At 40.5% G+C, this 81,239-nt stretch carries 83 protein-coding genes, 1 tRNA gene and 1 other RNA gene; 11 read left to right on the top strand and 74 right to left on the bottom strand.

Translation table 11 applies throughout. The features are described 5' to 3' along the window. Positions 1 to 89 precede the first annotated feature (89 nt). The 14 genes from PVE40_RS01625 to PVE40_RS01560 form a co-directional block, all read right to left on the bottom strand. Positions 90 to 602 carry an adenine phosphoribosyltransferase gene (locus tag PVE40_RS01625; RefSeq protein ID WP_274730118.1) on the bottom strand — a complete coding sequence of 171 codons (513 nt, stop codon included), beginning with the start codon at positions 600 to 602 and terminating at the stop codon, positions 90 to 92. 22 nt (positions 603 to 624) lie between these two features. Continuing rightward, entirely contained in the window at positions 625 to 2,949 is a 2,325-nt protein-coding gene (gene recJ, locus PVE40_RS01620; RefSeq protein WP_274730117.1) for a single-stranded-DNA-specific exonuclease RecJ, read from the bottom strand. 69 nt (positions 2,950 to 3,018) lie between these two features. Continuing rightward, positions 3,019 to 3,432 (bottom strand): lipopolysaccharide assembly protein LapA domain-containing protein, encoded by a 414-nt coding sequence (locus PVE40_RS01615; RefSeq protein WP_274730116.1) that lies wholly within the window; start codon positions 3,430 to 3,432, stop codon positions 3,019 to 3,021. A gap of 29 nt (positions 3,433 to 3,461) precedes the next feature. Then, a complete protein-coding gene (rnz, locus tag PVE40_RS01610) occupies positions 3,462 to 4,400 on the bottom strand; it encodes a ribonuclease Z (protein ID WP_274730115.1) in 939 nt (312 codons plus the stop codon). A 27-nt stretch (positions 4,401 to 4,427) separates the two neighbouring features. Then, positions 4,428 to 5,735, bottom strand: a complete 1,308-nt coding sequence (obgE, locus tag PVE40_RS01605; RefSeq protein ID WP_274730114.1) for a GTPase ObgE — start codon at positions 5,733 to 5,735, stop codon at positions 4,428 to 4,430. A gap of 177 nt (positions 5,736 to 5,912) precedes the next feature. Beyond that, positions 5,913 to 7,976 (bottom strand): glycine--tRNA ligase subunit beta, encoded by a 2,064-nt coding sequence (gene glyS, locus PVE40_RS01600; protein WP_274730113.1) that lies wholly within the window; start codon positions 7,974 to 7,976, stop codon positions 5,913 to 5,915. After that, positions 7,973 to 8,890: a glycine--tRNA ligase subunit alpha gene (gene glyQ / locus PVE40_RS01595; protein WP_274730112.1), complete on the bottom strand. Its 918-nt coding sequence runs from the start codon at positions 8,888 to 8,890 to the stop codon at positions 7,973 to 7,975. Before glyQ ends, glyS begins: the two co-directional genes overlap by 4 nt. Before the next feature lie 312 nt (positions 8,891 to 9,202). Then, complete coding sequence (gene recO / locus PVE40_RS01590; protein ID WP_274730111.1) at positions 9,203 to 10,024, bottom strand: DNA repair protein RecO; 822 nt, start codon at positions 10,022 to 10,024, stop codon at positions 9,203 to 9,205. After that, positions 9,996 to 10,907 carry a GTPase Era gene (gene era / locus PVE40_RS01585; protein WP_274730110.1) on the bottom strand — a complete coding sequence of 304 codons (912 nt, stop codon included), beginning with the start codon at positions 10,905 to 10,907 and terminating at the stop codon, positions 9,996 to 9,998. The genes recO and era overlap by 29 nt, the downstream gene beginning before the upstream one ends. A 13-nt stretch (positions 10,908 to 10,920) precedes the next feature. Then, entirely contained in the window at positions 10,921 to 11,334 is a 414-nt protein-coding gene (locus PVE40_RS01580) for a diacylglycerol kinase family protein (protein WP_274730109.1), read from the bottom strand. Next, positions 11,306 to 11,788, bottom strand: a complete 483-nt coding sequence (ybeY, locus tag PVE40_RS01575; protein WP_274730120.1) for an rRNA maturation RNase YbeY — start codon at positions 11,786 to 11,788, stop codon at positions 11,306 to 11,308. Before ybeY ends, PVE40_RS01580 begins: the two co-directional genes overlap by 29 nt. A 12-nt stretch (positions 11,789 to 11,800) precedes the next feature. After that, on the bottom strand, positions 11,801 to 12,769 hold the full coding sequence (locus PVE40_RS01570) for a PhoH family protein (protein WP_274730108.1): 969 nt from the start codon (positions 12,767 to 12,769) through the stop codon (positions 11,801 to 11,803). A 192-nt stretch (positions 12,770 to 12,961) separates the two neighbouring features. After that, a complete protein-coding gene (rpsU, locus tag PVE40_RS01565; RefSeq protein WP_010053707.1) occupies positions 12,962 to 13,135 on the bottom strand; it encodes a 30S ribosomal protein S21 in 174 nt (57 codons plus the stop codon). 149 nt (positions 13,136 to 13,284) lie between these two features. Then, entirely contained in the window at positions 13,285 to 13,716 is a 432-nt protein-coding gene (locus PVE40_RS01560) for a Fur family transcriptional regulator (protein WP_274730107.1), read from the bottom strand. Positions 13,717 to 13,803: 87 nt separating this feature from the next. On the opposite strand from PVE40_RS01560, the gene PVE40_RS01555 reads away from it, so the two are divergent. Beyond that, complete coding sequence (locus PVE40_RS01555; RefSeq protein ID WP_274730106.1) at positions 13,804 to 14,613, top strand: pyruvate, water dikinase regulatory protein; 810 nt, start codon at positions 13,804 to 13,806, stop codon at positions 14,611 to 14,613. Between the two features lie 46 nt (positions 14,614 to 14,659). Here PVE40_RS01555 and PVE40_RS01550 read toward each other — a convergent pair whose 3' ends face one another. From PVE40_RS01550 to hisS, 3 genes are all read right to left on the bottom strand, one after another. Next, entirely contained in the window at positions 14,660 to 15,553 is an 894-nt protein-coding gene (locus PVE40_RS01550; protein ID WP_274730105.1) for a deoxyribonuclease IV, read from the bottom strand. Positions 15,554 to 15,630: 77 nt separating this feature from the next. Continuing rightward, on the bottom strand, positions 15,631 to 17,397 hold the full coding sequence (gene aspS / locus PVE40_RS01545; protein WP_274730104.1) for an aspartate--tRNA ligase: 1,767 nt from the start codon (positions 17,395 to 17,397) through the stop codon (positions 15,631 to 15,633). A 23-nt stretch (positions 17,398 to 17,420) separates the two neighbouring features. Beyond that, positions 17,421 to 18,740 carry a histidine--tRNA ligase gene (hisS, locus tag PVE40_RS01540; RefSeq protein ID WP_274730103.1) on the bottom strand — a complete coding sequence of 440 codons (1,320 nt, stop codon included), beginning with the start codon at positions 18,738 to 18,740 and terminating at the stop codon, positions 17,421 to 17,423. Between the two features lie 437 nt (positions 18,741 to 19,177). Between hisS and PVE40_RS01535 the strand changes: the two genes are divergently transcribed. After that, the gene (locus PVE40_RS01535; RefSeq protein ID WP_274730102.1) at positions 19,178 to 20,506 is read left to right on the top strand and encodes an N-acetylmuramoyl-L-alanine amidase family protein; all 1,329 of its coding nucleotides are present in this window, start codon (positions 19,178 to 19,180) and stop codon (positions 20,504 to 20,506) included. A 37-nt stretch (positions 20,507 to 20,543) separates the two neighbouring features. Here PVE40_RS01535 and dtd read toward each other — a convergent pair whose 3' ends face one another. From dtd to PVE40_RS01500, 7 genes are all read right to left on the bottom strand, one after another. Then, positions 20,544 to 20,990, bottom strand: a complete 447-nt coding sequence (gene dtd, locus PVE40_RS01530) for a D-aminoacyl-tRNA deacylase (protein ID WP_274730101.1) — start codon at positions 20,988 to 20,990, stop codon at positions 20,544 to 20,546. 18 nt (positions 20,991 to 21,008) lie between these two features. Beyond that, positions 21,009 to 23,219: a RelA/SpoT family protein gene (locus tag PVE40_RS01525; protein WP_274730100.1), complete on the bottom strand. Its 2,211-nt coding sequence runs from the start codon at positions 23,217 to 23,219 to the stop codon at positions 21,009 to 21,011. 126 nt (positions 23,220 to 23,345) lie between these two features. Next, a complete protein-coding gene (gene deoC / locus PVE40_RS01520; RefSeq protein ID WP_274730099.1) occupies positions 23,346 to 24,026 on the bottom strand; it encodes a deoxyribose-phosphate aldolase in 681 nt (226 codons plus the stop codon). Next, entirely contained in the window at positions 23,995 to 24,780 is a 786-nt protein-coding gene (locus tag PVE40_RS01515; protein WP_274730098.1) for a 16S rRNA (uracil(1498)-N(3))-methyltransferase, read from the bottom strand. Before PVE40_RS01515 ends, deoC begins: the two co-directional genes overlap by 32 nt. After that, complete coding sequence (prmA, locus tag PVE40_RS01510) at positions 24,780 to 25,733, bottom strand: 50S ribosomal protein L11 methyltransferase (RefSeq protein ID WP_274730097.1); 954 nt, start codon at positions 25,731 to 25,733, stop codon at positions 24,780 to 24,782. Before prmA ends, PVE40_RS01515 begins: the two co-directional genes overlap by 1 nt. Further along, the gene (locus tag PVE40_RS01505; RefSeq protein WP_274730096.1) at positions 25,720 to 26,244 is read right to left on the bottom strand and encodes a DUF3013 family protein; all 525 of its coding nucleotides are present in this window, start codon (positions 26,242 to 26,244) and stop codon (positions 25,720 to 25,722) included. Before PVE40_RS01505 ends, prmA begins: the two co-directional genes overlap by 14 nt. Before the next feature lie 16 nt (positions 26,245 to 26,260). Next, positions 26,261 to 26,887, bottom strand: a complete 627-nt coding sequence (locus PVE40_RS01500) for a DNA-3-methyladenine glycosylase (protein WP_274730095.1) — start codon at positions 26,885 to 26,887, stop codon at positions 26,261 to 26,263. A 223-nt stretch (positions 26,888 to 27,110) separates the two neighbouring features. Here PVE40_RS01500 and gpsB point away from each other — a divergent pair, with 223 nt between their 5' ends. The 3 genes from gpsB (at position 27,111) to PVE40_RS01485 (ending at position 29,108) form a co-directional block, all read left to right on the top strand. Further along, entirely contained in the window at positions 27,111 to 27,461 is a 351-nt protein-coding gene (gene gpsB / locus PVE40_RS01495; protein ID WP_274730094.1) for a cell division regulator GpsB, read from the top strand. 20 nt (positions 27,462 to 27,481) lie between these two features. After that, positions 27,482 to 27,851, top strand: an RNA gene (gene rnpB / locus PVE40_RS01490) — RNase P RNA component class B. A 108-nt stretch (positions 27,852 to 27,959) separates the two neighbouring features. Beyond that, positions 27,960 to 29,108, top strand: a complete 1,149-nt coding sequence (locus PVE40_RS01485; protein ID WP_274730093.1) for a THUMP domain-containing class I SAM-dependent RNA methyltransferase — start codon at positions 27,960 to 27,962, stop codon at positions 29,106 to 29,108. A 49-nt stretch (positions 29,109 to 29,157) separates the two neighbouring features. Here PVE40_RS01485 and PVE40_RS01480 read toward each other — a convergent pair whose 3' ends face one another. The 3 genes from PVE40_RS01480 to PVE40_RS01470 all read right to left on the bottom strand — a co-directional run bounded on the left by PVE40_RS01480 (position 29,158) and on the right by PVE40_RS01470 (position 31,111). Further along, positions 29,158 to 29,559: a ribonuclease HI family protein gene (locus PVE40_RS01480; RefSeq protein WP_274730092.1), complete on the bottom strand. Its 402-nt coding sequence runs from the start codon at positions 29,557 to 29,559 to the stop codon at positions 29,158 to 29,160. Positions 29,560 to 29,565: 6 nt separating this feature from the next. Beyond that, the gene (locus PVE40_RS01475) at positions 29,566 to 29,793 is read right to left on the bottom strand and encodes a cold-shock protein (RefSeq protein ID WP_274730091.1); all 228 of its coding nucleotides are present in this window, start codon (positions 29,791 to 29,793) and stop codon (positions 29,566 to 29,568) included. A gap of 91 nt (positions 29,794 to 29,884) precedes the next feature. Beyond that, entirely contained in the window at positions 29,885 to 31,111 is a 1,227-nt protein-coding gene (locus tag PVE40_RS01470) for an MFS transporter (protein WP_274730090.1), read from the bottom strand. Between the two features lie 243 nt (positions 31,112 to 31,354). Between PVE40_RS01470 and PVE40_RS01465 the strand changes: the two genes are divergently transcribed. Beyond that, entirely contained in the window at positions 31,355 to 32,326 is a 972-nt protein-coding gene (locus tag PVE40_RS01465; RefSeq protein WP_274730089.1) for a hypothetical protein, read from the top strand. A 50-nt stretch (positions 32,327 to 32,376) separates the two neighbouring features. Here the strand turns inward: PVE40_RS01465 and PVE40_RS01460 are convergent, their stop codons facing one another. The 15 genes from PVE40_RS01460 to PVE40_RS01390 form a co-directional block, all read right to left on the bottom strand. Further along, positions 32,377 to 33,282: a tetratricopeptide repeat protein gene (locus PVE40_RS01460; protein WP_274730088.1), complete on the bottom strand. Its 906-nt coding sequence runs from the start codon at positions 33,280 to 33,282 to the stop codon at positions 32,377 to 32,379. Positions 33,283 to 33,358: 76 nt separating this feature from the next. Then, entirely contained in the window at positions 33,359 to 34,141 is a 783-nt protein-coding gene (accA, locus tag PVE40_RS01455) for an acetyl-CoA carboxylase carboxyl transferase subunit alpha (protein ID WP_274730087.1), read from the bottom strand. Next, positions 34,138 to 35,016, bottom strand: coding sequence for an acetyl-CoA carboxylase, carboxyltransferase subunit beta (gene accD / locus PVE40_RS01450; protein ID WP_274730086.1), 879 nt, complete (start codon positions 35,014 to 35,016; stop codon positions 34,138 to 34,140). The genes accA and accD overlap by 4 nt, the downstream gene beginning before the upstream one ends. Before the next feature lie 41 nt (positions 35,017 to 35,057). Then, positions 35,058 to 36,431: an acetyl-CoA carboxylase biotin carboxylase subunit gene (locus PVE40_RS01445; protein ID WP_274730085.1), complete on the bottom strand. Its 1,374-nt coding sequence runs from the start codon at positions 36,429 to 36,431 to the stop codon at positions 35,058 to 35,060. A gap of 3 nt (positions 36,432 to 36,434) precedes the next feature. Beyond that, positions 36,435 to 36,866: a 3-hydroxyacyl-ACP dehydratase FabZ gene (gene fabZ, locus PVE40_RS01440; protein ID WP_274730084.1), complete on the bottom strand. Its 432-nt coding sequence runs from the start codon at positions 36,864 to 36,866 to the stop codon at positions 36,435 to 36,437. Positions 36,867 to 36,880: 14 nt separating this feature from the next. After that, the gene (accB, locus tag PVE40_RS01435) at positions 36,881 to 37,345 is read right to left on the bottom strand and encodes an acetyl-CoA carboxylase biotin carboxyl carrier protein (protein WP_274730083.1); all 465 of its coding nucleotides are present in this window, start codon (positions 37,343 to 37,345) and stop codon (positions 36,881 to 36,883) included. Further along, complete coding sequence (gene fabF / locus PVE40_RS01430) at positions 37,342 to 38,583, bottom strand: beta-ketoacyl-ACP synthase II (RefSeq protein WP_274730082.1); 1,242 nt, start codon at positions 38,581 to 38,583, stop codon at positions 37,342 to 37,344. Before fabF ends, accB begins: the two co-directional genes overlap by 4 nt. An 11-nt stretch (positions 38,584 to 38,594) precedes the next feature. Further along, complete coding sequence (gene fabG / locus PVE40_RS01425; RefSeq protein WP_274730081.1) at positions 38,595 to 39,326, bottom strand: 3-oxoacyl-[acyl-carrier-protein] reductase; 732 nt, start codon at positions 39,324 to 39,326, stop codon at positions 38,595 to 38,597. 9 nt (positions 39,327 to 39,335) lie between these two features. Then, complete coding sequence (gene fabD, locus PVE40_RS01420; protein WP_274730080.1) at positions 39,336 to 40,262, bottom strand: ACP S-malonyltransferase; 927 nt, start codon at positions 40,260 to 40,262, stop codon at positions 39,336 to 39,338. Positions 40,263 to 40,277: 15 nt separating this feature from the next. Continuing rightward, positions 40,278 to 41,237, bottom strand: a complete 960-nt coding sequence (gene fabK / locus PVE40_RS01415; RefSeq protein ID WP_274730079.1) for an enoyl-[acyl-carrier-protein] reductase FabK — start codon at positions 41,235 to 41,237, stop codon at positions 40,278 to 40,280. Positions 41,238 to 41,265: 28 nt separating this feature from the next. Then, entirely contained in the window at positions 41,266 to 41,490 is a 225-nt protein-coding gene (locus PVE40_RS01410; RefSeq protein WP_274730078.1) for an acyl carrier protein, read from the bottom strand. Positions 41,491 to 41,521: 31 nt separating this feature from the next. Further along, the gene (locus PVE40_RS01405; RefSeq protein WP_274730077.1) at positions 41,522 to 42,496 is read right to left on the bottom strand and encodes a beta-ketoacyl-ACP synthase III; all 975 of its coding nucleotides are present in this window, start codon (positions 42,494 to 42,496) and stop codon (positions 41,522 to 41,524) included. 4 nt (positions 42,497 to 42,500) lie between these two features. Then, the gene (locus tag PVE40_RS01400) at positions 42,501 to 42,962 is read right to left on the bottom strand and encodes a MarR family winged helix-turn-helix transcriptional regulator (RefSeq protein ID WP_274730076.1); all 462 of its coding nucleotides are present in this window, start codon (positions 42,960 to 42,962) and stop codon (positions 42,501 to 42,503) included. Positions 42,963 to 43,171: 209 nt separating this feature from the next. Further along, positions 43,172 to 43,525, bottom strand: a complete 354-nt coding sequence (locus PVE40_RS01395; RefSeq protein ID WP_274730075.1) for a DUF2187 domain-containing protein — start codon at positions 43,523 to 43,525, stop codon at positions 43,172 to 43,174. Between the two features lie 160 nt (positions 43,526 to 43,685). After that, on the bottom strand, positions 43,686 to 44,501 hold the full coding sequence (locus PVE40_RS01390) for a manganese catalase (RefSeq protein ID WP_274730074.1): 816 nt from the start codon (positions 44,499 to 44,501) through the stop codon (positions 43,686 to 43,688). A gap of 175 nt (positions 44,502 to 44,676) precedes the next feature. On the opposite strand from PVE40_RS01390, the gene PVE40_RS01385 reads away from it, so the two are divergent. Further along, positions 44,677 to 44,750, top strand: a tRNA-Arg gene (locus PVE40_RS01385). Positions 44,751 to 44,917: 167 nt separating this feature from the next. Here PVE40_RS01385 and pcp read toward each other — a convergent pair. The 24 genes from pcp to comGA all read right to left on the bottom strand — a co-directional run bounded on the left by pcp (position 44,918) and on the right by comGA (position 64,191). Continuing rightward, on the bottom strand, positions 44,918 to 45,565 hold the full coding sequence (gene pcp, locus PVE40_RS01380) for a pyroglutamyl-peptidase I (RefSeq protein WP_274730073.1): 648 nt from the start codon (positions 45,563 to 45,565) through the stop codon (positions 44,918 to 44,920). A gap of 58 nt (positions 45,566 to 45,623) precedes the next feature. Then, positions 45,624 to 46,565: a DUF979 domain-containing protein gene (locus tag PVE40_RS01375; protein ID WP_274730072.1), complete on the bottom strand. Its 942-nt coding sequence runs from the start codon at positions 46,563 to 46,565 to the stop codon at positions 45,624 to 45,626. Beyond that, positions 46,565 to 47,248: a DUF969 domain-containing protein gene (locus PVE40_RS01370; protein ID WP_274730071.1), complete on the bottom strand. Its 684-nt coding sequence runs from the start codon at positions 47,246 to 47,248 to the stop codon at positions 46,565 to 46,567. The genes PVE40_RS01375 and PVE40_RS01370 overlap by 1 nt, the downstream gene beginning before the upstream one ends. 132 nt (positions 47,249 to 47,380) lie before the next feature. Then, the gene (locus PVE40_RS01365) at positions 47,381 to 48,622 is read right to left on the bottom strand and encodes a methionine gamma-lyase family protein (RefSeq protein WP_274730070.1); all 1,242 of its coding nucleotides are present in this window, start codon (positions 48,620 to 48,622) and stop codon (positions 47,381 to 47,383) included. Further along, positions 48,603 to 49,865 carry a GTPase HflX gene (gene hflX, locus PVE40_RS01360; RefSeq protein ID WP_274730069.1) on the bottom strand — a complete coding sequence of 421 codons (1,263 nt, stop codon included), beginning with the start codon at positions 49,863 to 49,865 and terminating at the stop codon, positions 48,603 to 48,605. Before hflX ends, PVE40_RS01365 begins: the two co-directional genes overlap by 20 nt. Before the next feature lie 13 nt (positions 49,866 to 49,878). Further along, entirely contained in the window at positions 49,879 to 50,817 is a 939-nt protein-coding gene (gene miaA / locus PVE40_RS01355; protein ID WP_274730068.1) for a tRNA (adenosine(37)-N6)-dimethylallyltransferase MiaA, read from the bottom strand. After that, a complete protein-coding gene (locus PVE40_RS01350) occupies positions 50,807 to 51,535 on the bottom strand; it encodes a glycerophosphodiester phosphodiesterase (protein ID WP_338033462.1) in 729 nt (242 codons plus the stop codon). The genes miaA and PVE40_RS01350 overlap by 11 nt, the downstream gene beginning before the upstream one ends. A gap of 25 nt (positions 51,536 to 51,560) precedes the next feature. Then, positions 51,561 to 53,249 carry a DNA repair protein RecN gene (gene recN, locus PVE40_RS01345; RefSeq protein ID WP_274730067.1) on the bottom strand — a complete coding sequence of 563 codons (1,689 nt, stop codon included), beginning with the start codon at positions 53,247 to 53,249 and terminating at the stop codon, positions 51,561 to 51,563. Between the two features lie 34 nt (positions 53,250 to 53,283). Continuing rightward, a complete protein-coding gene (locus tag PVE40_RS01340) occupies positions 53,284 to 54,120 on the bottom strand; it encodes a TlyA family RNA methyltransferase (RefSeq protein WP_274730066.1) in 837 nt (278 codons plus the stop codon). Between the two features lie 3 nt (positions 54,121 to 54,123). Next, a complete protein-coding gene (locus PVE40_RS01335; RefSeq protein WP_274730065.1) occupies positions 54,124 to 55,038 on the bottom strand; it encodes a polyprenyl synthetase family protein in 915 nt (304 codons plus the stop codon). A 13-nt stretch (positions 55,039 to 55,051) separates the two neighbouring features. Then, positions 55,052 to 55,285 carry an exodeoxyribonuclease VII small subunit gene (locus PVE40_RS01330; protein ID WP_274730064.1) on the bottom strand — a complete coding sequence of 78 codons (234 nt, stop codon included), beginning with the start codon at positions 55,283 to 55,285 and terminating at the stop codon, positions 55,052 to 55,054. Further along, on the bottom strand, positions 55,263 to 56,618 hold the full coding sequence (gene xseA, locus PVE40_RS01325; protein WP_274730063.1) for an exodeoxyribonuclease VII large subunit: 1,356 nt from the start codon (positions 56,616 to 56,618) through the stop codon (positions 55,263 to 55,265). Before xseA ends, PVE40_RS01330 begins: the two co-directional genes overlap by 23 nt. A gap of 9 nt (positions 56,619 to 56,627) precedes the next feature. Next, positions 56,628 to 57,473: a bifunctional methylenetetrahydrofolate dehydrogenase/methenyltetrahydrofolate cyclohydrolase FolD gene (gene folD, locus PVE40_RS01320; protein ID WP_274730062.1), complete on the bottom strand. Its 846-nt coding sequence runs from the start codon at positions 57,471 to 57,473 to the stop codon at positions 56,628 to 56,630. A gap of 118 nt (positions 57,474 to 57,591) precedes the next feature. Next, entirely contained in the window at positions 57,592 to 58,032 is a 441-nt protein-coding gene (gene nusB, locus PVE40_RS01315) for a transcription antitermination factor NusB (RefSeq protein WP_274730061.1), read from the bottom strand. Then, positions 58,029 to 58,451, bottom strand: coding sequence for an Asp23/Gls24 family envelope stress response protein (locus tag PVE40_RS01310; RefSeq protein WP_274730060.1), 423 nt, complete (start codon positions 58,449 to 58,451; stop codon positions 58,029 to 58,031). The genes nusB and PVE40_RS01310 overlap by 4 nt, the downstream gene beginning before the upstream one ends. Before the next feature lie 28 nt (positions 58,452 to 58,479). Beyond that, positions 58,480 to 59,037, bottom strand: coding sequence for an elongation factor P (efp, locus tag PVE40_RS01305; RefSeq protein WP_274730059.1), 558 nt, complete (start codon positions 59,035 to 59,037; stop codon positions 58,480 to 58,482). A 66-nt stretch (positions 59,038 to 59,103) separates the two neighbouring features. Continuing rightward, positions 59,104 to 60,165 (bottom strand): M24 family metallopeptidase, encoded by a 1,062-nt coding sequence (locus PVE40_RS01300; protein ID WP_274730058.1) that lies wholly within the window; start codon positions 60,163 to 60,165, stop codon positions 59,104 to 59,106. A gap of 172 nt (positions 60,166 to 60,337) precedes the next feature. Then, positions 60,338 to 60,676: a hypothetical protein gene (locus PVE40_RS01295; RefSeq protein WP_274730057.1), complete on the bottom strand. Its 339-nt coding sequence runs from the start codon at positions 60,674 to 60,676 to the stop codon at positions 60,338 to 60,340. Then, entirely contained in the window at positions 60,651 to 61,106 is a 456-nt protein-coding gene (gene comGF, locus PVE40_RS01290) for a competence type IV pilus minor pilin ComGF (protein ID WP_274730056.1), read from the bottom strand. The genes PVE40_RS01295 and comGF overlap by 26 nt, the downstream gene beginning before the upstream one ends. Beyond that, complete coding sequence (locus tag PVE40_RS01285) at positions 61,084 to 61,404, bottom strand: type IV pilus modification PilV family protein (RefSeq protein ID WP_274730055.1); 321 nt, start codon at positions 61,402 to 61,404, stop codon at positions 61,084 to 61,086. The genes comGF and PVE40_RS01285 overlap by 23 nt, the downstream gene beginning before the upstream one ends. Next, complete coding sequence (locus PVE40_RS01280) at positions 61,385 to 61,825, bottom strand: hypothetical protein (RefSeq protein ID WP_274730054.1); 441 nt, start codon at positions 61,823 to 61,825, stop codon at positions 61,385 to 61,387. Before PVE40_RS01280 ends, PVE40_RS01285 begins: the two co-directional genes overlap by 20 nt. Before the next feature lies 1 nt (position 61,826). Further along, positions 61,827 to 62,108, bottom strand: a complete 282-nt coding sequence (gene comGC, locus PVE40_RS01275; RefSeq protein ID WP_274730053.1) for a competence type IV pilus major pilin ComGC — start codon at positions 62,106 to 62,108, stop codon at positions 61,827 to 61,829. After that, entirely contained in the window at positions 62,109 to 63,170 is a 1,062-nt protein-coding gene (comGB, locus tag PVE40_RS01270; RefSeq protein ID WP_274730052.1) for a competence type IV pilus assembly protein ComGB, read from the bottom strand. Beyond that, positions 63,118 to 64,191, bottom strand: a complete 1,074-nt coding sequence (comGA, locus tag PVE40_RS01265; protein ID WP_274730051.1) for a competence type IV pilus ATPase ComGA — start codon at positions 64,189 to 64,191, stop codon at positions 63,118 to 63,120. Before comGA ends, comGB begins: the two co-directional genes overlap by 53 nt. 106 nt (positions 64,192 to 64,297) lie before the next feature. Here comGA and PVE40_RS01260 point away from each other — a divergent pair, with 106 nt between their 5' ends. After that, positions 64,298 to 65,197, top strand: coding sequence for a YitT family protein (locus PVE40_RS01260; RefSeq protein WP_274730050.1), 900 nt, complete (start codon positions 64,298 to 64,300; stop codon positions 65,195 to 65,197). 48 nt (positions 65,198 to 65,245) lie between these two features. Here PVE40_RS01260 and PVE40_RS01255 read toward each other — a convergent pair whose 3' ends face one another. Next, entirely contained in the window at positions 65,246 to 65,980 is a 735-nt protein-coding gene (locus PVE40_RS01255; protein WP_274730049.1) for a YebC/PmpR family DNA-binding transcriptional regulator, read from the bottom strand. 180 nt (positions 65,981 to 66,160) lie between these two features. On the opposite strand from PVE40_RS01255, the gene PVE40_RS01250 reads away from it, so the two are divergent. After that, complete coding sequence (locus PVE40_RS01250; protein WP_274730048.1) at positions 66,161 to 67,969, top strand: M3 family oligoendopeptidase; 1,809 nt, start codon at positions 66,161 to 66,163, stop codon at positions 67,967 to 67,969. A gap of 50 nt (positions 67,970 to 68,019) precedes the next feature. Here the strand turns inward: PVE40_RS01250 and PVE40_RS01245 are convergent, their stop codons facing one another. Further along, positions 68,020 to 68,904 carry a diacylglycerol/lipid kinase family protein gene (locus PVE40_RS01245; RefSeq protein ID WP_274730047.1) on the bottom strand — a complete coding sequence of 295 codons (885 nt, stop codon included), beginning with the start codon at positions 68,902 to 68,904 and terminating at the stop codon, positions 68,020 to 68,022. Between the two features lie 136 nt (positions 68,905 to 69,040). Here PVE40_RS01245 and trhO point away from each other — a divergent pair, with 136 nt between their 5' ends. Then, positions 69,041 to 70,018, top strand: a complete 978-nt coding sequence (trhO, locus tag PVE40_RS01240; protein WP_274730046.1) for an oxygen-dependent tRNA uridine(34) hydroxylase TrhO — start codon at positions 69,041 to 69,043, stop codon at positions 70,016 to 70,018. Between the two features lie 126 nt (positions 70,019 to 70,144). Continuing rightward, on the top strand, positions 70,145 to 72,883 hold the full coding sequence (locus PVE40_RS01235; RefSeq protein WP_274730045.1) for a transglycosylase domain-containing protein: 2,739 nt from the start codon (positions 70,145 to 70,147) through the stop codon (positions 72,881 to 72,883). A gap of 29 nt (positions 72,884 to 72,912) precedes the next feature. On the opposite strand, the gene PVE40_RS01230 is transcribed toward PVE40_RS01235, so the two are convergent. From PVE40_RS01230 to pglX, 6 genes are all read right to left on the bottom strand, one after another. Further along, entirely contained in the window at positions 72,913 to 73,371 is a 459-nt protein-coding gene (locus PVE40_RS01230; RefSeq protein WP_274730044.1) for a hypothetical protein, read from the bottom strand. 226 nt (positions 73,372 to 73,597) lie between these two features. After that, positions 73,598 to 73,849 (bottom strand): UvrD-helicase domain-containing protein, encoded by a 252-nt coding sequence (locus PVE40_RS12960; protein WP_420828503.1) that lies wholly within the window; start codon positions 73,847 to 73,849, stop codon positions 73,598 to 73,600. Positions 73,850 to 73,855: 6 nt separating this feature from the next. Continuing rightward, complete coding sequence (locus PVE40_RS01225; RefSeq protein ID WP_274730043.1) at positions 73,856 to 74,575, bottom strand: hypothetical protein; 720 nt, start codon at positions 74,573 to 74,575, stop codon at positions 73,856 to 73,858. Between the two features lie 61 nt (positions 74,576 to 74,636). Next, positions 74,637 to 76,736 (bottom strand): BREX system Lon protease-like protein BrxL, encoded by a 2,100-nt coding sequence (brxL, locus tag PVE40_RS01220; RefSeq protein WP_274730042.1) that lies wholly within the window; start codon positions 76,734 to 76,736, stop codon positions 74,637 to 74,639. Between the two features lie 30 nt (positions 76,737 to 76,766). Then, the gene (gene pglZ / locus PVE40_RS01215; RefSeq protein WP_274730041.1) at positions 76,767 to 79,283 is read right to left on the bottom strand and encodes a BREX-1 system phosphatase PglZ type A; all 2,517 of its coding nucleotides are present in this window, start codon (positions 79,281 to 79,283) and stop codon (positions 76,767 to 76,769) included. A gap of 17 nt (positions 79,284 to 79,300) precedes the next feature. Then, on the bottom strand, positions 79,301 to 81,154 hold the full coding sequence (pglX, locus tag PVE40_RS01210) for a BREX-1 system adenine-specific DNA-methyltransferase PglX (RefSeq protein WP_274730040.1): 1,854 nt from the start codon (positions 81,152 to 81,154) through the stop codon (positions 79,301 to 79,303). Positions 81,155 to 81,239: the final 85 nt, after the last annotated feature.

Here is an 81,239-nt window from a genome sequence, read left to right as displayed (position 1 = left end):
ACTACTATATCTGAAAAAAAGAAAATAGTAGGCAGGAACCCCCGTCGGGGTTTCTACCTACTAATCTTAGTATGTTTTTTCGTTATGGCTTAATATTCCATTAATGTAAAGATATCGTAACCCTTCACCATGTCTCTACCGTTTAAGTCTAGCAATTCAATCAAGAACGCCAAGCCGACAACTTCTCCGCCTAACTTCTCAATCAATTCAACCGTTGCACGAGTAGTACCACCAGTTGCTAATAAATCATCACAGATTAGCACTTTTTCACCTGGTAGAACTGCATCTGAGTGCAATTGCAAGACTGCTTCACCATACTCCAACCCATAGGCAACTTCTACTGTTTCGCGTGGCAATTTTCCTTTTTTACGAGCCATGGCGAAACCACTGCCTAATCCAACTGCTACCGGACAGCCTACCATGAATCCACGTGCTTCAGGTCCGACTACTTTATCTACCTTTTTGTCTTTCGCAAATTCAATGATTTTTTCGATTGCTTTTTGATATGCTTCTCCGTCTTGCATGAGTGGAGAAATATCACGGAAAATAATCCCTTCTTCTGGGAAATTTGGTACATCAGCGATATATTTTTTAAAATCCATCAACTTATCCTCCTACTGACCTTCAGTTTCCTTGTTCACTCAGCCATGTTTTGACTTCATCAAAGAGGCCATAAATGAATAATTTTTCTGCTTTTATATTTTTAATTCTTTGTTGATATGTCTCTGTTTCAGTTAACTCAATCCGTTGAGGGTTTTTCACTGGATTCAGTACACCGTTGTCTATTGTAACAAATTTCGCCTCTAAAAACATCGATATGATAAAAATCAACAAATTCTTATGAATTTGTAAGTATTTAGCCAAAGCATCCAGCTTCCCACGAACATCCATATTTTGACGAGTATAGAAATACTTATAGATGTGGGAAATTTGTTCCTTAGTAGGCATTCCTTCCAGGGTAGCCGGCTTGATTGGATAGGCATAAACGTAGTAATTTTCGAAGGAATGGTCAGCTAAGAAACTAGCTAAATCATCCAAATGAGTTGGACAATCCATCAATACGAGATTACGTAATGTGTCTCCAAATGGCGGGATGGAATCATCACTTTCCAACAACACTGCAACTGAACTAGAAGGGATCCGATTCGCTGTTTGTTCAAAAAACTTGCGGTTGAAAAATAAATAAACACTCGCTTCTTTCGTTAGAGAATCAGCTGCTAGTTTTGAACTGCGTAAATCAAAGTATTGCACCTGATTCACTTTTAAATCTTTCAAAAAGAGCTGAGGTTTGGAGATATCTTTCCATGTATTGACACTCAGTTCCCCTACCGCAGAAACTGGCTGTTGTTCCGTCAAATGGTTCGCCAGCTTACCATGGTTGAAGCCAATTACATCTAACTGTTCCTGATTTCTTTGCAGAATCATTTTCAAATGTTGTTGGTCTGCACCAATTTTTCGTACATTTTTAACTTCCGTATCCCGAAAGCCAAAGACCGGTTTGGCATTTCCAGTGCCAAACGGCTTCAAGAGGTTCAACTCTTCTAAAAAGGCTAAATTGACTTCCTCTACTGAAAGGATTTCATCTATATAAAGTGTTTCCCCTTTTTCAATATCAGCCTGTAAAAGTTTCGCATATTCGTTCAAAGAGTGCGCTAATTGATCCAGCTGTTCCTTTGCCACACTCATTCCAGCTGCCATTTTGTGACCGCCAAACTTCAGTAACAGGTCGGATGAAGCAGAGAGGGCTTCATAGATGTGAACAGATTCGATGCTTCTAGCAGAACCTTTTGCAATCCCTGTTTCTTCATCAAGATGTAATAAAATTGTAGGTCGACCCGTATGTTCTACCAGTCTACTCGCTACGATTCCAAGAACACCTTCATGCCAATTGGTTTCTGCTAAGAGAAGAATAAGTGGTAGTTCTTCAAGAGCCTCTACTTTCTTTAGTGCCGATTCAAAAATTTCAGCGACAATTTCTTGTCTTTTGCTATTCGTTGTTTGAATCATTGCCACTACTTCCTCTAAGCGCTCTTCGTCAAAGGAAAGGAGCAATTCGACGCCTGGAGATGCGTCGCCTAAGCGGCCAAGTGCATTCAATCTTGGTCCAATAATAAATCCAATGGACTCTTCGTCCAATTGGTCTACCTGTATGCTCGCTTTTTCGAATAAGAGATGCAAGCCCAGTCGTTCTGTCTGTCTCAACGCTAAAATACCTTGTTGGACAATCCAGCGATTTTCATCCGTTAGAGACACCAAGTCAGCGACCGTACCAATAGCTGCAATATCCAGCCATTCATAAGGGATACGTTCCATTAAGGCTCCGGCAATCTTTAATGCGACACCGGCACCTGACAAATCTTCAAACGGATAGTTCCCGTTTGGATGCTTGGGATGGATGACTGCATACGCGTCTGGCAATGTCTCGGGAATCTCGTGGTGATCGCTAACAATCACATCAATTCCATGTTGATTTGCTAGAGCAATGGATTCATGACCTGTAACACCATTATCACAAGTCAGGATTAATTCCGTTCCTTCATCAATAAAGGTTTGAAAAAGGCGAGGATTCGGCCCATATCCATCGCTAAAACGGTTCGGTAAATAATAGGAAACATTTGCTCCTAAACTTTCCAATGCCTCAACTAGGATGGCTGTACTCGTGATACCATCCGCATCATAATCACCGAACACCTTAATAGCTTGTCCTTCTTCGATTGCAATTTTAATGCGATCAATTGCCTTTTCCATTTCGTATAATAAAAAAGGGTCATGGAAGGAAGTTTCGTCTTGTTGGAGAAAGGCATCAATTTTTTCTTTGGTATCGAGCCCTCTATGCAAACAAAGACGTAAGAAGGCGTCACTATATTCGGTTTGTTTCTGGAGAGTAAGAAGTTCTCCGTTACTAGTTGGATGCTCTTTAATTCTCCAATTCATTCTTGCAGTTAACAATCCGTAATCTCCTCTCTTCCCTTTCATCAAGAAAAGAAACTCCGCCCGCACTTCCAGGCGAAGTTTTTTCTATTGATAGAGGTCCCGACGATTTGTATCGGTATACGAAGGAACCGTTGTTTCAGTTTGTCTTAATTGATTTATTTCGCTTTCTTTAGCTGCAAGAGACTCCTGGAGAGCTTGAATTCGCTCTTCATACTGTGTTCGCACACGTTTAATCGCCTCTTGGGACTGCTCTTCTTGTTGGTTCACTTTCCCACGCAGAGTTTTTAGCTCTTTATTGCGGTGGCCCGTTGCCACTGTAGAAACAAGCAGCGTCAGCAAAGAACCTAGCAATAAAGATATGAAAATAATGATGATAAGAGGGGCGATTACTTCGCCGAAGCCAAAGTTGACAGGAACATCATCCACGTTCAAAACGGCAAAGACAATAATAATGAATAGTACGATAATACCGGCAATCAATCTCCATTGATTTTTCATTTACATCCATCCTTATCTATTTCATTTTTTCAATCTGATTCTTTAGAAAGGTGAATATCAAATTCATCGTAGTCATTTACAAGCGTCGTTGCCTTAAATATAGCTCTCGCATCTTTTTCTAAGGCATAGACCTCTTTTCCTGCATAACGAGAACTAATGTGAGTTAAATAGAGCTGCTGAACATTTGCATCTCGCGCTACCTTCGCTGCATCGACACACGTAGAATGGAAATAATCATAAGCAATTTGTTGGCTGTGCTTATCGAACGTAGCCTCGTGGACTAATACATCGGAATTTTTTGCCAACTTTACACTTTGCTTGGTTCTTCTTGTGTCGCCAAGGATCGTAACCACTCGACCTCGAATCGCCTTCCCAACATAATCTTCTCCATCTAAGGTTCTGCCATTTGGTAAAACGACCGTCTCACCATTTTTCAGTTTCCCATAAATAGGACCTGCAGGAACATTCTCGGCCTTTAACTTGTCCACTAATAATTCACCTGGATAAGCTGCCTCTTCTACCCGGTAGCCAAAAGACGGAATCCCATGAGAAAGTTTCGCGCAGGTTACTTGGAACTGCTTGTCCGCAAAAACAACCCCTTCTTCCTCTAACTCATGGAAAAAAATTGGATAACGGAGATGGGACTGTGAAACTCGCAAACTGGTTAGGACAAAATCTTTTATCCCTTTCGGGCCGTATATGGTAAGAGGTGTATCGCCGCCTTGGAACGCACGACTACTTAGAAAACCAGGCAAACCAAAGATATGATCTCCATGTAAGTGGGTAATAAAAACTTTGCTTACCTTGCGTGGTTTCAATGAAGTCTTTAAAATACGCTGTTGTGTTCCTTCTCCACAATCGAAAAGCCAAATTTCATTTCGCTCATCAAGCAGCTTTAAGGCAATGCTGCTTAAATATCGCATGGTGGAAGGAACTCCCGCGCCTGTACCTAAAAATTGTATTTTCATGTTTTTGACACTCGTTTCGTTTTACGGTTAGTCGACAAACTCAAATTCATAATCCATGATGCGCACTAAGTCGCCATCTTGAGCCCCACGTTCCCGTAGTTTTTCATCAATGCCCATTCCTCTAAGTTGACGAGCAAAACGCATGATGCTTTCATCATGATTAAAGTTAGTCATCAAGAATAGTTTTTCTAAGCGTTCGCCGCCAAGAATCCATGTGGCATTCGAATCTCTAGTAATCTCAATTCCTTGATTTTGATCATCTTCAAATTTATAAAGAACGGAAGCTTCATCCTCTTCTTCAAATAATGGGAACAAGTCCGTTGTTTCCAATACTTCTGCTGTGTGATTCAGTAAGTCATCTAGCCCTTGGTTTTGATAAGCCGAGATTTCAAAAATACGTGGCATATCTGCTACAGAGTATAATTCAGCCAATTGATCGCGGAACTCTTCTAGATTTTCCTTTGCACCAGGAACATCCATCTTGTTTGCTACAATAATCATTGGTCGTTCCAACAATTTCAGTTCATAGCTTTCAAGTTCTTTGTTGATGGTTTGGAAGTCTTCAAACGGGTCACGGCCTTCTGTTGCACCCATGTCTAGCACATGTAAAATAACGCGAGTCCGCTCGATATGACGTAGGAACTGAATACCTAATCCTACTCCTTGCGAAGCTCCCTCAATCAAACCTGGTAAGTCTGCCATAACAAACTGGGCACCACTCGTTGTTTTCACCATTCCTAAGTTTGGAACAATGGTCGTAAAGTGATAAGCACCGATTTTTGGTTTTGCTGAAGAAACAACGGAAAGAATGGTTGATTTCCCAACGGATGGGAAGCCTACTAAACCGACATCTGCAATAACTTTCAATTCCAAATCTAAAATTAATTCTTCACCCGGTTCACCATTTTCAGCAATCTCTGGAGCTGGGTTACGAGGAGAGGCAAACTTAATATTCCCTCTTCCGCCACGTCCACCCTTTGCTACTACCAATTGTTGTCCAGGTTCTGTCAAGTCACCTAACAAAGCTTTGGTTTCTGCATTCCGCACGATGGTACCTGGCGGAACCTTCACGACTGTGTCTTTGGCAGATTTACCGTATTTACTCTTACTCATTCCATTTTCACCAGGGGTTCCGCGGAAATGACGGTTATAACGGAAATCTAATAACGTACGTAAGCCAGCATCCACTTCAAAAATGATGCTTCCGCCTTTTCCACCGTCTCCACCAGCAGGACCACCATCCGGTACATACTTTTCACGCTTGAAGGCAACCATTCCGTCGCCACCTTTACCGGCTTTCACGTTGATTTGCGCGTGATCTAAAAACATTGACATAAGATGTCCTCCTTGGAACGTTCTTTCAGAACTCGTTCCTTACTTCTATTTACTTTCCTTGCAATCCTTTTTCATCTTCTAATTTAACATATCGAAGGACGTTCATAAAGCATATTCGCTCTAATAAAAGACAATCCGCTCCCATGTGCAGGATGCTCGCGGGAACGGATTTCCTTTTTATTTCGTAATTAACTTTCTCACATCTGCGAAACTCTTGATTCGCTCTGCTACCAATGCAAGTGTATGAAGACGATTATTCCGTACTGCAGAATCATCTACCATAACCATGTTTTCATCAAAGAATGCTGTGATATATGGTTCTAGAGCTGCTAATGCTGCTAATTTCTCATTCACCGTTGCAGAATTCCAGATGGTTTCCAAATGGTTCCCTTGGACATACAGATTCTTTTCGCTGGCCGTTTCGAACAGATTTAAATCCACTTCATACGGTGCTTCAGCTTTCTCCGCCAAGTTCAATACACGAGCTAACGATTCAACAAACCCTTTGTACGATTCATGGGATTGGAAGTCAGCGAGCACCTCTGCATTTTTAATGATGAGTAACAAGTCTGTTTCCCCACAATGTAGAACCGCTTCTTGAATATCATGAGAGATTTGGTAAGCCTGAAGTCTTTGTTGGACACGCCCTTTAGCAAAGTCCATCAAGTCCGTTGTCAGTTTCTCCATATGCGCAGTTTCTTTGAGTTGATATACCTGTTCCAACGCACCCATCAAGAAATTTTGAAGGGAGAAGGACCATTGATACGACTCAATTACTTGCACAACTCCAATCATTTGACGACGTAGTGCGTATGGATCGTTAGAACCAGTAGGAATCATTTCTTGTTTGAAGAAGCTGATGATACTGTCCAGTTTATCCGCTACTGCGAGTACTGCACCGATTGTAGTCTCTGGTAATGCAGAATCACTCGATAAGGGTAAGTAATGTTCACGAATAGCAGCTGCCACTTCAGGTGCTTCCCCTTGAAGCAAGGCATAACGCTCGCCCATTTTCCCTTGTAGTTCAGGAAACTCTCCTACCATATTAGAAACTAAATCGAATTTGTAAATGGAAGCAGCTCTTCCTAGTAAAGCTCGGTCATCTTCATTCATTCCAATAAGTTCGGCTAGTTTATCTGCTAAACGAGCCGTTTGGTGCATTTTTTGGGCTAAGGAGCCGATTTTCGCATGGAAAGAAACAGAAGCCAATTTATTTACTGATTCTTCAATCGTAATTTTTTGGTCTTCTTCATAAAAGAATAGGGCGTCTTCTAAGCGAGCCGTTAATACTTTCCGGTTCCCTTTACGAACCATATCGATATGTTCCCCATTCCCATTGCGAACAGAAATGAAGTTTGGCTGTAATTGCCCTGCTTGATTCGTTACTTCAAAATAACGCTGATGCTCTTTCATCGAAGTAATCAAAACTTCTTCTGGTAAAGAAAGGTACTTCTCATCAAAAGAACCATCGAAAGCTGTTGGGTATTCAACAAGAGCAACAACTTCTTCTAACAGTTCATCGTCAGAAGGAATAATCCAGCCATGTTCTTGTTCAATTTCGTGCATTTGTTCCACAATCATTGCTTTCCGTTTATCTAAATCTACAATTACAAATTCATCAGCTAGAGCTGATTCGTATTCATCTGCAGAAGAAAATGTTACTTCTTTCCCTAAGAAACGATGTCCTCTTGAAGTACGACCAGATTCGATCGTTAAGAATGTAAATGGAATCACTTCAGAACCATATAGAGCGGTAATCCAATGAATCGGACGGATAAATTCAAATAATTGATCTGCCCACCGCATCGTTACTGGGAACCGTAACGCTTGAATCACTTCGGGAAGATTTCTCAATACATCAACCGTTTGGATTCCTTTCATTTCTTTATTCGCATAAACGTATTCGACACCTTTTAATTCTTCAAAGTACAATGCGTCAACGTCTACACCTTGACCACGAGCAAATCCCATGGCTGCTTTCGTCCAATTACCATCTGCATCGAGCGCGATTTTCTTCGCTGGACCTTTTGCTTTTTCAACAATATCTTCTTGTTTATCTGCAACAGCCTGCACGCTCACTGCCAATCGTCTTGGTGTAGCGAAAGCTTGGATTTCACCGTGTGCAATACGATTTTCTTCTAGAAAGGTTTGCATATGTGTTTTTAATTGTTCACTGCTTGCACGTAAGAATCGTGCAGGAACTTCTTCTAATCCAATTTCTAATAATAGCGTTGTACTCACTTGGTTTCCTCCTTCAATAGTCGTTCACGATCCGCTTCTGGAAGTAGTGGATAGCCTAGTTCTTTCCGTTTCTCAACAAAGGCTTTGGCTAACTTACGTGCCATATTCCGAATACGAGCTAAGAACCCAGCGCGGTCTGTCGCAGAAATGACTCCACGAGCGTCTAACAAGTTAAAGGCATGCGAGCATTTCAATACATAATCATATGCCGGATGGACTAAACCATTCTCGATTTGTTTCAATGCTTCTTCGTTATAAGCTTCAAACAAATTCATTAATAGTTTTGGATCACTTTCTTCAAAGGAATATTTTGAATGTTCAAATTCCGGTTGATAGAAGATTTCTCCATATTTTACGCCTTCCGTCCAATCCAAATCGTAAACATTTTCAACGTCTTGAATGTAAGAAGCCAATCGCTCAATTCCGTAAGTCAATTCGCTCGTAACCGGGTTGCACTCTAGTCCCCCTACTTGTTGGAAATAAGTGAATTGAGTAATTTCCATTCCATCCAACCACACTTCCCAGCCAAGTCCTGCACAACCAAGAGATGGATTCTCCCAGTTATCCTCTACAAAACGGATGTCATGTTCAAGTGGATTGATACCTAAAGCCTCTAAACTTTTTAGATAAAGTTCTTGGATGTTTATTGGAGAAGGCTTCATCACTACTTGGAATTGATGATGTTGGTATAACCGGTTTGGATTGTCTCCGTAACGGCCATCTGCCGGCCTTCTTGACGGCTCTACATATGCCGCATTCCAAGGCTCTGGTCCAATTGCACGGAGGAATGTATAAGGACTCATGGTCCCTGCTCCTTTTTCCGTGTCATAGGCATTTAACAACAAACAGCCTTGTTCGGCCCAATAGTTTTGCAGAATTTGAATCATTTTCTGAACCGTAATTTTTTCTCCCATATGAATTCTCCTTTTTTGAATGTGTACGTAGCAGAAAAGAGCATAAAAAAATCGCCCCTATGCCGCCTAAATGCAACATAGGGACGAGTTATCTACTCGCGGTTCCACCCTACTTCTGGTTCTACCAGCTCTTCATTCACTGAACTCAGATGTGCCTTTCCGATTCGCCTTCCTCATATTTGGCTTACACTATCCCAAATTCGCTAGAGAGGAGTAACGGTCGTACTTTCATCGTCAACATTCTTATTAGATTCTTATTTATATATAGTAAACACGTAGAAAAATAAAGTCAAGCAAAAGTTGGCTGCCTCTCTATTCCTCTTCTTCACGTTTCCGCTTTACAATCTGCATTGATTGTTCCCATTCATACATCTGATCAATGTAAGCCTTACTCTTCAGGCGTATTCCTACAAACTCATCATAGAAGAAATCAATAAGCTGTCGAATTGCTTCTTTTGTATCGCTTTTTAAAGAAATCTGGTTTACCTGTGTCGGTTGGATTACTTGGAAAATGCGACAAAAGTGAATCGCCGCAGGATGAATCTGCAATCGTTTCGGATCTTCGTGGAAATGCTTCGTACACAAAACACCTGAATAGCGTACTGAATAGTCAAATGGCTCTTTTTCGTTTCCACAAACGGCACATCGCCCCAATTTAGGGAAGACCCCAAAATAACGCAACATATTCATTTCAAAAATGTTCATGATGATTTCTGGATCCAGTCCATTTTGCAATTGTTGGTAACTAACCAGTAGGAGGTCAAATAATTCCTTATTTACCTCACCGTCTTCGATTGCGGCATCCGCTAGATTAGCAAAATACGTACTATAAGCATTCAGATATACATCTTGTTGAATGACTGAAAAGTTTTCAACTTCCTTGTAATCTTGCAAAAAACAAAGACCGTCTGACTTGATTGTCCCTATATAAGTCGCATGTGAAAACGGCAATAGAGCTGTTTTCATCGCATGATTGGCTTTGTAGTAGTTTCTAACGAAAAACATCCGTTGGCCGTATTCAAGCGTGAAGATTTTGATGAGCGCATCTTGTTCTTTATGCTTCCTAATCGACAAGACAATCCCACCAAACTCTTGGTAAGCCGTCTTACTCATAATCTTTTTGACGATATCCATACTCTTGGAGATGGGATTGTTTATTCCGCCAGTCTTTTTGGACTTTTACCCATAATTCTAAAAAGACTTTATCCCCGAGCATGATTTCAATGTCGCGACGGGCACGTGTTCCGACTTCTTTTAGCATCTTCCCACCTTTGCCAATGATAATTCCTTTTTGGCTGGAACGTTCAACAATGATGGTTGCATAGATATGGATTTTATTGTCTTCATTTCGTTGCATGGAATCAACGACAACTGCTACAGAATGCGGGATTTCTTCACGCGTTAACTGCAAAACTTTTTCACGAATGAATTCAGATACGATAAAGTATTCTGGATGATCCGTTACTTGATCAGCTGGATAGTATTGTGGGCCTACTGGTAAATATTTTTGAATCGTTTGAAGTAGAGCATCCACGTTGTTTCCATTTGTTGCAGAAATGGGAACCACTTCAGCAAACTCTTGGACAGAGGTATAGTCTGTAATGATGTGTAACAATTCTTCAGGAGAAATTTTATCAATTTTATTGATAATTAAGAATTTTGGAGTACGGATTTTTTCCATCCGTTCCATAATGAAATTATCTCCGCCTCCACGTTTCTCTTCCGCATTAACCATGAAGAGAACGATGTCTACTTGGTTAAACGTACTATAGGCACTTTGTAACATAAAGTCATTCAATCGATGGGATGGTTTATGGATACCAGGTGTATCGATAAATACCATTTGTGATTGGTCAGTCGTTACTACACCTTGAATTTTATTACGTGTTGTTTGTGGCACATCACTCATGATGGCTACCTTTTGACCGACAATCCGGTTCAATAAAGTGGATTTACCGACATTCGGTCTTCCAATAATGGAAATAAATCCTGATTTAAATGATTGATTTTCTTCCATTCATTTCTCCTCCTTAAAAAAAGTGGGCATAGAACTTGGGAATAAAAATGAGCGCAGCAATCGTGACCGCGAATGTTGCAGACACCAATACCGCCCCTGCAGCAATATCTTTTGCTCTCTTTGCCAGGGGGTGGAATTCGTAGTCCGTAATCATGTCAACGACTGTCTCAAAAATAGTATTCACAAATTCCATCATAATTACCAAAAAAATACAGGTGAGAATAAAAGCCCATTCCCATGCAGCAATTTGGAAATAGAATCCCAATGCAATCGGAATAAATCCCAACGCCGCATGATGTCGCATATTCCGCTCTTCTTTTAGAATCACTTTGATTCCGTCCAGAGCATGGAGAAACGATGCACGAAACTTCCTATTCTTCCAATTATTCTTCACTTTTTTATTCTTCTCTTTTAAGTCCATATGCATCCAAAATCTCTTTCTGCAGTCCAAACATTTCTTTTTCATCTTCTTGTGTCATATGATCATACCCATTGAGATGTAAGAAACCATGAAGTGCCAAGAACCCTAACTCGCGTTCGAATCCATGACCATATTCTTTTGCTTGTTCTGCGGTTTTCTCAATCGAAATGATAATATCACCGATGTTTTCTGGGAAATTCTCTCCTACCGTTTCCATATTAATCGGAAAATCATCTTCATCCTCATCATTTAGGGCAAAACTAATGACATCGGTTGGTTGATCCTTGCCACGGTATTCGCGGTTAATTTCTTGAATGCGGTTATTATCTACAAACGTAATGGATAATTCTGTATTCTCTTTTAGCTTTAAGTAGCTTGCAGCAAATTCCACTAAACGGGCTACTAGTTGCTGATGTTCTTCTTGAACAGATTCTGTTTCGTCAAACATATCAATTTCAATCATTCGTGCGCCTTACCCTTTCTCTTCGTAAGCTTCAATAATACGAGCGACTACAGGGTGTCTTACTACGTCATGCGAATCGAAGGAAACAAAAGTGATTCCAGAAATGCCTTTTAGCTTACTTTCTGCGTCAATCAAACCAGACCTTGCCCCTTTTGGTAAGTCAATTTGAGTTTTATCTCCATTCACAATCATCTTCGAGCCAAACCCAAGACGAGTGAGGAACATTTTCATTTGTGCTACCGTCGTATTTTGTGCTTCATCCAAAATAACAAAGGCATCATCCAATGTTCTTCCTCGCATATACGCTAGCGGTGCAATCTCAATCACACCACGCTCCATCAATCGAGTCGTATGTTCCACCCCGTAAATGTTATAAAGTGCATCATAGACAGGTCGTAAATATGGATCCACTTTTTCTTTTAAGTCTCCTGGCAAGAAGCCTAAATTTTCTCCAGCTTCTACTGCAGGACGGGTTAAGATAATCTTCTTCACGGTCCCTGCCTTTAAAGCTTCTACTGCCATAACAACAGCGAGAAACGTTTTCCCTGTACCGGCTGGACCAATTCCAAAGACGATGTCCCTTTTTTTAACTGCTTCGTAATATTCTTTTTGACCAATATTTTTAGCACGAATCACTTTTCCAGTGTATGTTTTGCTGATTATTTCATCATACAGGTTAGAAAAGAAATCTGAGCTGCCTCGTTCTGCCATTTTGATAGCTGCCACAATATCTGTTTGAGCAATAGGAATCCCTCTATGAATCAAGCTCATCAGTTGAGTGAGCAGTGAATGGACGATAGCTGTATTCCCTTCGGTTCCTTTTATTTCAATATGTGTTCCCCTGCTATTAATAATGACGTCCAAAGCATCTTCTAATAATAAGATATGTTTATCCTGTGATCCTAGTAAGGCCGGCATTGTAGAAGCATCTTCTACACGGATATCAACAGTAACTGGATAACGTTCGTTTTCAGTCAAATATGTTACACTCCTCTATCATTCGTTTGATTACATATCTTTTTCATTATATCATACGTAGCTTCGTTTGTTACTATGCAAAAGTCGGATGTTGGTTTGTTATAGCCGTCTGTTTGAGGGATTTGTGTCCTAAAAGTAGAAAAAACCTAGACAAGTTGTCTAGGTCTAAGAATCATGATCACATAGGCAAAATTAGAATTTACGTTTTCTAGCTGCCTCAGATTTTTTCTTGCGTTTTACACTTGGTTTTTCATAAAATTCCCGTTTGCGTGCTTCTTGAAGAGTACCAGTCTTAGAAACAGTACGTTTAAAGCGACGAAGAGCATCGTCAAGAGATTCGTTTTTACGAACAACTGTTTTTGACATTAATATTCCCTCCCTCCGAGCAGTAAAAGTAACCGTTCCATCAAGTTTATTAATTAATCAAAATGAAATTGTCCTTTGATTATTATAGCACAGGTTGAAGCAAATGCAATATTGAATCTGTATTTTTATCGAATAATTATTCAACCTATTTAAGCAGTCTGTGCACATTGATCGCATATGCCAAAAACCTCAAAGCGATGCGATTTTAAGAGACAATTTTTAAGTTGCTGCTCGAAAAAATCCATGGGACACATCTGTAACTGAATCGTTCGGCTGCATTTTTCACATATAAAATGATGGTGGTGATGGCCATCATGGAGACAAGTCATCCGAAACATTTTTTCGTTATGTAATTCTGTGGTTTCTAAGATGCCAATGTCGACAAATGCATATAAATTACGATAAATCGTATCAAAACTCAAGGAAGGATAATCATCTTCGAGCTTTTGTTGGACTTGTTTGGCAGTAAGGTAACGATCTTCATGGGCAAACAGCTTGATTAAGTCTTCCCGTTTCTTTGTGTGCTTCAATCCATGATCTTTCATTCGATCAATAGATTCCAAAATAGCTGCATGGCTCATCTTTTCCCTCCTCATGCTGTTATTTCTTCCCATACTGTAGTATATTGTACCAAAGAATGCAACATGAAATTTAAAGGGAGGGATTGTATGGAAAATCAAAAATTATGTTTTTTTGTTATATCTGATTCATTAGGAGAAACGGCACGAAAAGTCGTGCATGCGGTACTCGCTCAGTTTCCGGGAATCCAATCAGACATGCACCATCACCCGTTTGTGAGAGACCGAGAAACGTTAGACATCATATTAGCAGAAGCAAAAGAATTAAATGGCATTATTATTCATACTTTAGTGGTAGATGACTTAAGCAGCCATACAGAAGCCTTTTGTAAGGCAGAAAGTTTGCGTTGTTATGACATTCTTCAATCGCTTGTATCGGACATTGCAAGAAGTACAGGCATTAATCCTACAAAACGAGCGGGAGCTCTTCACCGCTTAGACGATGAGTATTTCAACCGAATCAGTGCGATCGAGTTTGCAGTGAAATACGATGATGGGAAAGATCCAAAAGGGTTACTGGAAGCAGACCTCGTTTTATTAGGTGTATCACGCACTTCTAAGACTCCTCTTTCCATGTATATGGCGAATAAAAATGTACGTGTGGCAAATTTGCCCATTTTACCTGAAGCCCAAATACCTGAAGAATTGTATGAAGTGAATCCTAAAAAAATCGTTGGACTAACCAATGACATTGAAACATTGGTTGATTTCCGCAAAGAACGGATGCTGGCTTACGGACTTCCTTCAGAAACGCTTTACTCTAATCGTGATCGTATTCAAAAAGAATTAAAATTCGCAACGGATTTATATAATGATTTAGGTTGCTATACCATTAATGTAGCGAAACGATCCATTGAGGAGACAGCTGAAATTATTTTCCGTAATGTATTGTCCAAATAAAAATCACAGTGAGAAAGGGTCGCCCTCTTTCCTCACTGTGATTTTTTTAACTGGTTAAGATGTCATTGATCAAGTTTTGGTTCCATTCTTGTTTACGGAACATTTCAATCTCATGCTTGTAAGGTGGTTTCTTATTCTTTTTGTCTTCTCCAACATAAGGAGTTTCCAAAATTTTAACTATATCGGTTAATTGGGGATGATGAACAATTCGATTCAACGCCTCAAAACCAATAAACCCTTCTCCAATATTTGCATGACGGTCTTTCTTTGCGCCCATTTCGTTTTTCGAATCGTTCACATGAACTACTTTCAAACGATCAAGGCCGATTATTTTGTCGAACTCTTCCAACACTTGGTCAAAATCGTCGCGGATGAAGTAACCTGCATCATGTGTATGACACGTATCCAGAGTAACCGATAATTTCTCGTTATGTGTAACACCGTCTATAATCGCAGCTAGTTCTTCAAACGTACGTCCGATTTCCGTGCCCTTCCCAGCCATTGTTTCCAATGCGATTTGAGCCGTTTGATTAGGTTCTAGAACTTCATTCAACCCTTTAATGATCTGCTGGATGGCTCTTTCAGAACCAGCACCTACATGGGCTCCAGGATGCATGGTAATTTGTGTTGCGCCTAGCGCCTGCGCCCGAACAATCTCCTCACGCAAAAATCCTACTGCAAATTCAAAATGGTCCGGTTTGGTGGTGTTGCCTAGATTAATGATATAAGGAGCATGAACGACAATGTCTACAAGTCCGTGATCTGCCATAAAAGACATCCCGTCCGGAATATTCATCTCATCGATTGCTTTTCTTCTTGTATTTTGAGGCGCACCTGTATAGATCATAAACGTGGTTGCTCCATACGAAAAAGCTTCCTCTGCAGCGCCAAGTAACATTTTCTTTCCACCCATCGAAACATGGGAACCTATTTTAAGCATAATTTCCTCCTTATTGCGAGCCAAAAAGACTCACTTGTACAGACTAGTGTACCACAGCGAGTCTTTTTTGACGCAACCTATTCTTCTACTGAAAGACGTAAGCTTAACTCTTGTAATTGACGATCGCTGATATCAGATGGAGCATTTGTCATTGGATCAGCTGCCTTTCCGTTTTTAGGGAAGGCAATCACTTCACGAATGTTGTTTTCTCCCGCTAATAGCATGACAAGACGGTCTAACCCTAATGCGATTCCGCCATGTGGTGGGAATCCATAGTCAAAAGCTTCTAGCAAGAAGCCGAATTCTGCCTCAGCTTCTTCTTTCGTAAAGCCTAACGCGTTAAACATTTTTTCTTGTACTTCACGAGTGTAAATCCGTAAAGAACCACCACCGATTTCATAGCCGTTTAAGACGATGTCATAAGCTTGTGCTCGTACTTGGCTTGGATTCTCGTCCAGCAATGGCAAATCTTCTGCTCTTGGATGAGTGAATGGGTGATGCAAAGCTACATAGCGATCTTCATCAGCATCATATTCCAATAATGGCCAGTCTACTACCCAAAGGAAATTAAATTTACTTTCGTCAATCATGTTGAACTCACGACCAAATTTCAAGCGTAATTCTCCAAGTGATTGGGCAACTACTTCTTTTTGATCCGCAACAAACATGAACAAGTCACCCGGTTCGCCGCCCATGGCTTGAATAAGCGCTGCTTGGTCTTCTACAAAGAATTTAGCAACCGGTCCGTTTAGTCCGTCTTCGGTTACTTTTATCCATGCTAGACCTTTTGCTCCGTACTGCTTGATGTAATCTGTTAAACCATCCATATCTTTACGAGAATAGTTGTCTGCTTTTCCTTTTAGGTTCAGACCTTTTACTTGACCACCCTTTTCAACAGCTTGCTTAAATACATTGAAACTGGTGGTTTCAGCGAACTCTTGTAAGTCAATCAACTCAAGTTCAAAACGAGTATCAGGCTTATCTGAACCATAGCGGCTCATTGCTTCGTCATAGCTCATTCGTGGGAATGGTAGCGGGATATCTAGATTTAGAGTATCTTTCATTACCTTTTGCAACATGTTTTCTGTTAATGTTTGAATTTCTTCTGCGCTTAGGAAGCTCGTTTCCATATCGACTTGCGTAAACTCTGGTTGACGGTCTCCTCGTAAATCTTCATCGCGGAAGCAACGTACGATTTGGTAATAACGGTCCATACCTGCACCCATTAGCAACTGTTTGAACAACTGTGGCGATTGTGGCAATGCATAAAAGGATCCTGAGTGAACACGAGACGGTACAACGTAATCACGTGCTCCTTCAGGTGTCGATTTGGTTAAGTATGGCGTTTCAATATCCATAAATCCTTCTTCATCTAGGTAACGACGAATGGATTTCGTTGTTTCATGACGTAATTTCAAATTTTGTAACATTTTTTCTCTACGTAAATCGATAAAACGATATTTCAAACGCAATTCATCTGCAGCAAGCTTGCCATCTTCCACTTCAATTGGAGGAGTTTTTGCCTTCGCTAAGATTTTCGCATCAGTTACTTCTAACTCAACCGTTCCCGTTTTGATATTTGGGTTGATTTGATCTGCTTCTCGTTTTACAACGGTTCCTTTTACTTCCAGTACATATTCATGACGGATACTTTCAGCTAACGAAAATAATTCTTGATGATGTGCTTGATTAAATACGACTTGGATAATCCCTTCCCGGTCACGTAAGTGGATAAAGATTAATCCACCTAAATCACGACGACGGTTTACCCAACCTTTGACGGTTACTTCCTGGCCAATATACTCTTCAGTAATCAAACCACAATACTGTGTTCTTTTTTCCATATCCATCACTCCTCAAAAAACAATTATTCTTTCCCAAAAAACTCGTTAAAAGCAGTCATATCGGTTGTATTCGTATTGAAAACACGTTCAAAGTTATTGTAAATTTCATTAAAAGGAACTGAAACTTCTTTTCCAGTCTGCATTACTTTTAATTTTACTGCTTGTTGAGCAAGTTCGTCTTCCCCAACAGTTAGGACTACTTTTGCTTCATTTTTTGCTGCCGTACGGAATTGAGCTTTTGGCTTCCGGTTCATATAGTCACGGTCAGCCGAATAACCGGCATTCCGAATTGCTTGAACCAATTTCAGGGTAGCTACATTCGTTTCTTCACCAATTCCCACAACATAAGCATCTAGTTCATATAAAGCAGGAATTTCAATCTCTTGTTTTTGAATCAACAAGATTAAACGTTCTAGCCCTAAGCCAAAACCAAACCCTGGATCACTTGGACCACCAAGTTCTTCTACCAAGCCATCATAACGGCCTCCGCCACAAATTGTAGTTTCCGCTCCAAAAACCTTAGAAGAAGTCATGATTTCGAAAATCGTATCTTGGTAATAATCCAAGCCGCGTACCATATTGCTGTCGATTGTATAGGGAATGTTTAATTCTTCTAACATCATTTTTACCGTTTCAAAGTGTTCCTTTGATTCGTCAGATAGAAATTCCAGAATATTAGGTGCATTTTTAACGATTTCTTTGTCACGTTTGTCTTTGCTATCCAGCACACGCAATGGATTGGAGTGAAGACGTTTTTGTGAGTCGGCACTTAGTTCCTCGAAGAAAGGCTCCAAGTAGCTGATCAATGCTTCACGGAAACGAAGACGATCCTCTTTTTTACCCAACGAATTCAAAACTAATTTCAAATCTTTGACACCAATTTCAGCTAATAATTCCCATACTAACGCGATTGCTTCAGCATCTACTGCAGGATTAGCACTACCAAGAGCTTCTACTCCTAGTTGATGGAACTGACGGCTTCTGCCCCCTTGAGGACGCTCGTAACGGAACATAGGACTCAAATAATAAACCTTTAATGGTTTTGGATATTCAGGCCCAAATAATTTGTTTTCTACGTAGGCCCGTACAATAGGTGCTGTCCCTTCTGGCTTCAAAGCCAGGCGACGATCTCCTTTGTCCATAAAATCATACATTTCTTTTTGGACAATATCACTTGTATCACCCACACTACGCGTGAATAAGTCATAGCTTTCAAATAATGGTGTACGAATTTCTGAATATTGATAATCGTGCATAAAAATACGTGCAGTTTCTTCGACATATTGCCAAATTGCCATTTCATCTAAATAAATATCTGCCGTTCCTTTTGGACGTTGGATCATGGATTTTTTCTCTCCCTCTACTATACTTCCCCTATTTTTAACGAAAAAAATAGCCCTATCCCCATATGGGAAAGGACGTTTTTGGACGTGGTACCACCTTGATTCGAGAGTATAAGGACTCTCCTTTAGCAAATAACGCTTGCCGCGTGATAGCTTTGCACTACCAGTCCTCCAACTTGTCTTTCGAAAACAATCCTCTGGAATAGTTTACAGCCACGACTATTCTCTCTATACAGATTCAGTGTCTCTACTTTCGTCTTCTCAGGATAAAATATTACATCTAAGATACAAGATGCGAAGCGGGTTGTCAAGCTAATCATGAAAAAACGATTAAAATAAAAATGTTTATAGATAATATGAAAAGGCTTTGCATATCTTTTCAAAGGTTTGCTATAATACTATACAAAGAGTTAAGAATTACAGGAAGGGGGGCGAAAATGAAACACATACGTATTAGCAGGAAGGTCTTACTTATTCTCCTTGCTGTGTTCTTTATGAGTGTAGGCTCACTTGGAACCGTTGCTCTAGCAAATTATACAAATATTGTTGTAGAAGCAAGTGTAGTCAACGTTCGACTCGGTCCTGGACTAAGTTATGATATGATGACACAAGTACAAGGCGGCACAGTCGTGAATGTGCTGGCTGAAAAAAATGAGTGGTATAAAATCCGATTGGATGATGGACGAATTGGCTGGATTGCAAGTTGGTTGGTTAATAACACTGAAGTGACTGCATCGCAGAACCTCATTGCCACGATCACTGCATCGAACGTAAATGTACGAGCAGAAAACAATGAAGAAGCAGAAATCGTTGGTACTGCCGTTCAAGGTGAAACATTCCAATTACTTTATGAAGAAAGTGGCTGGAGTCAGATTCACTATGAAGGACGAATCGCTTGGGTATTATCTGACCTTTTAGAAATTAGCCCTGGGACGACAACCCCTCCAGAAGCGGAAACTTCCGTAACGGAAGAAGGCATAACAGAGAGTGCCAGCTCATCAGAACAATCGATTATTATCAGTAATGATGCCGTAAATATTCGTTCAGGTCCTTCATTGGATTCTGAAGTCTTATTAACTGCACAATCGCTTGAGACATTCCCTTATGTCGGTACTGAAGGAGATTTCTATCAGATCCTTCTTCCTGATAACCAAACAGGATATGTAGCAAATTGGTTGGCAGAGTTACAAGAAGCAAACGAAGAAATCGAACTACCAAAAATCACCACCCTTCTCTCTGAAGCAACAATCGTTATCGACGCAGGTCACGGTGGAACAGATCCTGGTGCAATCGGTTCTTATTTATATGAGAAAGAAGCGACAATGGAGACGTCAGAGAGAGTTGCGGAGCGCTTGCGAGCAGAAGGGGCGAACGTAATCTTAACACGTACCGGTGATGAATCGATTTCTCTTGAAGAACGGGTATATCTAAGCAACAGTTATCAAGCGGATCTCTTTATTAGTATCCACTATGATTCAACTCCGGAAGGTGTATTCCGAACGGGAACAACCACATATTACTATTCTGATTCCGATATGCACTTGGCTGAATTGGTAAATGAAAAATTAACCAACAACCTGCCTTTACCAAATAATGGCACAGCGTTCGGAAACTACTTGGTACTCCGTGAGAATGCACAACCGGCTCTACTACTAGAGCTTGGTTATATGAATAACGATAGTGATGTATCAACCTGTGACAGTGAGTATTATCAAGGGTTAGTTGCAGATAGCATTTACCAAGCATTAGCAGAATATTTCCAATAAACAGTAAAAAGCTCGGCTTCTCAGCCGAGCTTTTTTGCTATTTTTTTTTACTATCGATTAAAATTGTTACTGGTCCATCATTTACTAAGGAAACATTCATATGTGCACCAAACTGTCCGGTTTCAACATGGAAGCCTGCTTCTCGCAATTGTTGGTTCAAGGATTGATACAGAACTTCTCCTATTTCAGGACTAGCGGCCTCAATAAAGCTTGGTCGGTTCCCTTTTTTTGTATTAGCTAATAAGGTGAACTGTGAGATGGATAAGATTTCACCCTCTACGTCTTTTAACGATCGGTTCATCTTTCCTTCTTCATCTTCGAAGACCCGTAAGCTACTAATTTTCCTGGCGAGGTATTGAACATCCTCCTCAGAATCTTCCGTCCCTACGCCAACCAGCAGCATGAACCCTTGTTGGATTGATCCAATGATTTCTCCTTCGACTTCAACTGCTGCTTGGGACACTCTTTGAATAACAACACGCACGAAACGCGCCCCCTTTCTTTAAGAAGTTACCCTTCGTACGCTATATACATCAGGAATATTTTTGATTTTATCTACTATTTTGTCTAGTTGACTTAAGTTTTGAATACTTAATTTAAGGGTAATGGTAGCAATTTTATTGTTGTCCACTTTTCCATTTATGCTATTCAAATTTTTCGTCATCGAATTGATGACATGCAAGATTTCATTCAGCAACCCCGAACGATTGTATCCTTCAACCATCAATTCCGTTTCATAATCAATGGAATTCGAACCTGTATCTTCCCATTCTACATCGATTAAACGATTTCGATTTTCCTCAGAAACTTGCACATTTGGACAATCCATCCGGTGAACAGAAATCCCTCTGCCTTTTGTAATATAACCGACAATTTCATCTCCTGGAACAGGATTACAACAGTGACTGATGCGGATGAGTAAGTTGTCGACCCCTTGGATAATGATGCCGCCCTCATGACGGATTTTCATTTTCGATGGTTCTTTTTTGTTCTTTTGTTCAATCTTATCGATTGATTGTTCTTTTTGAAGTTGATCTCGCTGCTTTCTTTGTTTTTCAGTTAACCGGTTTGCTACGATAAACGGAGACAGCTCACCAAAACCAATTGCTGCAAAGACATCACTCTCAGTTGGCATGTTAAACCGCTGGGCAGCATCTTTCATAGCAGGTTTCGTCAGGAAATCTTTCGGTGAGAATTCCATATCCTGCAGTTGCTTCTCCAGCATAATGCGGCCTTTTTCAACATTTTCTTCGCGGTCTAGTAACTTAAAGAACCGTTTAATCTTGTTTTTCGCCTTATTGGTCGTAACAAGGTTAATCCAGTCACGACTTGGCCCAAATGAATTCGGGGAGGTCATGACTTCAATAATATCGCCGTTTTGTAACTTATAGTTTAACGGCACAATCTTGTTGTTGACCTTGGCACCAACTGTTTTGTTCCCTACTTCCGAGTGCACATTAAAAGCAAAGTCTAATGGTCCAGCGCCGCTTGGCAGTTCCATAACGTCCCCTTTTGGTGTAAACACATAAACTTTATCTTTGAAGATATCTTCCTTCACACTCTCAACAAACTCACTTGCATTGCGTGAGTCATCTTGTAAGTCAATCAGATCACGGAACCAATTTAATTGTTTCTGAAAGTCATTTTCATCTAACTTGTTGCTTGTTCCTTCTTTGTAAGCCCAGTGAGCAGCAATCCCGAATTCAGCAATGCGGTGCATTTCTTGCGTTCGAATTTGAATTTCAACCGGAGAACCTTGTGGCCCAATAACCGTCGTATGCAGAGACTGATACATATTGGCTTTCGGCATCGCAATATAGTCCTTGAAACGGCCCGGCATCGGTTTCCACTTGGTGTGGATTGCGCCTAAGACCGCGTAACAGTCTTTAATCGAGTCAACAAGGACCCGTACCGCCAGCAAGTCATATATTTCATTAAACTGTTTCTTTTGGTCTTTCATTTTGCGATAGATGGAATAAATATGTTTAGGACGACCGTATATTTCTGCATCAATTTTCAATTCTGTAATGGAATCGGAAATTTTTTGAATAGTATCTTCAATAAAAGCTTCTCGTTCATCACGTTTGGTATTCATTAAGTGAACGATGCGGTAATACTGCTGTGAGTTCAAATAACGTAATGCTGTATCTTCTAGCTCCCATTTTATCCGATTAATCCCTAAACGATGAGCCAAGGGTGCATAAATTTCAATCGTTTCATTGGAAATACTCCGCTGTTTTTCTGGCGTATGGTATTTCAAGGTACGCATGTTATGCAATCGGTCTGCTAGTTTGACCATGATGATCCGGATGTCATTCGCCATTGCCAATAACATTTTCCGGTGATTTTCTGCTAATTGTTCTTCATGAGACTTATACTTAATTTTCCCTAGTTTGGTTACACCATCCACCAAAATAGCGACTGTTTTGGAAAACTCTCTTTCAATATCTTCTAAACTATAAGGAGTATCTTCGACAACATCATGCAAGAATCCTGTTGCAATTGTATCAGGATCTAACCGTAACTCTGCTAAAATAGCAGCCACTTGCGTTGGATGGACAAAGTAAGCTTCCCCGGATTTTCTGTATTGATCTTCATGAGCTTCTTCGGCAAAATCAGCAGCTTTTTGGACAAATGCCACATGCGATTGATTCATATACGTTGCGCATAAATCAATTACTTCCTGCTTCGTATAATTTTTGATTTTCGGCATATTGTCACTCCTTCTTGTCTGATTAGTATTCCTATTATACTCTAGATTTCACAATAAATCTATGACCCTGTTTTCAATCAATGGATACAAAAAAACTGGACTCCTAACTGGTCCAGTCCTTGCTTATTATCTTGTTGCTTCCATCCACTCATCAACAATTTTTTTACCACTGGAAGCTCCTAAACGCGTCGCACCTGCTTCTATAAACGCTACGGCATCTGCGTATGTACGTACGCCACCGCTTGCCTTAACACCCATTTCAGACCCAACTGTTTCACGCATCAAGCGAATATCTTCCAGAGTAGCTCCGCCGTTTGCAAAACCAGTCGAGGTTTTCACAAATTCTGCACCTGCCTCTTTCGCAATGCGGCAGGTTTCTGCCTTTTCTTCATCGGTAAGAAGAGCAGTTTCGATAATGACTTTAAGAATTGCATTTCCCTTAATTGCTTGAGCAATCGATGAAATTTCAGCTTGCACAGTCTCGTAGTCGCCATCTTTTACTGCACCAATATTTACTACCATATCAATTTCATCAGCACCATTTTGCACAGCTTGTTTTGCTTCGAAGGTTTTAACTTCTGCAGTATTCGCTCCGTGTGGGAAACCAATCACCGTACAAACCTTGACATCAGATGCATCTAAGAATGCTTTTACTTTTTTCACCCAATAAGGCTGTACACAAACAGACATAAAGTTGTATGCGATTGCCTCTTCACACAGTTCTTTTATTTCGTCTTCTCTTGCGTCTGGCTTTAGCAAGGTATGATCAATATATTTATTCAGTGTCTCGATGATAATCTCCTCCATTCATTAATTCAAAATGATATGATACTGCCGCTAGTGCATAAAACGGAGCGGTCTCCGTACGCATAATACGCGGCCCTAGCCCACAGGTGAGGAAGCCGTGATCTTGGAATACTCTAATCTCACTCGGATCTAAACCACCCTCAGGACCAAAAACCAACAACAGTTGATCACCAGGCTTCATTTGCTGCAAGGTTGCCGCAAAGTTCCCCAATTCTTGTTCTTTTGCGTCTTCTTCATAAGCAACTAATTTGTGCGAATGTCCCTCTGCAAATTGTACCAGTTCTCGAATGGACATCAAATCTTTGATAACCGGCACATGACGACGATGAGATTGTTCCGCTGCTTCCTGAGCAATTTTTTGGAATCGTACGAGTTTCTTCTTCATCTTATTTTCATCCCACTTCACCACCGAATGTTTCGCAGCAAAAGGAATAATGTTGGTAACGCCAAGTTCTGTTGCTTTTTGAACAATTAGATCAAGTTTATCACCTTTCGGAAGTCCACAAGCAATCGTAACGGTAATGGGCAACTCGCTTTCCTTTTCTTCATCCGCCAGCCAAGCAAGTTCAACAGCATCCTCAAAAAGTTCGACAATCTCCGCATAGGCACTTTTTCCCGCTGGATCTGTCACTAGTACTTTTGACCCGCTCTTAAAACGCATCACATTCTTCATATGGTGGACAAAGTCACCCGATACTTTTATCGTTCCTTCTGGAAAATTATGTAAGGATTCAGGAATCATGTATCTTTGCATCAGTCTTCCTCCACTTGTTTTTTGCAGATGAAGCAATGCCAATCGCCGCTTATTTTTTCTTGCTCGATGACAAAGCCTTGATTGAGGAGTGCTTCTACTAATTCTGCCTTCTTCGAATGGATAACGCCTGAAAGAATAAACGAACCGTTCTCTTTTAGATTGTTCCATGCATCTTCAATCATGAGCATTAAAATCTCAGCTAAAATATTTGCTACAATTACATCAGCTTCTGCATTTTGGATGCCGGACAATAAGTTATTCGCCTCAACGACAACGTCCTTCGCATATTCATTCCAAGCAATATTAGTTTTAGATTGGCGAGTTGCAACTTCATCAATATCGAAGGCATATACTTCTGTAGCTCCCAGAGCTTTTGCGGCAATACTTAAGACCCCAGACCCGGTCCCGACATCCAGTACTTTTTCGCCACCTCGTAAGGTTGTTTCTAAAGCTTCTAAGGATAGACGTGTCGTTGGGTGGGTTCCTGTCCCAAAAGCCATACCCGGATCCATCGTAATGAGCTTTTCGTCTGGTTCTTGTGGTTCATACTTTTCCCAAAAAGGAACTACCGTTAAATAACGCGTGATTCGAATAGGGTGATAGTATTGTTTCCAAGAATGTTCCCAATCTTCCTCTTTGACATCATTGACGATTAATTCATATTTACCTAGAGACAAATCAATCTTTCTCATCTCTGTCATTTTCTCACGTATCGCACGCAAGGTATCCGCGAAGGATTCACTTTCGGCGAAATAAGCTTTTACAAGTACATCGTGCTCTTTTTCAGGCATCGGTCGGTAATCCTTTAATTGTCCGAATCCATCATCTTGTAGCATGATGTAATCCATTTCGTCCTCAATAGCAGTCCCCTTCGCACCAACTTCCATAAATAAATTCGCTGTCGCATCTGCTGCTTCAGTAGTCGTTATGATGATGACTTCATTCCAATTCATTGCTTCCCACCACATCTTCTGTAATATCTGAAGGATAAGAATAGATTGTATAGTCGAATCTACCCGTGTCCTTAAGTGTCTTTATTGTAGCTTGAAAGTTGTCATCATTCCATACCATTTCAAAACGAGATTGGTTTTCATCGACAATAAACTCTTCAAGTTGCGTGATTGCTTGTCCAACAGTTAACCGTAAATTTTTACATAGTGCTTGAATTGTTCCACCGTACATCCCATCAGGCTCATCAAATTCAATCGCAGTAATATAGTTATCATTGCGAATCTGCGCTAGGTGTACATCGTAAAGGAGAATCGCATCTTCGAAGACAAACTTCGAACCCACATTCAGCACCCCATAACGATCTGTTAGTTTTTGGCCTTCCTCTAATTCAACAGGAATCATCACTAATAGTTCAATCATATGCTTTTGCTTGAACCATTCAATTCGCCACTCGCACGGAAAATGTAAATCCTCCATCGTTTCCTGAATATAACTAATCATACTTTTTTGCATTCCATTTGCCCCCTTTTTATTTCCAACCGTAGTTCGAGTCAATCATGCCTTTTCTTCTTGAAACATATGGATTCCCAGCGACATAGTACCGTAAGGGATGATCTGTCCAAATTCCTTTATTCGGAATACCAATCCGCGGTGAAGTGGCTACTTGAACCGGATCTCGTCTGATAATAGGATTGATAAAGAGATCTGAGCTGAAAATACTCTTTCCGTACTGTTCTTTGTTGACCCCCATTGCCTTGGTCAAGTTCCCCGGTCCGTTTGTTAATTGAAAGCCTTGTTTCTGCCTACGTGAAGTCATCAAGTCTGTCCCTTCATACGGTTCAATGGCGCGAATCAAGATTCCTTCTGGATTACCTATTTCCTGGGTGATCAGATTTAATAGAGCATGTGTATGCATCACATATACATAAATGGTCCCCGGTGCTTGGAACATAGCCTCCGTACGTTTGGTCCGTCTTGCTCCGTAACTATGGGCAGCCATGTCTAATACTCCAAGATAGGCCTCTGTTTCAACGATAAAACCAGAAGTTCGACCTTCTGCCGTTTCATGGACCAATAACCTTCCTAACAATTTTTGAGCAATCTGCTCGGTTTTGTAAGAACCAGTAAACAAATCTTCGACCATATTGTCATCCATTCTCTTTTTTTATTTCCCCTTTATAGTACCAAATTAAAGAGAACTGCACTAATATTCTACTATGTTTTCTGTTTTAATTCCTTTCCTACCTTAAAGGAACCTTTTCGCTGTTATTGTAAAGAAGCTTTCAATTTGCTATAATGAATGAGAACGATTAATGAAAATAATACTTCTGAAACAATCATTTTCTTGAAGAAAAAGAAAAATGAACGGGGTGCGATGGATGGCAGATAAAAACTTAACTACAAAAGATATTTTACAAAAAGAATTCAAAAGCTCCATGAGAGGTTACAATGTTAGTGAAGTGGATGAATTTTTAGATTTAATTATTCGTGACTATGAATCTTATCAAAAAGATCTCACCTACTTGCAAAGTGAGAACGAACGTTTACGTAACCGCGTAGACGAATTGACCAAACAAGCAGCTGTTGGCAAAAGAACGCCTTCAACTCCAAATGCAAGTGCTGGTGTAACAAACTTCGATATACTGAAACGTCTATCCAATTTGGAAAAACATGTTTTTGGTTCGAAGCTTGAAGACCGTCATTCCGATGATGATCTTGTAAACGACTAAATAACTATTTTCACTCTGTAAATTCTGGGTAATCGCGGCCTTCTTTATGTTGGCTGAGGAAAGTCCATGCTCGCACAAGCTGAGATGCTTGTAGTGTTCGTGCTTAGCGAAAAAATAAGCTAAGGCAGTCGAGAGACTGACGGCAGAAAAAACAGCTAAGGAGAAATCTACGCTGGAGTATTCTTGAAAGTGCCACAGTGACGAAGCAACAAGGGAAACCTTGTTGGTGGAACGGGTAAACCCCTCGAGCGAGCAACCCAAACTTTGGTAGGGGCACTCTTTACGCGGAATAAAACGTTAGAAAGAGGTAGCGCATTGCGCTGCAGATAGATGATTACCTCAGCGGAAAAGTGCCTGAATTTTCCGCGAGACAGAACATGGCTTACAGGAATTTACAGAATCAGGTTTATTGTTGTTTAACTACATAGCGAATAAATTATCGAGGGCGGGACACTGGTCCTGCCCTCTTTTTTCATTACGAAACGAAAGGAGTACATTATGACCAACTATCAATTAGTAGCAACGGTTGCCAGCGGGATTGAAGCTGTGACTGGAAACGAATTAAAAGAAATGGGTTATCAAGTCGAAGTAGAAAACGGAAAAGTTTTTTTCCAAGGTTCTACTGCGGATATCATCAAAACCAACTTATGGCTACGAACAGGAGATCGAATCAAAATTGTTTATGGCTCTTTTCCGGCAAAAACATTTGATGACCTCTACGAGAAAACAAAAGCATTGCCATGGGAGGATTTATTACCGATGGATGCAGCCTTTCCTGTATCTGGGAAGTCGCATAAATCTACTCTTTACAGTGTGCCCGATTGTCAATCCATTGTTAAAAAAGCAATTGTAGATCGCCTCTCCTCTTTCTATCACCGCCGCGCGCGCTTGCCTGAAACTGGAGCGACTTATCCAATTGAAGTAGCAATTTTGAAAGATCAAGTTTCTATTACAGTCGATACATCAGGGTATAGCTTGTTCAAACGTGGCTACCGAACCGAAAAAGGTGGCGCACCGATTAAAGAAAACATGGCTGCTGCTATGGTTCTTTTAACAAACTGGTCACCTGACAAACCTTTTTATGACCCTACTTGTGGTTCCGGAACAATTCCGATTGAAGCAGCACTTATTGGATTAAACATCGCTCCTGGACTGGAACGCGATTTTGCTGCGGAAGATTGGAGTATCTTTGAAGCAGACGAATGGGACAAGCATCGTAACGAAGCAAAGCTGGCAGCTGACTTCTCTGTCGAATTGGACATCATGGGTTCTGACATAGACACGCGCATGATTGAGATTGCCAAACGAAATGCCGCAAAAGCAGGCGTCGAAGACTTTATCAGCTTCAAACAACTGCAACTCAGCGACTTCCAAACCGACAAAGAGTACGGCGTGATTGTTTCTAACCCTCCTTATGGAGAACGACTTGAGAATGAAGAATATGTAGAAAACTTGTACCGCCAAATGGGTGACACTTATCGTTCGTTGGATACGTGGAGTAAATATATTCTCACCAGCGATTTGGACTTCGAGAATTTCTATGGCCAAAAAGCAACGAAGAAACGTAAACTTTATAATGGTCGTCTACGGACCGATTACTTTCAATTCTGGGGGAAACGTCCACCTAGAAAACCAAGAGAAGAATAACCGAAAAATCCCACCTGCCCTATATACATATATAGAGCAAGTGGGATTTTTATTTTTTGTTTGGATAAAGTGATCGTCTTGCAAGTTGATCGGCACCTTTGTTTTGCTTATCTGGCACCCATTGCAAATGAAACTGTGGAAAGTTCCTCAATAATTCAAGGCATTTCTCCAGTATCATCCGATGATTTTCTTTTTTTGTATAACGCTTTTCAATTGAATCGACTAAAATCTTGCTATCTGAATGACAAAGAATGAGCTGTTCTTGTTTGTTTTCTTTTACCAATCTTTCTAGTAAAACGTGTAAGGCTAAAAATTCAGCTTCATGATTATCGTAGTACAAAGGCAAAGGTTCACTAATTTGAGTCTGGTTTCCTTCCTCAATCATCAATATTCCAATTGCAGCTGTCTTCGTTAACGGATTCGACGCTCCATCTATATATACACGCAACATTAATCTCTAGACCTGCTCCTTTGTGTCTTCTTCCGCAACTCTTACATCCGTTGCTTGCGGACCTCTAACTCCTTCAGCAATTGTAAAGGATACTTGCTGCCCTTCATTTAGAGTCTTGAACCCTTCTTGGTTGATTCCGGTAAAATGAACAAAAATATCTTCCTTCGTATCAACCGTTTCGATGAAGCCATAACCCTTTTCGTTACTAAACCACTTAACGATGCCGTATGCCATGGTAGCTCCTCCTTTGTCTGGTTGCCTCTTCCATCACAACCTTCAAAATTCATTATAGGTCTAAAAAATAACGCTGTCAACAAACGGGTTTTTAGCGAGAAACGGATGTAGACTCTTTATTCAATGGAACAAGTTCTGGCTTGAGACGGTTCAAGCGCTCTGTAGATGCAATCATTATTACGGCATAACTAATCAAGAACACAGGCATAAACCCAGTGGTTGTTCGAGAAGCAATCATTCCGAATAAGGGAGGCAGGATGGTTGTGCCCGTATAACCAACAGCCATTTGGTATCCCATAATCGTTTGAGAGTTCTTTTTGCCGAATCGTGCCGGAGTTTCATGAAGCATACTTGGGAATATTGGCGCTAAGCCAAATCCGATTGTAATATAGCTCATTAAGGAAATAACGTTCGGTAAAGGTAATATCAATAAGATGACACCCAATAGAGCAATCATCTGCCCTGCTCGGATGAGCTGGCGGTTGGTCAGCTCAAAGGAAACAAATCCTGAAACAAATCGCCCAATGGTAATCCCCAAGAAATAAAAAGAGACCCATCTTGCCGCTTGGGCGGGTTCAATATTCTTAACATCTACTAAAAATGTGCTGCCCCATAATCCTACCGTTTGTTCGATTCCCGAATAGAATAAAAAGGTGAAAAGAGCATAATTTACTCCCTTCATCTTGAAGGGATGCAGGGAACTCTCCTTTTCCAATTCCGGATGATGGGGTTGTGCATGATCTGTTTCTACTATGAATTTTTGTTTCCTGCTCACTTTACTCCAAATTGGTAACGTCAAGAGAAGGACGGCACTTAGAATAAATTGGAAAATAGCAATCAAAAAATAGCCGTCTCTCCAGGAATTACCGTTCGCCATGTATTGCGCCAACACGATTGGCCCAATTGTAGCTCCCACTCCCCAAAAGCTGTGCAGCCAATTCATATGATGCGCTTGATAATGGACTGAAATAAAATCATTTAATCCGGCATCTACCGCCCCCGCTCCCAATCCAAGCGGCAAAGTGAATAAGAAAAGCCACGAAAGTGAAGGTGCGAAATGAAAACCAAGCAATGCTGTAGCGGTCATCAGCACACTGACCATGGTTACTCTTCCTGTACCAAACCGATTTAACATTCTTCCACTGAATAAACTGGATAATATCGTTCCTACTGAAACCATGCTGAATAAGTATCCTGCTGCCTCCATCGGTGCGTCTAAAGTCGTTTGCATGACAGGCCAAGCAGCACCTAAGACGGCATCTGGTAAACCTAAGCTGATAAAAGCAATATAAATAATAATCAAAAGGAAGGTTGCCATTCATTTACCCCTTTCTACAATTGTTGTAGTTAGACTTAAAAAAGTATAGCACACGCATTTTTGAGAAACAACGAAGACTGTTCGTTTATTATTTGCGAATTTCTTAGCTTGGTGGCAAACTAAAAGCAGGAGAATTCAAGGGAGGTTCCGATATGAGAAAGAAACAACTATTTTTCATTCTTGCAAGTTTCATTGCTGTAGGAAGTTGATTATGTTGTCTTTCATAATCTTGCTGACGGCAGGATGCGGTATTATATCGATGAAAATGAAAATCATTTTTATTCCAATCGTATGGATCGTACCTTCTCCTTCTTAAGCGAGTACGCTCAAGATTTGGAAATGAATGAGAATGATGGAAAAATTGAAATTACAGGAGTAGTTTCTGAAATCAATCGTGATCTCTTTGATGCATTTTGGATTGACCCACACGCTTATCTCTATCGTTATTTCTATCAGCCACTCCATTTTTCCCTTCTCCTCGAAGAGGATACCAATCTTCCCTTGCAATTGACCTTGCAAAATACAGAGGGAGAAAAGATTGAAGACGATGAATTACTCAAACAAAAAAGTTCATTTACCCTGACTTTCTCAGGCTATAATGAAGCTGCATATGCATTCGAAATCCCCACAAAAGAAGAAACTTTGTATGCTCCAAATGGATTCTCTGATTTTGAGGAAGCATTCGTTAACGATACCACCATTGCTGCCCTTCCAGAAATAATAGAAGCACCTGTCGATAGTGGAAAGCTTCAATTGTACGAATCGATCATCACCTTACCTGTTACTGGTCAAGAACTACTTGATTTAGGCTTCACTCCTGAGATTGAAAGAACAGAAGACTTAATAGAGTTGGTCTTTAGAAAAGAAAAATTAATGCTTCGTGCCACAACTGCTATCCCGTTCGAAGGAACCGAATCGCCGGCAGAAGTGGAGATAACTGGTCTTTCTCTTGACCAAGAAGCAATTGATACGAAAGAAGCTCCTATTTATTTCCCTGGAGGTATTTCGCTGGGTACTTTCCTTGAAGATTTGGATAGAATAGTATCTTCCCCAACATTGATTGAATTGGCTGGTAGTGATACCTTCCATGAGGCGTCCTCCTACTTTCATGAATGGAGAGATGAAGATCCCCCACTCACCTTCTCTCTCGGCTACTCGGTGAATCCTGAAACCAAACAAGTAGATTATTTACGTTATAACCTTTATAAACCATAGAGAAAGTGCCATGAAACGTATTTTGATTTCAACGTTTCATGGCACTTTTCTTATAAATGAGTAAGCAAATCTAAATCAGCTTCTACTGTTCGTATATTTTGACTTAATTCGCTTGCATCATTCAGCAATGTTTCTTCACTTGTATCGCGTTCCCATTCTTCAATGGAGTGGAAGGCTTCTCTTTCAAAAGGATAAACGTAGGCGCAATGTAAGAAAAAGGTTTCAGTTTGACTTAACTTCTCTAACCCTTCTTGAAAAAACGAAGAGTATTCAAGCGGCATCAATGTAGAAAAATCGATTTCTTTTTGATAGGACTTTTTGGTGATCGGGATCCATTCTTTCACGCCTCGTTCTAATAGTAAATGAATAATTTCCGTTTTGAGTAGAGGGTGTAAGGGTCCAATAAGCAGTCGTTTTGAAAGGGGAAGTAGGTCCTTTGTTTGAAGCTCTGGTAATTGTTTGACAAAATGCAGCTGCTGCAAAGTTGATTGGTCTTCAATATGTTTCCCTTCGAGTAGAATTGCTTGTTGCTTAGCAGCTTTTTCTGCTTCCTTTTGGCGTTCCACTTGAGCAAATTTCTCTTCAAACATGGTTTGAAGTTGCTGGTATTCACTCTTATTCTCGAGTAATAAACTTCGTTGCTTCATTTGTTCTCTAGCTTGATCCAGCCGTTCCGTTTCAATGAGCAGAGTAATCAGTTCAATATCGATTGGTTCAACCTTACTTGATTCAAAAAGCATGGGTTGATACGTACGTACGCACACTAAGGCTTCTTCAAGTTGATTACGGTCTTTCAATAAGGTTACGCATAAACATAAAACATCGACATCCACTTGAATCGAAAGGGCCTTTTCTAAACATTCAGTAGCCAATTGGGTATTACCTACTTCTAGTGCCTGCATCGCTTTTTCAAGATAAGTGTGATAATTTTTGGGAAATGGTACTGGTGGATTCATCGTTCTCTCCTTTCCAACCATCTAAGCATAACAAAAAAAGGGACAGAAAAAAATGTTTTTCTGTCCCTTCTCTATTCTAATACATACGGAATCTTGCTTGTCGTTGTTGGATTACTTCTTCTTCGCTCCACTCGGACATTTCCGCCAATGCTTGGATAATATCTTTGCGTACATTATGGATGACTTCTTCTCGCTTTAGTTTAACTTTACGTCGACTCTCAGGAATGATGCGGTCAACTACGGTTAATTCCAACAAATCGGTTGGCGTTAACTTCATAATTTCAGCAGCTTCCTTGCTACGTGAAGAGTCCTTCCAAAGAATTGAAGCAAAACCTTCCGGGGAAAGAACAGAGTACATCGCGTTCTCCATCATCCAAACTTTATTTCCCATTCCAAGAGCCAGAGCGCCACCGCTCCCGCCTTCCCCAATAAAAATCGATAAAATCGGTACTTTTAATTGAGACATCGTCAATAAACTTTCAGCAATTGCTTCACCAATCCCACGGTCTTCTGACTCTACATCACAAAAAGCTCCTGATGTATTGATAAAAGTAACCACTGGACGATTAAACTTTTCGGCTTGCTTCATAAGTCGAATGGACTTCCGGTACCCCTCTGGATGAGGAGAACCAAAATTACGATATACATTCTCTTTTAAGTCATGTCCCTTTTGAGTACCAATGATGGTTACTGGTTGGCCTTCTAATGTAGCGATTCCGCCAATAATAGCGGGGTCGTCCCCAAAACGACGGTCGCCATGTAATTCAAAAAAGTTCTCAAATAATTCTTCTGCCCATTCTTTTGCCGTCAAACGATCTATGGCTCTTGCTTTATTTACGATTTCATTTGCATCTGTCATGTTCCGCTCTCCTCCATCACTGTGCAATCCATATGGATGGCCAAAAGATGTCCAAGAACAAAACGCAACTGCTTACGCGGTACGATACGGTCAATAAAGCCCTTCTCTAAGAGATGCTCTGCCGTTTGAAATCCTTCTGGAACAGAAGCCTTAATCGTTTGCTCGATGACTCTTTTCCCAGCAAACCCGATTGTTGCACCCGGTTCAGCTAAGATAATATCCCCCTGCATAGCAAAACTAGCAGTAACGCCACCTGTAGTTGGATCAGTTAGCACGGTTATATACAAGAGGCCAGCTGCTTGATGGTTTGCCACAGCTGCACTTACTTTTGCCATTTGCATCAAGGAAAGAATTCCCTCCTGCATCCGAGCTCCGCCAGAAGCGGTAAAAACAATCACTGGCAGTTGTTCTGCCAATGCCTGTTCAAACGCACGAGTGAGCTTTTCTCCTACAATCTTCCCCATGCTTCCCATAAAGAAATTAGAATCCATCACACATAATACTGTCTCTGCCCCTTGGATTAATGCTTTCCCAGTAACAACCGCTTCGTCTATTCCAGCCGATAATTTTGTTCGCGCCAGCTTCTGTTCATACCCAGGAAAAGCTAAGGGATTTTCGATTGGCATAGCCGAATTCCACTCTTCGAATGTGTCTTTGTCAACAATCATGGCAATGCGTTCGTGAGCGGAAATACGAAAGTTATATTGACAGTGGGGACAGATTTTCTCATCCCCTAAGTCCTTGCTGTAGATTGTTTTACTACAGTTCGGACATTTTTCCCAGAGACCTTCTGGAACGACTGGTTTTTGGACTTCTTCGTCATTTTGATAGGAAGGCTGCAACGGGATGTAGGGACGTTTGCGAAATAACTTCATATCCTCACCTCTTGCTTCTTCGTATACTCTCTTCTCTTACCCTAGTTTCGGGGTGTTTGAGGTTGCCAAGTTGGCAAAAAAACATTTTGTAAATAATCTGTATCAAATTGACCGGATACAAACCGCTCATCTTGGAGAATCGCTTCTTGGAAGTATTGATTCGTATCAACACCATGAATAACGAGCTCCTGCAATGCGCGTTGCATTTTCGCAATCGCTTCTTCGCGGTTCTCCCCTTTGGTAATAATTTTCGCAATCATGGAATCATAGAAAGGCGGGATGGTATAACCACCGTACATCGCGCTCTCTACCCGTAAGCCATTACCACCACTTGGTAAAAATAGATAATCAATTTGACCAGAAGACGGTCGGAAATTTTCTGCAGGATTTTCTGCATTAATACGGCATTCAATCGTATGACCTGTCAAAGTAACATCTTCTTGCTTGATACTGAGCGGTATGCCGCTTGCAATACGCAATTGTTCCTTCACAATATCAACTCCAGTAGCCATTTCTGTAACTGGATGTTCAACTTGAATACGTGTATTCATTTCCATAAAATAAAACTTTTCATCGCTGTCCACAAGGAATTCAATGGTTCCTGCGTTAATATATCCTACATGCTGAGCAGCACGTACAGCAGTTTCTCCCATTTCCTGTCTTGTTTGATCGGAAATAAAGGTAGAAGGTGCTTCTTCCAGCACTTTTTGATGATTCCGCTGCAGCGAACAATCCCGCTCACCTAGATGAATCACATTTCCATGCTCATCAGCTAAGATTTGCATTTCAATATGACGAGCTGGACTAATAATCTTTTCGATGTACATCCGGTCATCACCAAAAGCAGCTTTTGCCTCTGCTTTCGCTTGAGAAAATAAAGGAATGAGTTCTTCGGGAGCCATTACTTTACGCATCCCTTTTCCTCCACCACCTGCTGCTGCCTTCAGAATAACAGGATAACCTAGTTCTTTTGCTTTTATTTCAGCTTCTTCAGCTGTATGAATGTAATCCTTGCTTCCAGGAATAACAGGAACTTCAGCTTCTATCATCGCATTACGGGCATTGGATTTATTACCCATCAAATCAATGGTTTCTGCTTTGGGACCAATGAATTTAATATTCATTTCCTCACACATCGTAGCAAAAATGCTATTTTCTGAGAGGAATCCAAATCCTGGATGGATGGCCTGTGCTCCTGTCACAACTGCTGCACTTAAGATACTGGTCATATCTAAATAAGAATCCGTTGCACGAGCAGGGCCGATACAAATAGCCTCTGTCGCCAGTTGTGTATGCAACGCTTCACGATCTGCTTCAGAATAGACAGCAACCGTTTGGATTCCCATTTCATGGCACGCTCGAATGATTCGAACGGCGATTTCCCCGCGATTTGCTATCAAAACTTTTTTCAGCATCGTTTATCTCCCAATAATGAAGGTCATTTCGGCCTCAGCTACTTTTTTATCTCCAACAAATGCTTGTCCATATCCAATTCCAGCAAATTTCTTCAATTTAACGATATCCACTTGCAGACGCAAAACATCTCCTGGAACAACTTTTTGGCGGAACTTGATTTTGTTCAATCCGCCTAGGTAGGCAGTTTGTCCCTTAAAGTCATCCAACTTCAATAAAGGAATCGAACCTGCTTGTGCCAACGCTTCTACAATCAACACGCCAGGCATAACTGGCTCTCCAGGGAAGTGTCCTTGGAAGAATGGTTCATTGATGGTTACGTTTTTATAGCATACTACTTTTTCTCCTGGAATCAATTCTTCTACTTTATCAATGAAAAAGATTGGGTAACGATTTGGAATTAACTCCATTACTTCTTGTGCGCTTAATAAACTCATCGATTTGTCTCCTTTTATAAAATCCGGAATAACGGTTGGTTGTATTCAACTACTTGTTCATTTTCAACAAGAATTTCTACTACTTGGCCGCTGTGTTCAGATTTGATTTCATTCATAATTTTCATTGCTTCTACTAGACAAAGAACTTGTCCTTCTGAAATTTGATCGCCTTCTGAAACATAGGTAGGAGAATCAGGATTCGGCTTGAGATAAACAACTCCAACAATTGGAGAAGTAATTACCTTTCCTTCCAATACAGGAGCCTGTTCTGCCTCTGCCGGTGCAGGTGCTGCAGTCGGAACGGGAGCAGGAGAAGATCCTTGTTCTGCTACTCTTTCAACGGTATGTCCTGATCCTGCAAAAGAAGGAACATCATTTTTCGATAAGCGCAAACGCACATCGTTATTTTGATATTCAAACTCTGTCAGAGATGACTGATCAATCAAGGAAATAAGTTCTTTCATTTGTTCGAATTTCACTCATTTTCCTCCCATTTTTTGAAGCATAGAACTGCATTATGACCACCAAAACCTAGTGAATTATTTAATGCATAGGTAATTTCTTTTGGTCTTCCAGTATTTGCTACATAATCTAAGTCACATTGTTCATCCGGAACACGTAACCCAAGAGTTGGTGGCAAGAATCCTTCTTGAATCGCTTTAACACAAGCTACGGATTCAATTCCACCTGCCGCTCCTAATAAATGTCCGGTCATACTCTTCGTGCTTGAAATCGCAACTTTTTCTGCTGCTTCTCCAAGTGCATATTTAATCGCTTTGGTTTCTGATGAATCATTTGCCGGTGTACTTGTACCATGCGCATTGATGTAATCGACTTGATCAGGGGTAATTCCTGCATCTGCTAACGCCATTTGCATCGCTTTACCCGCGCCGCTTCCATCTTCTGTTGGTGCTGTCATATGGTAGGCATCTGAATTACTTCCATATCCTACAACTTCTGCCAGAGTGTTTGCACCACGAGCTTTTGCATGTTCCAAACTTTCCAACATCAGAACGCCAGCTCCTTCTCCCATGACAAACCCATTTCTTTCTTTGTCAAAAGGAATGGATGCGCGGTCTGGATCTTCACTTTCAGAAAGAGCGGTTAGGGCTGCGAAGCCAGCAATTCCGATTTCACAAATCGTTCCTTCAGCTCCACCCGCTAGAATAACGTCTGAGTAGCCATGCTTAATATTCCGATAAGCTTCCCCAATGGAGTTCGTTGCGGATGCGCAAGCGGTAACGATATCTAAACTAATCCCTTTTGCTCCAACTTTAATGGATGTGTTTCCAGCTGCCATGTTTCCAATGGTCATCGGTACGAACAATGGTGGAACACGTTTTGGTCCTTTATTGTGCATCTTAATAATGCCGGATTCCATTTCATTTAGTCCGCCGATTCCAGAACCGATCATGACACCAAAACGGGTAGCATCAATTTTGTCTACTTCCAATCCGCTATCTGCGACTGCTTGAACAGATGCTGCCACTGCATATTGGGAATAAAGATCCATCCGTTTATATTCTTTCCGGTCCATAAATTGACTTGGATCGAAGTCTTTCACTTCAGCTGCTACGGTGATGCCTGTTTCAGACGCATCAAACTTCGTAATTGGGGCGAACCCATGTTGGCCGTTTTTAATTCCATTCCAGAAATCAGTAACGTTATTGCCTAGTGGAGTAACTGCACCCATTCCGGTAATGACTACACGATTCATCTTTTTCCTCCTTACATGTACATGCCACCATTCACACGAATGCTATGGCCAGTAATATAGTTTGCTTTACTTAAAAAGACTGCTGCTTCTGCAACGTCTGTTGCTTTTCCAAATTTCTTCAAAGGAATTTGTTCCATCATTGCTTTTTGAACTTTCTCTGATAGCGCATCTGTCATATCTGTTTCAATAAATCCAGGAGTGATCGCATTACAGGTTACTCCTCTTGGCGCCGCTTCTCTGGCAACTGATTTGGTTAACCCAATCACGCCTGCTTTGCTGGCTGCATAGTTGGCTTGTCCGACATTACCAGACTCCCCCACTACACTTGAAATATTAATAATAGAACCATTGCGTTGTTTTAACATGATTGGTAAAGCATGACGAATCATGTTAAACGGTCCTTTTAGATTGACTTCATAGGTTGCATCAAAATCTGCTTCGTCCATTCGCATGATCAGTTTATCTCTATTCATGCCTGCATTATTTACCAAGACATCAATCGAACCAAAACGTTCTTTGGTTTTTGACACCATTTCTTTCGCCGCTTCGAAGTCGCTGACATCCCCTAAAAGGACTTCTACTTCAACACCATATGCAGTTAAAGCCTGAATGGCCTCTTCCGCAATCGGTTTACGAGCATTCAATACGATGTTGGCACCTTGCTTGGCAAACTCTGTTGCAATGGCTTCACCGATTCCTCTAGAACTTCCTGTTACAAGGACGGTTTTCCCTTTTAATTCCATTTGATCTCCTCATCTCTTTAGTGATTCGATTGTCTTCTCCAAGGATTGTTGATCTTCCACATTCAAAACGGTAACCGTCTTATCAATTTTCTTGATGAATTTACTTAACGTTTTCCCTGGTCCGACTTCCACAAAAGTGTCTACACCCATTTCAATCATAAACCGGACACTGTCTTCCCACTTTACAGCAGATTCAACTTGTCGTTCCAGTAGATGAGGTATTTCACTCTGAATCATAACTTTTGCTTCAGTATTTCCAATTACTGGAATATTTGGCTCTTCGAAGTGAATGGTTGAAAGGTCTACTTTTAACCGCATCGCTGCTGGATGAAGCAATGCCGTATGGAACGGTCCACTGACTTGAAGAGGAATCATGCGACGTACGCCTTTTTCTTCTAAAAGTTGAACGGCTCGGTCAACCCCTTCAGCTTCTCCGCCAATGACGATTTGAGTCGGCATATTGTAGTTTGCCGGAGCGACATACGCCACCTTCGATGCTTCTTCACATACTTCTTCAATGATGGAGCGTTCCGCATTCATGACGGCAACCATTTTCCCTGTTCCAGGAGGTGCTGCCTCACTCATATACTTCCCACGTTTTGAAACCAACTTCAAAGCCTCTGTAAAAGAAAAAGCATTGGCTTTCACCAGTGCTGTATATTCTCCAAGGCTCAATCCGGCAACAACTGCTGGTTGAATCCCTTCTTGTTCAAGAAGACGATCAATCGCATAGCTGACGGTTAGAATAGCTGGTTGTGTATATTCAGTTAGATGTAAGGTTTCATTCTCATGAAAACAAAGTTCCTTCATATCATAGCCAAGCAGTGCCGTTGCTTCGTCGAAGACGGAGCGTACGATGGAATGAGCGTCATAAAGTTCCCTACCCATTCCGGCATACTGGGCTCCTTGACCACTGTATACAAATGCCAGTGACATCTTTTCACCTCTTTTTTAATCTGCCCACACAGAAGCTACATTCGCAATTGTATGCTTGCAGACGGTCATGTAATCATGAATGATTTCTTGACATGTTTCTTCTTTTTTGATGAGACCGGCAATTTGACCAGCCATCATTGAACCATAGTCCTTATCGCCTTCCACTACTGCTTTGCGCAAAGCTCCTTGGCCTATTTTCTCCAAGCGTCCTAAATCCGGAACAGGTTTACTTGTTTCTTCTTTTTCCGCTTGTAAGTATTCACGGGTCAATTTATTGCGCAAAACACGTACGGGATGGCCAGTGATTTGACCAGTAATGACTGTATCAATATCTTTGGCTTTGATAATGGATTGTTTGAAGTTTTGATGAGCATTGGATTCTTTTGCAACTACAAATCGAGTTCCTACTTGAACGCCGACTGCACCTAGCATAAATGCTGCTGCCATTCCACGTCCGTCACCAATTCCACCAGCTGCAATGACAGGGATCGATACGGCATCTACAATTTGTGGCACTAAAGCCATCGTAGTTGCCTTCCCAATATGACCGCCTGCTTCCATACCTTCTACAATAATCGCGTCAGCGCCTTCTTTTTCCATACGTCTCGCCAACGCCACAGAAGCAACTACTGGAATTACGGTAATTCCAGCAGCTTTAAACTTCTCCATGTATCTTCCTGGACTCCCAGCACCGGTTGTCACCACTTTGATTCCTGAAGCGCAAACTTCATCCACAACTGCGTCTACATGCATATTCAACAACATGATGTTAACGCCAAAGGGCCGATCCGTTTTTGCCTTCATATCTCTAATTTTATGCTTTACGACTTCTACGGGATCATGACCAGTTCCGATCAATCCCAGCCCACCTGCATTGGATACAGCACTCGCTAAATCAGCGTCTGCCACCCATGCCATGGCTCCTTGAATGATTGGGTAGTCGATCCCCAACATTTCACATAAAACAGATTTCATACAAGAGCCCACTTTCTTCTTTTAGAAATTATACTAATTGAGAATCTACGTATTTTACCAAGTCTTCAACCGTGTTGATTCCTTCGTCTGTTTCAACTTTTACGTCAAATTCATCTTCGATATCGTTGATGATTTGGAATAGATCCAAGCTGTCTGCATCTAAGTCTTCACGGAAGTTCGTTGTTAATTGTACTTCTTCTTCGTCCTTGTCCAATTGGTCCACAATAATTGCTTTAATTTTTTCGAATGTCATGATAAATCCTCCATTATTTTGTTTGTATTTTTTATATGTTCATCATAATTGAGCCCCAGGTTAGGCCTCCACCGAATCCTGTTAGAAGAATGGTTTCTCCTGAACCGATTTGGATGGTTCCTTCTTGAATCATTTGATCCAAGAGTATCGGTACGCTTGCCGCGGATGTATTACCCGTTTGTGCAATATTCGTAGCGAATTTTTCTAGGGGTATTTTTACTTTCTTGCTGAGTACTTCTAATAGACGACGATTCGCTTGATGGGCAATTACCCACGAAACATCCTCTTTCTTGCATGCGGCTTTCTCGAGCACTTGATGAATCGTTTCAGGTACGTTGCGACTGACAAAATCGAAAATGCCGCGCCCGTCCATGCTGAGATATTGATTGCCTTTTGGTGCATCGCTTTGAAAAGGATGCAGAACTGCTTTTTCGTCAGCAGTCAATGACATGTAGCGAGTTCCATCGGAGTGTAGATCTTCTGCAAGAAAGTAATTCTGTGCAGATTGCTCCAACAATACGCCTCCCGCACCGTCACCGAACAACACAGCTGTTGAACGATCTTGCCAATTAATAATTTTAGACATTGTTTCTGCACCGAGAACCAGCCCTTTTTGATAACTGCCACTCTGCATTACATGCATGGCAGTCGATAAGGCAAAAATGAAACCAGAACAAGCTGCATTCATGTCGAAACAAAATGCTTTTGTTGCGCCAATTTTTTCTTGAACCTTACAAGCTGTCGAAGGACTTTGTGCATCTGGGGTCATTGTCGCAACAAGAATGAAATCAAGTTCAGTTGCATCCATGTTCCTGCTAGCTAAAATTCGTTTAGCGGCCTCAGCTGCTAGATCCGATGTGTTTTCATTGATAGCAATATGCCGTTGCGAAATACCTGTCCGCTTTTGAATCCATTCATCACTCGTGTCCATAAACACTGTTAAATCGTCATTGGTTACAACATGGGGTGGCAAATAGTGTCCTGTTGCTGTAATTTTTACTCCCATTGTCTCAATCCCGTTTATCTATATTTTCGACTAGTTCAAATAAGAAACTGTGGAGATTACTCAAACCTCGCAGCAGTACATCTACTTCTTCGTCATCCATACCAGTAATTGTTCTTTTAACCATTTCTCGATGGAATTTTTCATGAAGGCGATAGACTAGCTTTCCTTTATGCGTTAAGCCAAGTTTGATGACGCGACGATCGTTTTCCATACGTTGTCGAACAACGTATCCTTTTTTAACTAAGGAATTAATCGCAACAGACAAGGTTCCTGCGGTAATTGCTAGTTTTTTTGCTACTTCAGACGAAGTATGGTCTCCGTATAAGCCGATTGCTTCAATGGTATGCATTTCACTTACGCTTAAATCAGAGAAATTGCTTCCTCGCAAAGCATCTTCTTCAATGTCTAAGACTTCTCTAAAAATGGCTACAAGATAAGAATTAATTTCCTCTATGGAATGACTCAAAAAAGTACCCCTCCTTTGTCGTATCTGCTAACACTTTGAAATACAAATAGTTTGGTCGTCAAACCATTTGACTACCAAACTATATAAAAAATTCTTCTTTCTGTCAACAATCTCCCTCAAAAAAAATCGTTTTAATAATTTCTTAATAATGAAACCGGTTTATTTAAGCAACAAAAAAGAAGCAAAGGATTTACCCCTGCTTCTGGTCTTTAATTCTCTTGTTCATCTTCTGGACCCATGAATTCAATGATGTCCTTAAAATTAACAATCGTTTTGTCTTCGCAAATATCTTTCATTACATTTGAAGAATAATCCCAGTTTATTTCAACTACGGCACTATTCGTCAGCAACTTCGTAATGGAACCAACCATTTCATGCTCTCTAAAAGTAAATCGAATCCGGTCTCCTAATTCTGGGCGAATGGATTCCTTAATGGTACCTACCACTTCTAACGCTTCTTCATAACTTACGCCCAATAAATTCGCGATTCGCGAATTACTCGTACCTTTTCGTAATTGTCCTTCAATCATCGTTTGGGTTTCTTTGTTAATCTTTTTTGTCATTAGATGTCTCCTCACTTTTCAGACATGAACGGGCATCTGTTCGTTATACTTATTATAACATACTTTTAACTTGAAAGAGCTTTCCAACACCAAAGGATAAAAAAATAAGAGCCGAGGATTGAATCTCCCGCCTCTTTCTTCATTCAATTTCAATAAAAATTTATTTTGTTGCATCTTTTGTTGCATGCATATTTGGAGGTCCAGGATTAAGAATTGGTTTTTCAGCGAATGCAACTGGTTTGTCTCCATATTCAAATGGTTCTCCATCTGGAGCAATTCCTTCAACGACTGATTTGCTGTCGTCGCCCTCAGAGAAGTTATAATGAATATGATTTACATCCGTAACTTCAAATTCACCCATATTAGCTGGAACAACAAATCCGTTCTTCTCTTCTAAATCTTTCGCTATCTTCGCCCAAATATTTTGGTGATACGTATCGCGAGCTAATAGGAACGCCAACATATCTTTAACGCCCTTGTCGTCTGTCATGTGATACAAGCGAGAAACTTGTAAACGACCTTGAGATTCAGCAGTTAAGTTTAAGCGAACGTCTGCTAATAAGTTTCCGCTAGCTGTGATATATGCTCCACTCCATGGAACACCATTTGAATCTCTTGGTGTTGCTCCTAATCCAGCAACAATCGCATGCTGCGGATCCATACCGCCCATAACAGCTGCGATAGCAGGATCACTCTCGTATGCAGCTTCTTTATGATTAACTGGAGCATCATCTAAGAGACGAGCAATCATCGTTGCAATCATTTCTACGTGTCCGATTTCCTCTGTACCAATATCTAGCACTAAATCTTTGTAACGTTGATCACCACGAGCATTCCATCCTTGGAATAAATACATATTCATGACGGACATCTCGCCCCATTGACCTCCAAGGATTTCTTGTAACTTTCTGGCCATTACTGGATCTGGTCTGTCTGGCTTCGACTGAAATTGTAATTCCTTTTTGTGAATGAACATTTTCAAATCTTCCTTTCTCCATATAATATTTAGTTACAATGTCATTATACAAAAAACCGTTTTCGCAATGCAAAAACGACGCTCTGTAAATTATTTTTATTTTTTTCAGAAGAAAGGTTGACACACAGGCGATAATTTCATATAATCAGAGATGTTCTGTTAAAGAACTTTACTTGTCTCAGTAGCTCAGCAGGATAGAGCATTCGCCTTCTAAGCGAACGGTCGGGGGTTCGAATCCCTCCTGAGACGTTACTTTAACCGCGATACATCAAGGTTTCAAATACTTTTGGTGCAAATATTAAACCATCCTCTTTCTGAGGGTGGTTTTTTGTGTCTTTGGAGTATATAGTTCTTTTCTTTTTTACCTATTAAAAATTAAAAAAGAAGCAAGGACTGCTGTCCCCGCTCCTTTTCCATTAGTGGATAGCTCCGCCTATGCTCTTCACGTCTTCTTTATCATGGTATTCCACCATAGCTTCTATTGCCGCAGATAAGCCTTTTGCGATATCTTCAAGACTCATTGAAGGTTGGCCTGGTTTTGATACTACTTGCTCAGGAATAAACGGTACGTGGATAAACCCAGCACGCACACTCGGCATTTCTTTCTCGGTCAGATACAAAGCTTGATACATAATGTGGTTGCAGACAAATGTACCGGCACTGTTCGAAACTTCAGCAGGTACACCCGCTTCTTTCATTTTTTGTACCATTGCTTTAATTGGAAGGGTAGCAAAATAAGCCGGTGCTCCGTCTTCTTGAATAGGAACATCAATAGGTTGGTTCCCTTCATTGTCTTCAATACGTGCATCGTCTTGGTTAATCGCCACTCGTTCCGGCGTTAGAGCGTAGCGCCCACCCGCTTGACCCACACATAAAATCATGTCTGGTTTCAATTCGATTGCTTTCTCGCGTAAGGTTTGTGCTGACTTATGGAAAACAGTCGGAATTTCTAATTTAGTAATCTCTGCTCCTGCAATTTGATCGTCTAATTTTTTTACTGCTTCTAAAGCAGGATTAATTTTCTCTCCGCCAAAGGGATCGAATGCTGCTACTAAAATTTTCATGGTATCCTCTCCTTTATTTCTGTTCAATAATTGTAACACGAAATTCTAATCCCTTATATTAAAAAGCCCATACATACATCAATACAATGTGAACCACAATCAAAAGAAGTGCCATTGGCGTTTGAGCTTTAATCACACCATTTGGATTTTTCATCTCTAGCAGTGCAGCTGGCAATGCATTGAAGTTTGCAGCCATCGGTGTCATCAATGTTCCGCAGAAACCAGCCGTCATTGCTAAAGCTCCAGCAACTACCGGATCAGCGCCTTGCGCCATTACAAATGGAATTCCGATTCCAGCGGTAATGACTGTAAAGGCTGCAAATGCGTTCCCCATAATCATCGTAAAAATAACCATCCCCAACACATAGGCAATGACCCCAATTAATGGGTTTCCTTTTGGTACAAAACCAGAGATTAGATCAGCGATTACTTCTCCTACTCCAGCCGTTGTAAATAAAACTCCTAGAGCAGCTAACAGTTGCGGTAGAATTCCCGTTGTCCCGACTTGTTGTACCATTCGATCTGATTCATCAATCATTAATTTTGGACCAGCACCAAATAACACCATTGCTACAATTAATGACAGTACTGCAGCTGTTCCGATTCCGACTTGTCCTCCAAATGGAGTAAGCTGAGCAATCAATACAGCTGTTAATGCCAACAGGATAGCGGGTACAAAAATTTTATTACGAAAACGTTTGGCATGGATTTCTTGTTCCTGCTCCGTGTTTACTTCCACATGTCCAAGTTTCACCTGTTTTAAGAGTGTACTTACACCGATTCCCATTAATAAAATACCGCTGAATACCGGCGGCAAGATGTTTCCACCCGCAAACAAGATTCCTAACAGCGTCCAGAATAAGGCAGTACCAAGACGAGCTGGATGATTTTTTTGTCGCAAGACTCGGTAAGCTGTATAAAATAATTGGAACCCAATCAAGATGAAGAAAAATTCAAGCAATAGAGGCACTACTGTCTCTGTAATATAAGTAGCATCCATTATTTTTTAGCCCCTTTCTTGTACTTACGACTTAACTTGCGGTCGGTCCATTGATTCTGGACTGCAGCAAAGAACAAAGCAATCAGGGCGATCGGAATCGATGCTTGTGCAACTGAAACTGGAGAGACATCATAACCAAGCGATTCCATTGTTCCTGCAATCAACAATACTCCTGAACTTGCAATAAAAGTATTTTGTGCGAAGAAGTTCCCGTAATTTTCAGAAGCTGCAGCTTGAGCTTTCAATAATTCTTTGTCCTCTTCATCCACCTCATCATACTTCAGCTTTGCGGCTGCTTGAACCATTGGATCGACAATCGGACGTACGAATTGAGTTTGTCCTTGAACCCGAATGGAGAAGAAGGCTGCTAATTCACGAATAAACTGATAGAGAGTCAACATTCTTCCAGATGTTAATCCTTTTAGATTTTTAATTAGGTTGGTAGCTTGAACTTTTAGCCCAAAATGCTCGGATAAACCAATCATCGGCAAGGTCAAGAAGAACAACGTCACCAATCGATTATCAATAAATGCTTGCCCCAATATTTCCAATACTTCCACAAAAGAAATCCCCGAAACTAAACCTGTAACTACTGCTGCAATCAATACAACTGCAATCGTATCTAACTTTAATAAAAATCCAACCACAATAATGGCGATTCCGATTAATTTAATCCATTCCACTTTATCCAACTCCTTCATTCACTTTCTTCTTTTAATAAAATGATTATGCTCCCGTTTTGGTCAGGAAGCAAATAATACCCCAAGGAAGGCTCGGTGTTTATACCAGTCATCCTTGGGGTTCTACGAAAATCACTACATAAAAGTTTCTTCTACTGCTGCTGTTACGGCCAACTGAACGTGTTCGTATGTAAGCCCACCTTGAATATATAATAAATATGGCGGACGAATTGGGCCATCTGCCGAGAGTTCAATGCTCGCTCCTTGAATAAACGTCCCGGCTGCCATAATGACATCATCATCATATCCCGGCATAGGTGCAGGAATTGGCAAGACACTGGAATCAATGGGGGAATATTTTTGTATCGTTTGAGCAAATGCAATCATCTCGTCTTTTGAAGGGAGAGCAACCATTTGAATCAAGTCCGTACGTGGGTCATCCCAACGAGGAGTAGATTCAACCTGGAAGTGTTCCAATAAGGCTGCTGTGTAGACTGCCCCTTTCACTGCTTCACCTACTACGTGAGGAGCCAAAAATAAGCCCTGGTACATCTCTAACAAGCTGTACAGGGTGGCTCCCGCTTCACGTCCAATTCCCGGCGTAGTGAGTCGGTAGGCACATTTTTCAATCAACTCTTCTGATCCTACAATATAGCCGCCCATTTTTACGATTCCGCCGCCTGGATTCTTGATCAGCGAACCAGCAATCAAGTCAGCACCCACTTCAAGCGGCTCCCTTGTTTCAACAAATTCCCCGTAACAATTATCGACAAAGAATATCGCATTTGGCACAAGCGGCTTAATGGTTGCAATCATCTCTTCTATATCGCTAATCGTAAATGACGGACGGTTTGCATATCCTCTCGAACGTTGAATACCAATCACTTTTGTTCGTTCTGATAAGTTGGCTTTTACTTCATCGAAATCAACGCGACCATCTTCTAACAAGTCAACGTGATGATAACCAATTTGGAATTCTTTTAATGATCCAATTCCGTTTCCGGTAACTCCAACAATATCAAGCAAAGTATCGTACGGCTGGCCCGTAATATACAATAGGTCATCACCAGGGCGTAAGACTCCTAAAAGGGCCGTCGCAATCGCATGCGTGCCTGAGATAATCTGAGGACGTACTAAAGCCGCTTCTCCTTGAAATACTTCTGCGTACAGCTCTTCCAAGGTATCTCGTCCGCTATCACCATATCCATATCCCGTACTTGGTGTGAAGTGAAAATCACTCACGTTACATTTACGGAAACCATCCAGAACCTTTTTTTGATTAAAACGAACTTTTTTTTGAATTTCTTTTAGGACTGGCTGGATTTGTTCTTCTACTTTTTCAACAATTTGTTCCATGTTATTCGTTGTTTGACTCATTCTCTTTAAATACTCCTAACCATTTCGAATTACTCTTTACAAACCCTTTTACTAGATAGCAACCTTCTTCCTCCAAGAATGTCAGTGTTTCTACGAAGGTTTCCCGTTGCAATTGGCTGAGAAGATTTCCATTTTGGGCATCTACGCGCCATTCAAAAGGTAAAAGAATTTTTTTAATTTCTTCCCACATAAACGCAATCAGCTGATCCACGTCATTTGAATCCAGTGCAGAAACCACAATGTGTGGATGCAAACGAGGGTGGAAAGACGGATGCATCTGATCTTTTTTATTATAGATTGTTAGAACCGGTGTCTCTACCATCTCTAAGTCCTTAATTAAATCGATGACGGTGTTTTCTTGTTCAACGTAGAATTCTTGCGAACAATCGACTACGTGCAAGAACAGATCCATCCCTCTACTCTCCTCTAGCGTCGAATGGAACGCATGAATGAGCTGGGTAGGAAGATTCTGCACAAATCCAACGGTATCGGTCAAAGTTGCTTGAAATTGATTAGGGAAGTTCATCTTCCGAGTTAAAGGATCTAATGTAGCAAAAAGCAAGTTTTCTTCAAACGTTTCTGCATCTGTCAAACGATTCAAGAGTGTAGACTTCCCTGCATTCGTATATCCGATTAACCCAATTTGGAAGATACCGCTCGCTCCACGCTTCTCACGAGAACGTTGACGGTGTAATTCCAATTCAGCCAAACTCTTCTTAATTTCTGTAATTTGGCGGTTAATGTGACGACGATCTGTTTCCAATTTTGTTTCCCCTGGACCTCTTGTACCAATTCCGGCTCCAAGCCGTGACATATTAATCCCTTGACCGGTCAAACGTGGCAACAGATAATTCAGTTGAGCAAGAGAAACCTGCAACTTCCCTTCTTTACTCGTCGCCCGCATTGCAAAGATATCAAGAATCAATTGAATGCGGTCGATAATTTTACAATCAATTACTTCTTGAATATTACGCATATGACGTGGTGACAATTCTTGAGCAAAAATAATCGTCTGCGGTTGTAATTCCTCTACTAAATGCCCGAGTTCCTCTAATTTCCCTTTTCCAATAATGGTCCGGGAATCGTGGTCAGACTTTTTCTGAGTTAATGTGGCAATTACTTTTCCTTTAGCAGTATCCACTAAGCGCTCTAGTTCTTCTAACTCGTATGTAAAGAGATCATCCGATTGATTCGTTTGCACGCTTACAAGGATTACTTTTTCTTGTTCTGTACTTGTTTCCATGATGCCACCACCTTTACTTTGTTTGGTCTTTCTCGAAAAAGGAATCGACTACTTTTTCAACGTTTGCTAAATAATCTATTTCTTTACTATCAAACCAATGGACATCTTTCATTCGGTTACGGAACCAAGTGAGTTGGCGTTTGGCGTAACGTCTTGAATTCTGTTTGATTTGTTCGATGACTTCTTCACGTGACTGATTTCCCTCGAAATAGGGAATCCATTCTTTGTAACCAATTCCTTTGATAGCTTGGCTCTCTAATCCCTTTGGTTCCTCATAAAGCATACGCGCTTCTTCAATGAGTCCTGCTTCCACCATGTGGTCTACCCGCTGATTGATACGGTCATAGAGCAAGGTTCGGTCACTGTCCAAGGCAATTAGTAACGAGTCATACTTCTGTTCATCCCTAATGACTTCTTGTTCAGAAAATTTGGTACCACTGACGTGAATAGCTTCTAGAGCTCGAATCACACGCCTAGAATTGTTAGGATGGATATTTGCAGCAGCCTTTGAATCAATTGCAGCAAGCTTTTCCCATAGCTCCTTTGATCCAGTAGCTACCAACTCGGCTTCTAATTGTTGTCGGTAGGCAACATCTTCTCCTGTATTACCAAATTGCATATTCTCTAACAGTCCTTGAATATACAATCCTGATCCGCCTACCAGAATCGGAAGTTTATTCCGCTTCTGAATACCCTCTATTACTTGTTCTGCGGCCACCTTAAAGTCACTGGCTGTAAAGGGCTCTGTCATATCGACAATGTCGATTAAATGGTGAGGTACACCATTCATCTCTTCCTCCGTGACTTTAGCAGTCCCAATGTCTAGTTTTCGATAAACTTGAAGTGAATCGCCGTTTATCACTTCACCATTGTACTTCTTTGCTAGCTGGATCCCTAAGGCAGTTTTTCCAACTGCCGTTGGGCCCATAATGACTAGTACTTTATTTTTCACGTTGCAACAACTTCCTAACTTTCAATGCTTTTTCGGGAAAGTCGGTAATGATTGTATCTACCTTATTTACAAAACAATATGCCATGTGTAAGCGGCGGTTCACAGTCCATACGCGAATGGGGATTGTTACGGACTTCGTTGAAAGGAGATAGGGTAACAGCGTATGGCGAGGATGCCACGCTTTCACTACCCTTCCACTTGGCAATTTCGTCAAATTTTTACCCTTTTCACTAAAAAGAAGAGCAAATTCTGCGCGTCGGTCCAGTTTCGTCAAGCGTTCCATTGTTTCGTAATTAAAACTGGAATAAATAGTCGTAAAGCGTGGTTGGTAGGAACGAACCAAATCGAGAACGATTCTTTCAATTCCTAAATAAGGAATTTGATCTGTCTTCAGCTCGATATTCAACATTCCCTCAAAGTCATGTTCGATCAGAACCTCCATCACTTCTTCCAAGGTAGGGATTTTCTCCCCTGAGAAACGGGTATGGAACCAACTGCCAGCGTCGTATTGTTGCAACTCTGCTACAGTCAAGTCTTTGACATAACCCTTCCCATTTGTTGTCCGGTTAATCGATTCGTCGTGAATCACCACGGGAATGCCATCTTTTGAAAGGTGGACATCCAGTTCAATTCCATCACTTCCTACCCGCAGAGCTTCCTTAAAAGCAGCAATAGTGTTTTCTGGAGCAGTTCCTTTACTGCCACGATGGGCTACTATTTTTGTAATCAGAAAATCAAATCCTTTACTTTGCTTTTTCAGCTAAATCCAACAATTCATGGGCATGCGCCAAGGATAATTCCGTGATATCTGTACCTGCTAGCATCCGGGCGATTTCATTGATTCGTTTGTGATCTGTAATTTTGTCCACGTGTGTTGTGGTACGATCGTTGACGACTTCTTTCTCGATATAGAAATGATGGTCCGCCATAGCAGCAACTTGCGGAAGATGACTGATGCAGAGCACTTGCGAATGACTGGATACTGCATGGATTTTATTGGCAATCGCTTGAGCTACGCGCCCACTTACCCCCGTGTCTACTTCATCGAATATAATACTGGTAATTCCTTGGTTTTGAGTAAAGATTGTTTTCAATGCCAGCATCATCCGTGACAATTCACCGCCACTGGCTACTCGAGCAAGCGGTTTAAACGGTTCACCAACATTCGTAGAAATATAAAACTCGAGTGAATCCAGTCCATCCGGATGAATTTGCACTTCATTTTCTGAATGAAAGAACACTTGGAACCGCGCTTTTTCCATATATAATTCCCGCAACTGCTGATGGATTTCTTGTTCTAACTTTTGTGCTGTTTCTTTTCGTTGCGCAGTAAGAGACTTTCCGATTCGGATTAAGGTGTCTCTTTCCTTCTGATAAGCCTTTGTAAGGTTTTCTAAATAGCTCTCTTTATTGGAAATCCGATCAAGTTCATGCGTAATTTTCTCATAGTAAGCTTTTATCTCTACAATGGAACTGCCATATTTACGCTTCAGCTGTTTGATCATTTCCAAACGCAACTCGATTTCATTTAGCCGACTCTCATCATAACTCAAGTCGTCAATCTCATCACGAACCGAAGAGGCACTATCTTGTAACTGATAATATGCTTCCGATACACTTGTGTAAAAGGCTGCATAATGTGCATTGAACCCTTGAATTTTATCGAGTGACTCCATCGCAACCCCAATTTGATCCAATGCATTTCCTTCTTCACCCTGTAAATATTGGTATGCGGTGGTCAATCCTTGTAAAATGCGTTGATAGTTTACAAGTAAATTACGTTCCTCTGTCAATTCATCTTCTTCGTTATCATCATCCAGATTGGCTTGCTCGATTTCATTGATTTGAAAATTTAATAAATCAATCCGCTGAATATTTTGTTGTTCATCTGATTGCAGTTCATTTCGTTCTCTTCGAACCTGCAAGTAACGCTGATAATGTTCTCGATATTCATCAAGCAGTGATGTCAACTGCTCATCTGCAAAACGATCCAATAACGTTAGATGTTTCAATGGATCCATCAGCTCTTGATGTTCATTTTGACCATGAATATCAATTAAGTGACTGGCAATCTCACGAAGTACGGACACGGTAACAATATTGCCATTCACTCGCGCTACATTTTTCCCATTTCGTGATAACTCTCTTTGCAGAATCATTTGTCCATCTTCTGCTTCGATTCCATATTCTTCTAGCAGGTCAAGCAGCCGTTTGGAAGAAGGCATGGTAAAAAGGCCTTGTAAGGTCGTTTTGTTTTCACCGTGACGAATTAAGTCACTTGAGCCTCTTCCGCCGGCTAGCAAACCAACCGCATCAATAATAATGGATTTACCAGCTCCTGTTTCCCCAGTCAAGACTGTCATTCCGTCTTCAAAGCTGATTTGAAGTTGATCAATAATGGCGAAGTTTTTAATGGAAATTTCTTGAAGCATAGTCTTGTCTCCTTTATTCAACTAGGTGCCCATTTTAGGAAAGATGGATGGCTTTATTTTTAAGATGAGCATGTGCTTCTTGTATTACAGCATGAATGGATACAGATGGATTCATTTCTCCCAACTCTTTCTGAGTCGAATGCAAATGAACTAAAAATTCAATATTTCCTGTACCGCCTGTAATGGGTGAGAAGTTAAGGGCCTTCACATCAAATCCAATACTGATAGCAAAGGTCAGCATCTCTTCTAATACTTCTGCATGTACTTTAGGATCGGATACGATTCCTTTTTTCCCAACTTTTGCCTTACCGGCTTCAAACTGTGGTTTGATCAATGCCACCGCTTCTCCGCCTTCTGCCAAAATCTCCTTTAATACAGGCCAGATTAATTTCAAGGAGATAAAAGATACATCCATACAGGCAAATTGAGGCTGCCCCATTGTAAAGTCTGTTGGTTTGCTGTAACGGAAGTTTACTTGCTCCATAACTACTACACGGTCATCACTCCGCAACTTCCAATCCAGTTGATTGGTTCCTACATCCAAAGCGTAGCATAATGCTGCTCCACTCTGTAAGGATACGTCTGTAAAGCCGCCAGTAGAAGAACCGATATCCAACACAACTTTCCCATCAAGTGAAATCTGGAATTCTTCTAAGGCCTTTTCCAGCTTCAAACCACCTCTACTGACATACTTCAAGGTTTCCCCTTTCACATGTAGTTGCGTTTCTAAAGGGATTTTCTCTCCCGGCTTGTCATAACGTTGGTTTTTTTCATCATATATTTGCCCGGCCATTACCATGCGCTTGGCTTTTTCACGGGAATCTGCTAATCCTTGTTGGACAACGAGTAAGTCAATTCTCTCTTTTTGCATGTGCTAAACTCCCGAATCAATTTTTACATATTCTAATAATTGGTGTAGAACGTCTAAGTATTCGACATTTACAACAGCGGCATCAGCGCCTAGACGAATTTTTTCAAGTTCGTTCTCTGCTGCTTGAATTTCTGTTTCTAAACGCTCTGCTGCACCCGATACTCCTAATAAAGAAGGATAGGTATTTTTACCCAGCACTTGATCGCGACCTGCTTCTTTTCCAGAGTCGTCTGTATCAAGCAACACATCTTTTAAGTCATTATGAATCTGATACGCCAACCCGAGATGCTTTCCGTAACTTCTCAAGGAAGTTGTCGCATTTACTGGAACATCTGCTAGTAGGCATCCTGCATATAATGCGTACTCAATGAGCTCACCAGTTTTCTTTTGGTGAATGGCAGCTAACTGTTCCAGTGATAGCTCTTTTTCTTCACCTTCTATATCATTCATCTGGCCTGCTACCATTCCATTTGGACCTGCCGCTTCTCCCAAAGCTTTAGCAAGCAAGACTCGTTTTTCATAAGAAATGGATTCTTGATTAAGAATCATCGTGAAAGCAGCAGTCAATAAAGCATCCCCTGCCAGGATTGCCACTGCTTCATTGAATTGTTTGTGAGTGGTTGGCTTGCCACGACGAAAGTCATCATCATCCATCGCAGGTAAATCATCATGGATCAAGGAGTAGGTGTGAATCCACTCTAAGGCCGCTGCAGCTGGAAAGGCGTCTTCTACATTTCCTTTTCCAAACAATGCGGTCGTCAAGAGAAGCATCGGACGGAATCGTTTTCCTCCTGTACTTACCGAATATTCCATAGCATTGCGTAGCGTTGGCGAGGCTGGTGCATAAATCTGCAACGCTTCTGTTAAATATCGTTCAAAAACATCCATAGGCAGCGTGGGTTCGTAGTTATTTGACATTCGAATCACCCTCCTATTCTTCCGTTTCGAAATCTTGTACAGATCCGTCAGGTGCAATCATCTTGGTTAAGGTTCGTTCTGCATTGTTGAGCGTATCTTGACAATACTTGCTCAACTGCATCCCTTGTTGGAATTGCTGTAAGGCATCCTCTAGAGGTACATCTCCAGACTCTAATTTTGTTACAATCGCTTCTAATTGCTTCATTGCATCTTCAAAACTCAAATCAGTTACGTTCATTTCTGCCATCGTTTTTCTCCTTCTTGGCTGTTATTTGTGCTTCTAATTGTCCATTTTCTAGATAAATACTTACTGCCTGCCCAACTTCTACTTCATCTGTTGAAGTTAGAATCGTGTCGTTAACCGTAACATAGGAGTAACCCCGAGCCATAATTTTAAGGGGACTCAATAAATCTAGAGATTCCATCATATGATGGAGGGATTGTTGCTGACTGTCTATATAGCGTTGCATACTTTGATGCAAATCTTCATCCAACTGGTGCCAATCTCGTTTTAAGACCTTTATTTGATTAATCGGATTTGTATTTTGCAGTCGTAAAGCAAGCTGATGTTGGCGATGATTTGCAGATTGAACGGTTTGCATCACATTATTCTGTAGTCGAGATGTATACTGATCCAAACGAACTAAATGTCCTTCATACAGCCTGTTCGGCTGACGGAAGACATAAGAGCGCATGAAACGATTCAACATTTCTTGACGTAACGCCAGCTTACTCCGCATGGTTTGATACAATCGTTGTTCTCGCATTTTAATTTCTTGTAATACTTCTGCTAAGACAGGCACAGAAAGTTCTGCAGCAGCCGTTGGTGTGGCTGCTCGTACATCAGCTGCTAAATCTGATAAGGTCGTATCCGTTTCATGGCCAACAGAGGAAATAATCGGAATATCCATATCAATGATTTGTCGTATGACCGCCTCTTCATTAAACGACCACAAATCTTCGATGGAACCACCGCCTCGACCAATAATAGCGAGGTCATAGTCGCCGGCTTTTTTTATCTTCTTCAGATTCTTGACGATACTTTCGGCTGATTCTTTTCCTTGAACAACGGTTGGATACAGCTCTAGTTGTACAATTGGATACCGACGTTTAATTGTCGTCATAATGTCTCGAATCACAGCTCCACTTGGGCTGGTGACAATAGCTATCTTCTTAGGATAACGAGGCAAGGGTTTTTTCGGTAAAGAAAACAGGCCTTCCTTCGTCAGCTTCTCCTTTAATTCTGTATAGGCTTGGAACAAAGCACCAATTCCATCTGGTTCCATATGTTCAATCACAATATTATAATTGCCGCCTGGTTCGTAGACACTAACGCGACCAATCAGCAGGATTTTCATTCCATCTTGTAGCTGGAATTTCAATCGATTGAATTCATGGCGGTACATCACAGCAGAGATAACAGCATGGTCATCTTTAATGCTGAAATACTGATGATTTGGCCTTCTCCGGTAGTTAGAAACCTCACCGGTCAAATAAACCCGTTCTAAGTAAGGATCAGCGTCGAATTTCCGTTTAATATATTTTGTAAGGGCACTGACGGTTAAATATTGCGTGCTCACTGACTCACCTCAATCTACTTCTACTTTTCGAATTGTTTGTTCTAATAACATGGTAATGGTCATTGGTCCTACCCCACCTGGAACAGGAGTGATGTAACTAGCAATTCCCATTGCTGATTCGGTATCGACATCCCCAATTAACTTGCCATTTTCATCTCGGTTCATTCCAACATCCACAACCACAGCTCCTGGCTTCAAGAAATCTCCGGTAATGAAATGGCCACGACCAATCGCAGCTACGACGATATCAGCTTGCTTCGTTAGTTCTTTTAAGTTTTTTGTTCTGGAGTGGGCAATCGTAATCGTCGCATGATCCTTCATCAACATGAGGGCCATCGGTTTACCGACAATATTGCTTCGACCAATCACTAATGCATTCTTTCCTTCTATTTCAATTTCATACTCTTTCAGCAAGGTCATAATTCCAAGCGGCGTGCAGGGCAGTGCTCCTTCATTTCCTAACAAAAAATTACCCATGTTCATCGGATGGAAGCCATCCACATCTTTTTCGTAGTCAATGGCTCGTAAAACTCGCTGCTCATTCATATGCCTTGGTAAAGGAAGTTGCACGAGAATCCCATGTACTGTTTTATCTTCATTTAATTGATAAACCACTTGAAGTAGTTCTTCTTCTGTAATGGATGCATCTAGACGGATCACTTCTGATTTGATTCCTACTTTTGTCGCTTGTCGTTCTTTATTCCGCACATAGGTTTGGCTTGCCGGGTCGTCACCGACCAAAACAACTGTTAGACCAGGAGTCAGCCCTTTCTCCTTCAACTGAGAAACTCGCGTTTCCATCACTGTTTGCATCTTTTTGGCTAGCTTTTTGCCTTCAAGTAATTGTGTTTCCATTTGCTCACCACATTCTCTGGATTTTCTATTATTCTACCATATTATAAGAATGAACTAAAATAGTGGGTATGGAAAGAAGAAAGAGGCGGGAGTTAGGTCTCTCCGCCTCTTCACTAGTCTATTCTTGAGTATTCATTAAGTTCGATAAAACACCATTAATGAATTTACGTGATTTCTCATCACAGTACTCTTTCGCTAGCTCAATCGCCTCATTAAGCGCGACTCTTTGTGGTACGTCTGTATTTTCAGCAAAACACATTTCGTAGACTGCTAGTTGTAAGATAATACTATCTGTTTTTGGCAACCGCTCAAGTGTCCAATTTTTCAGGTATGGACGAATGGTTTCATTGATCGCCTCTTGATTATCTAATACGCCATGTACCAGACTACTTAGATAAGGCTCATCCGGCAATTCACCTGGCTCTGCATCTTCCCATTCACTTAGAATAGCGGCATGAATTGCTTCGTCACGCTCTAACTCGTCGTTGAACTTCAATTGGAAAATAGCTTGCAAAGCTTTCTCTCTCACTTGATGTCGATTTAAGGGTGGAAAAGTCACTCTTGCTCCTCCAGTCCTTTGGCCAATCCTGCTTGATGCTTTTCGATTTCACGTGGGGTAACGAGACCGACTACATGAACGTTTACGATGTTGACTTCTAAATCACTCATAAATAGGATTTGTTCCTTTATTTTTTGTTGCATTTCAAGTGCTACTTTCGGAACAGAAACGCCGTATTTAATGTAGCAGTAAACATCTACAGACAAACCATGCTCGTCAATATTAAGATGTACCCCTTTATTGTGAGAAGAGCGTCCAAGCAACTCATTCACACCACTCTTGAATGTTCCACGCATCGCATAGACACCATCAACTTCATTCACAGCGATACCAGAAATAACTTCAAGCACTTCCGGAGCGATTTCAATATTTCCTAAAGCCGTATTTTTATCTTTCAATGGAATATTTGTTTCTTCCATATTCTCCACTCCTCTTCTAAAACGCTACTTACGCACGGGAAACATAAGAGCCATCGCCAGTGTTCACGATAAGCTGGTCTCCTGCGTTAACAAAGAATGGTACGTTTACCATTAATCCAGTTTCCATTTTTGCAGGTTTAGAACCACCAGAGGCAGTATCCCCTTTGATACCTGGTTCTGTTTCTTCAACAGTCAAAACTACCGTATTTGGCAAATCTACGCCAAGTGTTTCTGTATCATACATAATCAAATGAACTTCCATGTTTTCTTTCAGATAGTTCAATTCATCAGAAATTTGAGCAGTTGGCAATTCAACTTGCTCATAGTTATCCATATCCATGAAAACATGTGCGTCGCCAGAAGCGTACAAGTACTGCATCTTACGATTTGAAATATGTGCGCGGCCTACTTTTTCTCCTGCACGGAAGGTTTTCTCTTGAACAGCTCCTGTACGCAAGTTTTTTAATTTACTACGAACAAAAGCAGCACCTTTACCTGGTTTTACGTGTTGGAAGTCTACTACTTTCCATAGTCCGCCGTCCAATTCAATGGTAAGGCCCGTTTTAAAATCGTTTACTGAAATCATTATTATTCCTCCTGAGACTAACATTTGCTTTAGTTTACCACAGAAACGCTCTTACTAGCTATCGAATTAAAGAATAATCAATTCTTTAGGAGAGAAGGTTAGTACTTCACTTCCAGTTTCGGTAATTAATAAATCGTCTTCAATCCTTACTCCACCCAAGCCTTCTAAGTAAATTCCAGGCTCGTTGGTAATGACGTTACCTGGAACAAGGACTTTCGGTGCTTTTTGAGAAGTGTTGGGTCCTTCATGAATTTCCAGACCAATCCCATGACCATTGGAATGACCAAAGTATTCGCCGTAGCCGTTTGCGGCAATGTGATCACGAGCAATGCTGTCAACTTCAATTCCACTCATACCCGCTTTTACTTGTTCGTTTACTTTCAATTGTGCTTCTAGAACAATGTTGTAAATTTCTTTCAACTTTGGATCTGGCTCACCAACGGACACCGTTCTTGTCATATCCGAAACATATCCATTGTAGTAACAACCAAAGTCTAATGTAACAAAATCGCCTTGCTCAATTAATTTATCGCTTGCAACCCCGTGCGGCATAGCCGAACGATAGCCGCTTGCTACAATCGTTTCAAATGAAACACCTGTCGCTCCGAGTTCACGCATATAGAAATCAAGTCGGTTCGCAACTTCGATTTCAGATACACCTGGCTTAATGTAATCCAGTATATATTTGAATCCCGCATCAGCAATCTCACATGCCTTACGGATGGTTGCAATCTCTTCTTCGTCCTTAATTTCACGCAATTCTTCCACTAGACCAGAAACAGGAACCAAATCACAATCCAATAACCCCTCTAGTTCATCATAACTACGGAAGGAAACATACAAATCTTCAAAACCTAATTGTTCGATCTTTTTATCTTCAACAATTTTCTTTACTTCTTGGAAGATTGGTCCGACATTGCGGACAATTTCGAATCCTTTCGCTTGGTCAGCCGCTTGTTGCGTATAGCGAAAATCAGTGACAAAAAATGCTTCCTCTGTTGTTACTACAGCTAACCCAGTCGTTCCTGTAAAATTTGCAACATAGCGCAGATTGTAAGGACTTGTTACCAGGATTGCATCCAATTTTTCTTCTTTTAATAGTTCTTGGAGTTTTGAAAGTCTGCTCACTTTATTACTTCCTTCCTATCATCTAACGATTCAAAAATTATTCTTTCCCATTATAGCAAAGAAATCTTTTGTTGGGAAAGAAATATGAAATCAAGTGGCATTCTTTCCATAAATCTGGAATAAAAAAGGAAAGATTCATTGGCTTGTTATAGCCTGAATCTTTCCTTCTAGCCTATTCTTTCTTTTCGTCGTGTTTGCTTATGACCATCTTGTCCTCTTTGTATCCTGAATGCAACGAACTCTTGAATAGGAAATGTTCTTTATCTTTTTTTTGAACCGTAACGGTACCGATTGTAAAGGTAAACGTACGTAATTCGGAATTGTTATGAAACGATTTTTCAGCCATTGCTATTATCGTTTGTGATTGGTAATGATGATTTAGTAAAATATAGGTCTCCATTTGGCTCTGGTATACACGTTGAATTCCATACAAGGTCAGTTGAGCAATCACAACAACTACCATGACAACCGGAAGGATTGCTCCCCTATTCGCTCTTTGGTTTTTCTTCAACTGGAACATATCCCCTCATGATTTGTCCATTCTTGAAATCCACTTGAACATGGACTCCATTCTTGCCGTCTTCGTACTTTACTTCTTTTATTTGCATCAGCATGGGTGTATATCCGGTCCCGTTCTTCTTTCGTTGGATCTGTGCTCCCGATGTGACATACGTATATTTATCGGGACGATCCTTTTGAATAAAGTGAAGTTCCGATTTTCCACGGAAGGTTATATATTTATCTTCCATGTCTTTTTCCATCTGATTCAAAAAGAGGTGCCACTCGATATTCTTCTCTTGATAGAGGTTCTGTTGGAACAGATTCAAGGTTTGTAAGGTAAAGCCAATCAACATGAAGATTAAGGCATGAACGAGAAGAGCCAATAAACTCTCCATAATGGTGAAGCCTGCCTTTTTCTTACTGTGCTTCCAGCAATTCAACGCCAATCACTTCCCTTTCCAAGCCATTATAAAACTCCACAGAAATAGCTCTTCCTTCTTTTGATTGTTGTGAATAGAAGGTTTGCTTGTTCGTGAACCGTGTCTGTTCCAGTGCTCCTCCTTCTATTGCCTGATCTTGACAATAGCGCCACGCCTCTGTTTCGTTCCGCTTCTCCAGCAGATTCCCCATCATCTGACTCATCATTGGCAGAAGTACTAGGATCACAAGACTCATAATCGTCATGCCGACTAAGCTCTCGAATAAGGACGATCCTTTTCTATTCATAATCTTTGACAATATGCCGCCCCATCCCCATCTGTAACGTAATTACCTTTTTTTGATGCTTGGTTTTGAATTCAATCGTCATAGGTGCTACATACCCTGTATCACTCTTAACCCAAAAATGACCAAAGTTTGTGAAGCTGACTGATTCGGGTGTTTGAATCGTATGGAAAATCGAATTATCTCCGCTCCGCTCGACTTTGAACTGAATTTGATTCCCCTCTACTGTTCGAAGAACCTCGACTTTAACCCCTTCTCCTGTAATAATAGCCCAATTCTGCGCATGCTCCATTTGGACTAAGAATTCATCTGTTACAAGTTTCAACTCATACCGACTAGAATCAAGTTGCTGGAGGTTGCTGCTGAGAATGAATAAGAACGTGGTTATAAACAGAACAAGTAAAGATTCTGCAATCGTAAACCCGCTTTTTTTCATTTCAATAAGGGATTCCCCATTTGGTAGCTTCGTCGAATTGTTTCTTGGTAATGTATTGACCATCCAATAACATTTCCAAGGTTACTCCTTCCGCAACTCCTACTTCGAATTCATACAACTGAGTTTGAGTTTCAACTAATTGATTCAGGGCATACTTTCCTTGCTCTTGAACAGATTCTTTAGTGGATGCGACATTGGGAATAATCAGTAAACTTAAAACAGAAATAATGACCAAAACAATTAACATTTCTACTAATGTGAACCCTTTTTGATACTTTTTCATTTAAAAAGCTCCTCTCATCATATCAAGCATTGGTAACATCAAAATCAAATAAATGATGACAATCAGTAAACCGATTAGCAAAAAAAGAACCGGCTGAATAAGGTTCAACTTCTTCTCGATATCCGCGATGAGCTGGCGGTAGCACTCTTTAGAGTAAACTTTTAATTTCAACCCTAACTGACTAGTGAGTTCACCGTGATAAATAATCCAGCTCATCTCTTGGTAGAATAGGTGACATTCTTTGACGAACTGAGGAAACGAATCTCCCTTTCGTAGAGATAACTCTGCCTTTTCTGCCAATTCTTTCATTAGGTCACTAGTATATTCTCCTTTCATTTGTTCAATCATCTGATGAATCGACTGGCCGTTTAAGATAAAATAAGCGAATTCTCTGCTGAAGAAAAAGGTATAGTAAGCTCGGACCCAATTCCCGACTAGTGGAAAACCACAATAGTAGATTGCTCTTTCATAAGCGGTTTTCTTTTTCAATTTGTTCATGATCATGAATACGATGCTGCTCACTAAAAAAATACTGCCTAATAAAATGAACGGTAAGTACGTCAAGACAAAAATTAATACTTCTGTGGTTCGGCTAGCTGATGTGACCGAGTACTGCAAAGTTGGAAGTAAAAACCGACGTACCGCAAATAACATCAGCAGCGTCAGTACCAACATAAAACATGGATAGGCAGCAACTTTTTTGAATTGTTGCCATTGTTTGTGTTTGGTTTCAATATAACCAGCACAAAATGCAAGGGTCTCATTAAAGGTTCCATGGATGATCGACAAATGAAGTTGAACTAAAATTTGACTTGAAAAACCTAGTTGTTCCAGAGTAGAAGGAAAAGCCGTTCCTCTTTCCATTTGCTTCAACATTTCTTGAATATCTTCCTTTTGTTTTCCCATCATTACTTGCAGAAATTTGAGTGCTTCGGATAAGGAAAAGCCTTCCTGTAGTAACTCAGCCAAACGCAGTAAAAATTGGCTTTGAACGAAGATTGCCCATTTCCTAGAAGATTTGGTGATCTTGAAAATCTTTCTGAGTGATAAAGCCACATCCATAGGCTTTCCGCAACTTATGGTTCATTCTTAGCTGTTGCGGCCTCCTTTCATCTTGATAAAAGACATTCTTCAGTTCTTCTTCAGCTAGTATTTCAAACAAAACAGCCCGCTTCTGATGGATCGGAAAATGTGTGCAGTATATGGAACAAGCTCCTTCGCAGAATACGCAATTTTTGTTAATCAGTCGTTGAGAGACTACGCCAATGAGCGATTGCTTCAGTTGCTCCCTGGACACATTCAAATCCAGCAGCCGCTCGATTACTCCAACGCACTCTTTTGCATGTATGGTTGCCAGCACAAGGTGTCCCGTCAAGGCGCTACGAATAACCATTTTTGCCGTTTCTTCGTCCCGTATTTCCCCAATGACCAAGATATCAGGGTGATGCCGGAGCGATTGCTTGATCAACGTCTCATAACTGAGTCCCGCTTTCTCGTTCACTTCTGCTTGGAGAAACCGTGGCTCTTTAATTTCTATCGGATCTTCCATCGTTATAACTTGAATAGACTCTTCAGCATACTTCTTCCTCAACAAGTGGTAAATCGTAGTGGTCTTTCCTGAGCCGACTGGTCCTGAAAACAGCAAGAGCCCACTTTTGTAATGCATCAGCCTTTCTATTTCTTGATAATCCGAGCGGAAAAACACTTCCATTTCTTGATTTAACCAATTTGCTTCTGCATGCAGAATACGGATAACCATGGATTCTTGATAAAGATAGTTTGAGATGGTGGAAATTCGAAGCTCTACTTGTTCCTTCTGATAAGTAAAACTACAGGAACCTGATTGTGGCTTCCGCCTTTCACCGATTTCCATATTTGCCAAAAACTTGAAATAAGAAATAAACCGTTCCCCCATCTCTAGTGTTAATTCCATCATTTTCTTCAGACCTGCGGGCACACGAAAATAGATGCGATAGGTCGTATGTTCTGGCAGAATATGGATGTCACTAATTCCTGCCCTTACTGCATGTGCAATTAATTCCCCTGTTCGATGTTCGATATTCTCTCCTCCTCTCGCCCTCATCTATAAAGTCCGTTAAAAGAAGACGTTTCCTTTTTATAAAATGAATTTTTTTAAAATAAATTATTTGGTATAATGATGCGGGATAAAATGAAAAGGAGGTTTAAACATGAAGGAGACTATTCGTTCGATTATCATGTGTATTATTGGAGCGTTTCTCTTCTCCATCGCAATCAACACATTCTCTATTCCTAATCAACTAGGAGAAGGTGGCGTTACGGGGATTGGATTGATGATTTATTATCTATTCAAGTTACCTGTTTCAGTTTCAACGATCATTCTAAATGGAGTCATCTTACTGATCGGTTATCGCTACTTAGAACGGAAAACAATGCGGCTCACTATTTTCGCTACAGTGATGAGTTCTATTTTTCTTCAACTAACGGATAGCTGGAGTTATGAAATGGATGTAGCGATTTTGGCACCGCTTTGTTCGGGTGCATTTGTTGGGCTCGGAATCGGTATTATTATGCAGGCAGGCGGCTCAACAGCTGGAACTGATATTATTGCTCTTATTATGAATAAGTATCTAGGCTGGAGTACAAGTGCTGCTCTAGTCGTACTTGATTTCTTTATTGTCATGCCATCGATTTTTATTATTGGCCTCGAAAATGTAGTATTAACGGTTGTTCACTTATATGTGCAGACAAAGGTACTAAACTTTGTGTTAGAAGGTTTCAATCCAAAGAAATCAGTTATTATTATTTCCGAGAAGCATGCAGAGATCGCTGCTGAAATTGACCGGGTGATTGGACGCGGTATTACTTATTTCTATGCACAAGGATATTATCAACGAGATGATAAAAAAGTAGTAATGGTTGTGGTGAACCGACAACAGATTATGCCACTGAACCGATTGATCACTCATATTGACCCTCTGGCGTTTGTCGTCATAAGCGAGGTTCAAACGGTAGCAGGAGAAGGCTTCTCCTATATCTTGGCTGATGAAGAACAACAACATAAAACGAATGAGTTCATTGAGACCGGAGAAAATATAGCATCGAAATAACAAAAAAGAGCGGCATTGGATAAAATCCCAATGCCGCTCTTATCTTTTTTATTCTTCTGATAATGTTACGTTGTGGTAAACCTCTTGCACATCATCGTCGTCTTCTAATTTTTCAAGCATGGTACGGAAGATTGCTTCCTTATCCGTATCCAAGTCCACCATTGTTTGGGGAATGAGGGTTATTTCAGCTTGAGCCAATGTGTATCCCTCTGCTTCTAAGGCATCACGCACTGCTCCAAGGTCAGATGGATCGGTATAAATTTCAAATACATCTTCACTCGTTTCCAACTCTTCTCCGCCTGCTTCTAAGACACTCATTAACATTGTATCTTCATCGGTATCTAAGTCTTCTCTTTCAATCGCAATGTATCCCTTACGCTCGAACATATATGCTACCGAACCAGATTCGCCTAATGAACCGCCATTTTTATTGAAAGCTACTCGAATATTCGTTGCCGTCCGGTTCCGGTTATCCGTTAATGTTTCAACGAGAACTGCAGCACCATTTGGACCGTATCCTTCATATGTTACTTCTTCGTAGTTTTCACCTTCACCAGCAGAAGTTGCTTTTTTGATTGCTCGGTTAATATTATCATTTGGCATATTCGCTGCTTTTGCTTTATCAATTTTTAGGCGTAATGCTGGATTGGACGAGGGATCAGGTCCACCACTTTTTGCAGCCATGTAAATTTCTTTAGAAAATTTTTGGAAAATTTTCCCACGTTGTTGGTCTGCCGCACCTTTAGAATTCTTAATCTTACTCCATTTTGAATGTCCAGCCATTCAATCCCTCTTCTCTAAGTTTTATTCACTTACATATTTTAGCAATTAATCGTACTTTGTGCAATTCCTTATCAATTCCTTTTGCCTTTTTTGCTTGCTTCCTTTAAAATTGAGAAAGTCATCCTCATTGCAGTGAGCGAGTGGCCAAATAAAGAATAGGTTTTGAAAGGATGTTCAACTATGAAGTATTCACTAACATGGGATTTGGAGTCCATCTTTCCAGGTGGCAGCCATTCCCCAGAGCTACAAGCAAAATTACAAGAAATGGAAAACCTGCTCAAGGAGTATGATGACGTAAATGAACAGTGGAATCCAGCTACGGATCAACCAACGTATCAGACGTTCCAATCACTTCTTCAAATGAGTGAAATCATCACGAATGGACTGTCTCAAGCGGGCAGCTTTATTAATGCCGTTCTTTCCACGGACGTGACTAATTCACACGCTCCAGTTGTCCGAGATCAAATTTCTCAATTAAGAAGCAAGTACGCCATCATCCAAACTTCTATCATGAAGAAGTTAGCTGCTATCACAGATGAAGACTTCGAAGCACTTGTTTCTCAACCGGCATTTGAGGAGTTACGTTTTGCTTTGACGGAAACAAGAGAGAACGGCGCCCAGCTTCTCAGCGAAAAAGAAGAAGCCATCCTTTCTACCGTATCTCCTGATGGGTTTAACGCATGGAGTGATCACTACGACACTTTAGTAACCTATATCAAGATTCCAGTAACAGACAAAGATGGAAATGTCCAAGAACTCTCAGCAGGTCAAGCGATGAACCGGATGTATTCTGATCCAGATCCAGCAGTTAGAAAACAAATCTTTGATGAATGGGAAAAGGCTTGGTCTCATTACGCTCCATTGTTTGCGGATACATTGAATCATTTACAAGGATTCCGATTGGCTGACTATAAGTTACACGGCGTACATGACTTCATGGAGAAACCTTTGCGCTATAACCGAATTCAAAAAGAAACCCTGGATGCCATGTGGAATGCCATCTCTGCAAATAAGAAACCCTTCCTAGATTTCTTAGACCGGAAAGCTGCCATGATGGGGAAAGAAAAAGTGGCTTGGTATGATGTTGATGCTCCTGTTTCAGTTGGGGACTTCGAAGCCAAAACCTTTACTTATGATGAAGCAGTGGACTTTATTGTAGAAAACTTCGCTAAATTTGGTCCTACCCTAGCTGATTTTGCCCAAAAAGTAGTCGATAATCGTTGGGTCGAAGCCGAGGATCGTCCTGGTAAACGTCCAGGAGGTTACTGTACTGGCTTGCCAGAATCCAAAGAGTCTCGTATCTTCATGACCTTTACTGGATCAGCAAGTGACATGAGTACCCTCGCACATGAAATTGGTCATGCTTTCCATAGTTACACGATGTGGGATTTACCACGCATGAACACGAAGTATGCGATGAACGTTGCGGAAACTGCATCTACTTTTGCAGAAACATTGGTTGCAAGCGCAACAGTTGAAGCAGCCTCTTCTGAGGAAGAAAAAATCTCTCTTTTGAATACGAAATTGGAAAATGCAACGGCAATGTTCTTGAATATTCATGCTCGTTTCTTGTTTGAAACTTCTTTCTATGCAGAAAGACAAAAGGGATTGGTTTCAGCAGAACGGATTTCTGAATTAATGGAAGCTGCACAAAAAGAAGCGTATCAGGATCGTTTGAGCGAGTATCATCCGCATTTCTGGGCTTCTAAATTACACTTCTTCATTGACGGCGTTTCCTTCTACAACTTCCCGTATACATTTGGTTTCCTATTCAGCTTAAGCATTTTTGCTGAGTACCAAAAACAACCGGAAGGCTTTGAAGAAAAATACATGGCCCTTCTAAGAGACACGGCAGTAATGAAGACGGAAGACCTCGTAATGAAACATCTTGGAAAAGACATCACTCAAGAAGATTTCTGGAAGCAAGGTCTAGAAATTATGGCAGCTGATGCTGCAAGCTTCTTGGAACTAACAGAGAAGTATGTATAAGAACAAAAAGAGGCAGGACACAGTCCCTGCCTCTTTTTTATTCTTCATTTTTATTTAGACGCGTACACAGATATTGCCTGCGGAATGATTTCGATATGCAAAGGAAATTGGCCTGCTTGATCTCCATCAATGGTTATCGGTAATTCTTCTTCTACTTGTAATTCAGCTGTTTCAAACGGAACAACGGTAATATTTTTGTCCCTTCCAATTGTTCCAAGAATAATTTTTGAAACGTATTTTGCTGCTCCGAAGAACTTAAAAGGAGGATAGAGCATGATCCGCATTCTTCCGTCAAAAGGTGTGGCTCCCTCAAAGAACTTTTTCATGCCCGCTACTGAATTTTGTAAGGAAACAACGACTAGCGATGTACGGACTCTTCGTTTTTCCCCATTCAACAGAGCTGTCAGGAAAAACGATTTTTGTCTCAATGCGTACCAAGCACCATTTCCTAAATAGGAAAGAATTCCCCACTTTGTCTTGGCCGCTATACTGACACGGTGAATGGCTTCTGGAATCCCACCGATTGCAATCAATGAAATGAAGTATTCTTGGTTTACTTTACCTACATCCATTTTTTGATGTTTTGCTTCTAGGAGAAAACGAACTGCCGCTGTAAGTTCTAGCGGAATCGATAAGCTACGTGCGACATCATTAACGGTTCCTGTCGGCAGAATTCCTAACGTAGTCTCAGCTCCTCCTTGCATCAGTCCATTCACGACTTCCCGAACGGTTCCATCTCCGCCTGCACAAATAATCGCTTCATATCCTGCTTCGCAGGCTTGTTTCGCAAAAAGCAGAGCATCGCCTCCCTTTTCCGTAAACGAAAACTCCACTGCTTCGTATTTCCCTTCGAAAGATTCCTTAAGAAAAGGAACGGCTTGCATGATGTTTGCTTTTCCGGAAGAAGGATTAATAATGACCCGACATATCCCCATGACTGCAACCTCATTTCCATCAATCTTTTTTAGATTGTACCATGCCCTGCATTCTTCGCAAATGAAACCATAGCCAGCTGCTTTTTTTCGTTGTATAATAAATAGTTGAGAACACAAGTGAACGGAGGAAATAATAATGGCAAGTGATTATCGTGTTCTACTATTTTACAAATACGTAGAAATTAAAGACCCTGAAGTATTTACACAACAACATTTGAAATTTTGTAAAGAGTTAGGTATTAAGGGAAGAATTTTGATTTCTGGAGAAGGAATCAATGGAACTTTGTCGGGCACACTCGAACAAACGGATGCATACATGGCACATATGAAAGAAGATCCACGTTTCAATGACATTATGTGGAAAATGGATGAAGCGGAAGGACATGCTTTCAAAAAAATGTTTGTCCGTTACCGCCCAGAAATCGTTACCTTGCAATTAGGTGAAGAAGATTTGAATCCAAATGAAGTAACAGGCCAATACCTGTCCCCTAAAGAATTCAAAGAAGCATTACAAGACGAGAATACAGTCGTAATTGATGCACGAAATGACTATGAATATGATTTGGGACACTTCCGCGGTGCCGTGCGTCCTGATATCCGCAGCTTCCGGGAATTACCAGAATGGATTCGTGATAACAAAGAAAAATTCATGGATAAGCGTGTCGTTACCTACTGTACAGGTGGAATTCGTTGTGAGAAATTCTCTGGCTGGCTTGTAAAAGAAGGATTCCAAGATGTGGGTCAACTTCATGGCGGAATCGCTACATACGGAAAAGATCCTGAAGTGAAAGGCGAACTATGGGATGGAAAAATGTACGTCTTTGATGAACGGATTGCGGTTGACATCAATCAAGTGGAACATGTGGTTGTTGGACGCGATTGGTTTGACGGTTCCCCTTGCGAGCGTTACGTGAACTGTGGCAATCCAACCTGTAACCGCCAAATGTTATGTACAGAAGAAAATGAGCACAAGTATTTACGCGGCTGTTGTCATGAATGTCGTGTAGCAGATGATAATCGCTATGTGCTTGAACATGGTTTGTCTGAAGAAGAAGTAAATGAACGTTTAGCTCGTATTGCTCAAGAAAACTTTCAAACACAAGAAGTTCAATAATATCCTATAAAAAGAAATCAGTGTTACATACTGATTTCTTTTTTGTATCATTAGGAGCACTTGATAGTATTGACTTCCAATTTTTGGTATAATACTTGCGACTATGGAATCAGAAAGAGGGATGAAATGAACAATTCAAATGGAAAAAACTTGAATGGAATTCTTACACAAATCAAGAGTTTCTTCAATAAATTCTATTCCAAAGTTTCAATGTTTTTTAAGCAGTTATTTAGCGACAAAAATGTTTCGAAGACAAAAAGGTCCGCTCATCAGTTCGAGCAACAAACTCATAATCAATTCGACAAAGTAAAGCGTTCTGCAAGAAGGCACCAAAAAAATGGTCTCCCGAAAACAATTTTAACGAAAGGCCTGTATGGTTTTAATATTGCTTACGGTGTTGTCCGCACAACGGTGGTTACCCTTGTTGTTCTCTTAAGCCTCATAGCCTTTTTAGGTTTAGGGACAGGAATGGGTTATTTTGCTGCACTCGTTTCAGAAGAGACGCCCCCTTCCGAGATGGAAATGGCGCAAGCAATCGGCAATGTCGAATTAGTATCGAGCCTTCACTATAACAATGGAGAGTTGATTTCTGAAGTTCGAACCGACTTGCAACGAACGGTGACACAACGAGATCAAATCAGTCAAGTTGTCGTAGATGCACTGGTTTCTACAGAAGACGAGTACTTTTATGAGCATAATGGCGTGGTGCCAAAGGCCATCCTACGAGCCCTCATTACCGAGTTAACGGGAATGGGTGAAACAACAGGTGGTTCCACTTTAACGCAACAATTAATTAAGCAACAGTTGTTGACCGATGAAGTAACCTTCTCAAGAAAAGTGAATGAAATCTTATTGGCAATGCGTTTAGAAAACTACTTTGATAAAGAAGACATCATTACCGCGTACTTAAATGTCTCCCCTTTTGGCCGTAATAGCAGTGGAGCAAATATTGCTGGGATTGAAGAAGCGGCTCAAGGAATATTTGGAGTCAGCTCAAAAGATGTAACCCTTCCTCAAGCAGCCTTTCTAGTCGGGCTCCCGCAAAATCCATATGTGTATACCCCTTACTCGGTATATGGAGAGAAAAATGAAGACTTCTCGGACGGAATTGCGCGGATGAAGACTGTATTGACCCGGATGTTTGAAGAACAAAAAATTACTGAAGAAGAATATCAAGCAGCAATGGACTATGATATTACCCAAGATTTCATTGATGCAAAAGATCCGAACCAAGATCGTCACAACTTCTTGTACCAACAAGTGGAAAAACAAACCATTGAGATTTTGATGACATTGGAAGCAGAACAGAACGGTCTCACATTTGACCAGATTGATGCAGATGTGGACTTGTATAATGATTACTATTTCCGCAACCAAAATCTTTTGAATACAAGTGGATACAAAGTTTATTCGACAATCGATAAAACCATTTACAATGCCATGCAAGAAGCAGTTGGCGAATATGCTCCAAATCTTGGACCAAGCTATACGGATATTTATACCGACCCTGAAACCGGAGAAACTACTGAGATTTTAGAATTAGCACAAACTGGTAGTGTTCTGTTAGAAAACGAGACTGGAAGAATTCTTGGTTTCATTGGAGGAGTAGACTTCTCTGTAGACCAAAATGACCATGCTTTTGATACACCTCGATCAGTAGCTTCCACTATTAAACCATTAGCAGTTTATGCACCAGCGATTGAAATGAATTTGATTTCTCCTGCTACTCGTTTGGCGGACTCGCCAATGGGACCTGAAACTGCGAAATATACAGAAGATGGCACTCCATGGCAAGTATCGAACGTTGGAAATATCATTTCCAATAAATTAGTTACTGCAAGAGAAGCGCTGTATCAATCCATGAATAACCCTACAGCGAAGTTGTATATTGAAATGCTGGAGAATGGATCCGAACCATATAAATTTATGGACATGATGGATTTTGAATACATAGACGATACAAAGACCGTTCCCGCCTTCTCTTTGGGTGCTGGAAACGCGACGGTTCAAGAACAAACGACCGCATTCGCGACCTTCGCCAACCAAGGACAGTATGTACCTTCTTACTTAATCGAAAAGATTGAAGATAAAGACGGAAATATTGTTTATCAGCACGAGGAACCAAAACGCGATGTTTTCTCTCCTCAAACTGCTTACTTAACAGTAGACATCCTTCGTGATGTAGTCGATCAAGGCTTTTCACGTAACATCAAAGGTTATTTGAATTTTGATGCAGATTTAGCTGCTAAAACCGGTACTTCTGAATTTAACGACAACTATTGGTTTATCGCAAGTACGCCAAAAGTTACGATGAGTACGTGGATTGGATATAATAACTTTGCAGCTAAACATACCTTCTATGACCCCTATTTCACAGGAGGACCTTCTTTGAATAACATGCAATGGTGGGCAACAATCGCCAATAAAGTTCATACAGCTAACCCTGAAGTACTTGGTGTAAATGAAACTCATCCGCAACCAGAAGGAATTATCGAAGCCCAATACGTGGAAAGTACAGGTACTTTACCAGGAAAGGTTACTATTCCAGGAACAAACACAGCCGTTACAGTAGATGGACAGAAAGCAACAGACTTGTTCAAAGCGGATAACCCACCTCGTGCGATCACGTATGATTTTGTACCAGGAGCTAACGATAACGACCTGAAAACTCTCTTCTGGAATCCTACTGCTAAAAAAGCAAAAGATGCAGAAGACAAGAAGAAACAAGAAGCTGCCCAAAAGAAAAAGGCAGAGGAACAAAAGAAACTAGCTGAAGAAAAGAAAAAACAAGAAGAAGCACGTAAAAAGCAAGAGGAAGAAAAGAAGAAGCAAGAACAAGCTGAGAAAGAAAAGAATGAAGGTTAATCCCTTGCTACACAAAAAAGCCAAGCGTTCTAAATAGTGAACAGCCCCCTGTCCCAGTAGACAGGTAAATAAACAAAATCATTTGTGCCATGTATGACGTTTGTCATGCATGGTTTTTTTATGCTGCCAGAATGCCTAAGCCCATCTTCTGAGTCACCAGTCGGGTGTAGTAGCAGGTCATCTACTACTTGATATCCTGCTCCAGCTCCTTGAAACTCGGATAGGTTTTGAGGCGGTACACCTCTTCCTTGATGATTCCCCAAAAGTTCTCTATCGGGCCAATGAGTCAGGCTCCTTCCGGTGAATGCTGGGAGGAACTTCTGCTCTTTCACGAGCTTGGGGAAATCGTGCGAGATATACTGGAATCCGCGGTCACTATCCAATAACGTTTTGGTTGGGATAATCTGGTCCTTGATTTGAAGGATCGTAGCCCGAACCAGAGCGTTGTTTTTGTGCTTCGACAGTTGATAGTCCACAATCTGATTCACCCTGTAATCCAGAATAGCACTGAGATAGGCTTTGAAAACCGCGCCGTACTGGAATTCTGTAACATCGGTCAGGAAGGCTTCCATCGGCTGGTATGTCTTCCAGAATTCCCGGTTTAGGACGTTTTCTGCTACGTGCGTCGGTTTGTGGGGACGATAGTTGTACCGTTACCGACGGTTAACTGCCTTCAAACTCGCAAGCTTTATCAACTGTACACACACTTATGGTTTACTTTCGCACCAAGGAAATAGCTGAGGTAGATGGTAATGTGGAGGTAGCCGTAGATTCACTTGTGGTCTTCCTTATCCAGGATGATGAATTGGCGCGGGTACTGGAACCGGTGGACATACTCCCGCAACCCACTACCCAAAAGCCGTGATACGTAGTGATCAAGTCGTTGTCGTAGCCAGAACTTAACAGTGCTGCTACCCGGCGCTTCATATCCCCAGCTGCCTTGTTGGTGAAGGTAACGCAGAGAATGTTTGCCTAATCAATACCTATTTTGAATCTTTTTTGTAAACTCCCTTGGTAAGGTTCTTTCTGATAAACAGAGTCAAAATAGCGAAGAAATCCATGGACAATCTTAGAGACTGCTCTTGGATTTGTAATATATGCTTTTTGGAATGACATAGGCAGCAATTGACGGATTTCAGACATTTTGCTTCCTTGAAAGTCATCTTGCACTTTTTCTTCTTCAAAGTTAGATTGAAATAGCTCTAATAGAAATCTGTTTAACTCCTGCACCATTTCGTTTGAAACATCGTGGCGTAGATCTTTGATGTACATTAAGTAAAAGGCTTGAACAACACTCCCCAATTTATTATTGGGTATAATGGCATGCATTTTGATAGTCTCGACATACTCATTCCGTGTTCGAGAATAGACTGGTAACCCCATCACACTAAAGTAATGTCTCAAATACGGTATTATAATTTCACGAAGCTGTGGCACAGTTTTTTGAAAGTAATTTGCTAACACTTCCCAATACTGTGAATCGTTGTGTTCAATGCCTGCAAATAAGACGCATCCTAACGCAATAGCTTCTGCTCTTTCAGAAAAAGACAAGTTCTGCGAATTGCGATTTACAATAATGCTATCAAATCTTTTCCTTAATTGAACGTAGTCATTATGCGAATAATCAATTGTTCCCACTAATGCTTTTTTTGGATATCTAATCCTTAACCTTTCGAGTTCACCTCTTAGCAATACTTCCTTCCTCCAATACATATATTAAATAGGCTGCTCTGACGAGCAGCCTTAATACATATTACTCCACTCCCAAAACCTTAAACACCGCATCCTCTGCACTACTATAAAAAATCAGATTAAAAGCACCAATCAATTCAGCGGGAGCAGTGCCTAAATCAGCCGCGGATGAGAGAGGAAGCAAAATCTTTTTCGCTCCCGAATCTAAACAGACTTGCAATACATTCGCTAATTCTTCAACTTTAATAATGGTTCCACCTATACTCAAATCGCCTAATACTACCACTGAATTAATTGCTGGCTTATCCAGTGCGGCAGAACAGATTGCAATCAACGTTGGCAAAGTCAAATTGCTAGTCATGCCAATCCCATTCATATCCTGTACATTTACAAGGTAATCTTTGGTAATTGTACTAATGCTTCCGCTAATGGTATTCCCATTCGCACGTAAGTACTTAAAAGCTGTATCCATGGCTTCTTTTGCTTCTGAATTAGATCCCAGGCCAGTCCTTTCGAACTTGCCGTTCCCAGCAGTGATTTGTGTTTCGAGCTTAAAGACACCCATTATGCCGCTCTTGCCTCGGGATACAGTATAAACATGTCCTGGTTTATTCATCCCTTCTGGAATAAGCGTTCCGCCCCCTTGTTCAGGGACGGGAACGTACTCTTCGGAAAAAGTTTCTTTATCGATATAGGAGAAGTTGACATCGTAAAATTCCATCCCGCCGATTTTTTTCAACTGTTCCTTTACCCGTCTGCGCATTTCCAAAGCAAAACGCAAAATTTCTTCGATTTGGTCTTTATTAAACTGCCCATTTGGATAAAGCAACTTGACTAAGCCGGAAACAGTTTTCTTCACACCGATAACATCACGTTGGTTCAATTGCCCACCAAGCGAGAAGTGAGCATCATACGCATCTGCATAAGAAATTTTGCGCATTTCGCGTATAGCCTCAGATAGATAGTCAGTGATAAAACCATAATCATTCGTAAAGAAATTTGGACGGTATTTTGGTATTTCCCAGCCAGGCAGGTAACAATGCATCCGATCAAAAAAGGCTGAATCATTTGCCATCGCATCTGGGAATGGTTCAAAAAGATGCGATGTTTTTAAGATTGCATCTGGGAATGGTTCAAAAAGATGCGATGTTTTTAAGATTGCATCCACACTCTGGTTGATGTTTCCGACAAAAACCATTGAAGCCGATGCATTTTTTTCTTCTTTCCCACGTGCAAAGGAACCGGAAGCCATGTAGTCCTTCATAATCTGGATGCCATCTTTGTCCTTAAAGGTAATTCCGGCAACCTCGTCAAAGGCCACACAGTCCCACATTCCCACCAGTCCCACTTGCCTGCTGGACATGTTGTAAAATAAATTTGCTACGGTGGTCTGGCCACCAGAAACCAAGATACTGTTCGGACTGATTTCCTTATAAATATGAGATTTACCAGTTCCACGTGGGCCTAACTCACAGAAGTTATAGTTATTTTCCACTAATGGAATCAAGCGCGCTAAATGGAGCCACTTTTCACGTTTTGTAAATTGGTCCGGCTCCATCCCAGTACTTCTTAAAATTACGTCCATCCATTCTTCATCGCTAAATTTTTCTCTTCCGGTTTTCAATTCGTCCATATCAATACCTGGCATCTGAATAGGAGTTAACTTATTAATAATAAATGGATTACGGCGTTTGTCCGCTTCGTCATAAAAATACTCCATCTGAACGATGCACCAAATACCGCCACTTAACAAACGCTCATAATTTGAAGGATAAGATTCAGAAATCGGCACGCCTTTAATTCCCAGATTAGAAAATTCCGCTTCATATAGATCTTCTTTATAATTGAGATTCACCGAAATTTTATCTATGACGGTATAGCTTCCAGTCTCTCTTAATTTGGAAATGATTTTTTGTGCTTCATCTGGGCGAACGTAGTTCTGTGCTAAAATATTCTTGACCGTTTTCACGCCTTCTTCAATGTCCTCTTCTTCTGTAGAGGTGCAATACATACCAAGTAAATATTCTAATACGTAAACAGGTACATTGGCGCCTTCCTTGATTTTCTTGTTTAAATCTTTACGGACTATTTTCCCTGGAAAGTTCAAAAGCAGTTTAATCGTGGCAAGATTATTGCCATCTTCCTTTACTGTAATCGCCACATCTTCACCTCAACTTTTCACAATCACTTCTTAGAAACCAAAGTCACCTGCAAAAGCAATATCAATCATTACTTCATGTCGCATCACTTCTAAACCAGTCTTCTCGTCAGATGCCACAAGGTAGTATTTCTCTGTTCGATCATAGGTCTGATTCTTCAAATTAAACCGTAGACGGAAGATACGTTCGGAAGCATTTTCTTCCTTACTATCCGCCAAATGAATATATTCATTAGAAATCAAGCTACCCTTGTCATCGACAAAGGAAATCTTGTAACTAGCCGGTTTGATTGTTTTCCCAATTGGATCTGGTTGAATAAATTCTAACGTAGTAATCAAACTCGTTATTTTTTGCAAGGAACTGATCAAGCGAATTTTCGCATTCTCTGTTTCAACAAACTTTCTTTCCGTTCTTACTTGTACTACCGGAACAAGCAGTTCTTGTGGAGAAGACCCACCATGAACATAATTTTGTCCACCACCAGGCATCTTAAACACATTTGAAGTTGCAGGATAGACCACATACCGCTCGTTCTCTTCATCAATGATATCTTTCAGAGGGATTTTTTTCGTCCCTACTTCTTCATAAGGATGCTCGGTTACGATAAAGCGGCGATTCAACTGATCTTCTTTTTGATAGAACTTATCAATTTTTGCGCCTTCTTTTAATTTGTCACGTTTATAAATGAAGCCATGATCTGCCGTGACGATGAAACTACTTGCGGAGACTTGTGTGGTCAAACGCTTCACTAGATTAAATATCTCGGCTATCGCTTCTTCGCATGACTGGAATACCTCATCTTCAGAAACAGCTGTATCTCCACGCCCATCAATTTGGTTGTGGTAAATGTAAACAACCGATTTCCCTTGGAAAGTATCCCGTAACTCTTGCTGTTTCATATGCTTCAAGCGGTCAAACTGGATACAAATTGCATCCGGATCTCTAGCCTGCAAGATTTCTTCCCGTGCAATTAAGGTATTTGTTGGTTTCCCGTCAATTTGAACTTCAAATCCTTCAGTTATTTTCAATTCTTTATGTGGCAGTAAAGCTGCCATCCCTAACTGCGTATACGATGGCAGCACACCAATCTGAGGTTCGATCGTGGCAGACGTTTTCTCATCACGCTGAAATTTCTTTACGAGTTCTTTAGCAACTTCATAACGTAGAGCATCAGATATAATCACAATTGTTCGTTCCCTATTATTATGTACAAAGTTGCGGTAAAAATCTTTTTGTAATTTAAAGGCTTGTCTCACTTTATCGTAAGAGAATTCCTCATTAAACTTCTTAATGATTTCATCTAAATACCGGTTTGTATAAATATTTTCAACCAGATTTCTTAAGTCATCATACTGATGAACGTCTCTTAACTTATCATAATAGTAGTAGAACTTCCGATAGTGTGTGTCAATGAAATACGTTTCTTCATCGTATTGTTTGATTAATGAAATCAAGTCATTTGCAGGAACAAAGTTAGCTGCTTTCACCAAGTAGTAGGCATGCTTTAATAAGTGGTAGTCATTTGAATACCTTCTTGAAAAATGTTTAGTATCCCGATACTTCGTTATTTCAGGAATTGATGTCCCTTCAATTTCCGCATTTAAGTCCTCTGCTACTAGACGATCAATAATCCATTTAATGATAACTTCATCGGCTATTTGGAATATATCCAAATGGATAACTTCCTGAGCCGACAATGCGGCAATATTTCTGTCACCTTGAATCAAACGATAGGTTTTTTCAGAAAGTTCATCAAACTTTTCTTGGTAACGGACGCTGTTCATCATTTGATCCATGAAGGCCAGCACACTTCCAGGTTTCGTTGCTAGATACGGTTGCAAGGAGTCTGGTAGGACTCCTGCAATCGTTCTTGAAGTATAAGTGACAAAGAAAGTCATCAACAGCTTTACAACGCTTGGCTCTTCATCGATGTAGCCATATTCTTGGTTGCACAAGCGCCAAAAAGCTTCGTCTAGTTGGTACTTTTTGAACTCTTCAAGGATGGTTGAGTTTTCTATGTCATCTTCTGTCAGGATGGTCCTCAGGACCTCTTCAAAAGTAGCATTTTTTGTTTTTGCCAGTACACTCATCATGCCTATTTCAATGGTGGTAGACGTATAGTGATCCAAGTCCAAGTCATAAAAGCGTTGAGTACGGTCTTTGGCACCAAAGAACTTCATATGTTTTTCAATAACCACTTTGTACTTTTCTTCAACTTGCAAATCCATCATCAATAAAGAAGCACGATCAGCAAAAAATTCTTTAGAATATTTTATTGTATCCGCCAGATGATTTTCCCGTGAAGGTGGCTTGGGATAAGGTGCGTACACTAAGTAGTTTCCATCTATATCTGTCCGCTCCAACAGAATCTTTGTTTGAAATAGGTTTGATTTGGTGAGTCGAATAATGTTTGCCTTCTCCAGCTCCAACTCTTCGATATCTGTTTCAAATTCCGCTTTGTCGTCATACCAAAACACAATCTTTCGTGAATCGCCCTTAAATTCTTCATTCAGTTTGTCGGATATTTGAGTCAAACTTAACTGCGCCACTTCTTCACCTCCCATAATTAAATCTTAGCCAGTATTTGATGGAATTTCCCTTTGCTGTCGGTTTGAACTTTTTCATAGTTCACTTTTACTCCATCGTCCAAATCAATGGCTACGCGTTCTAATGCCATATGACCTAGGCGTTCATCATACTCCCGGCATTCTTTTAGTTGTTTTGTTAATTTTTCAATATGTTTTTGTATTTGAGTAATTTCTTTTGCATCATTGGTATGAATGATATCTTCTTGCAAATTCGCAATTGTTCTTTCATATGCTCTTTGAACCTGATGTAAATACTCTACCCTTACTTTACCTGTGGTGTCTTCATCATATCGATGCATATAAACTAACGCTTTAAATCCATTTTGTTTTCCACTGTCATACTGCCAATAAATTGGACGTTTTTTAAAATATTTCACGTGGTCATTATAAAAATCGTTAAGAAAATAATTCTCAATAACTTCACGCGAAGTAGTTCCTTGATTGTTTAAAGATTCCGCAATAAAATTCAGATTGCTTTCTAAGTATTTTTCACCAAATTTCTCTTGAATAAAAAATACAAACTGGTTTATTAGGTTTGCATTAGAATATCCTGCGTCAGACATAATTAAAACATCTAATTTTCCATCCTCAATATCGATTCCTTTATCGTTGTTATGAATTATCTCCTTATTTGTATTTATGTCTAAATTGGAATTATATCGACCCAAAAGACATCCTACAATGTAACTTATAAAACTTTCTACCACTTCTCTTTTATCCATACAGAAGGAATTTAACTTATCTTTGATTTTTTTTTCATCAACCACTTTTGTAACTGTCACATCTTTTTCACTTACCCAGTGTTTGATTTCATCATTTAAGTTATATGCATCAATTAAGAGTTTGTTTATTTTTTCTTCTAATTCTTTCAATCGATAAAAATTATTATTCGTCTCTTTTTTATATTCTTCATAACAAGCTTCTATTGTAATATGATTCGTATCATGTTTTTTCTTTTTTTCATTCAATATTTTAATTAGTGGATTTTTTTTAAATTTATAGGAATGCTCATATGAATTCCAGTCGTGTTTTGATAACTCTATTGTTTCGTCGACCATTTTTGTTATTTTTTCATTATTCTCAAAAATAATAGGAATATCTCTTACATCTTTAACTTGGAAATTTAGAGTAGGATTCATGATTTCTGCTAACTTTGGAAATATATTCGAATTAAAAACGGCTAATAAATAGTTGAAGTGTGATTCTTCTTTAATAAATATTGAGGATCCTCCTTTGTCAAAAGTCGAGTCTGGAGGTAACACTCTGAAACTTGGCACACTAGACGTAATTAACCCCCAAGTAATTGCTTTTCTATACCAATATTCTTCTGAAATAATCCTTGAAGCCGAATTTTTTTTATAAAACTCTCTCGCTTCAGCACTCCAATCTACTACATCTATAATGTTTCCATACCATTTTCTAAAGCCTCCTCCCTTTGCATAAGGAAGCCACTTCTTAGTCACTCCAATATTTTTTTGATCTAATTCCCAAAAATGTCTTACGAATCTATTATTATTACTAGTCACATTTTGCCCTGAAGAAATTGACAAGTCATAAACTTTTTTTTTCTTAAAAACATCTAACAAAGTATTAGAAACCCAATAAGCAATTGGCATTCCTGGAATATCTACAAATTTTGCTTGTTTGATTTTATAAATATAATTTGATTCCTTGTTATTAATGATTTCTTTGAACTTAAGTCCTTGAAATTCCATATCCCCTTTGAAGCTTTCTAATCTTATATAGTCTCCTTTTGATTTTTCAAAAGAATTCTTAATTACTAGAGACATCACATCTACTGTAGCCTCTTTAAAGAAAGCCCCTTTTGCCATTTGAATTATAGACTAACACAAATAAATGAGACAATATAAAACACCTTCGGAATGGTATAATACCAAATACTATGTCGGAGGTGTT

This window comes from Jeotgalibaca caeni (assembly GCF_028863945.1).
Classification (GTDB): Bacteria; Bacillota; Bacilli; order Lactobacillales; family Aerococcaceae; genus Jeotgalibaca; species Jeotgalibaca caeni.
The sequence above is the reverse complement of the archived record's forward strand: the minus strand, read 5'-3'. Positions and strand labels throughout refer to the sequence as shown.

Coding starts and splice junctions, on each gene's coding strand:
- PVE40_RS01625 (WP_274730118.1), bottom strand. CDS start 602: ATGGATTTTAAAAAATATATCGCTGATGTACCAAATTTCCCAGAAGAA.
- PVE40_RS01615 (WP_274730116.1), bottom strand. CDS start 3,432: ATGAAAAATCAATGGAGATTGATTGCCGGTATTATCGTACTATTCATT.
- rnz (WP_274730115.1), bottom strand. CDS start 4,400: ATGAAAATACAATTTTTAGGTACAGGCGCGGGAGTTCCTTCCACCATG.
- obgE (WP_274730114.1), bottom strand. CDS start 5,735: ATGTCAATGTTTTTAGATCACGCGCAAATCAACGTGAAAGCCGGTAAA.
- glyQ (WP_274730112.1), bottom strand. CDS start 8,890: ATGGGAGAAAAAATTACGGTTCAGAAAATGATTCAAATTCTGCAAAAC.
- recO (WP_274730111.1), bottom strand. CDS start 10,024: ATGGATATCGTCAAAAAGATTATGAGTAAGACGGCTTACCAAGAGTTT.
- era (WP_274730110.1), bottom strand. CDS start 10,907: ATGGAAGAAAATCAATCATTTAAATCAGGATTTATTTCCATTATTGGA.
- PVE40_RS01580 (WP_274730109.1), bottom strand. CDS start 11,334: ATGCATATGGACTTAAAAGAGAAGAATAAAAAAGTGAAGAATAATTGG.
- rpsU (WP_010053707.1), bottom strand. CDS start 13,135: ATGTCAAAAACAGTTGTTCGTAAAAACGAATCTCTTGACGATGCTCTT.
- PVE40_RS01560 (WP_274730107.1), bottom strand. CDS start 13,716: ATGAGCCATGCAGCTATTTTGGAATCTATTGATCGAATGAAAGATCAT.
- PVE40_RS01555 (WP_274730106.1), top strand. CDS start 13,804: ATGGAAAATCAAAAATTATGTTTTTTTGTTATATCTGATTCATTAGGA.
- PVE40_RS01550 (WP_274730105.1), bottom strand. CDS start 15,553: ATGCTTAAAATAGGTTCCCATGTTTCGATGGGTGGAAAGAAAATGTTA.
- aspS (WP_274730104.1), bottom strand. CDS start 17,397: ATGGAAAAAAGAACACAGTATTGTGGTTTGATTACTGAAGAGTATATT.
- hisS (WP_274730103.1), bottom strand. CDS start 18,740: ATGATCCAACGTCCAAAAGGAACGGCAGATATTTATTTAGATGAAATG.
- PVE40_RS01535 (WP_274730102.1), top strand. CDS start 19,178: ATGAAACACATACGTATTAGCAGGAAGGTCTTACTTATTCTCCTTGCT.
- PVE40_RS01525 (WP_274730100.1), bottom strand. CDS start 23,219: ATGCCGAAAATCAAAAATTATACGAAGCAGGAAGTAATTGATTTATGC.
- deoC (WP_274730099.1), bottom strand. CDS start 24,026: ATGGAGGAGATTATCATCGAGACACTGAATAAATATATTGATCATACC.
- PVE40_RS01515 (WP_274730098.1), bottom strand. CDS start 24,780: ATGCAAAGATACATGATTCCTGAATCCTTACATAATTTTCCAGAAGGA.
- prmA (WP_274730097.1), bottom strand. CDS start 25,733: ATGAATTGGAATGAAGTCATCATCATAACGACTACTGAAGCAGCAGAT.
- PVE40_RS01505 (WP_274730096.1), bottom strand. CDS start 26,244: ATGCAAAAAAGTATGATTAGTTATATTCAGGAAACGATGGAGGATTTA.
- PVE40_RS01500 (WP_274730095.1), bottom strand. CDS start 26,887: ATGGATGACAATATGGTCGAAGATTTGTTTACTGGTTCTTACAAAACC.
- gpsB (WP_274730094.1), top strand. CDS start 27,111: ATGGCAGATAAAAACTTAACTACAAAAGATATTTTACAAAAAGAATTC.
- PVE40_RS01485 (WP_274730093.1), top strand. CDS start 27,960: ATGACCAACTATCAATTAGTAGCAACGGTTGCCAGCGGGATTGAAGCT.
- PVE40_RS01480 (WP_274730092.1), bottom strand. CDS start 29,559: ATGTTGCGTGTATATATAGATGGAGCGTCGAATCCGTTAACGAAGACA.
- PVE40_RS01475 (WP_274730091.1), bottom strand. CDS start 29,793: ATGGCATACGGCATCGTTAAGTGGTTTAGTAACGAAAAGGGTTATGGC.
- PVE40_RS01470 (WP_274730090.1), bottom strand. CDS start 31,111: ATGGCAACCTTCCTTTTGATTATTATTTATATTGCTTTTATCAGCTTA.
- PVE40_RS01465 (WP_274730089.1), top strand. CDS start 31,355: ATGCGGTATTATATCGATGAAAATGAAAATCATTTTTATTCCAATCGT.
- PVE40_RS01460 (WP_274730088.1), bottom strand. CDS start 33,282: ATGAATCCACCAGTACCATTTCCCAAAAATTATCACACTTATCTTGAA.
- accA (WP_274730087.1), bottom strand. CDS start 34,141: ATGACAGATGCAAATGAAATCGTAAATAAAGCAAGAGCCATAGATCGT.
- accD (WP_274730086.1), bottom strand. CDS start 35,016: ATGAAGTTATTTCGCAAACGTCCCTACATCCCGTTGCAGCCTTCCTAT.
- PVE40_RS01445 (WP_274730085.1), bottom strand. CDS start 36,431: ATGCTGAAAAAAGTTTTGATAGCAAATCGCGGGGAAATCGCCGTTCGA.
- fabZ (WP_274730084.1), bottom strand. CDS start 36,866: ATGAGTTTATTAAGCGCACAAGAAGTAATGGAGTTAATTCCAAATCGT.
- fabF (WP_274730082.1), bottom strand. CDS start 38,583: ATGAATCGTGTAGTCATTACCGGAATGGGTGCAGTTACTCCACTAGGC.
- fabG (WP_274730081.1), bottom strand. CDS start 39,326: ATGGAATTAAAAGGGAAAACCGTCCTTGTAACAGGAAGTTCTAGAGGA.
- fabD (WP_274730080.1), bottom strand. CDS start 40,262: ATGTCACTGGCATTTGTATACAGTGGTCAAGGAGCCCAGTATGCCGGA.
- fabK (WP_274730079.1), bottom strand. CDS start 41,237: ATGAAATCTGTTTTATGTGAAATGTTGGGGATCGACTACCCAATCATT.
- PVE40_RS01410 (WP_274730078.1), bottom strand. CDS start 41,490: ATGACATTCGAAAAAATTAAAGCAATTATTGTGGACCAATTGGACAAG.
- PVE40_RS01405 (WP_274730077.1), bottom strand. CDS start 42,496: ATGGGAGTAAAAATTACAGCAACAGGACACTATTTGCCACCCCATGTT.
- PVE40_RS01395 (WP_274730075.1), bottom strand. CDS start 43,525: ATGACAAAAAAGATTAACAAAGAAACCCAAACGATGATTGAAGGACAA.
- PVE40_RS01390 (WP_274730074.1), bottom strand. CDS start 44,501: ATGTTCATTCACAAAAAGGAATTACAATTTCAGTCGAAGCCAGACAGA.
- pcp (WP_274730073.1), bottom strand. CDS start 45,565: ATGAAAATTTTAGTAGCAGCATTCGATCCCTTTGGCGGAGAGAAAATT.
- PVE40_RS01375 (WP_274730072.1), bottom strand. CDS start 46,565: ATGGATGCTACTTATATTACAGAGACAGTAGTGCCTCTATTGCTTGAA.
- PVE40_RS01365 (WP_274730070.1), bottom strand. CDS start 48,622: ATGAGTCAAACAACGAATAACATGGAACAAATTGTTGAAAAAGTAGAA.
- hflX (WP_274730069.1), bottom strand. CDS start 49,865: ATGGAAACAAGTACAGAACAAGAAAAAGTAATCCTTGTAAGCGTGCAA.
- recN (WP_274730067.1), bottom strand. CDS start 53,249: ATGCTTCAAGAAATTTCCATTAAAAACTTCGCCATTATTGATCAACTT.
- PVE40_RS01340 (WP_274730066.1), bottom strand. CDS start 54,120: ATGCAAAAAGAGAGAATTGACTTACTCGTTGTCCAACAAGGATTAGCA.
- PVE40_RS01335 (WP_274730065.1), bottom strand. CDS start 55,038: ATGTCAAATAACTACGAACCCACGCTGCCTATGGATGTTTTTGAACGA.
- PVE40_RS01330 (WP_274730064.1), bottom strand. CDS start 55,285: ATGGCAGAAATGAACGTAACTGATTTGAGTTTTGAAGATGCAATGAAG.
- folD (WP_274730062.1), bottom strand. CDS start 57,473: ATGGAAACACAATTACTTGAAGGCAAAAAGCTAGCCAAAAAGATGCAA.
- PVE40_RS01310 (WP_274730060.1), bottom strand. CDS start 58,451: ATGGAAGAAACAAATATTCCATTGAAAGATAAAAATACGGCTTTAGGA.
- efp (WP_274730059.1), bottom strand. CDS start 59,037: ATGATTTCAGTAAACGATTTTAAAACGGGCCTTACCATTGAATTGGAC.
- PVE40_RS01280 (WP_274730054.1), bottom strand. CDS start 61,825: ATGAAAAAAAGCGGGTTTACGATTGCAGAATCTTTACTTGTTCTGTTT.
- comGC (WP_274730053.1), bottom strand. CDS start 62,108: ATGAAAAAGTATCAAAAAGGGTTCACATTAGTAGAAATGTTAATTGTT.
- comGB (WP_274730052.1), bottom strand. CDS start 63,170: ATGGATGTGGCTTTATCACTCAGAAAGATTTTCAAGATCACCAAATCT.
- comGA (WP_274730051.1), bottom strand. CDS start 64,191: ATGAGGGCGAGAGGAGGAGAGAATATCGAACATCGAACAGGGGAATTA.
- PVE40_RS01260 (WP_274730050.1), top strand. CDS start 64,298: ATGAAGGAGACTATTCGTTCGATTATCATGTGTATTATTGGAGCGTTT.
- PVE40_RS01255 (WP_274730049.1), bottom strand. CDS start 65,980: ATGGCTGGACATTCAAAATGGAGTAAGATTAAGAATTCTAAAGGTGCG.
- PVE40_RS01250 (WP_274730048.1), top strand. CDS start 66,161: ATGAAGTATTCACTAACATGGGATTTGGAGTCCATCTTTCCAGGTGGC.
- PVE40_RS01245 (WP_274730047.1), bottom strand. CDS start 68,904: ATGGGGATATGTCGGGTCATTATTAATCCTTCTTCCGGAAAAGCAAAC.
- trhO (WP_274730046.1), top strand. CDS start 69,041: ATGGCAAGTGATTATCGTGTTCTACTATTTTACAAATACGTAGAAATT.
- PVE40_RS01235 (WP_274730045.1), top strand. CDS start 70,145: ATGAACAATTCAAATGGAAAAAACTTGAATGGAATTCTTACACAAATC.
- pglX (WP_274730040.1), bottom strand. CDS start 81,154: ATGGCAAAAGGGGCTTTCTTTAAAGAGGCTACAGTAGATGTGATGTCT.